84 protein-coding genes and 3 pseudogenes are annotated in these 97,811 nt (G+C 72.4%); 31 read left to right on the top strand and 56 right to left on the bottom strand.

Annotated features, from left to right (window positions below; genetic code table 11):
* Positions 1-145: 145 nt before the first annotated feature.
* The 31 genes from QK440_RS11635 to QK440_RS11485 form a co-directional block, all read right to left on the bottom strand.
* A complete protein-coding gene (locus QK440_RS11635; protein ID WP_282792971.1) occupies positions 146-565 on the bottom strand; it encodes a hypothetical protein in 420 nt (139 codons plus the stop codon).
* Between the two features lie 113 nt (positions 566-678).
* Positions 679-936: a hypothetical protein gene (locus QK440_RS11630; RefSeq protein ID WP_282792970.1), complete on the bottom strand. Its 258-nt coding sequence runs from the start codon at positions 934-936 to the stop codon at positions 679-681.
* Between the two features lie 118 nt (positions 937-1,054).
* Positions 1,055-2,008 carry a hypothetical protein gene (locus QK440_RS11625; protein ID WP_282792969.1) on the bottom strand — a complete coding sequence of 318 codons (954 nt, stop codon included), beginning with the start codon at positions 2,006-2,008 and terminating at the stop codon, positions 1,055-1,057.
* On the bottom strand, positions 2,005-2,337 hold the full coding sequence (locus tag QK440_RS11620) for a hypothetical protein (RefSeq protein WP_282792968.1): 333 nt from the start codon (positions 2,335-2,337) through the stop codon (positions 2,005-2,007). The genes QK440_RS11625 and QK440_RS11620 overlap by 4 nt, the downstream gene beginning before the upstream one ends.
* Before the next feature lie 147 nt (positions 2,338-2,484).
* Positions 2,485-3,237 carry a hypothetical protein gene (locus QK440_RS11615; protein WP_282792967.1) on the bottom strand — a complete coding sequence of 251 codons (753 nt, stop codon included), beginning with the start codon at positions 3,235-3,237 and terminating at the stop codon, positions 2,485-2,487.
* Positions 3,238-3,377: 140 nt separating this feature from the next.
* A complete protein-coding gene (locus QK440_RS11610; protein WP_282792966.1) occupies positions 3,378-3,923 on the bottom strand; it encodes a RusA family crossover junction endodeoxyribonuclease in 546 nt (181 codons plus the stop codon).
* On the bottom strand, positions 3,920-4,336 hold the full coding sequence (locus tag QK440_RS11605; RefSeq protein ID WP_282792965.1) for a hypothetical protein: 417 nt from the start codon (positions 4,334-4,336) through the stop codon (positions 3,920-3,922). Before QK440_RS11605 ends, QK440_RS11610 begins: the two co-directional genes overlap by 4 nt.
* Complete coding sequence (locus QK440_RS11600; protein WP_282792964.1) at positions 4,333-5,433, bottom strand: phage Gp37/Gp68 family protein; 1,101 nt, start codon at positions 5,431-5,433, stop codon at positions 4,333-4,335. Before QK440_RS11600 ends, QK440_RS11605 begins: the two co-directional genes overlap by 4 nt.
* Positions 5,434-5,580: 147 nt before the next feature.
* Positions 5,581-5,811: a hypothetical protein gene (locus QK440_RS11595; RefSeq protein ID WP_282792963.1), complete on the bottom strand. Its 231-nt coding sequence runs from the start codon at positions 5,809-5,811 to the stop codon at positions 5,581-5,583.
* Complete coding sequence (locus tag QK440_RS11590) at positions 5,808-6,071, bottom strand: hypothetical protein (protein ID WP_282792962.1); 264 nt, start codon at positions 6,069-6,071, stop codon at positions 5,808-5,810. The genes QK440_RS11595 and QK440_RS11590 overlap by 4 nt, the downstream gene beginning before the upstream one ends.
* Positions 6,068-7,858, bottom strand: a complete 1,791-nt coding sequence (locus QK440_RS11585; protein WP_282792961.1) for a DNA cytosine methyltransferase — start codon at positions 7,856-7,858, stop codon at positions 6,068-6,070. The genes QK440_RS11590 and QK440_RS11585 overlap by 4 nt, the downstream gene beginning before the upstream one ends.
* A complete protein-coding gene (locus tag QK440_RS11580; RefSeq protein WP_282792960.1) occupies positions 7,858-8,766 on the bottom strand; it encodes a hypothetical protein in 909 nt (302 codons plus the stop codon). The genes QK440_RS11585 and QK440_RS11580 overlap by 1 nt, the downstream gene beginning before the upstream one ends.
* A complete protein-coding gene (locus QK440_RS11575) occupies positions 8,763-9,032 on the bottom strand; it encodes a hypothetical protein (protein ID WP_282792959.1) in 270 nt (89 codons plus the stop codon). The genes QK440_RS11580 and QK440_RS11575 overlap by 4 nt, the downstream gene beginning before the upstream one ends.
* On the bottom strand, positions 9,029-9,601 hold the full coding sequence (locus QK440_RS11570) for a hypothetical protein (RefSeq protein ID WP_282792958.1): 573 nt from the start codon (positions 9,599-9,601) through the stop codon (positions 9,029-9,031). Before QK440_RS11570 ends, QK440_RS11575 begins: the two co-directional genes overlap by 4 nt.
* The gene (locus QK440_RS11565; protein ID WP_282792957.1) at positions 9,598-9,897 is read right to left on the bottom strand and encodes a hypothetical protein; all 300 of its coding nucleotides are present in this window, start codon (positions 9,895-9,897) and stop codon (positions 9,598-9,600) included. Before QK440_RS11565 ends, QK440_RS11570 begins: the two co-directional genes overlap by 4 nt.
* A gap of 20 nt (positions 9,898-9,917) precedes the next feature.
* A complete protein-coding gene (locus QK440_RS11560; RefSeq protein WP_282792956.1) occupies positions 9,918-10,151 on the bottom strand; it encodes a hypothetical protein in 234 nt (77 codons plus the stop codon).
* Between the two features lie 91 nt (positions 10,152-10,242).
* Positions 10,243-10,725, bottom strand: coding sequence for a hypothetical protein (locus tag QK440_RS11555; protein WP_282792955.1), 483 nt, complete (start codon positions 10,723-10,725; stop codon positions 10,243-10,245).
* Between the two features lie 157 nt (positions 10,726-10,882).
* A complete protein-coding gene (locus QK440_RS11550; RefSeq protein ID WP_282792954.1) occupies positions 10,883-11,269 on the bottom strand; it encodes a hypothetical protein in 387 nt (128 codons plus the stop codon).
* Positions 11,270-11,416: 147 nt separating this feature from the next.
* Positions 11,417-11,647 (bottom strand): hypothetical protein, encoded by a 231-nt coding sequence (locus tag QK440_RS11545; RefSeq protein ID WP_282792953.1) that lies wholly within the window; start codon positions 11,645-11,647, stop codon positions 11,417-11,419.
* A 51-nt stretch (positions 11,648-11,698) separates the two neighbouring features.
* Entirely contained in the window at positions 11,699-12,265 is a 567-nt protein-coding gene (locus QK440_RS11540) for a hypothetical protein (protein ID WP_282792952.1), read from the bottom strand.
* Positions 12,266-12,459: 194 nt separating this feature from the next.
* Positions 12,460-12,765 (bottom strand): hypothetical protein, encoded by a 306-nt coding sequence (locus QK440_RS11535; protein ID WP_282792951.1) that lies wholly within the window; start codon positions 12,763-12,765, stop codon positions 12,460-12,462.
* A 655-nt stretch (positions 12,766-13,420) separates the two neighbouring features.
* Complete coding sequence (locus QK440_RS11530; protein ID WP_282792950.1) at positions 13,421-14,302, bottom strand: AAA family ATPase; 882 nt, start codon at positions 14,300-14,302, stop codon at positions 13,421-13,423.
* Between the two features lie 349 nt (positions 14,303-14,651).
* A complete protein-coding gene (locus QK440_RS11525; RefSeq protein ID WP_282792949.1) occupies positions 14,652-15,899 on the bottom strand; it encodes a ParB/RepB/Spo0J family partition protein in 1,248 nt (415 codons plus the stop codon).
* Between the two features lie 373 nt (positions 15,900-16,272).
* On the bottom strand, positions 16,273-17,079 hold the full coding sequence (locus tag QK440_RS11520) for a DUF721 domain-containing protein (protein WP_282792948.1): 807 nt from the start codon (positions 17,077-17,079) through the stop codon (positions 16,273-16,275).
* Entirely contained in the window at positions 17,066-17,359 is a 294-nt protein-coding gene (locus QK440_RS11515; protein ID WP_282792947.1) for a hypothetical protein, read from the bottom strand. The genes QK440_RS11520 and QK440_RS11515 overlap by 14 nt, the downstream gene beginning before the upstream one ends.
* Before the next feature lie 110 nt (positions 17,360-17,469).
* Positions 17,470-18,768, bottom strand: a complete 1,299-nt coding sequence (locus QK440_RS11510) for a hypothetical protein (RefSeq protein WP_282792946.1) — start codon at positions 18,766-18,768, stop codon at positions 17,470-17,472.
* Positions 18,769-19,528: 760 nt separating this feature from the next.
* Positions 19,529-20,002: a hypothetical protein gene (locus QK440_RS11505; RefSeq protein ID WP_282792945.1), complete on the bottom strand. Its 474-nt coding sequence runs from the start codon at positions 20,000-20,002 to the stop codon at positions 19,529-19,531.
* Entirely contained in the window at positions 19,999-20,607 is a 609-nt protein-coding gene (locus tag QK440_RS11500; protein ID WP_282792944.1) for a WhiB family transcriptional regulator, read from the bottom strand. Before QK440_RS11500 ends, QK440_RS11505 begins: the two co-directional genes overlap by 4 nt.
* Positions 20,607-20,858 (bottom strand): hypothetical protein, encoded by a 252-nt coding sequence (locus QK440_RS11495; protein ID WP_282792943.1) that lies wholly within the window; start codon positions 20,856-20,858, stop codon positions 20,607-20,609. The genes QK440_RS11500 and QK440_RS11495 overlap by 1 nt, the downstream gene beginning before the upstream one ends.
* 64 nt (positions 20,859-20,922) lie before the next feature.
* On the bottom strand, positions 20,923-21,900 hold the full coding sequence (locus QK440_RS11490; protein WP_282792942.1) for an AAA family ATPase: 978 nt from the start codon (positions 21,898-21,900) through the stop codon (positions 20,923-20,925).
* An 88-nt stretch (positions 21,901-21,988) separates the two neighbouring features.
* Positions 21,989-22,759 carry a hypothetical protein gene (locus QK440_RS11485; protein WP_282792941.1) on the bottom strand — a complete coding sequence of 257 codons (771 nt, stop codon included), beginning with the start codon at positions 22,757-22,759 and terminating at the stop codon, positions 21,989-21,991.
* 212 nt (positions 22,760-22,971) lie between these two features.
* Between QK440_RS11485 and QK440_RS11480 the strand changes: the two genes are divergently transcribed.
* The 13 genes from QK440_RS11480 (at position 22,972) to QK440_RS11420 (ending at position 29,255) form a co-directional block, all read left to right on the top strand.
* Positions 22,972-23,517 (top strand): hypothetical protein, encoded by a 546-nt coding sequence (locus QK440_RS11480; protein WP_282792940.1) that lies wholly within the window; start codon positions 22,972-22,974, stop codon positions 23,515-23,517.
* Positions 23,518-23,661: 144 nt separating this feature from the next.
* Positions 23,662-24,288 (top strand): hypothetical protein, encoded by a 627-nt coding sequence (locus tag QK440_RS11475; RefSeq protein WP_282792939.1) that lies wholly within the window; start codon positions 23,662-23,664, stop codon positions 24,286-24,288.
* Positions 24,285-24,491 (top strand): hypothetical protein, encoded by a 207-nt coding sequence (locus QK440_RS11470; RefSeq protein WP_282792938.1) that lies wholly within the window; start codon positions 24,285-24,287, stop codon positions 24,489-24,491. The genes QK440_RS11475 and QK440_RS11470 overlap by 4 nt, the downstream gene beginning before the upstream one ends.
* A gap of 85 nt (positions 24,492-24,576) precedes the next feature.
* Positions 24,577-25,029 carry a hypothetical protein gene (locus QK440_RS11465; protein WP_282792937.1) on the top strand — a complete coding sequence of 151 codons (453 nt, stop codon included), beginning with the start codon at positions 24,577-24,579 and terminating at the stop codon, positions 25,027-25,029.
* Positions 25,030-25,067: 38 nt separating this feature from the next.
* The gene (locus tag QK440_RS11460) at positions 25,068-25,481 is read left to right on the top strand and encodes a hypothetical protein (protein WP_282792936.1); all 414 of its coding nucleotides are present in this window, start codon (positions 25,068-25,070) and stop codon (positions 25,479-25,481) included.
* Between the two features lie 19 nt (positions 25,482-25,500).
* Entirely contained in the window at positions 25,501-25,821 is a 321-nt protein-coding gene (locus tag QK440_RS11455; RefSeq protein WP_282792935.1) for a MazG-like family protein, read from the top strand.
* On the top strand, positions 25,821-26,084 hold the full coding sequence (locus tag QK440_RS11450) for a hypothetical protein (protein WP_282792934.1): 264 nt from the start codon (positions 25,821-25,823) through the stop codon (positions 26,082-26,084). Before QK440_RS11455 ends, QK440_RS11450 begins: the two co-directional genes overlap by 1 nt.
* Before the next feature lie 20 nt (positions 26,085-26,104).
* Positions 26,105-26,368 (top strand): hypothetical protein, encoded by a 264-nt coding sequence (locus tag QK440_RS11445; protein ID WP_282792933.1) that lies wholly within the window; start codon positions 26,105-26,107, stop codon positions 26,366-26,368.
* 124 nt (positions 26,369-26,492) lie between these two features.
* Entirely contained in the window at positions 26,493-27,359 is an 867-nt protein-coding gene (locus tag QK440_RS11440) for a hypothetical protein (protein ID WP_282792932.1), read from the top strand.
* Complete coding sequence (locus tag QK440_RS11435; RefSeq protein ID WP_282792931.1) at positions 27,356-27,763, top strand: hypothetical protein; 408 nt, start codon at positions 27,356-27,358, stop codon at positions 27,761-27,763. Before QK440_RS11440 ends, QK440_RS11435 begins: the two co-directional genes overlap by 4 nt.
* Before the next feature lie 7 nt (positions 27,764-27,770).
* Positions 27,771-28,205: a DUF4326 domain-containing protein gene (locus tag QK440_RS11430; protein ID WP_282792930.1), complete on the top strand. Its 435-nt coding sequence runs from the start codon at positions 27,771-27,773 to the stop codon at positions 28,203-28,205.
* Entirely contained in the window at positions 28,202-28,420 is a 219-nt protein-coding gene (locus tag QK440_RS11425; RefSeq protein ID WP_282792929.1) for a DUF6011 domain-containing protein, read from the top strand. Before QK440_RS11430 ends, QK440_RS11425 begins: the two co-directional genes overlap by 4 nt.
* A 208-nt stretch (positions 28,421-28,628) precedes the next feature.
* Positions 28,629-29,255, top strand: a complete 627-nt coding sequence (locus QK440_RS11420; RefSeq protein WP_282792928.1) for a hypothetical protein — start codon at positions 28,629-28,631, stop codon at positions 29,253-29,255.
* Positions 29,256-29,301: 46 nt separating this feature from the next.
* On the opposite strand, the gene QK440_RS11415 is transcribed toward QK440_RS11420, so the two are convergent.
* Together QK440_RS11415 and QK440_RS11410 are read right to left on the bottom strand one after the other, a co-directional pair.
* Positions 29,302-30,723 (bottom strand): hypothetical protein, encoded by a 1,422-nt coding sequence (locus tag QK440_RS11415; RefSeq protein WP_282792927.1) that lies wholly within the window; start codon positions 30,721-30,723, stop codon positions 29,302-29,304.
* A 240-nt stretch (positions 30,724-30,963) separates the two neighbouring features.
* Positions 30,964-31,317: a hypothetical protein gene (locus QK440_RS11410; protein WP_282792926.1), complete on the bottom strand. Its 354-nt coding sequence runs from the start codon at positions 31,315-31,317 to the stop codon at positions 30,964-30,966.
* Positions 31,318-31,786: 469 nt separating this feature from the next.
* On the opposite strand from QK440_RS11410, the gene QK440_RS11405 reads away from it, so the two are divergent.
* The 4 genes from QK440_RS11405 to QK440_RS11390 all read left to right on the top strand — a co-directional run bounded on the left by QK440_RS11405 (position 31,787) and on the right by QK440_RS11390 (position 35,119).
* A complete protein-coding gene (locus QK440_RS11405) occupies positions 31,787-32,797 on the top strand; it encodes a hypothetical protein (protein WP_282792925.1) in 1,011 nt (336 codons plus the stop codon).
* The gene (locus QK440_RS11400; protein ID WP_282792924.1) at positions 32,787-34,160 is read left to right on the top strand and encodes a hypothetical protein; all 1,374 of its coding nucleotides are present in this window, start codon (positions 32,787-32,789) and stop codon (positions 34,158-34,160) included. Before QK440_RS11405 ends, QK440_RS11400 begins: the two co-directional genes overlap by 11 nt.
* The gene (locus QK440_RS11395) at positions 34,157-34,870 is read left to right on the top strand and encodes a hypothetical protein (RefSeq protein WP_282792923.1); all 714 of its coding nucleotides are present in this window, start codon (positions 34,157-34,159) and stop codon (positions 34,868-34,870) included. The genes QK440_RS11400 and QK440_RS11395 overlap by 4 nt, the downstream gene beginning before the upstream one ends.
* A gap of 63 nt (positions 34,871-34,933) precedes the next feature.
* Positions 34,934-35,119: a hypothetical protein gene (locus tag QK440_RS11390; protein ID WP_282792922.1), complete on the top strand. Its 186-nt coding sequence runs from the start codon at positions 34,934-34,936 to the stop codon at positions 35,117-35,119.
* A 588-nt stretch (positions 35,120-35,707) separates the two neighbouring features.
* Here QK440_RS11390 and QK440_RS11385 read toward each other — a convergent pair.
* From QK440_RS11385 to QK440_RS11370, 4 genes are all read right to left on the bottom strand, one after another.
* Positions 35,708-36,844: a tyrosine-type recombinase/integrase gene (locus QK440_RS11385; protein ID WP_282792921.1), complete on the bottom strand. Its 1,137-nt coding sequence runs from the start codon at positions 36,842-36,844 to the stop codon at positions 35,708-35,710.
* Between the two features lie 124 nt (positions 36,845-36,968).
* The gene (locus QK440_RS11380) at positions 36,969-37,235 is read right to left on the bottom strand and encodes a hypothetical protein (protein ID WP_282792920.1); all 267 of its coding nucleotides are present in this window, start codon (positions 37,233-37,235) and stop codon (positions 36,969-36,971) included.
* Complete coding sequence (locus QK440_RS11375; protein ID WP_282792919.1) at positions 37,232-37,585, bottom strand: hypothetical protein; 354 nt, start codon at positions 37,583-37,585, stop codon at positions 37,232-37,234. The genes QK440_RS11380 and QK440_RS11375 overlap by 4 nt, the downstream gene beginning before the upstream one ends.
* Complete coding sequence (locus QK440_RS11370; protein ID WP_282792918.1) at positions 37,582-38,259, bottom strand: hypothetical protein; 678 nt, start codon at positions 38,257-38,259, stop codon at positions 37,582-37,584. The genes QK440_RS11375 and QK440_RS11370 overlap by 4 nt, the downstream gene beginning before the upstream one ends.
* Before the next feature lie 345 nt (positions 38,260-38,604).
* Between QK440_RS11370 and QK440_RS11365 the strand changes: the two genes are divergently transcribed.
* Entirely contained in the window at positions 38,605-38,919 is a 315-nt protein-coding gene (locus tag QK440_RS11365; protein WP_282792917.1) for a hypothetical protein, read from the top strand.
* Positions 38,920-39,144: 225 nt separating this feature from the next.
* Positions 39,145-39,825: a transcriptional repressor LexA gene (gene lexA / locus QK440_RS11360; RefSeq protein WP_282792916.1), complete on the top strand. Its 681-nt coding sequence runs from the start codon at positions 39,145-39,147 to the stop codon at positions 39,823-39,825.
* 283 nt (positions 39,826-40,108) lie between these two features.
* Here lexA and QK440_RS11355 read toward each other — a convergent pair whose 3' ends face one another.
* Positions 40,109-40,405 (bottom strand): hypothetical protein, encoded by a 297-nt coding sequence (locus tag QK440_RS11355; RefSeq protein ID WP_282792915.1) that lies wholly within the window; start codon positions 40,403-40,405, stop codon positions 40,109-40,111.
* A gap of 73 nt (positions 40,406-40,478) precedes the next feature.
* Between QK440_RS11355 and QK440_RS11350 the strand changes: the two genes are divergently transcribed.
* Together QK440_RS11350 and QK440_RS11345 are read left to right on the top strand one after the other, a co-directional pair.
* Positions 40,479-41,075 carry a hypothetical protein gene (locus tag QK440_RS11350; RefSeq protein WP_282792914.1) on the top strand — a complete coding sequence of 199 codons (597 nt, stop codon included), beginning with the start codon at positions 40,479-40,481 and terminating at the stop codon, positions 41,073-41,075.
* A gap of 125 nt (positions 41,076-41,200) precedes the next feature.
* Positions 41,201-41,386, top strand: coding sequence for a hypothetical protein (locus tag QK440_RS11345; protein WP_282792913.1), 186 nt, complete (start codon positions 41,201-41,203; stop codon positions 41,384-41,386).
* A 160-nt stretch (positions 41,387-41,546) separates the two neighbouring features.
* On the opposite strand, the gene QK440_RS11340 is transcribed toward QK440_RS11345, so the two are convergent.
* The 4 genes from QK440_RS11340 to QK440_RS11325 form a co-directional block, all read right to left on the bottom strand.
* Entirely contained in the window at positions 41,547-42,197 is a 651-nt protein-coding gene (locus tag QK440_RS11340) for a hypothetical protein (protein WP_282792912.1), read from the bottom strand.
* A gap of 67 nt (positions 42,198-42,264) precedes the next feature.
* Entirely contained in the window at positions 42,265-43,113 is an 849-nt protein-coding gene (locus QK440_RS11335) for a hypothetical protein (protein WP_282792911.1), read from the bottom strand.
* Complete coding sequence (locus QK440_RS11330; RefSeq protein WP_282792910.1) at positions 43,110-43,850, bottom strand: hypothetical protein; 741 nt, start codon at positions 43,848-43,850, stop codon at positions 43,110-43,112. The genes QK440_RS11335 and QK440_RS11330 overlap by 4 nt, the downstream gene beginning before the upstream one ends.
* Positions 43,851-44,150: 300 nt before the next feature.
* A complete protein-coding gene (locus QK440_RS11325; protein WP_282792909.1) occupies positions 44,151-45,071 on the bottom strand; it encodes a hypothetical protein in 921 nt (306 codons plus the stop codon).
* Between the two features lie 157 nt (positions 45,072-45,228).
* Here QK440_RS11325 and QK440_RS11320 point away from each other — a divergent pair, with 157 nt between their 5' ends.
* A complete protein-coding gene (locus QK440_RS11320; RefSeq protein ID WP_282792908.1) occupies positions 45,229-45,387 on the top strand; it encodes a hypothetical protein in 159 nt (52 codons plus the stop codon).
* 51 nt (positions 45,388-45,438) lie between these two features.
* Here the strand turns inward: QK440_RS11320 and QK440_RS11315 are convergent, their stop codons facing one another.
* The gene (locus tag QK440_RS11315; RefSeq protein WP_282792907.1) at positions 45,439-46,116 is read right to left on the bottom strand and encodes a TetR/AcrR family transcriptional regulator C-terminal domain-containing protein; all 678 of its coding nucleotides are present in this window, start codon (positions 46,114-46,116) and stop codon (positions 45,439-45,441) included.
* A gap of 62 nt (positions 46,117-46,178) precedes the next feature.
* On the opposite strand from QK440_RS11315, the gene QK440_RS11310 reads away from it, so the two are divergent.
* From QK440_RS11310 to QK440_RS11300, 3 genes are all read left to right on the top strand, one after another.
* Positions 46,179-46,979: a proline hydroxylase gene (locus tag QK440_RS11310; protein WP_282792906.1), complete on the top strand. Its 801-nt coding sequence runs from the start codon at positions 46,179-46,181 to the stop codon at positions 46,977-46,979.
* 25 nt (positions 46,980-47,004) lie between these two features.
* Entirely contained in the window at positions 47,005-48,057 is a 1,053-nt protein-coding gene (locus QK440_RS11305; protein WP_282792905.1) for a threonine/serine dehydratase, read from the top strand.
* 218 nt (positions 48,058-48,275) lie between these two features.
* Complete coding sequence (locus tag QK440_RS11300) at positions 48,276-48,584, top strand: hypothetical protein (RefSeq protein WP_282792904.1); 309 nt, start codon at positions 48,276-48,278, stop codon at positions 48,582-48,584.
* 605 nt (positions 48,585-49,189) lie between these two features.
* Here the strand turns inward: QK440_RS11300 and QK440_RS11295 are convergent.
* On the bottom strand, positions 49,190-49,441 hold the full coding sequence (locus QK440_RS11295) for a hypothetical protein (RefSeq protein WP_282792903.1): 252 nt from the start codon (positions 49,439-49,441) through the stop codon (positions 49,190-49,192).
* 17 nt (positions 49,442-49,458) lie between these two features.
* Between QK440_RS11295 and QK440_RS11290 the strand changes: the two are divergent.
* A pseudogene (locus QK440_RS11290) lies at positions 49,459-49,793 on the top strand (transposase); the annotation flags it as partial.
* Positions 49,794-50,104: 311 nt separating this feature from the next.
* Here QK440_RS11290 and fabD read toward each other — a convergent pair.
* The 5 genes from fabD to QK440_RS11265 are packed head-to-tail and all read right to left on the bottom strand — an operon-like array spanning position 50,105 to position 76,173.
* Entirely contained in the window at positions 50,105-51,352 is a 1,248-nt protein-coding gene (fabD, locus tag QK440_RS11285; RefSeq protein WP_349239285.1) for an ACP S-malonyltransferase, read from the bottom strand.
* Positions 51,352-52,380 carry a ketoacyl-ACP synthase III family protein gene (locus QK440_RS11280; RefSeq protein WP_282792901.1) on the bottom strand — a complete coding sequence of 343 codons (1,029 nt, stop codon included), beginning with the start codon at positions 52,378-52,380 and terminating at the stop codon, positions 51,352-51,354. The genes fabD and QK440_RS11280 overlap by 1 nt, the downstream gene beginning before the upstream one ends.
* Positions 52,377-60,860, bottom strand: coding sequence for a type I polyketide synthase (locus QK440_RS11275; protein WP_282792900.1), 8,484 nt, complete (start codon positions 60,858-60,860; stop codon positions 52,377-52,379). The genes QK440_RS11280 and QK440_RS11275 overlap by 4 nt, the downstream gene beginning before the upstream one ends.
* Positions 60,853-65,364 carry a beta-ketoacyl synthase N-terminal-like domain-containing protein gene (locus QK440_RS11270; protein ID WP_282792899.1) on the bottom strand — a complete coding sequence of 1,504 codons (4,512 nt, stop codon included), beginning with the start codon at positions 65,362-65,364 and terminating at the stop codon, positions 60,853-60,855. Before QK440_RS11270 ends, QK440_RS11275 begins: the two co-directional genes overlap by 8 nt.
* A 24-nt stretch (positions 65,365-65,388) precedes the next feature.
* Complete coding sequence (locus QK440_RS11265) at positions 65,389-76,173, bottom strand: non-ribosomal peptide synthetase (protein WP_282792898.1); 10,785 nt, start codon at positions 76,171-76,173, stop codon at positions 65,389-65,391.
* Positions 76,174-76,395: 222 nt separating this feature from the next.
* On the opposite strand from QK440_RS11265, the gene QK440_RS11260 reads away from it, so the two are divergent.
* The 3 genes and pseudogenes from QK440_RS11260 to QK440_RS11250 form a co-directional block, all read left to right on the top strand.
* Positions 76,396-76,599, top strand: a complete 204-nt coding sequence (locus QK440_RS11260; protein WP_282792897.1) for a hypothetical protein — start codon at positions 76,396-76,398, stop codon at positions 76,597-76,599.
* A gap of 965 nt (positions 76,600-77,564) precedes the next feature.
* Positions 77,565-77,846: pseudogene (locus QK440_RS11255) on the top strand (transposase); the annotation flags it as partial.
* Between the two features lie 64 nt (positions 77,847-77,910).
* Positions 77,911-78,662 (top strand): annotated as a pseudogene (locus QK440_RS11250) (sigma factor-like helix-turn-helix DNA-binding protein); the annotation flags it as partial.
* A gap of 27 nt (positions 78,663-78,689) precedes the next feature.
* Here the strand turns inward: QK440_RS11250 and QK440_RS11245 are convergent.
* The 5 genes from QK440_RS11245 to QK440_RS11225 form a co-directional block, all read right to left on the bottom strand.
* Positions 78,690-79,850 (bottom strand): oxygenase MpaB family protein, encoded by a 1,161-nt coding sequence (locus QK440_RS11245; protein ID WP_282792896.1) that lies wholly within the window; start codon positions 79,848-79,850, stop codon positions 78,690-78,692.
* Positions 79,851-79,974: 124 nt separating this feature from the next.
* The gene (locus QK440_RS11240) at positions 79,975-81,027 is read right to left on the bottom strand and encodes a polyprenyl synthetase family protein (RefSeq protein WP_282792895.1); all 1,053 of its coding nucleotides are present in this window, start codon (positions 81,025-81,027) and stop codon (positions 79,975-79,977) included.
* A complete protein-coding gene (locus QK440_RS11235) occupies positions 81,020-81,298 on the bottom strand; it encodes a polyprenyl synthetase (RefSeq protein ID WP_282792894.1) in 279 nt (92 codons plus the stop codon). Before QK440_RS11235 ends, QK440_RS11240 begins: the two co-directional genes overlap by 8 nt.
* 155 nt (positions 81,299-81,453) lie before the next feature.
* Complete coding sequence (locus QK440_RS11230) at positions 81,454-81,831, bottom strand: toxin Doc (RefSeq protein WP_282792893.1); 378 nt, start codon at positions 81,829-81,831, stop codon at positions 81,454-81,456.
* Positions 81,831-82,061 carry a hypothetical protein gene (locus tag QK440_RS11225; protein WP_190137075.1) on the bottom strand — a complete coding sequence of 77 codons (231 nt, stop codon included), beginning with the start codon at positions 82,059-82,061 and terminating at the stop codon, positions 81,831-81,833. Before QK440_RS11225 ends, QK440_RS11230 begins: the two co-directional genes overlap by 1 nt.
* Positions 82,062-82,288: 227 nt before the next feature.
* Here QK440_RS11225 and QK440_RS11220 point away from each other — a divergent pair, with 227 nt between their 5' ends.
* Both QK440_RS11220 and QK440_RS11215 read left to right on the top strand, forming a co-directional pair.
* Positions 82,289-83,356 carry a hypothetical protein gene (locus QK440_RS11220; protein WP_349239284.1) on the top strand — a complete coding sequence of 356 codons (1,068 nt, stop codon included), beginning with the start codon at positions 82,289-82,291 and terminating at the stop codon, positions 83,354-83,356.
* 128 nt (positions 83,357-83,484) lie between these two features.
* A complete protein-coding gene (locus tag QK440_RS11215; protein ID WP_282792891.1) occupies positions 83,485-84,030 on the top strand; it encodes a YciI family protein in 546 nt (181 codons plus the stop codon).
* A 27-nt stretch (positions 84,031-84,057) separates the two neighbouring features.
* Here QK440_RS11215 and QK440_RS11210 read toward each other — a convergent pair whose 3' ends face one another.
* Together QK440_RS11210 and QK440_RS11205 are read right to left on the bottom strand one after the other, a co-directional pair.
* Positions 84,058-84,912: an endonuclease/exonuclease/phosphatase family protein gene (locus QK440_RS11210; RefSeq protein WP_282792890.1), complete on the bottom strand. Its 855-nt coding sequence runs from the start codon at positions 84,910-84,912 to the stop codon at positions 84,058-84,060.
* Between the two features lie 263 nt (positions 84,913-85,175).
* On the bottom strand, positions 85,176-97,787 hold the full coding sequence (locus QK440_RS11205) for an amino acid adenylation domain-containing protein (RefSeq protein WP_349239283.1): 12,612 nt from the start codon (positions 97,785-97,787) through the stop codon (positions 85,176-85,178).
* Positions 97,788-97,811 lie beyond the last annotated feature (24 nt).

Raw genomic sequence — 97,811 nt, 5'->3', positions numbered from 1 at the left:
CGCGGCAACACCGCCGCAGCGTTCGCCGTCTAGCGTCGCCTGACGTGAGGACGCGGACACGGAACACCCCGGCCCCGGCGCCCCGGGCCGGGCCCGGGGGGGGGGGGGGGGCGGGCCCCGGGGGGGGGGCCCCCCCCCGGAAGGATCACAGCTGGCGGTCGATGGGAAGCAGGAGGACCGACACGCCCAGGGGGTTGATGGCGGTGGTCGGCTGGTCGGAGCCGAGCACGTCGGCCAGGGCCGTCTGGAGGCTCTGGTCGGCGACCTGCATGGTGTTCTGGCCGGTGAGGTCGAGGCGCCCGAGGGTCAGGTAGACGCGCAGCAGGAGCTTGACCGCGTTGCGGGTCTCGTCGCTGGTGGGCGGGTTGACCCCGGCGCGCGCGGCCGCGGCGGCCATGTCGGCATTGGTGAGCCGGTTGATGAGGCTGATGCTGAGGTCCGGGCCGAACTCGCCGAAGAGCTCGAAGGCGATGGCGGTGGCCTTGCGGATCTGGTTGTGGCGCTTGCAGGTCGGTCCGGAGGTGCCCTTGGGGTAGACGGAGCGGGCGTCGGGCAGTGTCGCCATGGCGTGGGTCTCCTCGCTGGTTGGGTGCGGGTGTTGTGCCGAGAGGGAGTCCGTAGGTGCCGGGGAGCCGGTCGGCAAAGGGGCCGGGCCCGCAGGCCCGGCCCCCGCAGGGGTCAGCCCGCCGGGTGGGCGTTGATCTTGTAGTCCGTGGCGCGGATCCGGTACGCCGCCGCCCGCGCGCCCTGCGCGCTGGCCCCGGTGAGGGCCTTCGCGTTGTTCAGGAGCAGGGCCCGCTGCTGGGCGGCGTCCTCGGTGGCCAGGCGGCGCAGTTCCTGCTCGGTGGCCTCGCGCTGGTCGGCGGGCACCTGGTAGCGGACCCCGTTGGGGACCGTGTAGCCGTTGGTGTCGGTGAGGCGGATCTCGTACGTCATGGCCTGCTCCTCGTTCGCGGGGCTCCTTGTCGGCACTGGAGACACTACGCGAAACCCAATACACAGGCAATAGATATCGAGGGGTGCGGGCATCTTCTTGAGCTCAACAACCCCCTGATCAGACGCGTGTTGAGGCGGGCCCGGGGGCGGCGTAGCCGGTCTCCCCGGTCTCGCAGAAGAAGGCGTCGTCATGACGGACGCCGCGCGGCCACAGCCCCTCGCAGGGGCGGTTGTCCATGACCACGCAGCCCCCCTCGTCAAGCATCAAGCGGAACCATGCGAAGCCCCGCTCGCCGTACGGCACCTGCCGGTGCCCGGCGGGCAGGAGGGCCCCGGTGTGCGCGGCAAGGCTGCCCGGGACCGGGCGGCCGTCGTCGCCGTAGGCGGTGCCGAATGTCCCGATGGCGACCGGGCCGAGGCAGACCATGCACGGGCAGTGCGCCCGGCATTCCCGGCCGCGCGCGTGCGCCAGATCCGGGCTCCAGCGCGGCCAGTGCCCGCTGCGCCCCGTCCACCCCCGGGCGTCCCAGCGCTCCTTGATGCCCTTGCAGGTGCGGCAGGACGCGGGGGCCGCTCCCCCATGGGAGGCGATCATCCGCTCGTAGGCGGCCCGGGTGTCGGGCATGATCCAGTACGTGCTCTCACTCCCCCACCCCCAGCCCGGCTTGCCGCGGTGGACCAGCGGCAGCATGTCCGGGCCGCTGGACGCCTCGAGCGCGAGAGCGAGCAGGGCATCCGTGTCATCTACGGCGGCCAACCAGGCCCCGCCGGGCAGCGCGGCCGCGACGGCGGCCGCGACCTGTTCGGCCCGCTCGCGGGTGAGGTACGCGAAGCGGGTGGCACGGTGGCCGTCGGGCGTGGAGATGAGCCAGCACTGCGCGCCCTCCCAGGCGGAGTCTTGGCGCAGCACCGGCTCCTCGGGGGGCAGCGGGAGGGACCAGCCGGTGTGGACGACGAGTCCGCCTGGCTGCAGGTAGCCGGTGCCGGGCTCTTTCGGCTCCCCCTCGGGGAGGGCGGGCGTGAAGGCCACCTCCACCGGCGCACCGGGGAGCCGGGCGGCCGCGGCGCTCATGACTCGTCGTCGAGTACGACGGGGATCATGAGCACACTGGGCTTACCGGGCGCGCCCTCGACGGCGAACGGCAGCAGACTGTCGGCGGCCCCGAAGAGCGCCTCGGCGACGTCCTGGTTGCAGTCCTCCCAGCGCACCGGCTCGGTGATGGCGCCGATGACGGCGTCGACCACATCCTCGGTGGCGGGCGGCTCAAGACCCAGCACCTGCGCGGTGGCGGCGACCTGGGTGGCGGTCAGCTTGGAGACGTGACCGCCGCGGCGGAAGGTCGCCCGGATCAGGGCCGCGGCGTAGTCAGCGGGCCGGGGGATCTCGTTGAGCTGGGACATGGACTGCTCCTCAAGGGAGAGGGCTCTTCGTCGGCGCTTCCCATCCTAAGCGAAACCCAATACACATGGAACATGTTATGCGTGATCGGCATATCGCGGGCCCGGCTCCCACGGAACCGGGCCCGCCCTAGGGGCTGTTGGTCCCGCTCACGTCCCGGTGAGCACGAGCCGCCGGGTCGGCACCGGCTGCCCCGCCTCCCGGGCCCGGGCCTTCAGCCGTTCCCACTGCCGCTCCACCGCCTCGCCGGACATCTCCAGTTGCGCTCCGATCTCCTCGAAGGACCTGGGTGACCACTCCATGAGGTAGCCGATCACCTCCCGGCGGGCCGCCTGGTTGAGCACGACGCTCTCCCCCAGCAGGAACCGGGTGGCCGCGTGCGGTCCCGCTGGCGCGGGTGGCGCGGCGTCTAGGGCCGGCAGGGCCAGCGGGTCGTCGATCGTCTCCTCGTCCCACGCCAGCGGCGGAACCCACCGCTCACGCCGCGCCCGGGCAAGGTTGCGCTCGCAGGTGTCCAGAGACATCGACATCTGCGCATACGCCCTGCGCACGGCCTCATCACATTCGATGGTGATACGCGCCCACCTGCCGCCCAGCAGCCGCGAGATGGTCACTGGGTCCAAACCGCTGGCTTCCACGATCGTCTTGCGCCAGTGCCCCAGCGCGTACAGAGCCTGCAACCGACGCCGCGCGCCGACGCTGTTGACCCTCGACATCGCCGACCGGTCCACGCCCCGTACCGCGAGAATTTTCTCCGCCAGGGCCCGGCTCATGGTCGGCCGCCGCTCCACCAGGAGCTGGCTGAGGGAACTATGCGGCGCCCCAGCGGCCCGCGCGACCTGCCCCACCGGCACGGACTCCACCAGCTTCGCCAGATGCGCCAGGGCTGGCCCGGAGGGCACCCGCCGAGGGCGACCGGCACGCCGGGCGACCCGGCGTTCCAGATCAGCTCGCGAGGCGGCCTTCGTGCACGGCTTGCATCGGCAGGGGGCCCTACGGCTGGCGTAGCGGTTCGCCGTGCCATGCGGCGGGAGCGGCCTGGTCATGCTACGGGAACTCCGATCTTCCAGACCCGGATGGTGGCACCCGGTCTGGGTAGGGCGTCCGGGTGCGGGGTGACGGGAAAGACCTTCTGCACTTCGAGCGCCACGACCTGCCCGTCGTCGGGGAACACGGAAGCGTTGCACAGCGCGTCCAAGACGGCGCGGGCGTGGTGGTCGATGTCGCTCGTTGTTCGGTTGGCCGGCCAGAGATCGCCGCGCTTGGCGGCGGTCGGGCTCCGCTCGACAGTGACTCCGATCTGCACCGCGACCGGCCCTGTGATCTTGCCGTGCGTCCGGTTCGGCTTGCCGCACGCCCGGCAGTTGGGCCACTTCTTCACGCGTACCCGCTGATGGGTGCCCAGGGCCCGGGTCGCGGCCGCTGTGATCGCACCGCGCCAGGGCATCAGTACGTCGTGGTTGGTGTGCACGGCCCGGCCGCGGCCCTTGAAGCTGATGGCGCCCTGCCCGGCCGGGGTACCAAGGACGGTGATGTCCAGGACCTTGATCGCTGGCGGAACTATGAGGGCGGAGTCGGTCTCGTTCATCCGGCGGTCCGCTTCAGGAACTCCGTGTATGCACCGGCGACTGCGGCGGCGAGCGCGTCCAGGAGAGCGCCGTCGCCCGCGTGGCCGGGAAGCCGGATGCGGATCACCTCGGCCATGGCCTCGCGCACACCGGGCCGCGTGACCGCGAGGTAGGCGCCGCTGGCCTGCAGCGACCACCGGACCTCGCGCCGGTCGGCCGACTCCTGCCGCCTCCACTCCTCCGGCTCGTCGAAGGCGATCTCCACACTGTCGTCGGTGCGGACCCGGACGCCGCGCACAGGCGCCCAGTGGTACCCCTCTCCCCCGTCCATCGTCGACAGGGGGATGGGGACCTCCACCGGCGTGGTGGGGTCGATGCTGGCCAGGACGGCGCGCAGCAGGCCGACCGTCAGGGTCTCGTACGAGTTCGTCACCGTCGCGGCTCCAGGCTCATGGAGATAGGGGTCTGCAGCCAAGTGCGGCCGTCGAGTTCGTTACCGGCCTTCTTCTTGCCGAGCCGGTACACGCCCTGCCAGCTACCGGTGTCGGGCACCTCGGCCTCGGGCAGCGCCTCGCCGGTCTCGGCGTTGACGTACAGGGCGGGCTCGGGGAAGGGCCGGCCATCGGACTCCGGCCGCCAGAAGGGGCGGAACTCGCCCCACTGCTTGAACAGGAAGGGGACGCGGCGCCTGCTCCGGCTGCACTGGTCGCGCAGGGAGCGGGCCCACGCCGGGTGCATCGGGCGGGACTTGGGGCCGCTCTCCCCTCCGGCAATCACCCAGTCGACCGGTCCGAGGCCGGCCATGCCGAAGGAGAACGACTCGCATGGTTCCCGGAGTCCGTAGCGGCCGTCGAGCGCGTCGACGAGGTAGTCGGTGTCGCCGCGGAAGGGGATGCGGGTCAGGTCGACCGGCCCGAGCAGGGGCTCGGCGGAGATGAAGCGCCGGGCGGCCGCGGTGCGCAGCAGGGCCGGGACGCGGGTGTTCGCGGTGCCCTGGTCCTCGACCGAGACGCCCATCCAGAGGTTGGGCAGCGGCCACTGCCGGGCGCGGCCAAGAGCGGCGTCGCGGTTGAGTACGGAGGCCTCGGTGTGGACCGCGGCCACGAAGTCCTTCGAGCTCATCAGGGACCGCATCCGGCCGTGCCGCTTGGTCAGCACCTGATAGGTGTGCTGGGGCGTGCAGGCCATCACCGCAAGGATGCGGGCGATGAACTCCCCGGGGACCGCCTCGTGGAAGAGGTCGGACTGGGAGTTCACGAACACCCGGCGCGGCGTGCGCCAGATGCCGGTGCCGCTCAGCGGCTGCAGGAGCCGTTCCTCGAGCAGGTTGACCTGGCCCGTCCAGTCGACGCGGTCGGTGTTCGAGGTGGTGCCGGCGTACGCGGCGGAGATCTTCGGGTTGGGGTTGAAGGACCGGATGCGTGCCGTGGAGATCGCGTAACAGCCGTCGCAGCCCCGGGAGACCCGGGTGCAGCCAATGATGGGCGACCAGGTCACGTCGGTCCATTCGATGCTGGTGCGTGTGGCCACGAGGTGGCCTCCTTGTCGTGAAGCGGCCGGTCCCGCGGTGCGCGGTGCAGGCGGAGGCCCATCACCGCGCACTGCGGTCCCGCCCGCCGGGGCGGGCTCGGATGGCGGCAGCGATCAGGGCCGAGCCGCGGCCGCCGGTCTGGGTGGTCAGTCGCAGTCGTCGACGTGCGCCTGACCCTGCTTGGGCGCTGAGGGCTCGAGCTTCGGGGTTTTCGGCTTCGCGGGCGCCGGAGGCGGGCCCGGCTTGACGACGGCCACTGCGGCGAGCGTGTCGTCTTCGCAGTCGTCGTCGGGTTCGTCAGAGCAGGCGGCCAGCAGGCCGAGGGCCATGACGGTGGCCATGGTCGCGGCGGCGGCGCGGCGGCGAGTGGTGTTCACGTGGTGACCTCCTGGTCGTTGACCGCAGCCTGTGCGGCGCGGTGCGGATTGGGGTGAGCGCGGGAGTCGCTGTGCGGGCTGGGGGTTGTCCATGCGCCTGTCGGCATGCCGGGCCCGGGCGGGGGTTCGGGGTGTCCGGCGAGGGCAGCGGGGGTGTGGGCGGGGCAGCGCCAGCCGGTGAGGTAGTGGCGAACGCTGCGCTGGGTCTGGCAGCAGCGGTGTTCGGACCCGAGCCAGTGGGTGCACGCGCGGGCCGTCATGCGGCCGCCTCTGCCTGGTGGAAGGCAGCCCGCAGCCGGGTGCCGATCCAGGTGCCGACCTGCGGCGATACGGCGTTCCCGAAGCCGTCCACCTGAGCGCGGGCCGTCCCCCAGACCTTGAAGGTGCCCCGGTGCTCGCCGAAGGTGACGTCGAAGCCGCAGCCGCGGCCGATCTCGTACTCCCGCATCATGCGGAAGTAGCAGTCCTCCAGCGGCAGCTCGGCGAGGGTGGCCCGCCACTGCGCCGTGAGCAGCGCCGTCGTGTCGTGGGCGGTGATGGTGCCGAGCGGGTCGCTCAGCGGGTGCGGCGCGGTCTCGTTGCCCCTGGACCCGTTCTGCTTGTACCAGCCGGCGGCCGTGAGGAGCCCGGGGATCTGGTCCGACGTGACCGTCGGCATCGCCTCGCCGGGCCCGGTCGGCAGGGTGTTCTTGCGGAACGGGATCACGCCGGAGGAGACGACGGCGAGGGTCTCCGAGCCGACCTGGGTGGGCAGCGGCTCGTGTGCGCCGCGTGGCCCTCCCTGGTAGTTGTCCACCGCCAGCGCCATCGGAGGAGTGATCAGTCCCGTGGTGTTCGTAGCGGTCTGCGCCCACAGGGGCTGGTCGAAACCGCGGCTGCGGCAGGTCGACCCCGGCCGCTCGAAGGTGTTGCCCGCGGCCGCCATGAGGGCGCCGGTGGACAGGATCGACGTCTCCTGCTGGCTGGTCTGGGTCGCCAGCGGCTGCCACGGGTGCTTCTCGGAGCCGTGCACCCCCTTCGCGGGCATGAGGATCGCGGGGAAGTCGGCGAACCGCTGGCGGCAGCGCTCGGCGCGGGCCATCGTCGAGCGGGCGAGCGGCCCGACGAAGCCGTCCTTGAACGTCTTGACCGGCTTGTCGCCGATGCGGACTCCGAGGTCGGTCAGGTCCAGGGCGGCCAGCGACGGCGTCATCGGGGGCACGACCTGGCGACGGCACGAGGGGCAGCGGTAGTCGTACTGCTTGCCGTACTCCACCAGCCCGGACGCGGGGACACCGGTGCGCCAGGTCCATACCGCCTCGACGTCCTTGTCGCAGTGGTGGCAGCGGGAGACGGGCCGGTGCTCCAGGTCGGGGGCGGGCAGGGACTTCTTCCAGAACGCCCAGTAGCCGCGGTTGCGGGACTGCGGGACGCCGAAGAACTGCGAGTTGAAGAAGCAGACCTTGTGGTCGTAGTCGAGCAGGTCGAACTGCTTCAGCCACCACCGGTACGTGCTGCCGTCGCCGACCTTCGGCCGGCCGGGGATCGCCGGGCCCCACGACTGCAGCCCGGTCGTGCACTCCACGAGGATCATCCGCGGATGGTGCTGGGCGGCGTACTGCAGGACGCAGGTCGCAGTGGCCCGGTCACGCTCCGAGCGGGTGACCCGGGCTTCGTAGTCGGGGTCCTCCAGCTCGAACAGGGCCAGGCCCTGCTGGTAGGCCCTCTTCGTGTTCGCCTGCGAGTGGTTCACGCAGGAGATGCCCGCCACGAGCAGGTCGGCCGCGGGCAGGTCCCGGGCGGAGTGGTAGTCCGACGCGTCGGGGTCGACCAGGTCGGCGATCCAGTGTTCGGCCTCGGGGTGGTTGGCCTCGTGGACCTCGACCTTGTAGGCGTTGTGGTTCGCCGCCATGATCGTGGTGAACCCGGCTTCCGCGATGCCCTTGGTGAGTCCGCCGAAGCCGGCGAACAGATCGACCGCGACGGGGTCGTCGTGGCGGAAGCGGCGGCGCCGCGTGGCGGGCCGATGCGTGGCGGTGCGGATTCTGCGGGTGGACGCGCGCGTCATCACTGGGTCCCTCGAGCCTGTCGGCGTTCTCTACCTGTCGGCACAGCGGTCCCTTCCGGTACCGGTGCTGCCTGGGGTGCGTGCTGAGGGGTGCGCTGTCGCCCCTCCTGCGCCGCCGCTCGGATGCGGCGCACGGCGTCGCGGGCTCCGTCGGCGTCCTCGTCGTGCTGCCCGTGGTGGTCGGTGTCGATGGCGTCGCATTCGTCGAGGACCGCGGCCAGGCGGGCCTCGGCGGCCTGGCGCAGCTCGTGCGCGGTGGGCCGGGTGCGCCGCTGGATGGTCACGGTGTACGCCTGGTCCGGGAAGTCGCCGTCGCGTACGTCCAGGGACAGGGTTGCAGGGACGGTGGCCTCGGTCTCCAGGTAGTTCTCCGCGCCGTAGCCGTCGAGCATGCCGTGCATGGCGGCGACGAAGAGGCGGACGATGTCCTTGGCCGGCTCGAGATCGAGGGTGAGGACGCCGTCCTTGGCGGTGAGCGAGCGGAGCATGGTCCCGTCGACGAGGATCTCCACGGCGAGGTCGCCGAGGCTGTCGACGGCGGCCAGCGCGGCCCGGCCGAAGTCGGGCCGCCGGCCCGGGCGCCGCCAGTGCCTCCAACTGGCGGCGAGGGCGTCCTCGATGGCGCGCTGCGCCTGGGCGATGCGGCGGTCCCGCTCGGCCTGCTGGCAGACGTGAGGGACAGCAGGGTCGGCCGGGGCCGCGGCGGGCACCTCGGCGTGCGACGGCCGGGCAGCGAGCTCGGCGCGCAGCCGCTCGACCTCGTCGGCCAGCACCCGGCCGATCTCCGCGAGCGCGGCCTCCGCCGACGAGCCGCCGTAGGAGGCGGTCGACCACGTCGGCGCGGGCCGCTCCCGGTACTGCCGCAGCCGCACGAGCGCGGCCTCCGGCGTCATGGCGGCGTCGTTCATGCCCCACCGCCGTCGAAGTCCTGCACGGTGACGTGGTCGCCGGGCCGGATGCGGTCCGGGATCGCTGAGATCTCCCCGTACTCCGTCAGCACCTGCGAGAGGCGGTCCAGGACCTCGTCGGCTGGCTCCGCATGCCGCTCGTCGGCCGGTTCCTCGTGCTGATGGCCGCGCAGCGCGCGGGACAGTTCATGCACCAACTGCTCGCGCTCGGCGGGATCCAGCCGCGTCCTCCAGCCGATCGCATCAAGTCGCGCCGCACCGCTCATGCGGTCCTCCCCGGTGCCGTGCTGTGCCCGGGGCACTGTGCGGCCTCGGTCTGGGTGGCGGTCAGGTCGCGGGGGTGCTTAAGGGTCCGCTCGTGGATGTGGCCGTGCGGGCAGCGGCTGCGGCCGGTGAGGACCTCGCCGTCCAGGGTGAAGTGCAGTTCGGTGGTGTCGTCGACCAGGGCGTGGGCGGTGCCGTCGTCGTGGATCGTCCAGTCGCCCGGTTCGACGGGGAGCATGGCCTCGCCGGCGCCCGCCCACACCCAGAGGGCGGCGCAGTTGGCTTCCTGGGCGACGACCAGCTCAGGGGGCACCATCTCCCGGCGCTCGCCGCTGGGTGACTCCAGCCGCAGTACGCCCGGTTCGTCGACGCGCAGCATGTGGGCGAAGACGGCGTCGCTTGCCGCCTGCTGCAGTGCGGCCGCCAGCTCGTTGAGAGCGACGGGGTCGCCGGTGATGGTGCCGAACTTCCCGGTGACCACGCCGTGGCGGAATCCGTCGCCGGGGCGGCTGTCGATCTCGTACGTCTCGCCGCGGGCGGGGTCGAGGGCGGCCAGCGCGATCGTCGTCATGCCGGCTCACCTCCGGTGACGTCGAGGGGGCTGAGGCCGTCGGCGTCCAGGTAGGTGGCCCAGTCGATGCACAGCGCCGCGTTCGCCAGGACGGTGGCTGCGCGCCGCAGTTGGGTGGCGTCGCCGCGGACGACCAGCGAGCCGGTGCTGACGGTCGCGGCGTAGGAGCCGTCGAAGTCCCGGATGCGGTTGATGCGGTAGCGGGTGTCGGGGGTGAGCTCGATCTGCGGGACGTGCGGCGGCTCCGTCTGGGCCAGGGCTCCGCGCGCCGCGTCGAGCAGGCGCTTCATCTTCATCGGGCAGCTCTCCTTGTCGGTCAGTGCTGATCGCCGCAGTGGCAGGTCTCGCGGACGGCGTGGCCGATGAGCAGCCCGTCCCGGTAGCCCTCGGCCCACAGCGGGTTGGCGGCCGTGTCGGCCCAGCGGGCTCGGCCGAAGGTGATCGCGGGCGACTCCATGGCGGCGTCGAGCAGGGCCTCGGCCATGCCCTGCTCGTACAGGTCGGGCAGGTCCCACGGGGCGGCGGGCGGTGCGGTGACGGTGGTGCTCATGGCGTGCTCCTGTGACGGCCGCAGGGCGAAGGGCGGGGCGTCTTTCCCGGCTGGCGGTCGGCGGGCCCGCGGGGCGGGACCGCCGACCGGTTCAGGCCGCGAGGGCGGTGCGCTGCTCCAGGGCGTCGGCGGTGCGGAGCAGACGTCCCATCACCTCGAGCAGCGTGGGCGGGTCCGTCCTGCTGTCGGGGGCCGTCGCCGCCCAGTGGCTGACCCGGTCGATCCACTCGTCCGGGCTGTCGGCGGTGGGGACTTCGTCGCAGACGTCCGCCTCGGTGACCCGCGAGTCGAGGCCCTCCCACAGGGCGTGGATCGCGGCCATCGCCCGCGGGTCCGCCTTGATCATCTCGGTTGCGTCCTGCTCGTCGGCGGGGTCGGTGCTGTGGAAGACAGGCGGCAGCGGGCGGGCGGTGGCGGCCAGGTAGATGGCGGCGCAGACGTCGAGGGGGCCGTGGTTGAGGTGAGCGTGCGTGGTCGGGGCGACGAAGGCGCTGTTTCCGCGGTGCAGGCCGTACTGGCTGAGGTAGAAGGCGGCGTCGCGCAGGAGGATGGCGATGGTGGGCGTCGCGTGCATGGCGGGTCTCTCCAGCCGGGGTGCGAGCGAGGGGCGTTGGACGGCCGGGTGCGAAGGGCGGGGCACTCCTCGCACCCGGCCGGTGGGGTCCGGCCCGGCCCCGGAAGTCCCCAGGGGGGGTGGGGCTGCGACCGGTCGGCCGGGCCGGAGTTCGGGCCTAGTCCCAGCGGGACTCGAAGGTGGTGTCGTCGCGCCCGTAGGTGTCGTCGTTGGCTCGGGCCCAGGTGTGGTGGTGCTCGCTGCAGCGCACCAGGCCCTCGGTCTCGTGGGCGTGGGTGCCGTCGAAGAGGAGGCCGCAGTCGTAGCACTCGGCGAGTTCGCTGTGCGGGGGCAGGGCGATCCCGGCGTTGGCGGCGGCCCGTTGGGCGATGGCCAGGCGTTCGGCCTTGTCGGTGAGGCCACCCTCGTCGGTGGCCGCGCCGCCCTCGTAGCCGAGGAGCTGCATCAGGCTCCAGTGCAGGTCCTGCTGGTCCTTGCCCAGCTCGGTCAGGTAGCGCTCGCGCGGCCGGGGAGTGACGGGCGCTTCGGGTGCCATGGCAGCCATGTGCAGCTCCTCGCGTGTTCGGGCGGGTTCTTCGTCGGCACCACCGACACTAGGTGAAACCCAATACACATGCAAGGGGTTGGCGGGAGGCGGGGCACAGAAAAGCCCCTCCCGGCGGGAGGGGCTCTCGTGGGGGTCGGGGCGCGGCTACTCGGTGATCCATTCGCCGTGGGCGACCAGAAGGTCGGACAGCGACACCAGGTGCCGCCGGCCGCGCCGCCAGATGGTCAGCTTCTTCGTCCGGGCCAGCCGGCGCAGCGTGGAACTGGAGATCGGGTGTCCGGACCTGCCGAGGAACTCGGCGCCGGTCTCGAAGTCGACCAGATCAGGCGGAGGGGAGGGAGGGCGGGCAGGGGCGGGCACAGAGGGGACAGGCATTCACGGTTCCCGTGCTGGACTGGAGGGTTCAGGGGCTGGGCGGGCCTTGGTTCAGTTCGCTAGCCGACGAGGACGCCGGGCCGCGCGCTCGACGGCCAGTTGCGCGATGGTCCAGGCCCGGGGGCGGCCGTCCACCGCGCAGTACCGGTTCACGCACGAGGCGTGCCGGGTCTCAGACACCCATACGAGGCCGAACGTCCGGCAGGCCGGGCACCGTTCCTTGCCGATGACGTCGACGTCCCCCATCAGCAGGGCCGCCGTGACGCCGTGACGCCACTCCATGGCGTCCAGATAGTCCTGATAGTCCCCGCCCAGCTGCTCGGCCTGGTGCCTGGCCCGGTCGTACGCGCCCGCGCGCCCGGGCGTCGCCTCGTCGCCTTCGCTCGGCGCGGCACCCTGGCGGGCCCGCTCGATGAACTGCGCGACCTCGCCGTCACAGGCGGCGAGATGAGCCAGCACCGTCTGGTTGACGGGTGGCGCTCCGTGCACGCGCGTGGCCGAACGGCCGTCGTGACGGCGGTTCGTTGACCCGGCCCGCTTGAAGTCGTCCGTGTCGAGCTGGTCGAGCAGCTGCGCGGGCCCGGAGGCCGGTTGCTGGTTCCTCGATTCGAAATTCACGCCCACCCCCGGTCATGCCACCCAACCTCCGGGCACGCGCGAGCACATGGCAGGGGCCGGGCGGTTACGCATTGCTGACATGCGATTACCCGCCCACATCATGGCATGGGTACAGACGTTCTGGTCGGTACGACAGCGCTCAACCGTTGCTGGTGGGAAACCTGTAGCAGAACCGCGACGATGAGCGCGGGAACCTACAGGAAGTCCGGCGCCCGGACCGCCTCCACGGTGAGCGCGCCCAAATACTGCGCCTGTTCGTCGGTGATGACGCCGTCGGCGCGCGCCCCCTCGATCAGCAGGCCCAGGGTGGCCGCCGTGATCCGGTGCGCGTCGGCCGTCGCGGCGTCGGCGAGGGTGCGGCCCTGCTGGGTGTAGATCTTCTCCCAGAAGGCGGCGACTTCACGCTCGTGCTGGGGAGGGGCGGGCGGGCCCGCGCTGCGACTGGCTGCGGAGCGGGACGTACTCAGCTTGCCGTGGAGTGGGATAACGGTGGCGTGCACAGTTGAGGTGGAACAGGCGTGGCCGTTGGGATCTTCGGCAAGGCCGGGCATGGGCGGTCTCCACCTTCTTCCGGCGTTCGGGAGGGTCGCACGGCGACCGCCGGTGGCCCCGTGCTCCGCCAGGTTCGCAAAGATCAGTACCGAAACACCAGCGGAACCTTTGACTTCGGCGACAATCCAGTTCCCCCTGTCCTCTTCTTCACGCCCGCTTCACAGGTACTCGTCCTGCTTCACAGGCACTCGTCCCGTTTCGCGGATATGGGGAGCGCCCCCTCACCAAGAGCAGCCGAGTCCGATGTTGCCGACAAAGAACCCCGGAACACTGGGTGAGGAGGCGCAGAGACCCACCAGGGAAACGCGCGTACGCGCACCCCCGGCGACACCGGGAGTGTAGCGCGCGCACCTGTCACGCGGTACAGCAGAATGCGGAAGAAGAACACCCGGCATTCGTAGGGATTGCCGTGCGCTCACGAGCCAGGTGCCCTCGGTGCTGCCAGGCACCAGCAGGGCCCGGGACGGCAACGTCCCGGGCAGCGGACGCCTGCGGGCCGGGCCGCTGAGGCCGGCAGTGCCGGCTCTTCGGGAGGGACCGGCCAACAGGTGGTCGCCACCCGCCGGCCTCTCCCCTACTCCCCCGGCCGTGATTGCCGCGCAATCACGGCGTGCGCCGCCGGAACCCGAGCGCCTTGGTGACGTCGTAGTAGTTCTGGGTGGCCTCCCCGGCGCGGTCGTAGAAGCGCAGCGGCTTCTGGGCCGCGTACGCCTCCGGGATACGGGGCGAGCGCCGGATCATGGGCAGCATCTGCTCCTCGTACGCGGACGCCACGGTCTTCTTGCTGTCGTCGTAGACGGCGCCCTGACTGCGGTGGGAAGGGACGTCCACCACGAGGACCTTGCTCAGGTGTGCCTTCACGCCGGCCAGGACACGCTGGAGTTCCTCGATCTTCGCCTCGATGCGGGTCAGGGCCCGCAGTTCCTTCCACCCGGGCTTCACGCAGCCGATGACCTCGTCGCTGGCGACGATCGCGTTGACGACGTAGAGCCCCAGGTTGCCGGGGCAGTCGATGATGATCAGGTCGAACTTATCGCGGACGGCGTCGATCAGCCCTCGGAGCCAGAACTCGCGGCCGACCCGGGTGGCGAGCAGCTGCTCGGCGTCCTCGAGGTTGGAGGAGGCCAGCGCGATGTACAGGTTCTCGATCGCTACGGTCCCCTCCCCGCCGAAGCGGCCGGCCAGCGCGGGGACGATGGTCTCCTCGAAGGTCGCGACGTCGAGCAGCACGTCGTAGAGCGTCGGCTGCTCCAGTTCGTCTGGCTCATAACCGCAGGCCACGGAGGCGTCGCACTGCGCGTCGCCGTCGACGATCAGGGTCCGCCAGCCGTACTCGGCGGCACACGCGGCGATGTTCACCGCCGAGGTGGTCTTCCCGGCACCACCGCTCTGGTTCACCACCGCGTAGACCTTGGCGGGGCCGGCGGACGGGCCGGTGGCGAGGACTTGGCTGAAGGGGATGAAGCCCGGGGGCAAGGTCGTCATGTGGGTCTCTCCGGATGTGATTGCCGGGCAATCACGCGTCGGGGCGCCCGGCGGGGGAGCGGTGCCGAGAGGTCGCCCGTACGCGGACGTGCACGGTGAAGGTGAGGTCCCTGCCGTGGACCGCTACGAGAGTCCGCCGCCGAGCGATGTCGGGCGAAGCGGTGGAGGGGAGGCGCGTAGTGATTGCGCGGCAATCACGTTCGTGCGCGAGGCCGGCACCGGGGGAGCGGAGCGGCGGGCACGGCGGGCACAGGGGTTGCTGCGCCGCACCGTATCGCGTGGGCCGGGCAGAAAACCAGCCGCCCCGCCGTGTCTTTCACTCGACGGGGCGTAGAGGCCGTTCAGCTGGCTAGGCGAGGTTCTGCCGTACGTACTCGCGCTCCTCGTCGGTGAGGTGCGCGATCAGCGCCAGGACCAACTGGTCGAGGTCCTTCTCTTCGCGGATCTCGATGATCCGGGCCGGGGCGGCGATGACCTCGGTGCCCGGCTTCTGCTCCCCGCGGCCGCTCGGCCCAGCGGCCGGCGGGTTCGGGCCGTCACCTGTCCCCGGGGCGTCCGGCCCGGGCTTCGGGCCGTCGTCTCCGGTGCCGTTGCCCTGGTCGGCGGCGTCTGGGGTCGCCTCGCCTCGGGGTGTGGGAACGGGCTTCTTCTCTTCGGGAGTCAGGGCCGGCGGCGCAGGGAGGACGGGCGTCGTCTCCGTCGGCTCCGGACTCGGCTCCGGACGCTCGAGCGGGTCGGGCAGCTTCTGCTGGCTCTGCGGCAGCCGTGCGATCTCGACGGCATCCTCGATCGTCAGCTTGCCCTCGACGAAGGCGCCCTGCAGGTCCTCACGGAGCTTGGCGACGACCGCGGCATCCTCACCGGCCAGGGCGCCGGTGACGGCCTGCATCTGCAGATCCTCACGCAGCCGGGCGTACACCGTGGCCGCCGGCCGGACCGGAAGCAGGAGGTCGCCCTCCGGCTCGAGACCCTGTTCCTTGAGCCAGTGGTCGACGACGGCCTTGCGCAGTTCGGGAATCAGCCGGAGCAGGGCCACCCGGTGGGAGATGTACGTCTGGGAGGCACCGACCCGTTCGGCCAGGCCGCGCTGCGTGTAGGCCTTGCCGGTCTCCTCGTCGATCTCCTGGAGCGTCTCGTTGAACTCCTCGCCTTCCTCGATCGGGTTCAGACCCATCCGTTGGAGATTCTCCTGGATGGCGGCGATGCGAGGGCTGCTGACTGTGTCCCGGATGAGAATCGGGACTTCCTCGAGGCCGGCCACCTTGGCCGCGGCCAGGCGGCGGTGCCCGTGATGGACGATGTACAGGACGCCCTTGGCGACCGCTTCCTGCACGAGCGCGGTGTGCTGGGGGTACTTCGCGAGGAAGACGGCGGGCGGCAGCACCGTCATCGCGGTGTTCATGCCGTCGGACTTCAGCGTCCGGGCCAGCTCCTGCACCTTGTGGAGCCTCTTGCGCCCGTTCTCCGGGCTGGGGAGGAGCTGCTCGATGCGGGCTGTCGGCAGGCCCTGGGGAATGAGTTTCTGGCGGGCGACGCGGGCGCGTGCGGCCTCCCGCTCGGCCTTGAGGTCTCGGCCGAGACCTGGCTTGGGGGACATGGGCGTCTCCGGGTGGAGTGGTGCTGATGGTGGGTCTCGGGCGCGAGCTTATCCGCCGTGCAGCCGAGGAGAGAGGGGTGGCGCCGTATACACGGCGCTTCGAGCCCGACGGCTGAGCGCCCAGCGAGGGAGGGGCGACGAGGGCTGCCGAGTGATTGCGGGGCAATCACGGCTGGCCGGGGCCGAGTTCATCTGCCGTCTCGTCGGCACTCAGTATGCCTGCCTCCGGAGGGCGTCCGTCGTAGGACAGGCCACCTCGCATCGGGTTCCCTCGCCACCGGTGGTCGCGGACGAGGGATGGGGCAGTGGTGATTGCGGGGCAATCACTGCCTCGGCGGGGCGGCGGGCGGCGCGTCGTGTGCGGTCCAGGGGCTCAGGCTACGCCGGGGGCGGGGCGGGACGCGGGGGCAGGGGGGCGGTCGGCGCTGCGTTCGCGGCGGGCCCGCGCGAGGGCCCGGGCCCGGGGATCTGCACGGCGCTGGTCGTCGGCCGTGAGCTGCTCGCGCAGGGCGACCGCGTCGGTGAAGGCCTCCTCGGGTTCCCGTAGCCTGAAGCGGGGCTCGGAGTCGTGTGCCGGCGAGCGCTGTGTCCTGGCGGCGATCCGTTCCGCGCGCAGGCCTTCGCGGGCGGCCCGGTAGTCGGGGCCGGGTGGCGCTCCGGTCGGTCTGAGACGGTGGGTCTGTGCGGGGCTCGGGCTGGCCGCGGGAGCTGCCTCTGGCGTTTGCTCGCGGCGGTCGGCGGGTCCGGCATCTCTGCGGATGACGATGTGCTGCAGCGTGTCCTTGCCCAGAGCCCGGTTCACCTCGGCGACGATCTGCCGTGCGGTGAGCTGCAGGGAGGTGGCCCAGGCGGGCGAGGCGCACAGCACGGTGAGCGTGCCGGTCTCCTCGTCGTACCTCTTGGCCTGCCAGTGCTCGGCGCGCGGGCCCATGATCTGCGGCCAGCGGGCGAGCAGGCCCCCGCCGTCGGCGGCGCGTTCCCAGCCCAGGTCCACCATGAACTGCTGCATCACGCCCTGCAGGAGCCGCGGGTCGCGTCCGTCGCCGCGGGCGGGCCGGTAGCGCTGGCGCCTGCTCTTCTTCGGGGCGGTGCCGCGGCTGCGGGCGCTCTCCTTGGCCTGGCGCAGTGCGACCCGGGCGAGGTCGGCCCCCGAGCCGGAGGGTAGTTCAGCCGCGGTCATCGGCGCCCCGCAGCGATTGCGGCGCAATCGCCCCGGTGCGGGGAGCCGCCGTGCCCGCGGTTCTCGCGGTGTTGCAGGGCCAAGCCTCCCCGGCAGCGTGCTGGCCGCCGGGCCCGGCGGCAGCGGCTTGGGGCGTGCAGGCGGCGCACCCGTACCGGCCGGTGGCCCCGTCGCGGACAGGGTGGTGCAGGGCCACGGCGGCCCGCAGACGGTCCAGTTCCTGCTGCAGGTCGTCGAGGATGTCGTCGGTGATGGTGCTCGCGGTCAGCGGGTGAGTCACATCTGCTCCAGAGGTCACGAGGGTTGCCGGTCAGGTCCCGGGGCGGCCGGGGAGGCGGCCGGAGTGATTGCGCGGCAATCACCGGCAGCCCCGGCCCCGCTGCAGGGGGCTCAGGCGACCCGGATGCCGTCGGAGAAGGTCAGGGCGATGCACCGGCGCAGCAGATCCGCCCCGTACAGCCGCTGGGTCTCGGACGGGCCGAGGTTCTCGTACGCAGTCATGACCAGGGCGGTGTCGCCAGCCATGTACGCCCCCCACGCCTCCAGCCGCAGGCTCTTCAGGGCGTCCTCGTCGAGGTCCTCCAGGCCCTCCACAGCGGGCAGTTCGGCTCCGCCGGTGTTCTGCTCGCGGAGGTCCTGCGTGGCCTGCGCGAAGGCCGCGTTCGGGGCCGCGCGCTCGACCGCCTGGAGCCGGGCCTCGTGGGCCCGGGCCTCGGCCTCCTTGGCCACCTGGCGGGCGATGTACGCGTGGGGCCGGTCCGGGCGCCAGCCGATGCGCACCGCGACGGCCGGGGCGATCAGCCGCAGCCAGGAGTCGACCCGCTCCTGGGTCCAGCCGGCGGCCACCAGGTCCAGGAGCACCCACGACAGCTCCCGGAGGGTGGCGCGCTGGGTCCAGTTGTGCAGCGGCCGCAGCCGCCGGGCGAGCTTGTCGGCGGCCGCGTACATCGCCGCGGTCACCCGGCGGCCCTGGATTGTCTTCTTGGGGGAGCGGCTGTTGGCTCGCGCCGTGCGCGTAGCTTTTACCTTCCCACCCACTACATCAGCAGGTACGTCGTGGGTAACCACGACGGATTGGGGCGCACGCTCCGTGTCGTCCACAGGGCTGTCCACAGGCGCGGCCTTGGTGATCCGCTGTCGGCCCGCCTCGGTGATGCCGACGAGCCGGGCCTCGTAGCCGGTCCCCTGGAGGCGGTGGCCCAGGGCGTGATCCCACACCGGGGGGATGACGGCGCCGTACACCGCGGCGGTCCCCGAGTAGCCGGGCAGGCCGCGCAGCCGACGGGAGTTCCGGCGCGAGCCCTCCGACACCAGGACCAGCAGGCCCAGCGCGCGCAGGTAGCCCATGTGCCGCTTGACGGTGCTCTTATCGATGCCGAGGCGCTCGCAGATCAGGTCGCGGCAGTACATGGCCAGGCCCGTGCTGTCGTCCAGGCGGCGGGAGAGGTCCTGGGCGATCGCGAGGGTGGTGGCGTTGGCCTTGGGGTGGTAGCCGGCGCCGACCATGAACCGGGCGGCCCGCAGGAACTCGGCGCGGTTCTGCGCGCGCCGGGAGAGAGTGCCGTGCACCGTCTGCTGTGCCTTGTCGGTGACGAGGTCGAAGGTGTGCGGGACTGCCGCGGGGGCAGCCGGGTGTGCGGCGGAAGCGTCACCCGGCAGGGTGGAGGAGGGCCCGAGATGCCGATTCACGGCAGGGTCGAGCTGACAAATGGCAGCACCTTGCTGCATGATGTGCGCGTGGTCCTCTCGGCAAGAGGGCACAGCAAAGCCCCCTCGGGGGCTTGCACCCCTATCGGGTGGCCTGGCTGGCCGTCCGGTGTGAACAGAAGAGTTGGACCCGCCCCGTGGCTGGGGCGGCGAAAGATCCGTCGGACCGCGTAGCGACCGGAACGACGGTCAGCAGGTTGTCTGCGAGCGGCGAAACTCGTGGCGCTGCCTGCTGTGGCACGAACGGCCGCCAGACCGGGTGGGGCGAAACACCGGGAGTCTGGAAGGCCTGCGGTCGGGAGCTCGTGATTGCGCCGCAATCACCGGCGAGCACCGGCCGCCAGATACCTACGTCAAGGCCAGCCCCCTCTCAGCAGGGGAGTCTGGCGTGCGCTCAACCCGGCCGCTGCCGGCGGCAGCTTCCCGAGGAGTTCAGAGGGAGACGGCTGCGGCGGCATGGCCAGGCCCACCGGCAGGCGCGGCGTACACACGCACCCCGGCTGGGTCCTCTTGTGCCGTGCACCAGGTGCACGGGTACCATGACTCATGCCTCGGCCGTCCCAACACGGTCTCGGCGCGAAATCGGCCTCCGTTACCCCGGCTGCTACTCCGGGGGTGGCGGGGGCCATTCGCGTTTTCGGACTTGTACGGCCACCGGATCCGTGATCCCCAAATATGGCCAGGGCTGAGCCTACCTCTGTGGCGTCCCGCATTGCGACCACCTTCACTCCCTCGTGTCGTGTCACTTTCCGAAGACTTCTGACGTGCCGTCAGCACCGGTGGCCCGCCGCCGCCGTTGACGGGCCCGGCTCGCTGCGCCTGTGCACGGCATGCAGCGGCAGCGGCGGCGGGTGTAGCAGCTCTCCGTGCCGTGCTGGTCCATCTGCGTCTGCTCGGACCGGGCGTGACGGCGTGCCGCGCGGCCCCTCTTCTGGGCCTCGGCCAACGCGGCGGCGAACAGCGGGTCCTGACGGCGCAGCGTGTAGACCGGGGTACGGGAGCGGGCCAGCCCCATCGAGCCCAGCGCCTCCAGGACGGTCCACCCGGCCGCCACGTACGCGAGGAACTCCTCGATGCGCTCCGGCCTGTCGAGCAGCGGCGGCCGGCCCCGCCCGCGGCGGGGCGCCACCGCCGCGGTCCGCTCGGCCGCCGCGCCGCCGGGCACCTGCGCCCGGCGGACGCCGCACTCCGCCCCGACCAGGACCGGTGGGGTCATGCCGCGTCCACCATCTGGCCCGACGAGCCGCTGTCGCCGACCTTGCTCCTCGCCGCGGCGACGAGCTGCCCGACCGTCAGCTCGTCGGGGTAGAACCCGAGATCGCGGCACATCCGGGCGTGTATCCACCGCACGCTTGCGTACGTGCTGCCCAAGGCCTCGGCGGCGGTGTGCAGGTCGGCGTCCTTCTGCGCCAGGACGCGCAGCAGCGAGAGCTGCTTCGTCGTGGGCCGCCAGGTCTGCACGGCGACCGGCCGCGGCTGGCGGGCCTGGCGGGATCGGCGCTTGAGCTCCGCGCGGCGCGTGGCCTTGCGCTCCTTGCGTATGGCCATGCGCTCCTTGACGGTCAGGCCGCCCCACACCCCGTCGGGCTCCCACCAGCCGTCGCTGCCAAGGGCGTAGGCACGGCACGCCGCCAGGACGGGGCAGGACTCCTCACACACCTGGACGGCCGCGGCCTGCTCCTGGGAGGTGACGGCGTAGAACAGGTCAGGGTCGACGAGAGGCTCGCCGAGCTCGCTGGTGCGGGCGCACGCGCGGTGCGGCCACTGAGGGTGCTGGTGGAGTTCCATCAGGGCGGCGAGCCTGTCCGGGCTGGGGGACATCACAACTCCTCTCGGGCCTGGGCCCGGTTGATCACGTCGGTGGCATCGGCGAGGACCAGCGCCGCGTACAGCCGGGCAGAGGTCTCCTCGAGCGCTGTTGAGAGGTGGGCAGCGTGCTGCTGGTGGGCGGCCCGCTCACCGATACGGGCGATCTCGGAGTCGGTCAGGGCCTGCCGCGCGGTGCGGCGGCACCACCAGAGGGCGGCGGCCGCGGCGCAGGCGATCGCAGTGAGGCGGGCACGGCTGCGCACGGTTCTCCTCTCGTCGGATTCGCCTCGGCTGCCGCCGCGGCGGCCCGGTGCAGGGGCAAGGCGGTCATGCGCTGGTCTCGGCCCTGGCCCTGGCCTCGGCTCGGGCTGTGGCCTCCTGCTGGCGCTTGCGCGCCCTGCTGAGGCGGAAAGAGATCACCTCGGCGAGCGTGGTCGCCGCTCCGGTGTGGTCGACGGCCGCCATCCCGGCAGCCCGGCAGTACTGCACCTCCTCGATGAGCGCGGACAGCGACTCGTAGGTCGCCTCGGGGTCGTAGGCGCGGTGGAGGAACTCGACGCGGGGCCCGCGCGGTACGCCCTCCTCGGCCCAGGTGCGCAGGGCCTTGCCCACCGCTGCCGGGTCGTCGAGGACCTCGTTTGCGAACGCCGGCAGGCTCGACTTGGTGACCACCAGCTCGTGCGTCGGAAGCAGGGAGGCGGCGAAGTCGACCTCGTACTCGATGCCGCCCAGCATCTCGGGACGCAGCCCGACCCGCGTGGGCACCTGGCGTCCCTGGGCGTCGGTGCGCAGGACTACCTCGAGCTTGTCGCGCAGGGTGGCGACGACGTGGCCGGGGAAGCACATGACAGCCTCGAGCATCTGGCGCTCGAGCGGGCGTACCTCGCGCCATCCGAAGGCGGACCCGTTGGCACCGCCGCGCTGCGCTGCGAGGTCGACCTGCTCGAGGTGTCCGCCGGGCCCGGTCCAGAAGGCCGACCAGCAGTCGATGACCGCCACGTCGTGCTCGGAGGCGGCATACAGCGCCTGCGACAAGTTCGTCGGGTGGAAGCTGGTCAGCTCAGTGACGTGGAAGGGGATCTGGTCCGCGTACTGCCGCGACCGGCCGCGCTCGGTGTCGATGACCGCGATGCTCTCGCCGAGCTCGGCCGCCATCCGCAGGGCGGCCAGGGTGCGCCCGGACCCGGGCGGCCCGTCGAGAACTGCACGGACCGGGCGGGCCTCCTTGGCCGCTGCTTCGAACTGGAAAGGGGTGTGCTGAACCGGGCCCCCCGCGGTCGCGGGGGCCTCGATGGCTGTCGCCATGGGCGGGTCTCTCCTATGAGGTTGTGCCTGGGGCGGCCACCCGGGGGCCAGTTGTCGGCGTCCGGCCGGTCAGGCGACCGCGGTGGTGCTACTCCTTGGCCGGCGCGTCCAGCTCCTCCGCGTTGAGGTAGACATCGGCGAGGAACTGCGCGGCGATGCGGGACGGGTTGACCCCGAAGCCGAGGCGTTCGGAGTCCGCCTCGCAGCGCTGTGTGATCTGCGTCCACTCGACGGTGGGCACGCGGACCGTGGTGGACAGCGGGCCGCTGTCCGGGGGGACCGCTCCGGCCGCCGCGCGCAGGGTGGGCGTCGGTTCGAGGTGCCCGTACCGGTAGAGCGTGAACGCCTCCCGGAGCACCGCGGCGAGCGTGCGGCCCTCGCCCTTCACCTTCCAGCTGGCCCGGCTCTTGACCGCGTCCGGGATGTACACCGAGCGGTTCGGCGCGGAGTCCTCGGCCGGGACCTCGCCGGGCGCCGGGGCGGCCAGGTAGACGTCACGCAGGAACTGCGTAGCGACGCGGGAGGGGTTGACGAGGAAGCCGAGCCGCTGCTTGTCCGCGGCACAGCGCTCCAGAATCTGCGCCCACTCGGCAGGGTGGACCCGGACGCTGGTGGGCGGCATGGCCTTGGACCCGCCGACGGAGCCGGCGGGAGCGCGCTTGGGCTTGACCGGCTCAAGGTGGCCGTACCGGTAGAGCGTGAAGCCCTCGCGGATGACCATCGCGAGCGTCCTGCTCTCCGCTGACGCCCGGGCGTCAGACTGCTGTTTCACCTCGGCGGGCACGTACAGCGGGCGTGCGGGGTCACCCTCCCCCCACTGCTGTCCGGACGGGAGTGGGGACGTGCTCTCTTCGGCCACGGTGGCGGGTCCTCTCGGCGGTGCTCTCAGGGCGAGCGACGACGTCGCTGTGCACAAACACATGCAAGTGTCCTATGTTTGCCGCACCGCCGGTAGCGGGTGCCCCGGCTTGGCGGGCCGGGTCACCCCGGCAGCCCCAACCGTAACGGAAACCCTATACACACGCAATAGATCGAGCTATGGTGTGGACACCCGAGCCCCTGGAGGGACCGATGCCCGACACCACGGCCACCGCACTGCCGAACTGGCTCGCCGCCGCCGAAGCCGACCGCGCCGAGCGCGAACTCGCCGTCAAGGCCAGCAAGCTGCGCCTCGTCAAGGACCAGGCCGAGAAGATCAACGCCAAGCTCGCCGAGCTCGGCATCGAGCCGCTGAGCCCCGCCGGGTACGACGAGAACGGCAAGCTGCAGGCGGCGGTGCTGATCCACGCCGACTACGTGGATCCCGCCTACGAGGTCCGCGCCCTGTGGAGCGCCGAGGACAACGCCGTCGAACTGCACACCGCCGAATGGGAACCCGACAGCCCCGGTGTCTTCGGGCGCGTACGGCTGCTGCACTCCATCGGCGACATCGCCGCCGCCCGCCACGAGATCCCGAAGTTCCCAAGCCCGCCGCGGAACTACGCCGCCGAGGCCCGCCGGGCGATGGACGCCCTCAACGTCGACCGTCTCAACAACCTCGAGGTCGAAGAGATCGTCACCGCTCTCAACGGGATCACCGCCGCCCTGCTGAACCTGGCCGAGCACTCCAGCGCCTGACCGGCCCCGGCCGCCCGCAAAGGCGAGGGGGCCGCCACCGAAGAAGGTGGCGGCCCCCTCACAAGAGCCATGCGCCGCGTACGGCGCGGCCAGCGTAACCAGATTTCGTGTCACAGGGGTAGACCGAATTCAGAAAGGCACCACGTGTCCCACCAGTCCATGACCGGCCAGCCCACCCCGCTCACCCCTGAGGAGCTCGACCAGATCGAAGCCCGCGCCACCGCCGCCACCCCGGGGCCCTGGGGCCTCTACGAGAGCGGCGGCCTGATCCAGATCGCCGCTGACCTCGAAAAGACGGGCTACGGCTACCGCGCCCGCCGGGGAATCGCCCGCCTTGACGAGGAGCCCCTGGACAACGAGCCAACTCACCGAGAGTGGACGGCCGAGGAGGACTGGGCACAGGTCCAGGCCGACGGCCTGTTCATCGCCCACGCCCCGGAAGATGTACGCGCGCTGATCGCCGCGGTCCGCCGCCTCCAGGCGCAGCGGAAGTACCTCCTCGACCAGCTCGCCAAGCGGGACGCCGAGACCGGCCGCGCCGACGAGGCCGTCCGCGGCTTCCTGGCGGCTGGCGAGGACGCGGTCGCCGAGCAGGAGTCCGCGGCGTGCGCGGCGTGCCGTACGCCCTTCGACCCGGCCGACACCCGCCACGACGGCCACGCCCGGCACGGCCTGACCGACCACTGCCGCCGCTGCGTGGACCGTTGCCACGAGGCGAGCGACGCCTTCCACGTCTGCGCCGTCTGCCGGACCGCCGAGGCGACCCGATGACCGCGTACTCCCTCGGCGTCGAGATCGCCTGTGACGGCCCCGGCCACGAACGCGGATGCCCCGAGTCCGCCGCGATCCGAGCCAGCTCCGCCTCGATGACGGCGGCGGAAGTACGCGCGGACGGCCGGGTCGACGGCTGGGCTCGCCGCCGCCGCGACGACCGGGTGGTCGACCTCTGCCCCGCCTGCAAGACCACCCCGTGACCTACCGGGTGCGGCGCCCGGCCACTGACCCACGAAGGAGCAGCTCGCCCAGCAGACGCCCATCCCGACCACCGAGAGGAACCCCATGACCGACCGCACGCTGCCCCACAACCCGTACATCACCGCCGTCGACGACGCGCTCACCGCCGCCGGACTGGCCCCCGACTGGACCCAGATCTCCGACAGTGAGACGAACCGATACGACGCCTCCGGCCTGACCACGCAGCTCGACGCGCTCCTCGTGTGGACCGGCGGCCACCCGGCCGTCAACACCGAAGTGCATGAGGACGGCCTCGTCCTGCTGTGGGAGCACCCCGCCGAGCAGTGGCAGTGGGCCCCGCGCAAGGCGCATGGCGAGTTGGAGCACGAGCCGGAGTTCCTGCCCACGCTCGGCCGCTACGCCGACCCGGCCGCGGTCGTCGCTGTGGTCCGCACGCTGCTGGCGGGCGAGGAGGTGCCGGAGGGACACGCCCCGTACTGGCATGAGGCCGACGCGGTGAAGCGCGCGGTGGCGGCGTGGGAGACCGCGGAGCAGTGAGCAGTCCGACCACCGCCCCGTCATCACGAAGGAGCACCATGCCCGACCGCCCGTACACCGACGCCGACGGTGTCCGTGATGATCTACTGCGCGCGATCGACTTCAACTTCTGCGTGGGCGCGCTTGGCTACGAGTCGCCGGAGGCGCTGCTGGACGCCTACGACGCGAGCCGGGCCGCCGCCGTGCCGTCTGTGCCCGCCGACGCCGAGCAGGGTGACCTCCGCGCCGCGCTCGCCCGTGTCCGCGGGCTGGCCGACGCGATCGACGCAGAGATGCGCACCGAGCCGGACACCCAGCGGGCCGCGATGCAGCACGAGGCCGCCATCCGGATCCGTGCCGCCCTCGACGGGCACCCGCTGGCTGGCCGTGAGCAGCAGGCCGCCGTGCAGCCGCCCGCCGACCGCGACCTCCGCGACCGCACCGTCGCCGACGCGCTTCACCACACCAACTAGCCCACCTCAGGAGGTACCGATGCTCACCAACGATCAGTGGTCGACGATCCAGCGGCTCGTCGGCTGGCTCGATGACCAGAACGGGCGCCAGGACGCGGAGATCGGCCTGCGCATCCTGAAGCTCGCCGAGGAGGTGGGGGAGGTGGCGCAGGCGTGGATCGGCGTGCAGGGCCAGAACCCCCGCAAGGGGGCCAGCCACACGATCGTCGACGTGCAGGACGAACTCTGCGACGTGATCGTCACCGCTGCCGTGGCGCTCGCCTCGATCACCGGTAAGCCCGAGTACGTCCTCGCCGAGAAGCTCACGAAGATCGAGGCGCGCTCGCTGGCGGTGATCTGATGGCCCGCGTGATCCGTACCCAGGACATCATCCAAGTCCTGGAGGCCTACCCGCGGTCGGAGTGGATCAACGACGACTGGGGGATCCCCGGCTGGCGCGTCGTCCAGGCTGGCCGCAGGCAGGTCAACGTCTTCCACGACGGCCCCGGCGAGCAGGACGGCCTCGACACGTACCGGCTCGCCCTGCAGGCCGTCGGCTTCCACGTCGTCCCCGACCAGCAGCCCGGCGGCGGACGGCGCCGCCTTCACATCACCCGACCCTGACCAGGAGGAAAGAGGAACCCATGCCCATCGAGTCCGACCAGACCTACCGCAGCCTCGGGGACCCGTACCCGGACAGCGAGCCCCGCCGCATCAAGGTCGTCGGCGAGGTCCAGTCGGTCCCCGGCGTGTGGGGCTACGGCAAGGTCGACGTCGTCACCCTCACCGACGACGGCCGCGAGATCCGACGCCGCGCCATCGAAGCCTCCCAGCTCCATGAGAGCGCCACCACGAAGGACGGTAAGCCCCGCCACACCGGCTACGTCCTCGAACGCCCCTCCGCCTGACCAGCCTCGTCCGCCTAACCGAGACCGGTGAGGACCTCCTCACTGCCCGCCTCACCACCAACACCGGGGAGATCATGGTGCAGACGCTCGAGGTGAGCCCCGCATCGAAGGGGGAACGCTGACGATGGGAGCCGCAGCACACCTGGCCGCCGTACCCGCCCCGCCGCCCAAGCGAGGAGGCCGCGGGCCCGAGGGCTACATCGAGACCGTCCACCGCATCTACGCCGACAAGCGCGCCGGCCACGAGGCCAAGGAGCTGCTCCTGGCCGTGGCGTACGCCGTCGGCATCGCCCCGGCCGAGGAAGGCCGCGGCCCGCTGAACATCGCCGCCCGCCTCCTGGGCCGCGACCGCATCGGCCGGCCGCGCTTCGACGCCCTGATGGCAGCCGACGCCCCGCGCTACGAGGCGTCGCGCTCGGCGCAGAACTGGAGCCCGAGCCAGGCCCCGCCATGCGAAGCGCCTCGGCTGCGCCCCTACCGGCCCCGCGGCTACCAGCCCCGCCAGACGCCGACGCAGGACCTGCTGCCCGGCGTCGAACCGCCGACCCCGCTGCGTACCCCGCCGCCCCCGATCCTCCACGTCGATCCCGGCTACACCCCGCCCCGCGACTGGAGGAACGAGGACAGCGTCTGCGGAGCCAACAGCCACCACCGGGTCATCGAACGCGACCCAGCCACGGGCTGGGTGACCGCACGGTGGTTCTGCCGCCGCCACCGCGAGCACGCCGACCGCGTCACCGAACAGGTCCGCGCACAGAACGAGGACGCCCCGCCACCGATCCCGAACCGGGGCGGGCTGCTGCCCAGCTACTTCGCCGCCGACTGGGTGCCGATCTACCGGCACTACTCCGGCCAGCGGTGGGAGCCGCCGACGTACGGGCTGGCCGCCGACGACTGGCCCACCCCCGGCCAGACCAGCCCGGTGCCCGCCCGCGGGCGGCTGCGCCTGCTCCTGGGCGGCACACCGGACGCGCTCGGGGAGGCCCAGTGACGGACTCCCGCGACGAACTGGCCGCCCGGCGCGCTCGGCGTCGCCGGACGGTCCGGACGGTCCGGACGGTCCGGGCGGCCCGGCCCCGGCAGCCGGCCGAACCGCCGCGCTGGGTGCGCACCTTCGTCATCCCGCGCACCGCGTGCGAGTCCTGCGCCCGGCACCACCACCACCGATGCCACGGCGTCGACGTCCTGCGCGACCCGGTCCCCGACTGCCCCTGCGACTGCGGAGACCCCCGCGACCCGTTCCTCCTCAACGCCCGGGCGTGGGCCGACCTCGCCCTGCACGCCCCCGACCAGGTGTGGATCGCCGCGATGTTCGACCGGCAACGCGCCGCCGACCTGCACGTCTGCGCCTGGCGCGACGACGACAGCGGCCTGCGCGCCGCCCGCCCCGAGTAGGAGAATCGTGATCACAGCCATCGCCCCCGCCCCCGCCCGCGTCCAGCGCCAGCGCACCGCCGGGTGGAAGAAGCCCGACGGCGCCGTGTACGTCGGCCGCGGCCCCGGCGTCGTCTGGGGCAATCCCTGGGCCGAGGGATCGACCGGCTGGACGGTGCTGCCGGGCGGCTGGATCGACCGCACGGACAAGGCGCCGCTCACCCGCGAGCAGGCCATCGACAGCTACCGCAACAGCAAGACCCACGACCTCGAGTACCTCCGCCAGATCCGCGAGCAGCTCGCCGGCAAGACCCTCATGTGCTGGTGCCCGCTCGATCAGCCGTGTCACGCCGACTGGCTGCTGGAAGTCGCCAACAGCGGCAAGCCGCTGGAGAGCTACCTCGACCAGAGCCCCAAGCCCGCCAACCTGGCGGCGGCCGAGCCGGACCCCGCGACGCCGTGACCATCCGACCGGACGACGAGCAGACCGCGCTGCCGGTCCCGGTGACCCGGTTCCGGCCGGTGGTCACGTGCACGGAGTGCAAGGCGAAGCTGACCGACTCCGTCTCGCGGCGCTGGGCCCTGGGTCCGCGCTGCCGCGCTGGCATCCACGGCGCACCGGACCCCGGCCGGTTCGCCGTCGAGCAGGACGCCCTTCCCGATGCCGACGAACCGTAGGTGATGCGGCGAGTACTAAGGGGCGGCACATTCACCCCGCGTACACTCGGACCCGGCGGTGCACGACCGCCTGGTATCCGTGAGGGGACCGCAGGCCCACGCCAGGTCCCCAGCTCCGGCAAGTCGTCTCTGACGCATCGTGCAGCTGACCAGCGTCCGCTCTGAGCGGCACGCGCGTGGGGCGTGCCGGCATGGAGTGATGGACCTGATGTCGAAGAACCGCGCCCGCGACCGGGCCGCCCGCGCCCACATGGAAGCCACCGGCGCTCTCCGCGCCCGCGCCGCCCGTACGGTCGACACCACGAGCACCGAACCCACCGTGGCGACGACCGCGTTCCTGCTGGACGCCTCGATCCCCGCAACCCCGGACCCGGGCCTGGACCGCGACGCCACCATGGAGGAGCTGTTCGCCGCCTACGTGGCGCGCAGCGCCCACGACGTCGCCCGGGACGGCCGCCCCTACCCGGCCTTCTTCGACGTGTACGTCGTCCGCCCGCCGGAGAAGGGACCGCAGCCCGGGGATGCCCCCGCCGGCTGGCGCAACATCGGCGCGTTCGTCCTCATCACCGCCCGCCGGCCGTGGCACCTGGAGGACGAGGACCAGCGCGTCACCACCGACGCCTACCGCGCCGCCCGGGACGCGCTGAACGAGCGCTGGCCCGGCTTGCCGGACTGGTCCGCGCACGCCGCGCTGTCCCTGGAGATGCTCGCGGCGCTGCGCGGCAAGGTCACCGACGACCAGGTGCTCGACCTCGTGCACGAGATGCAGGACTCCGCCATCCACCACACCTGGACCATCGGCGCCGACCCGGAACTCGACCGCAGCCGCTGGTAGCCGGACCGGGCGGGCCGGCCCGCCCGACGCCCGCCCCACCCCTCGGCTACTCGAAGACGGGCGTCCGGCTCGCGGACATCAGGTAGAGCTGGACGGCCTCAACGACGTGGTCCGGCGTCCCCACCCGCTGGTGACGCTGCAGATACTGGTCGGCCACAGCCGACCAGCCCCCGGCCTCGTCCGCGACACTGCTGAACAGGAAGGCCAGGTTGGCCGCGACCTCGACGTACCGGTCCGGGCCGGACACCCACCCTCCGATCACGCGCATCAGCTCGGCCACGGCCGCCGCGTCGTACCGCTTGGGCTTCTCGTCCAGGTCACCGCCGATACCCCAGGCGAGACGGTCCAGGGCCGCGCTCTCGTGCGAGCCCTCCCGCCCGGCGATGAGCCAGTTCTTCGCCCCGGCCGAACGACCGGCCCGGGCATCCTGCTCCACCAGCCGGAACAGGGCGACCAGCAGCGAGGCCGCCGCCTTCCGCCCGGCCCCGGCAAGCGCGGCCTTCACCGCGTCACAGTCCTCCCGAGACGGCGGCTGAACCGGGCGCAACGGCCCCCGCGCCGCGTCGAGTTCCTCGTACGACATCGCCTCCAACCCCCGGGCGTGACCACGGTCGGCGTCGTACAAGCCATCGCCGCTGCGCCGGTACCAGCCCTGAAACTCGCGGTCGACGACCCGGTACGGGCGCTCGACGGGACCAGGCTCGACAGCCGGCGTCCCGGACACCCAGTGCGTCAGATCGCCCTGCGAGTCCCGGAGGTACGTAGCGGAGGTCTTGCCGGACCCTCCGGGTGCGCTGGGGACCATACGGATCAGGCTCGCCAGGGTGATCGGCTCCAGGTCCCCGGCCGCGGATGCCGGGGCCGCGCTGCCCGGCGCATCCGCCTCGGCCCGCCGCGCGGCGATCAGCTCGTCCCACCCCCCGGGGAGTTCCGCGTGCTCGCCCTCGGTGTGCGCCGTGAAGTCGGCGGTGGCGGCGAGGGCCTGCGCGTCCTTGGTCCCGAGCGGGAGCACGGCCGGCTGCCCGCCGCCCGGGCCCGGGTACCGGTCGAGGAGCCACGCGCTCGCCGCGGCGTGGAAGTCGGTGACGACCGCCTCCCACTCGCCCCCGCGGTCCCACGGCCGTACCGCCCAGGCGCGTACGAGCAGGATCCCGGCGACGTGCCCGGGCAGGCCCGGCTCCGGCGCCCACGGGCGGCCGGGCACGATCACGTCGGCACGGCCCTCGTACTCCTCGCCGGTCTCCCTGCGGCGCAGCAACTGGAGCTGGTCGGCCAGGGACTGGGCGAGTTCCCGCCGGTCGGCCGTGGCCGGCACGGTGAAGGCGAGCACGAACGGAATGAAGTTCAGGCGCTGGCCGGCGGCACCGGTGCGGCGGTCGAGCTCGAGGGCGGCCCGGGTATACGGCAGGCCCGTCTCGGCCATCACGGCGCGCACGGCCTGGGTACGGGCGCGGGAGTCCTTCGGCATCGGAACACTCCAGTCACGACGGCATGCCCCACGCGCACACCGCACGGATCAAGAGCGGACGATGCTGGCTGCTGCACGAGGAGTCGAAGACGTCTTGTCCGGCTACGGGGACCGGGCGTGGGCCGGGGTCCCCCTTCACGGAGTCAGGCGGTCGCGCACCGCCGTCTCCGACTCTACCGGCTCGGTCCCGCGCACAGCCGTCGTATGCCGACTGGCGCCAGAGGTTGTCCTGCAGCCCGATCACCCGGCGACGGGCACCGGCTGGGCTGGCTCGTAGAACTTGGCGATCAGGATGATCCTCACGCGCCGCCCGCGTCCGGGAACCCCGTCCTCGGTGACACCGCGCAGCACCGTCCGCCCGTCCTGGGACCGATCCTCGGGCTGCATCCGCAGGTGCTCCGCCCACGCCTGGAAGTCCGCGCGGGCGGTGTCTTCCTTGCGGGCCTCCGCCAGCAGGACACCGCCGTACGTCACGGTCCAGCTCAGCGTGGGCAGCCGGTACTGGATTCCCTCCCGGAGCACATCGAGCAGGGCCAGGGCGCCTTCCTCCTGCTGGCGATGCGTCGTCTGCCATTCCGTCATCATGTCGGTCACGATCAACTTCTCTCTGGTCGGCAGCGGCCCCCAGCCGCTCAACGAGCCGCCCCACCCCGGCGTGACGCCCCCTTGAAGCCCTCGCTCGCCCGACCACGCTCGAGGTGGTCCACGGGCGACTCCTGGCGGTCGAGGGCGACTCGCCGACCTGTCCGGCGCGCTCCGGTCAATGCATCAGCCCGGCGCGGCCGAAGCCGTCCGCACGCCGGGGCCGTTCCCTTTCGGGCGGCCGGATGCGGCCCCAGTGTCAGTGGTAGCCACTACGCTGGTCTCAGCGCTGGACACGCACCGCGCAGACCGGCCAATTCGCTCCCACGCAGCGAAGGCACCCACGGTCGAAGGCTCGCCGGCCAGGAGATCGGCACCCGGCATCACGCCGGGCAAGGGCCCGTGAGGCTCAGCTCTGCCGTCTTCGACCGACCCGACGAACCGGGCGGGCAGCGTGGGTGTCCTGCCGTGGAGTTCCGTCGTGCCGAAGAGCAAGAAGACCAGCAACAGCCTCTCCGACCGTGCCCACCAGCTGGCTGAGAAGACCGGCATGCCGTACACGGCCGCCCTGGAGAGCCTCCGTACCCCCCGCTCCGAGCAGACCGCCCCGGCGCAGGGCGGGTTCGTCCTCACCCCCGAGGTGGAGCGCTTCATCGACGGCGAGGGTCACATCGGCGTCGAGTACGACCTGCGCGCGTTCCTCGCGCAGCGCGCCGGCAGCAGCAAGAAGTACTCGTGCTACGAGTGCTACGAGCCCGGCAGCGTCGCCACCGACCCGACGGCGGTCATCTTCACGGTGAGCGTCTTCGACCCGGACCTGAACCCGGCCACGCACGTGATGATGACGAACCTCGCCCACGCCGCCTGCACGCCCTCCCTGGTCCGCTGGGTCGTCCCTGTCGAGATCCCGCACCAGCCGCACCGGGTCAGCCTCGAGGTCCCGGACGACCCCGAAGGACGCATCATCCACTTCGGACTCACGGCCACCGCGTACCTGGCGCCCCCCGACGAGCCCGAGGGGCCGCACCTGCCGGTCCTGCTGGTCACCGCAGAGGCGGAGGACTACGAGCCGCACCCCGCGCTCTTCCACCTCCTGGACTTCCACCTGCTCGAGGACGGCTTCCCGGACGAGGGCACCAGCGACATGGGCGAGCACGGCTGGACGCTGCGCCTGGAGCACAACACGGGCACCGTCCCGCCGAGTTGGATCGCCGTCCGCGCGGCCACCGCCGCCCCGAAGGAGGGACACGGGCACTTCTTCCTCGCCGCCCTCGACCTCACCGACGACTGGGTGACCACCGCCCGCCAGCGTGGCCAGGTGCTGCTCCTGGTCGGCCCGGTCGGGCCGCACACCCGCATCCCTCTCAACGAGGAGGACCAGGACGACGTCCTCGACCTGCTGGAAGACGGCCTGGTCCGCGGCGGCTGGTGTCCGCTCGACGCGCCCGCGGACGGGCACGTGTGCCCCACGGGAGCCGTCCGTGCCCGGTAAGGCCAAACCCACCGCGCTAGAGCGCCGCCTGGCCGTCTGGGAGTCACTGAACGAACGGCAGCAGACGTTCGTGCGCATCATCTACGACCTGGACCAAGAGACCGAGGCCAAGCGCGCCTACCAGGCCGCCCAGGGCCATTACGACAAGCGGCCCGCCTCGGAGTGGCGGCAGATCGACTTCACCCACGAGCCCTACAACCGGGACCTGTACGGCGTCACCACCCTGCAGAGCCGTCTGGAGTGGGAGGGCTACCACAACCAGGGCAACGGGTCGACGATGACCGTCCTGCTGGAGAAGGGCCTCATCGAGCAGGACATCCGCGGCACCCGCTTCGGCGTCATGCACACCGTGCTCCTGACCCGCGAGGGCCGGGCCGTGTACCGGGCCGCCCACGACATGGGCGGCCGCGGCAGCCGCTCGACCGTCGACCTGTCCGACCGGTCCTGGCAGGTCCTCGGCTACCTCTGGGCCGCCGACCAGCGCGGCAAGCCTCTGGACTGGACGTACAGCACCACCGTCGAACGCGTCCTGATCGGCAAGCACGGCCTGGCCGAGCGCGCCACCCGCAGGGTCGGCTACCAGATCACCGAGAAGGGGCGGCGCTACTACCGGCAGCACTGGACGGAGTACGCCCAGGTCTATCCGGAGATCAACGCACCGCACCCCGACGGTGTCGCCGTCTGGCCTAAGGAAGTCGACGCCGCCCTGGCCCGCGCCGGCCGCCGGTGCGACGCGCTCACGGGCGCCTGGCGGGACGCCTGGAAGGCCGGGGAGGAGGCCGGACGACGCGCCGCCGCCGAGCCGCCGGAGGCCCGGGAGGGCGAGGAACCTGAAGTCGCCGAACTCCAGGCCGAGCGGCACGCCCTGGCCGTCGAGGCGGCCACCCGCGAGGTGGACCTCGCTGAGCGGCACAAGGAACGCCTGGAGCAGGCCGCCCGCACGGCCGCCTGGGCGTACGTGCGCATGGCCGTGGCCGCGTTCACCGCAGCCGTCGACGGGACCGACCCCCAGGCGGCCATCGACGCGGTCGCCGACGACACCACAAAGGCCCTGCCGGACCCGAAGCCCACGGGCCTGCGCGGCATCGATGCGGCCGCGGTGAAGCACCACGCCGCGGCGATCGGCAAGCCGCTGCCCCGCAAGGGACCGCCCCCACGGCCGCGCCGCCAGCCCCGGTACCACCAGCAGCAAGAAGAGACGACGCCGCCGCCGACCCCCGGCAGCGAACTGGTGACGTACGCCGACTTCCTGGCCCGCCGGGTGAAGGGCGGCGACCTGCAGCGCACCCTCCACGCCGAAGCCCTCGCCCCCCAAGACGCGGCGGACAGCAGCTGCACCGACCCGAACGGAGACCCGACGTGACCACCACCGCGCCACTCAAGTCGTACGGCCCCGTGCAGTTTCCCACCCACGCCGGCCTGGATCTGTGGCAGTTCGAACGCGCGCAGCGTCTCGGCCTGATCCCCGACCCGGACGCCACCGGCCGACGCTGGTCGGCCGCCGTCTTCGACGACGTCATCGCCCGCATCGACGCCGTCAAGAAGGCCACCGGCACGATGCCCGACGTAGGCGCCGCCCGGGCCGAGAAGTACCTCGCCGACCGGTACAGCATGACCGTGCACCCCGGCACCGCAGCCGAACTGGCCCGCCGCGGTCACCTTCCCCTCCGCGGGGAGTACCGCGGCCGCCCGCTCTACTGCGGCCTGACTCTGGAGTCCTTCCGCGGCACGGACCGCCGCAAGGTCCAACGCGCCTCGGCCGCAGGCCGCCTCCACATGCGCGACGCGGCGGCCCGTGTCCTGGGCGTGAGAGAGAGCGACTTCGACCACCTCGTGCGGGCGGGGCTGCTCATCCCCCGCGAGGTCGTCGAGGGACAGCACCACACCCAGGTCCGCCTCTACCGCCAGGCCGACCTGGACCGGCTCCTGCGAAGCCGCCGCCTCGACTGGCTGGCCATCCGCGCCACCCCCAAGGGCCAGCGATCCCCGCTCGCCGCCCTCCCCGACAAGAAGACAGCCGCCATGGCCAGCGATGTGCGCTCGGGTCACACGGAACTGAACCGTGCGACATAGCTGCGACATCCGACTGGTCTGCTGGTGAGTGACACCCCCAGCGAACGGAAGGAGGGCCCCGCCATGGACCAGGAACTGGCCGCGATGAAGTCGGCGTACGACACTCTGGCGGTGCTGAGCACGGATGCTCGGCACCGGGCGCTCGAGTGGCTCGCAGCGGTCTTCGTGGCCGACGAACTGGGCGGCTTCGACGTTGAGGTGGCCCTGAGGGAAGCCCAGTCCGCCGGGCTCGTCGAGGACGTGACGTAGCAGCAGAAGAGCCGGGCCCGCGACCCGACACCGGACCGTGCGGTTCGTACACCTGAGGGAGGACCTGCTCCCTCCCTCAGGTGCCTGAAGGGCGCTAGCCGTTGCGCCCTGACGGTTCCACGGAGCGCAGCAACTCGATCCACAAGCGCTCGCCCGCCGTGCTGGCAGCAGGGTCACAGAAGGACGGCGAGCGCGGCCGCGTCTGCGAGGACGTACCGCACAGCGCCCTGAAACAGCCCTTGTCGGCAGCGACCGTGGACAGCGCAAAGGCCAGGCAGTCCGCGATACGGAGCCTGGCCTCACTTCCAGGCCGAAGCCTGGCGGGTCGCAAGGTCGGGTGCCTGTCGTACGGCGTGCACCTGGCCCTACTTCCGGGTCCGCAAGGCCCGGCGTAGTCACACGTTCCCATGATCAGGGGAGGTGATCAAGCGGCTACGCAGACCAAAATGTCTTGTCGCGCACCGGACCCGATAGCGGCCGCCGCCGGGAGCCGCGGGGCACGGGCACCGTGGGGGTGTCGCCCCCTTCGCGCCTGGCGATCGCAGGACGGTACGCGGGCAGCGTCTGCGAAACGAAGGCCGAGCGCCGCTACTCGGCCGGATCCGCCGCCGGCTCCGGCCGCAGGTGCTGCAGCTCCGTGATGGCCTTGGAGCGCCGGTCGTCGGCCTTCTTGCCCGCGCGCCGCCGTCCGATCTTCCGGTACTTCTCCACCTGCTCGGTCGAGTGCCAGTCGCCGGTGATCTCCTTGATCTCTCCGGCGGAGTAGCCGAGTCGGCCTAGGTCGGTGGGCACGCCAGCGCGCAGCCCGTGCGAGGTCACGTCGTCCGCGACGTCGAGCTTCACGTGCCGCGCCAGGCGTTTGACCGCCTCGTTGACGGCGTGCGGCGTCATGCCCCAGCCCCTGCCGCTCACCGGACGGATGTTGCCCCACTGATCCACCCAGCGCAGCAGCGGCAGATGCGGGGCGCCCTCGCCGGCCTCCCGCAGCGCGATGATCCACCGCCGCAGGACCGCCACCGCCACCGGGTCGTCGATCTCGTACTCGCGTCCGGCATCCCGCGTGTCGTTCTTCGACGTCCACTTCCGCACGACCGCCAGGTCGTCGCTGACGAACTCCACGCTCGCGATGCGGAACTTCGCCAGCTCCGAGCGGCGCCCCCGGCAGTAGTACCCCAGATAGCAGATCACCTGGTCGCGCAGCCCGCCCAGGGTGTCCGGGCACCCGGCGGTCATCTGCGACAGGCGCTCCATGTCCAAGGGCGGGGCCGAGCGCTGGCCGCGGCCCGCCTCCGCCTGCTCGTGCCGGGCATCCGCGTAAATCTTCAGGGCCTTCGCGGTGGGCGGCCACTTCTCGTACCCCGCCCGGGCGTTCATGTCGACGATGGCCGCGATCGACAGGCGGATCGTGTCGTGCCCGATGTCCTTTCGGCGCAGGTACGAAACATAGGAGACGAGGTTGTGCTCCGAGGTGCGTGGCCCTGGGGTGCGGCCGCGGTCCACGCACCAGTTCGCGAACGCCTTGAAGCGGTCGGAGTAGGTCTGGCGGGTGTTCTCGCGGCCGGAGTTGGCCAGGTCCTCCTCGGCCTCGGGGGTGAGCGTTTCGTTGATGTCGATCGCGGCGTCCGGGAGTGCCCCGGTGGCCCCCGGGGCCGCCGACGGCAGGCCGGACGGCTCCTCGACGAGCTCCGCGTCGAGGACGGCCGGGACCAGGTCGGTGCTGTTCACGCTGTGCTCTCCGTACTGGCGGGGCGGTGCCGCCACTTACCCGTGCTGTTCCGCAGTTGCCGGGCCGGGACGCCGTGAGCAGCGGCACACCGCCGCCCGCGGCCCGGGCGCGTATCCTGCGCGCTCACCGGCCAGAGCGTTTCACGTGGTCGCCGAACTGCTCGTCGAGCTGGTCGGCCTGCTCGGTGAGGCGGTCGGACAGCACCAGCAGGGTGCGCGCGTCCAGGTCGCTGCGGCGGCGGGCTTCCTGCTGCCACTGCTCGGCCATGCCGCGCAGCATCGCGGTGACGCCGTCGCCCGCCACGTACAGGCGGCCCGCGTCGTCAGTGCCGGCGTCCAGGAGGGCGAAGTAGTCGGTGCTGCCGACATCGTCGACCGCGCGGCGGCTCATCGGGCGCTCCTCTTCGGTGCGGGCTGGGCGGTCAGGCCGGTCAACTTCCCCTGTGCCCGGCGCAGTTGATGATCGGGGTGCTGGTTCCACTGTTCGGCCAGCTCATACAGCGGCGCGGCGCACGCGCGCACGCGGCCGTCCTTCGGGTCGCTGTCCGCGAGCATCTCGGCCCCCAGAAGGCGGGCCTGTACGAGCCGGTCGGTGGCCTCGACCGCCTGGCCGACCGCCGCGGGCAGCGCCTGGGCCGCGCAGCGCCGGGCCCGGGCAACCTCGGCGGCCGCCGCCCGGGCCGGGAGGAACGCGCCGACGGCGAGCAGCTCCTCCCGGGGCGGGTTGGCCGGGCGGCTCATCCGTGCACCGCCGCAGCCAGCACGTCGGCTGAAATCCCCTTCGCATAGCGGCAGTACGTGTCCTGGCAGGCGTGGAGGTCCCCGGCGCGCCAGTAGTGCAGCGGGGTGCCGTGGACCGGGCAGCGACACGTTTGATCGCATCGGTGGTGCACGGCGGTGCTCTGGGGCTGGGGCAACTCCACGCCCGCGTCGGCGAGGACGGCGGTCACCCGGGCGCGCTGCTCCTCGGGCCAGGCGGCCACGGCGTCCGCGACCAGGTCGGACACGTGGCGGTAGCGGGGAGGGCCGGCCGGGGTGACGTGGGGGTAGTTCGTGCCCAGGAGGTCCACCGTGGTCAGTACCCGGTAGGCCAAGGTGTGCAGTTCCTCGTCGACTTCGCGGACTGCGGTGGCGGCGTCCTCGCGCAGCAGCAGGGCCTCGCGCAGCGGTTCGGCGTCGCGGATCAGTCGCGCCACAGTGTCGTCGGCCGGCGGCTGCTGCGGTACGAGGTCCTCGGCGGCGCCGGCGAGCAGGCGGGCCGCCAGGTGGTGCAGGCCGTGGTCATGCTCGGGGCCGCCGTTGGCGGCGCGGTGCTCGCGCTGGCGCAGCGCCTCGCGCAAGGCGGTGGCCTGGTCGGCGAGGCGCGCGGCGAGACCGGCGGCGGAGCGAGGGGGCTCGGGACGGGGCTGGGTCATGATCCGAGACTAACCGTCTCACCTACCATAAGGACAGTTATGGTAGGTGATCCGCGCGTTGGGCTGACCATGTGATCCGCGAGGGCCCGAAGTTCGTACGCGCGTACGCTTTTCGCGCGTCGGCGAGATCGAAAACGGCTGTGCGGCCCGCTGGCGGCCTGGGAGCCGTTCCAAGGTCGCGGCATACCGGCGGCTTCGAGTTCGGCCGCCCACGGTGCCGTTCTGGAGACCGATTTTTCGCCCGGCCCCTCGAAAGTTGATCTTTGCGGCCCGGATCGCTTCCACATTACAACGTGGCGCTGTAATGTCGGGACCACGAACACGGACCGACGCAAGGAGCACCCGATGGAGACGCAGACCTGCCCCTCGACCTACAGCCGTGAGCGCGAGGACGACCGCACCACGTACACCTGCATCCGGAAAGCGGGGCACCCCGGCACGCACCGGTCGGGCGTAACCGAGACGGTCTTCGTACACCACCTGGGACACGAGGTCGAGTCGGAGATCGGCTGGGCGGACTGGGAAGCGTTCCTCGCGGCGCAGCGCACCGCGCCCGACGACCAGGTGCTGAAGCTGGGCGCGGCGCTGGCGGAGAAGGACGAGTGGTACGCGGACGCTCTCACCCGCCAGCCCCGGTACACGGCGCTGGCCTCCGCGTAACCCTCCCTTCGTCCCCCGCCCTATACCCAACAGGGCGGGAAACGAAGGGCGTTCGGGCGTACTGCGCTCCGGCGGCGCCCGCCCCCTTGATTGCGCGGCAATCGCGCAGGCCGGGCGGCCGTGAGCGGGACGAACGCCCGTAATCGAAATAGCGTTCCCATACCTGGATGGGTCGGGATACGGTGCTTGTCCCACCATGATCACCACAGGGGGAGGCCGCAGGTCATGGACACCACCAGCACAGCAGGACGTCCCGGCAGGCCGCCGGGGATACGTACCCACGCCGACGGTCTGACCACCCGGCAGAGCGACATCGTCACCGCCATCCGCGACCACATCGAGCGGACCGGCTACCCGCCCTCGATGAGGGAGATCGGCGCGGCCGTCGGCCTGTCGAGCACCTCCAGCGTCGCGCACCAGCTCGCGGCGCTCGAGAGGAAGCGTGCGATCCGCAAGGACCCGCACCGGCCGCGCGCGTACTCGCTACCGCCCGAGCCGGTCGACGAGCCGGCCGACGTGGCGGAGCTCCCGGCAACCGCGTCCGTCCCGCTCGTCGGGCGGATCGCCGCCGGCGCCCCGATCACCGCCGAGCAGGAGGTGACGGACGTCTTCGAGATGCCCCGCCAACTCGTCGGCGACGGAGAGCTGTTCGCCCTGGAGGTCGTCGGCGACTCGATGATCGGCGCGGCCATCTGCAGCGGCGACTGGGTCACGGTCCGCCGCCAGCCTGACGCCGCCAGCGGCGACATCGTGGCCGCGATGCTCGACGGCGAGGCCACCGTGAAGCGCCTCAAGCGCGAAGACGGCCGCGTCTGGCTGCTCCCGCACAACGCCTCGTACGCCCCGATCCCCGGCGACCAGGCCACCATCCTTGGGCGCGTCGTGGCGGTCATGCGCCGCCTGTGAGGAGTCGGGCCGTCCGAGGGCTGCCTCTCCCTCAATGCTGGCTCTGTGTCTGCGCCCGCGAGCTCGCCGAACAGAAGGGCATCGCGCATGTGCTTTCCTCCCTGGCGGGTCGGCCTACGACGCCCCGAGCAGGTCGGCGACTCGCGGTCCGACGTGCTCGTTGATCAGCCGGGCCGCGGTCTGCACGGAGAGCACCCGGGCCGAAGCACCAGCCAAGGCCGTCTGACGGCTGCCTCTCAACCCGCCACCCTCCGCGGGTGGCGGGGCGCTGACCAGCCGGTTGTCACTGGCCGAGGGCACCGTTCTGTTCCAAGCCGTCCATGAACTGCTCGTGCACCCTCAGCTCACGCCCTCTGCCTGGGCTCGTCAGAACGATGGTCTTCGCCTCCGCGAGCGACGTGGGACCCGCCCCCAGCAGTTCACGCGTGATCACCACGGCATCAAGCACCTCGACCCGGCGCTCACTCAGCAGCCGCTGCACGGCAGCCATCCCGCCGTCCTCGGCCAACAGCGGTCGGCACTCGTCGACGAGCGCTTCAAGGCGGGCCGTCCTCTCCGGGCTCCATCCTCTGATCGCCATCGCGCTGTTCCTTCCCTCGCGGATCCGAACTCCTCCCCGATCATCCCGGGCCGGGGCAGGTCATCATGTGGGGGTGACCAGCCACCACCCCCTCGTTGTCGCCGCCGCCCAGGCGGCCGGCCCCTGCCCGCCCGGCGAAGAACCGCAGTGGCAGGCGCGCGTCCGCGCCCTGGCCGTCGACCTCTTCGTCCTCGGCGACGTCGTCGCCCGGGACCTCCAGCGCCTCACCGCCGCCACGAAGTTCCCCGCCACGCTGCTGGCCGTCGCTGTCGAGGAGACCAGCACCCGGGGCGTCCTGCAGCTGCGCAACGTCTCCGGCGAACTCGAGGTCATCCGCACCGACCGCGGCGACAGCGACGCCGGGGCCGCCATGATCGCTCGCGCGCAGGCCCTCGTCGGCCGCCGCGTTCTCGTTTACAAGGAGATGGAGGCCCTCGCGTCCAACCCGATGCACAAGGCCCGCGTGGCGGTACACCTGATGGACCTGGGCCCCGAGACGGACACGATCAGCGAGGACGAGGCGAAGAGGCACGTCCTGCAGGGCGCCGACGGCGACAAGGGCGTCGCCCTGCTCGCGTGGCAGGAGGCCGAGCTCCCCGAGCGCGGGCCGGTCACCGCCGAGCAGCTCGGGCAGGCCCTGCTGCGCCTTCCCGGCGTCCGCCGGTCGTAGCCCCGGCTGCAGCCCAGCATCCCGGGCAGGCTGAACGAATGGACTTCCCTCCATGCAACGTGGCGTTGTATAGTTGGAGTCAGAAGGGGGGGCAGCCCCCGCCGGAGGAAGCGAAGGGGAACACGATGCTGGCGCGCCTGAGGGACAAGCTTTTCGGCTTCTCGCCCGACTACACCATCACCCCGCCGAGTGGGCCGACCTGCGACGGATGCGGCCGAGACACCGGCAAGCCGCACCTGTACCGCACCCCCCGCACCGCCTGGCACTGCGCCGACTGCACCGGAAAGGCCCCCCAGGCCCCGATCGGCTAGCGGCGAGGGGCGCGGCCGCCGCCGCGCCCCCGCCCGCTCACCGCCCGCCGCCCGTCCGCAACCTCAACCGGCGAACCGGACCCGAGGGGCCTGTGCCTCACAGGCGTACCACTTCCTCGACCACCTGAGACAGTTCGCCCGCCGCTAGCCGAACTCCTTTTCAGCCCACCCGTTCCAGCAGCTCCTTCGCCTTCCGTCGGAATTCGCGGAGCGCGCTGAAGTAGGCTCGCACCTCCTCGTCGAACAGCTGCCGGGCGCTAGGGCCCGCGCGTCGGCCGTCCTCGTCGGTCTCCTCATTGTCCTTCTCCTCCATCTCGAAGAGGGGCATGCCGGTGAAGATCCGGTGTGCCGTGCTGACGACGGAGGAGGCGACCTGCGCGATGTCAAACGGTCCCTCCAGGTCCACCCCGTCGTACGCCGCCGTCAGGTCCTGCAGAAGTTCGGGGGCTGCTTTCTTCCACTGCTCTCCCGGCCCCGTGACCTCTTCAGACAGGAGGGCGTCGTGCCAGGTGGTTGTGTCGTACAGCAGTTGCACGCCGTCCGCAGTGAACTCCAGCTCAGGCATGGGCGTTGTCGCGTTCGCGGCATCCGCGCGCGCGAAGAGGAGGAACAGCTCCTCGGTGAGGGGAACGAACGCGCGGGCGGCCTTACTGAAGGCCAGGTAGGCATCGCGTCGGCGGTCGTGCGTCCACTGTGCCCGCTGCGACAGCTCCTGACGTCGCTCGGCCCTGGCGTTCGTCCAGACCGTGGTGCCCAGCGCGACCAGCGCTGCTAAGAGACCCGTGATGAGCCCGATCATGGCTTCGTTCATACCGGAAGTCTGCCGAGCCCTCTGGATCTGGCAGGGGCGAAGAGAAGATTCGTTTGCACTCGGCCTTCTACGCGTCGGGGTCGGCGCCGCAGAACTGCTCGAAGAGCAGCGGTGTGCCCAGGGCCGTGGCGGTGAGCTTGCGGTGCGCGGACTCCAGGGTGCGCACCGCGGCCGGGAGCCCGGCTGGGGGCGCCGCCTGCCCAGGCTTCGCGCGGCCGGGCACGGTGGTGACCCACAGCTCCTCGACGCGGCCGCCCTTGAGGACCTTCAGGTGCCCGGCGGTCAGCGCCTGATGGGTGGTCTTCCAGCGGCTGAGGGCGGCGCGCGAGACGGCGTCGAGCGGGTACCACTCGCCGCCGACCCGGGCGCGCGGCAGCGCGCGGTCCAGCTCGAGGTCGGCCAGGCGCATCGGGTGCAGGGCCGCTATGCCGTGTCCGGTGCACACCGCGAGCGCGACCAGGGCCACCGAGCGCTCCCAGGTGGACTGGAGCATCCCGGCGGGGTGGTGGCGGGTGAGCAGCCGCAGGGTGCGGTGGGCCTCGGTGGGCGTGAGCCGGGCGGCGAACTCGGGGGCGGGCGGCCGCAGCTGCAGGGGGTGGCCGCAGAAGCGGGAGAAGGCGTTGAGGGCGGAGGTGCGCGCGGCCATGGAGTTGGCCGCGGCCCGGGCGGTGGGTCCGGCCAGTCCGCGCCGTCGCCGGGTCTGGCCGCGCTGGGCGGCGGCGAGCCAGGCCAGGGCGCTCTCCTCCTCCAGGAGGTCGGCAGTGGCGACCTTGCTGGTGTGGCACTGGCGCACGCTGGCCAGCCAGCTCACGTACTCCTGCAGGAAGGCGCTGCGCTGGCGCCGGGTGGCTGGTGTGTGCAGGGTGTCCAGGAAGCGGGCGGTGGCGGCGGTGGCGCGCGCGGGCACGGCGGTCACGGGCTGCTCCAGCCCATGGAGCGGCGGGCCTCGCGCACGGCGCGGGTAGTGGGGGCGATGAAGTCGTACAGCAGCCGCAGCGCGCCGTCGCACTGCTGCGCGACGGCTGTGATGTCGCGGTGGCGGCGGCCGCGGGTGCCCTTCCCGGCGGCGTCGATGATGTCGAGCTCGTGGACGACCTCGTGCCGGGCGTCGAAGAAGGGCTGGTGGGCGGCGAGTATGTCGTCGGCCAGGGCGGGGTCCTTGTGCAGTGCCAGGGCGTCGCGGCAGCGGGCGAGGTCCTTGGCGCCCTGGATGCTGGGGCCGGTGAGGTCGCCGACGTACAGCTCGATCAGAGCGGTGCGCGGGTCGAAGCTGACGACGGCCTTCTTCGTCGCCTCGGTGATCTTGTTGTCCTTGAAGCGCTGCTTCATGTAGTGCCCCTCGAAGGCCCGGTGGGCGGGGCCCTCGGAGCTCAGCAGGGTGGGCAGGGAGTCCTCCAGCAGGGCCGAGAGGCAGGCGTCGATGCCCGCGGCGGTGAACACGATGGCGGCGCGGGCCTGGTCGCGGTGGGCCTCGGAGATCGGACCGCGCATGTCGTCCTGGGCGGTGCGCAGCTGGTTGAGGGTGGTGAACAGGGCGGAGGCGGATTTGTGGGTGGCCTTGAGGCGGTTCCAGCTGCGCCGGACCTCGTCGCCGCCTCCGGGGGGCTTGGCCGGCAGGTCGCTGAGTTCGACGAGGGTCAGCTTCGACAACATCTCTCCCTTGGTCCTCCCGCGCCCGCGGGCCCCGTGCGGGGTGCTGGAAGTATGCGCGGTGTCCGACCGGCGTGTCACTTAAATAACAGCAAGATGCTACCGATCACCGTCCCCCTCCCCCTAACTGGCCCTTCGTTTCGGCTCGTGTCGAACCGAACCGAACGTGCCGGACCGGTACGGACATGACGCCCCTCCAGCCTCCCGGCACACGCGCCCCCACGTGCGCCGACCCCGTCAACAGGGCCTTTGGCAGCTTGCTGTTATTTTTCATACACGCGGGTCGGACACGCTGCCCCGCTCTCAGCGCGCCAGTCGGCGGCGGGCCGTCTCTGCCGCATAGGACGCGGCTTCGATCAGCCCCAGTTCACCGGCGAGCGTTCCCACGAACGCATCGACCGCCTCGATCGCGCGGCCCTCCAGGGTCGCGGGCTCGGCGAAGTACGCCGCGAACTCCCCGGCGCCGAGGGCCGCCATCGCGGGCCGACGGGCCTGGTAGTCCGCCCACTCCGGCCTGTAGGCCGCGCGCACCCGGTCGAGCTCGGCTTCGTCGATCTCCTCGTGTCGGAGGAGGCGGATGGTTCGCTCGCGGGCCTTCCACGTGGCGATGGGCTGCTGCACGCAGACCGGCCCGAACGGGCCCACGAGAGCGCGTTCGATCCTCGGCATGCCCGGCTGTACCGGCCAGGGCGAGCACAAGTCCGTGAGGACCGCGGTCAGCCTGGCAATGTCGATCCGCCCGGTGCGCTCGCCCTGTTCGAGGACGAGCTGGGCGGTGCGCCGTTGTCTGGGGGTGGCTGAGGGATGGGCGAGCCGCTCGACGATGGCGCGCGCGTTCTGGCTGCGCCGCGCGGCGGTCATCTGGCCGGCCGCGCGCGCATGGGTACGCCAGGCCCGGCGTGCCTGCGGGGTGGGCACGACCGTGTCGTCGATCAGCCACAGGTACAGCACCACGCGGACCAGGGAGCGCTGCGGGACACGCCCCAGCGGGGAGCGCTCGCGGGCCTGCAGAAGCCGGGTGAACAACTCGCGCTGCGCGGGTGGGAAGACCCGCGGATCGCTGCCGTGCGCGCTGCTCTTGCGCGGGGCGGGGCGGGCGAGCAGGCCGTCCTCGACCCAGGAGGTCACCATCCTGGAACTGGCCTTCACGCCCAGCGCGAGCGCGTCGGCGACCAGATCGGCCGACGTTCCCTCGCTCCACGTCGTGGCCCGGTCCCCGTCCATGGCGCCGAACTTACATCGAGATTCGGGCCCCGGAAGCTGCATTCGGTGCACGGCACCCACAAGGCTGGGGAGCGGCAGAAACTGCGCCCCGCACCGTATCCCGGCCAGGAATCCGCGGTGCGGGGGCAGCCGACTCATCCCCTGAACGGAGACCGTCATGTCCCACCGTACGCACCGCCCTGCCCCGAAGTGGCGCCGCGCCCGCCACCGTCTGGTCCGGGCCGGGCAGGCAGCCTTCTACGCCGCTTCCGCCACGCTGGCCGCCGGGCTGGTCCGCGAGTTCCTGCACCTGGTCCACCTTCACGTGCTGAGCTGAGCACCCGTCGCGCCCGCGCCCGGCGGCCCCGGGGGCGGCAACACGGCGCCCCTACTTCCTCTCCGTCGCCTGCCCGGGCACTCCGGCGGTCCGGGCCGGGTCGGCGGCGCGGATGAGCTGGCGCAGCGCGCCGAAGTAGGCCTCGTGGTCGACGACGGCGGCCAGCACGGTGCCGAGCTGGCCGGTCAGGACCGGGAACTCCTGCGGGTCGAGCGCGGCCAGCGCGCGCCGGGTAGCGGCCTGGGCGGCTTGGGGGTCGCGGTGGTTGACGAAGCTGGCGCTGCCCAGGGTCAGCAGGTACAGCCGCCGGTAGGTGACGATCGCCTCCTGGGGGCTCATGCCGGCTGCCAGGGAGTCGGCGAGCTGAGGTTCCACCAGGCGTTTGAGGAGCTGCGGGCCGAGCCAGGGGCGGTCGCCGCGCAGGACGACCAGTCCCGGATGCTCCGTCAGCAGTTCGTAGAGCGCGGTGAAGCGCTGCTCGGTGGCCGTGGCCCAGTCGGCGCCCGCCTTGATCTCGGGCAGGCGGGCGGCGAGGTGGTCGGTGACCAGGTCGAGCAGCCCGGCCAGGTCGGTGCAGCGGCGCTGGAGGGAGGCGACGGAGATGTTCAGTGCGGCGGCCAGGGTGCGGAAGCTCAGCGCGGTGGGTCCGTCCCGGTCCACGATCAACAGGGCCTGTTCCGCGATGTGTTCGGGGGTCGCCCGGTGAAGGGACGTGGTTTGCCTCGGCATGCGGGACAGCGTACGGTACGCCGTACCGTCACGGTAGGTTCATGCGTCCTTACGGAGGCGACATGCCCCGCACCACGGCCCTCGATCCGCTGTTCACGGCAGTGGACGCGCCGTCCTTCACCGACCGGCACCTGGCCACCCTGGCGGCCGGCACCCTCGCGGCCGTCCGCGTCCCCGGCTTCCTCGACGAGGCCGCGTGCGCCGCCGCGCTGGCCGCGGCCGCGCGGCTGCCCACCGCCGACTACGACCCGCAGCGCGTGCCGACCCCGATCGTGAGGTTCGGCCCGGCGCTCAACGACTACCGCGGCCCAGGCGGCCGGCTCCAGACCGCGCGCTACTGGCGCGACGCCGAGGCCGCCCGCGCGGCCTGGCAGCGCGCCGGGATGCGCCCGGACCCGATCGCTGTCTCCCTGGCCCGCCTCGGCTGCGCCTGGGGCGCGGCCGTCGCCGCGGCCACCATCGCCGGCCGCCCGGTCTTCGGCGGCACCCTGCGCGAGATCAACGCCGGGGCCCTGGTCCACTACGACGACATCAACCGCGAGTTCCCCGCCGGCCTGTTCGACCAGGAGGTGCTGGCCCAGCTGGCGTTCAACGTCTGGGTGTCGGTGCCAAAAACCGGCGGGGCGAGCACCGTGTGGCGCCACCGCTGGGAGCCCGCCGATGAACAGCACCGGCAGGCATACGGCTACCAGCGCCAGGCGGTCGAGCACTGCCAGCGCGTGGACCTGACGCCGCAGCTCGGCGACGCGCTGCTGTTCAACCCCGCGAACTTCCACGCGGTCGAGCCGAACACCGGGCGCCGGATCGCGTTCGCGTTCTTCCTCGGCCTGACCACCACCGGCCAGCTCATCGCCTGGTCGTAATCCACTCCCCCGGCAGGAGCATCACGTGCACGAGCTCACCTACGGCGACATCAAGGCCGCCGCCGGCCGCATCGCCGGCCGCATCCGCCCCCTCACCCTGGCCCCGCTCGACCCGGACGCGATCAGCACCGCCCGCCGCGGCCTCCTGGACGACCAGCCCCAGGAGCCCTGCGAGGTGTGGCTGGCCCTGGAGTTCATGCAGCACACCGGCTCGTTCAAGGCCCGCGGCGCGCAGAACTTCCTCCAGGCCCACCGCGACGCCGGCACCCTGCCCGAGGCCGGGGTGACCATCGCCTCGGGCGGCAACGCCGGTCTGGCGTGCGCGTGGGCCGCCCGCCAGCAGGGGGTGCGGGCCACCGTGTTCCTCCCGGCCAATGCCCCGTCGGTGAAGGTGGCCAAGCTGCGCCGCTACGGCGCCGAGGTGCGCCTGGTCGGCGTGCAGTACGCAGAGGCGCTGGCCGCCTGCGAGGAGTTCGCCGCCGCGACCGGCGCGCTCGCCTCGCATGCCTACGACCACCCGCTGATCGCCGCCGGGGCCGGCACCCTGCTGGAGGAGATCCACCAGCAGATCCCCGGCCTGGACACCGTCGTCGTCGCGGTCGGCGGCGGCGGCCTGTTCGCCGGAATCGCCACCGCCGCCCAGCACCACGGCATCCGCACCGTGGCGGTGGAACCGGAGAACTGCCGCGCGCTGAACGCCGCGCTCGCCGCCGGCCGCCTGGTCGACGTCACCGTCGACTCCGTCGCCGCCGACTCCCTGGGGGCCCGCCGCACCTCCGCCATGGCCCTGCACGCCGCCCGCCAGGACGGCGTGTCCTCGGTGCTGGTGCCCGACAGCGAGATCATCCGGGCCCGGCAGGCCCTGTGGGACCACCGCAAGGTGGCCGTCGAACACGGCGCCGCGACCGCCCTGGCCGCCCTTACCTACCCCGACCAGCACGCGCCCGGCCGGGAGGTGCTGCCGCCCGGTCCCGCCGCCACGAGCCGCCTCTACCGGCCCGCCAGCGGCGAGAAGGTCGCCGTGGTCTTGTGCGGGGCCAACACCGACCCCTCCGACCTGGTACCCGCCGTGCCCTGACCGGCGCACCGCCCTCGTCGCGCAGAGCCTGCCCGCTCCGGCCCGGGTACGGCAGAGGACCGCCACGAGCATGGCGGTTTCTGCCGTACTGGGCATCGGCGCGGTCCGAGTCCCGTGCGGTTGCCGGGAGCCCGTCCCGCCGCACGCATCTGCTTCTTAGATCATGTGCTACGAAGCATGCTGGGGTAGACAGTGAGCCGAGCGAGCGGAGTATCGGTATGGCACTGCTGCATCGTGAGCAGTTCCCGGTCCGGGTCGAGCGGTTCCTGCTCTGGTTGCAGGAGGCCGGCGAGGACGTGATCGACGACTGGCCCGAAGACGCGGACGGGTTGGTCTCGGCGCAGCGCGGGCGGGTCGACATCAAGTCGGGCGGTCATACGCACACGGCTGCGTTCACTGTCGAGGTTTGGGACTCGCCACCAGAGCCGGACACGACTGCCTCTTGGGAGGCAACAGGAGAGACAGAACTGGACCCCCGACAGGGCACCTCCAGTTCCACACGGCTGGCGGGCCGGACGAAGCTGTAATTGCCCTCGGCGTGCCCGGCCAGCGATGGCGGTTGCGTGCTCACGTAGTGGGTCAGGAAGAGGTCGCTGCCCTTTCCGAGCAGGGCGTGCCCCATGGAGTAGAGCGATTCCTGCTGCAGTTCTGGCCGGTGTAACTGCTCCTGTGGACCTCGCCCTCGCTGATCGCGAACAGCAGGGAGCTGAACCCGCCGAGGAGGAGCACCGCCTGTCCTGGTCGGTCTCGGCGACGGCGTGCGGCAGCAGGTCGAGCAGCTCGGCGAGGCGGGCATTGGTCCCCGGGACGGTGCGCGCGGTGGCGCACGCGGCCGGGAAGGCCTCCAAGCGCTGCTGCACCCGCTGTGGGACAGGGCGCTCCGTCTGAAGGACGTCCTCGTACGGCACCCACAACCGCTCCAGGACGATGCTGGCCGTGTCCATGCCCGCGCGCCTGATGGGCCAGGCGCCGGACTGCAATGCGCGGGCGGCGTCCCGCGCGGCGTCCTTGAACCTCTCGGGCATGCTCGGCGTGGTCATGCCGGGACCCTAGCCAGGCGCCGCTGCGCCCGGGCGCGCGCTTCGACGCCGTGGTCCTGGTCCTCGCCGCCGCGGGCGGGCGCGGCGGGTACTCAGGGCAGGACGCGGGTGATGGCGATTGTGGGCGGGTCGATGCCGGGTGCGTCGCTGACGGCGTAGCGCATGGCGAACGGGCCGATGAGGGCGACGCGGTCCCAGCGGCCGCCGCCTGCGGGGCGTTCCACGGACAGGCCGCCGTAGGGGTCGGCCAGCGCCTCCTCGATGGCTTCCTCGATCTCCTGGACCAGGGCGGCCAGATCAGCCACGGCCTTGGGGGCGTAGGTGATGCGGCACGGGTAGCTCACAGGGCGCCCTCGGCGCCGGCATCCAACTCCTCACCCAGATCGCTACCGACCACCCCACCGTCAGCAGGGCATGGGTCGACACCGGCTACAAGAAGAAGCCATCGAACATGGCGCCACACTCGGCATCGACGTCGACGTCGTCCCGCGAAGCGAACAGGTCAAAGGCTTCTCCGTGACCCCGCGGCGCTGGGTCGTGGAGCGAAGCTTCGGGTGGATCATGATGCACCGCCGCCTTGCCCGGGACTACGAGACCAAACCCGCCCACTCCGAGAGCATGATCCGCCTCGCGATGATCTCCAACCTCGCGAAACGAGCAACCGGCGAAACAGTCATAACCTGGCACAAACCATGAACTATCGCTTCTCTAAACGGGACGACCTCTGAGTCCGGAGGAGCCTCCTCCGTTGCCAGAAGCATCGCGGCGGCAGCGAGCGAGGTGGGGGCTCGGGTTCGTAGGCGGCCGGATGATCCGCAGCCAGCCAACGCCGGATCTCCATCGTCTCCTCGGCAATGGTCAGGGCCTCACTCCGCCGACCCGCCCCGGCCTGCCTGGGTGTCGAGACCGCAGCAGACGCACCCCTACCCATCCCGCATCGCTGAGGGCGCGTCCGTCCTCGCGCTACCCCCTACGGCAGAACGAAGTGGTGGCGTATTCCGCACTCGTCACGCAAGGGCGCGGATCGCCTCAATGGTCCGCTCCACGGTGAGGGCCCCGTTCGCGCAGTCGTGCAGCAGGGCCGACACCCGTGGGTCTTGGTATGCGCGCAAAGGCTGGGGCGGGGTCTCGGGCGCTGCGGGTGGGGTGGTGTCGTCGCGGGTCAGGAGGTAGTCCGCCAGGGCGGCGCAGGAGCGGTGTTGGAACATGATGTCCGGTTTGATCGGGATGCCGAGGGTTGTTCCGGCCCGGCGGGCCAGGCGGACGTAGATGATGGAGTTCAGGCCGAGCTGTCGGAACGAGGCGTCGTCGTCGAAGGTCAGGGCCTCGTCGCCGATTTCCGGCTGGAGGATCTCGCGTTTGATGCGGTCGATCAGGTCTTGGCGTGGGTCGGGGGTGGGCTCTGGGGCGGGGGTGATGCGGTCGATGAGGGGGGTGAGTACCTTCGATTCGCCCAGTTCTGTGAAGACGGACACGCCTGCGTTCCGGAGGTAGCGGATGGTTTCGGTCCAGCGGACGGGCTTGGCGATCTGTTCGGCGAGTAGTTCGCGTACTTGCTGCGCGTCGGGGGCGAAGGGTCGGCCGGTCACGTTGGAGATGACCGGGGTTCGTAGTTCGCCCATGTCGACCGTGGTCAGCAGGTCGCGGAAGCGTGCGGCGGCGGGGGCCATCGCCGGGGCGTGGAAGGGGCCGCTGACGCGGACGGGGACGAAGCCTCGCACGCCCTCCACCTTTTCGAAGACCGGCTTGATCCGGGCCAGTTCCTCGTGGCTGCCGGAGAGGACGAACTGCTCGGGCGCGTTGTAGTTGGCGATGACGACGTCGGTGGCGTCGTGCTGCTTCAGCGTTTGCGCGATGAGTCGCTCGGAGACTCCGATGACTGCGGCCATCGCACCGCCGCTGACGTGGCCCATCAGTTCCGCTCGGCGTCGCACCAGTGTCAGGCCGGTTTCGAAGTCGAAGGCGCCGGCGGCGAACAGCGCGCTGTACTCGCCGAGGCTGTGGCCCGCGAGGAAGTCCGCGGGGGGCAGGACCTTCTGTGCCGCGGACCAGTGCAGCGCGTTGACGACGTAGATCGCGGGCTGCGCGTACTCGGTCTGGGACAGGTGCCGTTCGGGGTTTTCCAGGCAGAGCTTTTCGATGGAGTACCCGAGTACGCGGTCGGCGCGGCGACAAAGGTCGGGGAACCGTCCGAACAGGCTTCGCCCCATCCCTTTCTTCTGGGTGCCCTGGCCCGGGAAGACGTAGCAGCGCATCAGGGCCGCCCGCCCGCGAGGTCGGTGATGCGGACCACGGCGCACGTCCAGGTGAAGCCGGCGCCGACGCCGAGCAGCATGCACAGGTCGCCGGCGGCCACGGCGCGTTCCCGCACGAGGTGGTCGAGTCCGGCGATCTGGTCGCCCGCGCCGAGGTGGCCGACGGTGCGGCCCCAGGACCAGGTCGTGAGGTCGAGGTCGATGTCGAGTGCGGTGAGGACCTCGCGCTGGAGCACGATGCGTCCGAAGTGCGGAACGACGAAGCGGGCGATGTCGCCGAGACGAACATCCGCGTCGCGCAGGGCGCGGTCGACGCAGTCGCTGAGACCGGCCCGGAAGCGGCGGGTGAACTCGTCGAGTTCCACGTCTCCCAGGTATTGCAGTTTGCGCAGACGCAGGTCGATGGGGACCGTGGGGTCGTGGTGGGGGGTGAAGGGCGCGTCGCCGCGGTGCAGGCGCTCAAGGGTGGGATCCGAGACCGTGGACGTGCTCAGCACCTGTGCGAAGCCCGACCTCTTGCTGAGGACCATCGCCGACGCGCCGTCGCCGGGGACGATGCCGATGTCGCTGTTCCAGCGGTCGATCGCCGGACGGCTGACCTTGTCGGCGGTGGTCACCAGCGCCGCCACGTCGTCGGTGGCCGCGAGGGAGCGCGCCGCGATGTCCAACGCGGTCATGCAGCCGTTGGAAGCGTTCTTGATCTCGAAGGCGAGCGCCGAGTGGTCCCCGAGTACTTCGCGGTGGATGTAGGAAGCCGTCGGGTACAGCTCAAGGCCTTGGAAGTACACGCAGGCGTGCAGCAGCAGGGCGATGTCCTCGGGCCGGTGACCCGACCTTTCCAGGGCGTCTTTGGCAGCGGCCACTGCCATCTCGGGCGGGGCTTCGTCCGTGGCCTCGCAGACCGATTCGAGCTGCGTGTCCTCGGCGTCCTGGGCGTCGAAGCGGCCGTCGGCGACGGCTTGTCCGACCTTGGTCGCCGGGGGCAGGTAGGTCGCGGTACCCGCGATGAACAGGGCCTCTGTCTTCACTTCTCGTTCCCTCTCAGGGTGGTGACGTCGTGCAGCAGGAGCCCGGCGATGGCCTCGGCGGTCGGGTAGTCGAAGACCAGCGTGGCGGGCAGGGTGGTGTCCATCCGCTTGGCGAGACGCTTGCGCAACTGGACCATGGTGAGCGAGTCGATCCCGAGGGAACGCAGTGCCCTGTCGGCCGGCACGCTGTCGGGTCCGGGCAGGCCGAGCACGTCGGCGACTTCGCTGCGGACGAGGTCGAGGAGCAGAGCCGGCCGTTCGGCTTCGGAGGCGTCCGCCAGCCGCGTATCGAGCGACTGCGCGGTCTCGGAAACCTCGCCTTGGCGTCCTTCAGTGGTGCGGTGCAGCATGTCGCGCAGCAACGGGGGCGCCGGCGCATCGCCGAGGGCGTGGCGAAGCGACGCCAGTTCCAGGCGCACGGGCATCAGCTGGGTCTCGGGCCGTACGAGTGCGACGTCCAGGGCGTGGAGGCCCTCGGCCAAGTTCAGGGCACCGATCCCCTGGCGCCGCAGGCGGCCGAGTTCGGCCTTGCCGAGGTGCGCGGTCATGCCCACTCCGGCCTGCTCCCAGAGCCCGAAGGCGAGGCTGAGCCCTGCCAGGCCCCTCTTGCGCCGGTTCGCCGCCAGGGCGTCCAGCGCCGCGTTCGCCGCGGCGTACCCGCTCTGGCCTGCGGTGCCCAGCGTTCCGGCCGCCGAGGAGAAGACGACGAACGCGGCCAGGTCCAGCCCCTCCGTCAACTCGTCCAACCAGCGCGCGCCCAGGACCTTGGGTGCCATCACCCGGTGCAGCCGCTCCGCGGTGAAGCCCTCCACCAGGCCGTCGTCGAGCACGCCGGCGAGGTGGAACACGGCCGTGAGGGGGTGGCTCGGGTGGATGCCTTCCAGTGCCCCGGCCAATGCGGCCCGGTCCGTGGCGTCGCCCGCGACCAGGTCGACTCGTTCGGCGCCCGCCGCTTGGAGTTCCCGCACGAGCGCGCCGGCTTCGGGGGTGTTGCCACCGCGCCGTGACAGGAGCAGGAGCCGCCGCGCTCCGTGCGCGCGGACCAGGTGTGCGGCGAGGGCGCTGCCCAGCTCACCGAGGCCGCCGGTGATCAGCACCGTGCCGTCCGGGTCGAGGGCACGTGGCAAGGTCAGCACCGTCTTGTGCGCGGCGTTCTGCCGCGCGTGGCGCAGGGCATGCGGCGCGTCGCGTACGTCGTAGGCGGTGAAGGATCCGTTGTCCTGCCTCGGATCGGGGGCGGACGGGTCAGCGGCCGCCTGGGCGAAGGTGAGGTGCGCGGGCATCGGCCTGAGGGCGGCACCGTCCACGCGCATCTGGTTGCCGAGCGCGGCTTCCGCACTGCCCATGACCCGGTCACCCGCGTGTACGGAGGTGACGCCGCTGCCGACCTCCATGGCGATCCCTGCGAACTCCAGGACCTGCGCGTGCTGGGGGCTCATGCGGGCAGCGCGCACCTCGACGCGGACTTCCCCCGGCGCGAGCGGCTCCGGCGCGCGCTCCTCGCGCGGGGCGGCGATGAATTCCAGCTGATCGTCTTCGCGCTGATGGAGGTGCCAGTCGCCTTCGTCCGGCAGGACGAGCGCGTCGACCTCCTCGACGGTCGGCCTTGCTCGTGGCACATGGGCGCGCTCACCGCGCAGTACGCATTCCGGCTCGCCGCCGGTCTCGATCACGCGTGCCAGGAGCGGGAAGTCCGGGGTGCCGGGATCGAGGTCGATCAGGCGCAGGACGCGCTCGGGTTGTTCCGTGCGGGCCGTGCGCACCATGCCCCACACCGCGGCGTGGGCCCAGTTCCCTGTCTGGTCGTCCGGGCTCGATGAGACCGCGTCGCGGGTGATCCAGATGAGTTCCGTGCCCTGGAGGCGGGCATCGCCGAAGCACACCTGAAGCGTCCGCAGCGTTTCGGCGGCGCTGTGCTGCGCGCCGTACTCCGGAGCGGAAGCGCAGTCGGGCAGCGCGAACAGCAGGCGCCGGGGCGTGTCCGCCTGCGCGTCGAGCCGCTTCACGAGGGCGTCCAGACCGGGTACGACGTCGACGCCGAGCCCCGCGCCCAACTCCGCGTCGCCGACCACGAGCATGCCCGCGGGGTCGGGGGTTTCGGCCACGGGGTGGACGGGTGCGAAGCCGACGCGGTAGAGGTGCTCGGCGAAGGGGTGTCCGCGGCGCCTGCCGCTCTGGAACTGCAGCCCGCCGATCCGGGCCACCAGATGGCCTGCGGGGTCGGCCAGCCATACGGTGGCCGGCGCGAGGCCCTCGTCCCCGCCGGGGTCGAACGACACGCGCACCGTCAGTTCGCTGCCCGCGGTACGCAACAGCTCGACGTCCGACCAGATGAACGGGACGAGCGGCCCCTGAGGGGCGCCCGCCTCCATCAGAGCGGCGACGACGACTTGCAGTGCCGCGTCGAACAGGGCCGGATGCAGGCCGTGACCGGCCGGATCCAGCGCGTCGGGCAGGGAGACGCACGCGTAGTAGACGCCGTCGCGGCAGGCGAGTTCGCGCAGCCCTCGAAAAGCCGGGCCGTAGTCGAGCCCGTTGGCGAGGGCGCGGGTATAGAAGGCGTCGATGTCGAGGGCCCGGGCATCGGGCACCGGCCAGGTATCGATGTCCGGCGGCACGGTGGCGCCCTCACGCGCGCGGGTCACGCACTCTGCGCTCACATGCTGCTGCCAGATCAGCGGCTCCTCGGTGTCCTCGGGCTGGCTGTAGAGGGCGAAGGGGCGTCGTCCGTGCGCGTCCGGTTCGCCGACGGTGGCCTGGATCCGCAGCGCGCGGCCCGGCAGCAGGACGACCGGCTCCAGCAGTGTCAGGTCTGCCACGGCGTCGGCACCTGCGGTCCGGGCGGCGAACAGCGCAGCATCGATCAGGCCCGCGCCGGGCACGTAGACCTGCCCGCTGACGACGTGATCGGCCAGCCACGGGCAGTCGTCGAGCGTCAGCCGGCCGGTGAACAAATGACCGCCGCTGCCGGCGAGCGTCGTGATCGCGTCGAACCACGGGTGACCACCCGCGGACTGACCCGGCGTCACCGCAGCGGGCCCGGCCGGAAGCTCGCCGAGCCAGAAGCGTCGGCGTTGGAAGGCGTACGTCGGGACGTCGACCTTGGTGGCGCCGCGGGAGGCGAGGGCTTGCTCCCAGTCCACGGACAAGCCCTGCTCGAACAATGCGGCGGCCGTTCGCCAGAGCTGGTCCACGCCGCCCGAGGCACCATCGGAGGGCGGGCCGACCTCGACGAACACTCCGAAGCCGTCCCCGCGCAGCCGCTCCAACGCGCGGTCGAGCCTCATCGCATCCGGCTCCGGCTCCAGCTCCGGCAGGCCGCGGAACCAGTAGTCGCCGCCGAGCTGGGGGCCCGGTACGACCTCGCCCGTCAGGCGCGCGTAGAAGGGGATGGAAGTCCGGGCGGGGACCATCCGTGACATCGCGCCCGGGGCCCGCCCTGATACCGCGCCCGGGGCCCGCCCTGATATCGCACCCAGGACCCGCCCTGACGTCACACCGCCGACCGCGCCCTCCGACCGCGCGCGAGCCCGAAGGGCGACGACGCGGGCTCCGTCCTCCAGGCTCAACGCCCCGCTCACCACGGCGGCGGCGACCTCGCCGTGCGCGTCGCCCACCACCGCCGCCGGTTCCACACCCCAACTGCGCCACAGCGCCGCATGTCCGAGGTAGGTCGCGAACAGCGTGCACGGCAGCACATCCGGACTGTTCACGTCCTCCTCGCCGCGCAGCACCTGCAGCACGGACCAGCCGGTCAGCGGCGTAAGGACCGCGTCACACTGCGCCACGGTGTCGCGGAACACCGCGCTCTGCTCCAGCAGGTGACTGCTCATTGCTTGCGGCCGCGCGTCCTGACCGCCGAAGACGAAGGCGATCTCCCCCGGCGCCGTGCCGGAGCCGGGCTCGACCGCCCGCAGGGCTTCGGCAGCCTCCCTGGCGTCCCCGGCGAAGACCACGGCGCGCGCCTCGAAGTGCGTACGGCCGACGGCGGAGGTGTAGGCGATGTCGCGCATCGACGCGGTGGGCCGCGCGTCGAGCCACTGGGCCCAGTGCTTGGCCTGCGCGCGCAGGGCGGCGGTGTCGGGGCCCGAGATCACCAATGGGTGGACGAGGTCGTCGCCAGGCCGGTCCGTGACGTCCGCGACGACGGTCTGCGGTGCTTCTTCGATGATGACGTGCGTGTTCGTGCCGCTGATACCGAAGGAGCTGATGCCGGCGCGACGCACCCGCCGAGTCCGCGGCCACCGCCTGGGCTGCCGCAGCAGTTCCAGTTCGCCGCCGCTCCAGTCGATCCGGGTGTTCGGCCTTTCCGCGTGGAGCGTGCGGGGCAGCTGCTCGTGCTGAAGTGCCATCACCATCTTGATGACGCCGATGACGCCGGAGGCCGCCTGCGCGTGGCCGATGTTGGACTTGGCCGATCCCAGGTGCAAAGGTCGTACGCGGCCCGAGAACACCGCGGCAAGGGCGCCGGCCTCGATGGGATCGCCGAGCACGGTGCCCGTGGCGTGCGCTTCGACGGCGTCGATGTCGGCCGGGGCCAGTCCCCCGTCGGCCAGGGCCTCGCGCAGCACGCGCTGCTGCGCGAGGCCGTTGGGCGCGGTGAGTCCCTGGCTGCGGCCGTCCTGGTTCATGGCGGTGCCCCGCACGACGGCCAGCACCCGGTCACCGTCGCGCCTGGCGTCGGAGAGCCGCTTGAGCACCAGGACGCCGCAGCCTTCCGCCCAGCTCGTGCCGTCGGCGTCGTCGGCGAAGCTCTTGCAGCGGCCGTCGGCCGCGAGCCCGTTGAGGCGGCTGAACTCGACGAAGTTCTGCGGAGTGCTCATCACGGTCACTCCGCCGGCGAGCGCCAGGTCGCATTCGCCGCCGCGCAGCGCCTCGCACGCCAGGCGCAGGGCCACGAGCGAGGAGCTGCACGCGGTGTCGATGGTGAGCGCGGGGCCGGACAGGCCCATGGTGTAGGCCACACGACCGGAGATCAGGCTCGACCCGTTGCCAGTGATCTTGTAGCCGTCGCTGCTGGCGACGTCCCAGCGCCGAGCGATGTCGTAGTCCGAACTCATCGCGCCGAGGTAGACGCCGGTGTTGCTGCCTTCGAGGGAGGCGGGGCGCAGATGGGCCCGCTCCAGTGCCTCCCATGCGACTTCCAGCACGAGTCGCTGCTGGGGGTCCAGGGACAGCGCCTCGCGGGGGCTGAGCCCGAAGAACGCCGCGTCGAAGTCCTCCACGTCGCGTACGAAGCCGCCCTTGCGCTCGAAGCGCCGGCCGGTGGCGGCGCGCTCCGCCTCCTCGAGCGTGCTGAGGTCCCACCCGTCCCAGCGCTGGGGGAACGGGCAGGAGGCTTCGCGGCCCTCGACGAGCAGGTCCCAGAACGCTTCGGGCGTGTCGATCCCGTCCGGAAGCCGGCAGGCCATGGACACGATCACGACAGGGTCGCCATCGTCGGGCCGCATCGGCTCTGCGGCGACGGCGGGCGAGATGTCCGGGGTCTCGTCCTGCGCACCGGCGTGCGTCAGCAGCAGGGTCGCGATGGCGTGCGGTGTGGGGTAGTCGAAGGCGAGCACGGTGGGCAGCGGGACCCGGGTCCGTGCGCTGAGCCGGTTGCGCAGCTCGACCACCATCAGGGAGTCAAAACCCTGTTCGCGCAGCGTCATCTCGGGGCGCACGCCTTCCGGGGGCCGGCCGAGCAGGGCCGCGGCCTCCTCCGTGACGAGTGCGACCATGAAGGCCAGACGCTCGGGTTCGGGCAGTACCCTCACGTCCTCGCGCCACGCGGCACTGCCGGCGGCCGGGATCGCGTCGTCGTGTTCGTCCAGCCAGTAGCTGCGGTGTGTGAACGCGTACGTCGGAAGGTCCGCTCTGTGCGCGTCGGAGGTCGCGTACACGCGCTGCCATGGGATCGGCACCCCTTGGGTGTGCAGCTCTGCCAGCGCCCGCAGCGGCTGTTCGATCCCGCCGCGCTCGCGGCGCAAGCTGCCCACCACGACGGCCGTATCGTCGGCTTCGGTTCCCTGCGCCAGGGCTATCTGGAGCACCGGATGCGGACTCACCTCGACGAAGACCCCGTACCCGTCCGCTCGCAGGCGTTCCAGCGCGCGATCGAAGCGCACCGGCTCGCGCAGGTTGCGGCACCAGTAGTCTGCGCCGAGGTCCGGCCCCGTCGCCCGCTCCCCCGTCACGCTCGAATAGAAGGCGATCCCCGCCTCTTCGGGGGCAAGGCCCGTGAGCTGTTCGCGCAGCGCGGGCAGCAGCGCGTCCATGTGCGGGCTGTGCGACGCGTAGTCCACGTCCACACGCTGGCAGTACGCGCCGGTGGCCTCCATCTGCGCGAGGAAACGGTCCACCGCCTCCACGTCTCCGGCCACGACGGTCGATCGCGCGGTGTTCACCACCGCGACGGACAGCGCCTCGCCACAGGCCGCCAGTTCCTCGATGACGTCGCCCACCGGGCGCTCCACGAGTCCCATCGCCCCGTCCGGCGCGTGCTCGTGCACGGCCCGAGCGCGCAAGGCCACGATGCGAGCGCCGTCCGCCAGGCTCAACGCCCCGCTGACGACCGCCGCGGCCACCTCGCCCTGACTGTGGCCGACGACCGCCGAGGGCTCGATGCCCCAGGCGCGCCACATCGCGGCGAGACCGACGTACATCGCGAACAGGGCGGGCTGCACCACGTCGGTCCGCGTGAAGGTCGGCGCGAGAGCGTCCTGTCCCCGCACGACTGCGGCGACCGAGAACCCGGTGTGCGGGGCGATGGCCTCGTCGCAGGCCGTCACGGCCTCGCGGAACGCGTCGTTCTGCTCCCACAGTGACCGGCCCATCCCCCACCACTGGGCGCCCTGGCCGGGGAAGACGAACGCGACGCGGCCGCGGCTCGCGGCCGCGCCCGTCACCACCGCGTCGTGGCTCTCGTCCGCGGCGAGCGCCCGCAGAGCGGCCACCGCCTCGTCCGTCGTCGCGGCGATCACCACACCGCGCGTGGGGTGGTGCGTGCGGGTCGTCGCCAGTGAGTACGCGATGTCTCGCAGCCTCGTCCCGGGTGACTGTCCGAGGTGGCTCGCCAGCCGTTCGGCGTTACGCGCGAGCGCGTGCGGATTCGTGCCGGACACCGCCAGGCAGAGCGGACCGCCGCCCGCGTCCGCTGGGGCCTGCACCGCATCCGCTGCGGCCTGCACCGGGGCGCCCTCGGGCGCCTCGCCGAGGGCGATGTGCGCGTTGGTGCCGCCGTATCCGAAGCTGCTGACCCCCGCGAACCGCGGCCCGCCCGGCCACGCGGCCGCCTCGGTGACCACCTCCAGACGTGCGACGGAAAAGTCGATGCGCGGGTTCGGTGTGCGGAAGTGCAGGCTCGGCGGAATGACACCGTGGTGCACCGCAAGGGCGGCCTTGACGAGCCCGAGCACGCCGGCCGCCGCCTCCAGATGGCCGAAGTTCGTCTTCGCCGAGCCGATGCGCAGCGGCACGGGCCGGCCCGCCCCGAACACGGCGGCGAGTGCGCCCGCCTCCGTCACGTCGCCCAGGGGCGTGCCCGTGCCGTGTGCCTCGACGTACGAGACCGCACTCGGCGCGACCCCGGCGTTCTCCCACGCCGAGCGCAGCACCTGCGTCTGTGCCTCGTGGCTGGGGGCGGTCAGTCCGTCCGTCGCGCCGTCGTTGTTGACGGCACTGCCGTGCACCAGAGCGTAGACGCGGTCGCCGTCGGCGAGCGCGTCGGAAAGGCGGCGCAGCACGACCACCGCGCAGCCCTCGCCCCGGGCGTAGCCGTCGCCGTCGCCGTCGAAGGCCCGGCTCAGGCCGGCCGGGCTCTGCGTGCCGAGTTTCGTCAGGGCCACCGAGGTGTTCGGGTGCAGCATCAGGTTGACGCCGCCGGCGAGTGCGACGTCCGACTCGCCCGAGCGCAGGCTCTGCACGGCCAGGTGCACCGCGACCAGGGAGGAACTGGACGCGGTCGCCACGCCCATCGCGGGGCCGTGCAGCCCCAGCGCGTAGGCGATGCGGGAGGGGATCACCGAGGTGTCCCAGCCGATGGCGGAGTGGGCGTGGATCGCCTCGGCGGCGCCCTGCGTGAACAGCGGGTACTCCTGCCACATCGCGCCCATGAAGACGCCGGTGCGCGTGCCCGCGAGGCTCGCCGGGGAACGCCGCGCGTCCTCGATCGCGGCGCACGCCACCTCCAGGGCGATCCGCTGCTGGGGGTCCATCTGGCGTGCCTCGGCCGGGGGGATGCCGAAGTGCTCCGCGTCGAATCCCGTGACGTCGTCGAGGAATCCCCCTCGGCGGTTCGCCGCCTGGCCGGACGCCTCCGCGTCGGCCCATGCGGTGGCGTTCCACCGGTTGGCCGGCACCTGACGCACCGCGTCGACGCCCTGGAGCAGAGCCTGCCAGAGTGCGGTCGGATCCTCGATCTGTGCCGGCAGTCGGCAACCGATGCCGACGATCGCCACCGGCTCGTGGTCGTACGTGTGGGCGGCGGTCTGGTCAGCCACGGGTAGCCCCGATCTCCTCGGACGCGTAGAGCGCCAGGCATGTCTCCTCGATCGCGGCGAGCGGCTCCGCGTCGTTCAGGATCGTCATGTGGTTCGCGGCGTCGATCTCCACCAGGCGAAGGCCCGGCAGCTCGCGTTCCCAGTCCTGCTGGTAGTTCACGTGGTCGAGGGAGAAGGTCTCGCCCGCGACCTGGAAGTAGGGTGCGACCTCGCCCAGGAAGAGCCCGCGCCGGTTGCGGAAGTAGGTGCACAGGACGGCTTCCGGACGCGGCAGAGGCCTGATGGCGTGCTCGCCGAGCCGGTAGGCGAGCTGGATCGCCATGTTGCGCCTGACGAACCGGGCGATCTGGGCCGGTGGCATGGCAAGACCGCGCTCGGCCGCCAACTCCGCGAGCCTCGCGACGAACGCGTCCTCGTCCAGGTCCTCCACGACCTCGTCCAGGTCCTCCGCGACCTCATCCAGGTCCTCCGCGACCTCGTCCCGGTGGACGAGACGCGCGCGCAGGACCGCCGGGTCCTTCTCCCCCGCCGGCCAGAGCAGGGAATTGACCACCTGCAAAGCCGCGCTCTTGGCCGACTGGAAGCCGTTCGCGTTCGACTTCGCCAGGCCGGTCTCGTCCGGCGAGTCCACCATCGTCAGCGAGGCCACGTCCTGGCCCTGCGCCTGCAACCTGCGGGTCACCTCATAGGCGACGATGCCACCGAGGCAGAACCCGCCGACGTCGTACGGCCCCTGGGGCTGCGCCTGGCGGATGACCTCGGTGTAATACTCGGCCATGGCCGTGACGCCCTCGATCGGCGCGTCCTCGGTCAGCAGGCCTCGGGCCTGGATGCCGTAGAAGGGGCGGTCGATCCGCTCGGCGATCGTGCGGTAGGACTCGACGCCGGCGAGGGCGCCGTGGATCCAGAAGACCGGCCGGCCCTCGGTAACTCCGTTGAGGCGCACCAGCTCCGGGGCCGGCCCGCGCGTGGAGGGGGCGGTCGCCTCGGGCAGCCTCGCGATCACGTCGTTCAACGTGTCGTGCGGCTGCCACCATTCAGGCCGGAATCCCGGGAACGCATGGGTGATCCGGCCCAGCATCGCGACCAGGAGCAGGGAGTTGAGTCCGTAGTCGGCGAGTGACCTGGTGCTGTCGATCTCGTGGCGCGGCAAGCCGAGCACCGAGGCGACGAGGTCGGCGACGAAGGCCTCGCCCTCCACAGGGCCGACGCCTGTGTGCGCGGCCTGATCCGGCCGCGGCGCCTGTTCGGCGAAACACGTCAGGCGGGCGAAGGGATAGCCGGGCAGTGCGATCCGCTTGCGGCGAGCGCCGCGATGCATCAGGTCCCAGTCGATGGACGCGCCCGCGGCCCAGCGCTCCGGTACGTGATCGAGCCGCGCCGGCTTCCCGTCGTGCGCGGCGCCGGCAGCGGAAGCGACGCCGTCGGCGAACGCCACGCGGGCGAGCGTGTTCGGGTCGCCCCTCAGCCAACCATCCAGAACGCGCGCGGCGTCCTCAGTGCTCTGCGCTACGAACGCCAGCCGGCAGCTCATCGCTTCCCGGCCGACCTGCAACGTGTACGCGATGTCCGCCCAGGAGCGCGGATCCGCCTCGGCAAGCCGGTGCGTCAGCCGGCGCGCCCGCTCGCGCAGCGCGTCGAGGCTCTGCGCCGAGAGCACAAGGACCTGCGCGCCCGGGTCCTCGTCCCGGTCCGCGGAGGTGATGTGCTGCTCCAGCACCACATGCGCGTTCACGCCGCCGATCCCGAAGCTGTGCATGCTCGCGCGGCGCGGCAGCGGCCGGCCCGCGCCGTCGGTGCGCTCGGGCCAGGGCAGGTTCCGCTCGGCGACGCGCAGCCGCGTCCCCTTCAGGGAGAGGTCGCGGTGCAGCCGCCCGAAGCCAGGGAGCGCCGGGATCACGCCGTGCCGCATCGCCTGTGCGGTCTTCACCAGCGCGGCCAGGCCGGAGACCACCTCCGTGTGCCCGATGCAGGGCTTCACGTTGCCCAGATACGTCACGTCGTCGCTGTCACCCTCGCTGTCGTCATCGCCGTCGCCCTCGCTGCGGAGTCCGGCGCCGAGCGCCGCCAGCTCCGCGCTGTCCGCAAGCATCGAACTCATGCCGTGGGTCTCGATGTAGTCCACGGCACCCGCATCGATCCCGGCGTCGGCGTAGGCGTGCGCGACGGCTGCCTTCATGCCCTTGATATTCGGTGCCGTGAAGGACACACCCCGGCCGCCGTGGGCCACGCCGGTGCCGCGCACGACGCAGTGGACGACGTCCCCGTCCTCCAGGGCCCGCCTCAAGGGTTTGATCAGTACGGCGGCGACGCCCTCGCCGCGCGCTGTACCGTCGGCGCCCTGCTGGAACGGCCTCACGTCGCCGCGCGGGCTGAGCATCCCCGCGGCCCGCATCCCGCCGAACCCCGCGGGTGACATCACCAGGTTCACCCCGCCGACGAGCGCCTGCTCGCACTCGCCGTCGCGGATGGACCGGATCGCCCGGTGCAGGGCCACGAACGAGGACGAGCACGTCGTGTCGCACTGCTCGCTGGGGCCGTTGAGGTCGAGCACGTACGAGATCCGGTTGGGCACCATCGCGGGCGACGGCAGGCTCATCAGGTCCATGGCCGCGGGCCGGTACTCGCTCTGCGTCGCGGCGACGAACACGCCCGTGGGCCGCGTCCGCAGCTCGGCCGACCGATAGCCCGCGTCCTCGACGGCGTTCCACGCCGTCATCAGCAGCAGGCGCAGCTCCGGCGTCACCTGGCGGGCCTCGGTCATCGACATGCGGAAGAAGAGCGGATCGAATTCATGCACCCCGTCGAGGAAACCGCCCCGCAGCTCGGCTGCCTCGTCGCCGTAGCACGCCCAGTCCGCACGCTCTTCCGGTGGTGCGGTGATGCACCGTCTACCTTGCTCGACGATCCGCCAGAACTCGTCGACGTCGTCGGCCCCGGGGAAGCGTGCGGCCATGCCGACGATGGCCATGCCGTCGAGCGCGGCCTCGTCGATCTCAAGCTGAGATTGAATCTCAAGCTGAGGTTGCGGTTGAGGCTGCGCGGGATCGGGTGCCCGGTCGGGCGACGGGGGCTGCGGCGGAAGCACATCCCGCAGGTCATCGGCGTATTCGCAGACGATGAACTCGCTCAGCTCGGCCAGCGTGCTGTGCTCGAACAGCACGGTGATGTCGAGGTCGATGCCGAGCGTCCCGCCGAGGGTCCGGGCCACGTTCACCGCGAAGATCGAATCGAGCCCGTAGTCCGAGAAGGGCTCGCACCGGCCGATCCTCGTCCGCGGGATGTCCAACGCCTCTGCCAGCACATCCAGCGCGACTGCCTCGATGTGGGCGCACAGCCGGTCTTCAGGCTCGCTCCCGGCGCTCGGACCGGCCGCGGCCCGCGCCGGACTCTCGCGCACCGGCGCCACGTGCGGCGCGGACGGGCGCGGCACGGCTGTCGCCTGCCGTATGACGCCGTCGCTCTCGGCCACGATGATCTGCTGTCCCAGATCCTCGGCTTCCTGCGCGGGCAGAGCGATCGCGTGGAATCCCTCCTGCGTCAGGACGTGCCGCCAGTGCGCGGTGGACAGCAGCGGGCTGCCCGGGATCCGCAGGTACGGGTCCTCATAGCGCCACCATCCGTCCAGGAGGCCGAAGGAGAACTGGCTGAGGATATTGTTCGCGGTCAGCTCGTTCAGGACCAGCAGCCCGCCGGGCTTGAGGAGCGCCTTGGCGTTGCGCAGGGTGTGGCGGATGTCCCGGGTGGCGTGCAGGACATTGGCGGCGATGACGACGTCGTAGCCGCCCAGGGTGAGGCCCTGGGCGGCCACCGGGCGCTCGATGTCCAGAATCGCGCAGGTAAGCGAAGGATTGTCCAGACCGAACGAACGCTCCGCGTGGTTCAGGAAGACCCTTGATATGTCGGTGTAGCAATACTCGCGCACGTCCAGGCGCGCGGATCGCAGCGCCTCCAGGACGACGGCGCTCGTGGCTCCCGTGCCGGCGCCGATCTCCAGGATCCGCGCGCCATCCGTCCTCAGGGGCCGTCGTCGCAGCCGCGCCACCAGCTCGGCGGCCAGGACCCGGTTGAAGAACGCGGACGCCGGATTGGTCTCGTACGCGTTCTGCACCAACTCCAGCGATCCGCCGGGGAAGAGGACCTCGGTGGTCGGCCGCCGTCCGCTGAGGATGTCGGGGAAGGCACGCAAGGCGGTCTCCACCAGCAGGTGGGTGGCCGCGAGGTCGGGATTCTCCTGCCACGCGGGCTCTGCCGTCTCCCACTCGCGCCACAGCTGCTCGACCGGCCGGTACCGCGGGGCATCGTCGTCGAGCAGGATCCTGCCGTCCTGCCGCTCGATGTAGCCGGCCCCTTCCAACACGCGCAGGCTTTCGTCGAACCAGGCGCCGTACCCCGGCGCGAGGCCCGCCGCCTCCCGTGCGGCTTGGGGAGTCTGCCCGGATTCGCGGAACGCGCCGAGCGTGCACAGATGGGACCAGAGAAAGTCGAGCAGCAGCTTTTTCACGATCAGTCCCTTCGAAGGCCGCGATCAGATCGCGAGCGCGGTCAGCTCTGCGATGCGGGCGCGCAGCCGCTCCAGTTCGCCGCCCGGCGCCACCGCCGATTCCTGGAGGTCGGCGAGCACGGCGTCCGACGGCACGGCATCCGACGGCACTGCCGCGGGGAGGATGACATCGTCGTCGCCCAGAACGATGCCCCGGTTGTTGAGCGCGGGACTGAACTTCATCAACGTCAGCCTGCTGACCGGTCCCGCGCACAGCCGTTCGATCGCCGCCGTCAGCTCGTCCGGCTGGATCAGCGGCGCCTGCGCCGCGATCACCGCACCCGGCTCTCCCTCGGTGGGTGCGTTGTTGAAGCAGTAACCCAGGTTCAGCACCTTGCCGACAGTGCCGTAGCGGCGTCGCACCGTCAGGGCGAACGAATCGAGGAACGTGCAGGCGGCCGCGTAGTTCGCCTGCTTGATGGCTTTGAGGTACGAGTTGATCGAGGACAGGAACAGCGCGAAATCGAGCGAGTCGCCGCCGAACACCTGCATGCACCGCACGCTCGCGTCGACCTTGCCGCGCAGCACGTCCTCGAACTGCGCCTCGCTCATCCGGGCCAGGCTCGCCCCCGAGAACACCAGGCCCGAGTGGATGACACCGTGCACCGCGCCGAACCGTCGTACGATCTCGTCCTTCGCCGCGCGCAGGGACGCGAGGTCGGTGGCGTCGGATTGCAGGTACAGCGGCGCGGGCCCGTCCGTGCCGGTCGCCCGAGCGATGGCGGCCTCGACTCGCGTGTCCCGCGGCCTGCGTCCGAGCCACACCACCTGGGCGCGGTACCGGCGGATCACGTACTCGCTGATGACCGTGCCCAGGGCGCCCGCCCCGCCGATGATGACGTACGTGCCGCCCTGTCGCAGCCGGGAGGACGTCGGCGAGGCCTGCTGGACGGTCATCAGCCGCTGCTCGTGCCAGCGGCCGTCGCGGTGGATACGCAGGTTGCCGTCCGGGTCCGGCGCCAGGTCGAGCACCGCGGCGAGAGAAGGCGCGTCGTAGTCCTGGACGTCCGCCACCCGCACCCGCCAGTTGGGGTACTCCTTCGCGGTCGACCCCGCCAGGCCGGCCACGCCCGCGTGCGCCGGGTCGACCGCCTCGGCCTCATGGACGGCGTGCGCCCGCTCGGTGATCAGGGTCAGGCCCAAGGAGCGGTCGCCGTACCCTGCGGCCAGAAGGGCTTTCACCGTGCGGAAAGCGTGCAGCGAGCCGCTGGACTGGTCCTCGACGACGCCCGCACCCGGCTGGTCGTCCACGGCGCTGGGCGCCACCCAGATCAGATGGTCGAGTTCCGGGAGGGACCGGAGGGCCGTCACCAGGTCGTCGTGCGTGCTCTGCCTGTCGTGCGTGCTCTGCCTGTCGTACGTACGCTGCGACGGGTCCGCGACCACGTGCGCGCCGGGCAAGCGCGCGAGGAGCACGTCCCGCGCCTGCCCTGGGGGCGCGATGATGCCCACTGATGCGGAATGCTGCGGCCACGTCGCGGGTGGCGTCGGCTGAACGGGATCCCACACCGGCATCAGCGTGGCGAGGCCGCCCGCCGGATCCGGCGGCTGCTCGGCTCGACGGCCTGCGATGCCCCGCAGACGCAGGCACACCGTGCCGTCGCCGGTCGCGAGGTCGATGTCGATCCGGTTCGCGCCGCGCGTGTCCTGGGCACGGCGTATCAGGGCCCACATGGTGGTCGCGCCGGGGGCGAGGAATTCGGCCGACTTGATGCTGAACACCAGCCCGACCCGGTCGTCGCCGTCGCCGTCGCCGTCGAGCAATCGCATGCACTGCATCGCCGAGTCCACCAGCGCCGGATGCGGGGCGGGGCCGTCCATGCTTCCTGACGCCGTGCTGGGCAGCCGCAGTTCGGCGAGCACCGCATTGTCGCCGCAGTGCACCGCCGCGACCCCCTGGAACGTGGGGCCGTAGGAGATACCGCGCTCTTGCCACTCGGCGTAGAAGCGCGCGGGGTCGAATTCCACGGGCGGGAGATCCCGCAGCAGCGCGGGCAGATCGAGCGCCGGCGCAGAGGTCGGCTCCTCGGCGGACACCTCGCCCTGACAGTGGAGAACGGGCTCGTCTCCGGCGGACTCCGTGGACGACACCATGAACCGAGTGACCTCGCCGTCCGCGCGAAGAGCCACCCGCAGTGTGCGCGGCACCCCCGACACCGACAGGGGCCGCAAGAAGACGATGTCGTGCAGGCGGAGCGCGTCGCTCGCGGTGCGCCTCGCCGCTGCCGCCGCCCATTGCAGATACATGGCCCCCGGGGCGATCCCGGTCCCCTGCACCTGATGTTCGCGCAGGTAGAACTCGTCGCCGGTGAGGACCCGCCCATCGCGCTGCGGCCCCTCGTCTGCCACCGCGCGGGCCGGCAGCGCATAGCGTTCCCTCTCGAAGGGGTAGCCGGGCAGCGGAACGCGGCGGAAGCGGCCGTCTTGGAACAGCGCGGCGAAGTCCGGTGCCTCACCGTCAAGGAACTGTCGGGCGAGTGCCTGCAACCCGGAGTCCGCGCTCCGCGACGGCATCTCCTGCCCGGAGAGCCAGGCGGTGCACTGGCTTTCCAGTTCCGCGATGTCCCGGACCACGCTCGCCCATCGATGCCGCAGGTGCCTGCGGCCGAGCAGAAGGGTGTGGCTCACGTCCCCGACATCGAGGTCCGGGTGCTCGCGGCAGTGGCGCGCGAGCCGGACCACCTGCTCGCGCAAGGCGTGCTCCGTCGCCGCCGACAGCGCGATCAACCGGGTCCCGTCCTCCCTGCCCCGCGCCGACGTGGGCATCTTCGACGGCTGCTCGATGACAGCGTGGGCGTTGGTGCCGCTCGCGCCGAGCGACGTGATCGCGGCGCGCCGCTTGCCGCCTTCGGGCACGGCCCACCGCCTCGGCTCCGTGTGTACGAAGAACGGGCTGCCGACCAACGTGACACTGGAGTTCGTCGCGGTGTGGTGGGGCAGACCGGGGAGCACCTCGTGCCTCATCGCCAGCAGTGCCTTGATGACGCCGATCACGCCGGCCGCGGCCTGCGCGTGGCCGATGGAGGCCTTCGTCGAGCCGAGCGAGCAGAACCGCTCAGCGTCCGTGAAGCCGCGGAAGGCGCGATCGAGCGCCCGGAACTCCACCGGGTCGCCGAGCTTGGTTCCGGTGCCGTGCGCCTCGGCGAGGCCGATCCCCGCGGGGTCGATGTCGAAGTCCTGATAGATCTGCCGGATCAACCGTTCCTGCGAGGTCCCGTTCGGCGCGGCGATGCCGTTCGTCGTGCCGTTGTGGTTGATCCCGATTCCATTGATCACCCCGTGGATGTGGTCGCCGTCCGCCTCGGCGTCCGAGAGCCGTTTGAGGACCAGCGCGCCGACTCCCTCGGCGGGCACGAATCCGTCGGCCGCCTGGTCGAACGAACGGCACCGGCCCGTCGGGGACAGCATCCCGGCCCGCGACGCCGCCAGATACAGCCGCGGCGAGTTCTGGACGTAGACCCCGCCCGCGATCGCCGTGGTGACCTCGCCCGCCCACAGCGCCTGACAGGCCAGGTAGAGGGAGACCAACGAGCTGGAGCACGCGGTGTCGACCGCGATCGCCGGACCGTGCAGGTCCAGGTAGTACGCGATGCGGGACGGCACGAGCGAGTTCATGTTGCCCCACAGTGCCTGGCCCGGGTAGTCGGAAGGACCCGTCAGATCCAGGTAGTCACCCGCGGCGCAGCCCACGTAGACTCCGCACCGGTCGCGGTCCAGCGACTCGCCCGCGTGACCCGCGTCCTCGAGCGCCCGCCACGCTTCTTGCAGGAACAGCCGCTGTTGCGGCTCCATGTAGAGGGCCTCCGCACCGGAGATCCCGAAGAAGAGCGGGTCGAACTCGTCGACGCCGTCCAGGAGACCGCCGTCCAGGCACACACTGCCCAGCGACGCGAGGTCCCAGCGGGACACCTTCGAGACAGCGTCCCGGCCGGAGGCCAACAGGTCCCAGAACTCGTCGACATCCCGGGCGCCCGGGAACCGACCACTCATACCGACGATCGCGACGGGCTCCCGGGCACCGCGCGAGGGCTCGGACACCACGGGCGGCCCGGGTACCACGGAGGACCCGGGCACCACGGACGGCCCGGACTCCGCGGACGGCTCAGAGACCCCGGACGGCCCGGAGGCCGCGGCCACAAGTGCGGCGCCCTCCTCCTCCACGATGAAACTCGTCAGCCGCCGAATCGACGGGTTCTCGAACAGCACACTCGGATCGAGGTCCGTGCCCAGCGCGTCGTTGAGCCGGTCCACCAGGGAGACGCCGGTGAGCGAGTCCAGTCCGTAGTCGGCGAAGGGCTTGTCGGCCGCGAGTTCGTCCGCGGTCAGCTTCAGCGTTTCGGCGAGGACCCGCTCGACGCTCACGCGCACGTGCTCCTCGATCGAGCGGACGTGCCCCTTGAGCGAACCGGGCGCGGCAGGCCGCAGATCCAGGCGTGGGACAGGCGAACCGGCGCGCGCCAGCAGAACCTGCTGGCCCAGCTCGCGGGCGGGCTCCGCAAGGAGCTCCACCGTGTCGAACCCGCACTCCCGCAGCACTTCGCGCCACGCGTGCGAGGAGAGCGCCGGTCCGCCCTGGATGCGCCGTCCGTCCGTGAAACGCCACCACCCTTCGAGGAGCCCGAAGGTCAGGTGCGACCACCAGTCGTTCCGGGCGAGTTCGTTGAGTACGAGGACTCCGCCGGGCCGCAGCAGTGCTCTGGCATGACGCACGGCCTGCACGATGTCCTGGGTGGCGTGCAGGACGTTGTTGGCGATGACGATGTCGTAGGCGCCTGCGGCAAGTCCCTGTGCGCCGGGTTCCCGCTCCACGTCGAAGGTCCTGAAGGACAAGTACGGCACGCGGTCGGCGAACCGCCGCTCCGCGTCGATCACAAACGCCTTCGAGATGTCCGTGTAGCAGTACTCAGCGAGGTCGTGGCCCCTCAGCTGGGCGAAAACACGCTCGCTGGTGCTGCCGGTGCCCGCTCCGATCTCCAGCAGCCGGACCCCGTCGCGGCGGGCTTCCACCTCCGCGCGCACCGCGCCGGCCGTCACGTCGTTGAAGTAGTCGGCCGTCGCGTTCCCCCGGTACACCGGTTCGACCAGCTCGAACGAGCCGCCCGGGAACATGACCGCCGTGGCCTTCGTCCGCCCGGACAGGATCTCGGGCAAGGCCTCGATCATGCGCTCGGTCAGGCCGGTCTTGGCCGCCAGCTCCAGATCTGCGGCACGGGCGTCCTTCCAAGCACGCCAGGCGCGCCACGCCTGTTCGAGGCCTGGCGCACCCTTCCTGGGGGCCACGTGTTCGCCCTCGCGTACGAGTTCCCCGTGGCGCAGCAGCACGGCCACCGTATGGTCGAGCCACGGGGCGAAGGACAGCGTGATCCTCCGCCCGATCAGGTCGCGGCGAACGGGCGCGTCGAAGAGTCCCGCCGCCACGAGCTGTGCGAGCACCAGCGGGCGCGAGAGGCTGTCCATCTCCTCTGTGGCGGACGCGCGGCCGGACAGGAACGTCTCGACGCTCTCTGGCCTGGCCGCGGCAAGGAGCAACGATTCCGCGTCGAGCGGGTCGGTGGCCCGAGAAACCGGAACTGGAGCCGGAACCGGAACCGATACCGCTTCGGCAGTAGGCCAGTACCGTTTCGCAGCGAAGGGATACGTCGGCAGGCTCACCCGCACCGGTGGATTCGCGCCGTGGTAGGCGCCCCAGTCGACGTCGACGCCGTTGACCCACAGGGGCGCGATCTTGTCCCACTCCCCTTGTTCGAGCCACCCGGCAACCAGGTCTCGCAGCTCCCCGGGGCGATCGAAGAGGCCGAGCAGCTGGTCTTCGGGCCGCCGGGCCGTACCTTCGAACACGGCTGCGCGCGCCCCGCGCTCGACGTAGCCCTGAAGGGCTGCCGTCAGCTCGTCGACGTCGTGCGCGACGAAGACCACTCGTTCGGCCATCGCCCGCCGCCCGACCTGCAACGTGTACGCGAGGGACGCCAGCTCTCCGTGCGCGTCGCGGAATCCCGGCAGGAACTCCAGAAGCTGCCGGACGAGGACGCCGAGCCGCTCCCCGTCGCGGGCCGAGAGGACCACCGCCTGGGGGCCGGTGCGTCCGGCGGCCCGCGCACCGGTCGGCGCCTGTTCCAGGACCGCGTGCGCGTTGGTGCCGCCGATCCCGAAGGAACTCAGTCCCGCACGCGCGGGCTCGTCACCGTCCAGCGGCAGATTCCGATCGGCCACGAAGAACGGCGACTCGTCCCAGTCGATCTCCGGACTGGGCACGTCGCAGTGCAGAGTTCGCGGAACCTCTCCGTGCTGCAAGGCCAGGGCTACCTTGATGAGCCCTGCGATCCCCGCGGCCGCGTCCAGGTGGCCGATGTTGCTCTTGACCGAGCCGATGCCGCAGTACTGGCTGCGCGTCGTGTAATGGCGGTAGGCCTCGGTCAGAGCCGCGACCTCGATGGGATCGCCGAGCCTGGTACCAGTGCCGTGCGCTTCGACGTAGCTGATCGTCGACGGGTCCGTGCCCGCCTTGTCGAGGGCCTTGCGGATCACCTCGGCCTGGCCGCGCACACCGGGCGCGTAGAAGCCTGCTTTGTCGCCGCCGTCGTTGTTCACCGCGATGCCGCGGATCAGGCAGTACACGTGGTCGCCGGCAGCGATCGCCTCACTGGCGCGCTTGAGGACGACCACGCCGACCCCTTCGCCGCCGGACATGCCGTCGGCGCCGTCGGCGAACGCGCGGCTGCGCCCGTCGCTCGAGAAGTTCAGACCCGGCTGGTGTACGTATCCCAGGTCCCCCGCGGAGAACAGGCTGGCCGCGCCGACGATCGCCTGGTCGACATCGCCGGCCAGGAGTCCCTGGCAGGCGACGTGCACCGCGCTCAGCGCCGAGGAGCAGTTGGTGCTCACCGCCATGCTGGGGCCGCGCAGGCCCAGCTTCGTGGAAATCATGGCGGGCACCGTGCCGCCTTGGGCGAACAGCCACGCGGCGTAGGTCTCAGAACTCGCCAGGACCCGCGGACCCGACGCGTTCGCCATCAGAGCCGGGAGCAGGGCCTGGTAGAAGTTCGTGCTCGTGGACGTGGTGACGCTGGTCTCGGGGACGTCCTCCGGGCGGTAACCGGCGTCCTCCAGCGCCTGCCACGCGTGCTGCAACAGCAAGCGCGCCTGGGGGTCCATGAACTCGGCGTCGCGGGGGGAAATGTCGAAGAACGCCGCGTCGAACTCCGCCCTGCCGTCCACGACCGACCGCTGCGGCACGTATCCGGGTCGGGTGATCAGCTCTTCCGGCACTCCGAGCGCGCGCAGTTCCTCCACTGACCACGAGGTGCCGCCGCTGCGTCCTTCCACGAGCGCGGACCAGAATTCACGGTGGTCCATGGCTCCGGGGAAGCGGCAGGAGATACCGATCACCGCGATCGCGTCAGCGAGCGAGGCGTCGACGGCCGCCGGAGCGGCAGGGCGCGGATCAGGTTGCCGCTCGGGCTCGACCGGCTGCGCCGCTGCCGCCTGCCCGGCAGGGAGCAGCCCCGTCAGGTGCCGGGCCATCGCCGCGACGGAGGGGTGCGCGAAAACGCTGGTGGGCCGCAACGAACAGCCGAACTCACGGTTGATCCGCGCCGCCGCTTCGATGGCCGCGAACGAGTCTCCGCCGATGTCGAAGAAGCCCGCGGCACGATCGATATCCCGCGAGCCGAGCACCTCTTCGAAGATCCCGCGTACGGTCCGCTCGATGGCGAGCACGGCCACCGGCCTTTCGGCGGCCGGCCCTTCGGCGGCCGCCCTTTCGGCGACGGGCCTTTCGGCGGCCGGGAGCGCCACCGTCCGGGCGGCCTCGGCCAGCTTCGCCCGGTCGACCTTGCCGTGCGCGGTGAGCGGAAAGGCGTCCAGGGCCACGAATGCGGCGGGCAGCATGTAGGCGGGCAGGGTGGTGGCGAGTTCCGCGCGCAGCAGCGCGACATCGACCGGTACGTCCCCACTCCCGGTGTAGTAGGCCGTGAGCCTGTCCGACAGGCCGACATGTTCGAGCAGGACGACGCTTCGGCCGATCCCTGGCTGGGCGTTGAGCACCGCCTCGATCTCGCCGAGTTCGATGCGGTGGCCGCGCAGTTTGACCTGGTGGTCCATCCGGCCCAGGACGACGATCTCGCCGTTCGGCAGTCGGCGCGCGCGGTCGCCGGTCCGGTAAAGGCGTCCGGGCGCGAACGGGTTGGCCACGAAGCGCTCAGCCGTCAACTCCGGCTTGCGGTGATATCCCAGGGCGAGCCCGTCGCCCGCGATGTGCAGCTCGCCGGTCACGCCGACCGGCAGGGGGCTCAGGTTCTGGTCGAGGACGTACAGCTGGGTGTTCGCGAGGGGGTTGCCGATGGTCACCGGCTCCTCACGGCGCAGCCGCTTGGCCACTGACCAGATGGTCGTCTCCGTGGGCCCGTACAGATTCCAGGCCTCGCCGCGTGCCACGAGTTGGTCCTTCAGGCCCTCGGGCAACGCCTCGCCGCCGCACAACACCTTGACGCCCTCGGTGTTCTGCCACCCGACGCGCACCAGCATGGCCCAGGTCGCCGGGGTGGCCTGCATGAGGGTGGGCCGCCAGTCGGCGATCTTCTCGGCCAGCAACGTGGCATCGGCGGCCGTGGCCGATTCACAGACGCAGACCTGCCCGCCGGTGATCAGCGGGAGGTAGAGCTCCAGGGCGGCGATGTCGAAGCTGTGCGTGGTGAGGGCCAGCAGCCGATCACTGGAGGCCACGTCCAGCGTGCGCGCCATGGCCAGCAGGAAATTGGTCAGCGCCGCGTGGGGAACTACGACGCCCTTGGGCTTTCCCGTGCTGCCCGAGGTGTAGATGATGTAGGCGGCTTGAGGTGTGGAGGCTCGCGAGTCCGGCGCGTCGGCGGTCGTGTCCCCCGCCGCTGCCCCTGCCTCTGCCCCGGCGTGGGCGGCCTGATCGTCCTGGCGGTCTGTCGGGTGCAGTCTCGCCTTCGGCGACCGAACGGCGGCCAGCCTGTCCAGCACCGCCTCATGGCAGATGACGAGTTGCGCGCCACTGTCCTCGACCATGTAGGAGAGGCGTTCCGCCGGCAGTCGGCTGTCCAAGGGCAGGTACACCGCGCCGAGCTTCATGACGGCGAGGAGGGCCGCAACGAGGTCGAGTGACCGTTCGTAGCAGACCCCTACCACGTCCCCGGGGCCGACGCCTTGACGCGTCAGCGCCTGGGCAACGGCCAAGCTGTGATCAGCGAGTTCACGATAGGTGAGGGTCCGCTCCCCGCAGGTGAGCGCCTGGGCTTCCGGGTTCGCCTCTGCCTGCTCCGCGAAGAGATCCCAGCACGTCCGATGCGCGGGGTAGTCGACCTCGGTGCGGTTCCATGCCTCGATGACACGGCGCCGTTCGTCGTCGTCGAGCAGGTCTAGTCTGCCGATCGGCGACTGTCCGTCCGAGGCGAGGACGCTGTCTACCAGGGTGGCGAAGTGTCTCGCCATGCCCTCGACGGCGTGGGCCGAGTACGCGTCGGGGTGGTACTTCCAGTTCACCAGGAACCCGTCACCGGGAGCCACATCCACCGTGAGGTCGTACTCACCCAGCTGGTACAGCCCGTCGACCAGCTCGAAGTCCGTCTCACCGGTGGCGCGAGCCCGCTCGCCCAGGTATCCGGAGAGAGCGGAATCCTGGTAGTTGTACACGATCTGGTAGAGCGGCGACCGCGGATTCGCGCCCCGCACACCGAGATCGTCCACGATCCGGTGGAACGGGTAGGTCCCGTGCTCAAGTACGTCGAGCACCGTGGACTGTACGCGCCGGGCGAACGACGTGAACTCCTCTGAAGCCTCTGGCCTGCTCCGGATGGGCAGGGTGTTGACGAAGCAGCCGACGACGGGGTCGAAGCGTTCCGTCGGGCGCCCGGTCACCGGCATCCCGATGACAAGGTCCTCGCTGCCGGTGTACCGGTGCAGCAGCGTCAGGAAGGCCGCCAGGAAGAAGATCCCCGGGCTGATCTCATGCGAAGCGGTGAAGGCCGCGACGGCGGCGGCCTGCTCTTTCGGCAGCCGGCTGGTGTGTACCTCGCCCACATGAAGCGCGTCCTGCTCCAGAGCCACCTGCGAGGGTAACCCTGTGAGGGCGTCCGCCCCGGCGAGTTCCCGCACCCAGAACTCGCGGTCCTCCTCAGCGCGTTCCCCGGCGAGTACGTCCCGCTCCCACGCGACGAAGTCACCGAAGGAGGCGGAGCCCACCTCGGTCGGCACGTCCCGGCCCTCGACCCGCGCCCGGTACGAACTGAACAGCGTGTCGATGACGAGTCGCCCCGACACCCCATCGATCACGAGGTGATGGACGACCAGCAGAACGTACGCCTCGGACGAGGAGCGGCGCAGGACAGCCAGCCTGGTCAAGGGACCGCCGGCCAGGTCGAACGGCCGCCTCGCCCTTTCCTGCAAAGAGTCCAGCACCCGACCGGACGGCACATCGGAAATGTCCACGTGCTCGACGAAGAAACCGTCCGCGTCTCCGTGGGACAAAAGCGGCCCGTCATCCGTCTCGCGCACCGTGGCCGAAAGAAGCGGATGCCGGGAAAGCGTGTCGCGGAATGCAGCCTGAAGCGCCTCAGGATCCACGTCCGCAAAAGAAAAGCACACGGGAACGTTGTACGCGTACGTCTCCGGTTCCATCTTGGCGAGTGCCCACAGGCCGCGCTGCCCCTCGGACAAAGGAATGTCCACGCGCCTGTCGAGTTCGGCCAGTACCTCCGTCGTCGACAATTCGCCGTCGGCATACATGCGGGCGAGCGCACGAAGGCTCATGCCTGACTCCTTTCCGCCACGCCGCCCAGGCATAACGCTGCGGCAGAAGATCGCGAGCGAACGTAAGGACTCTGCTCAAGCTCACACGGAGCGGGCTTCCAGTCGTCTTCCAACTCCCGCTCGTGCACGCCGCCGACCACGACCGCTCCTTGATCAGCATGGTCGGACATCGCGTCCCTGTACCGGGCCACGGCCCCGAGCGGCCCCCGCTCCGGATTCCGGGTGCCGAGGATCAATCGGTGGGGCGACGCGGCGTACGGCGCCCCGGCCGGGTCCCGCGCGGTGGTGTCGGACGACTCGGCACGCTCCGGCCGCTTCAGCTCGCTCACCATCGCGACGGCCAGGCCGCAGGACCAGCCGTGGTGGATACAGGTGCCCTTGCGGATCGAGCCGGAATCAGCGCGGCACACGGGGATACCGCAGTGAGGGCACGAGTCGAGGCAAGCGCGGATCCGGGCGAACACACGACCCCCGGTCCCGGCGGCAGAGGCCCGCTTCGGTGCACACGGCAAGGCCCACCAGTCCCCCCTCGGCGTCGACGAACCCCGGGAGGTCCATCGAACGCGACAGCTCGGCCAGGCACTTGAGCCCCGCACGCAGCAGCGAACAGCAGGCACCCACGGATGCGGCCGTCGACGCCATGGCAATCAGTATGACCCGCGGACCGTTGCGCGTTCATACGGATTTTCCGCTGTGGGGCACATCACTTTTCAGCCAGAGTGGAGTATGCGATGCGTGGTGCCGTCGTGGGTTCAGCGCCTGACAGTTCCGCTTGCCGCGTCTTCCAGGCCCTGGCAGCGGGGGCCGATGCTCCCTGGCAGCAGGGGCCGACGCCTACCTGGCAGCAGGTGCCGACGGCTACCTGCTCATGGGCGCCCACCCAGCCGAGATCGTGGCCGTCGCTCACGCCGTAGCTCGGGGCCAAACCCCGCCGACCGCACAAGCCGCCCCCGCGTCCCACACCGGATGCCCATGCCCAGACCGCAGTTGGCCGAGCCGACCCGGCGACCGAGCCGACGAACAGCAGCCGGACGCGTCTGCTCCTGTTGCCGTAAAGGAAGGTGAGCGGGCCCGAGCAACTCCGCAACGCCAGCCACTTGAGCTGCGGAGAAGCAGATCGAATTCCCGGCCCTCCTGGCCGCTCTGCCGACAGATGAAGCTGGGGCCGCCTCCCTGATCGGCAACGGTGCAGACAAGATCGTCGGCGGCCCCAAAAAAGTACCTGCTGGAGCACTTCAACGCCATGTGCGAGTTCTACCACGGCGCATCCCAACGGCAGCTTCTCGTCGTGCTCTGGTGGGACTGACCCGGACCGCCTCACCGGCTCCCGTCAGCAGTTGGGGAATTACGTGAACTTCCGCCTGGGGAATTACGTGAGCGTCCACAACCGTGCGAATTCCTCACGAGCCATCCGCACCCACCTGCGGCGCCGGGGCATCCGTACGGTCATTCCGCAGTCGTCCGACCAGGTCGGCCACCGCATGCGGCGAGGCCGGCTCGGCGGCCGCCCACCCGCCTTCGACAGCGAGGCATACAAGCAGCGCAACACCGTCGAGCGATGCATCAACCGCCTCAAGCAGTGGCGCGGCCTGGCCACACGAACCGACAAGCTCGCGCTCGCCTACCAGGCCGCACTCCACCTCGCAGGCATCCTCATCTGGGCCCGACGCTGACCAAAGAGACAGAACCTAGCCCGATCACGGCGTCGGCAGCCTCAAATGAGCTGGTCAGAGGCGGGAAGGCAGCCGAGTTCGCCTGTTCCGCCAGGACACCGCGGCCATCCACAACCTGGCCGGATGGCTGACCACGGTGGTCGGCCGGATCAGTCTCGACGTGCTGCGCGCGCGTCATGCCCGCCCGGAGGCTGCCTACGGCGACCGCCTGACCGAGTACGTGGTGATCCTCGACGACGGCCCCGTGCCCGAGGACGCCGCGGTGCTCGCCGACTCGGTCGGGCTCGCGCTGCTCGTCGTCCTGGACTCCCTCGGGCCGAGCGAGCGGCTGGCGTTCGTGCTGCACGACCTGTTCGCGGTGCCGTTCGACGAGATCGGCCGCATCCTGGGCAAGTCCACCGCCGCCACCAAGATGCTCGCCAGCCGCGCCCGCAGGAAGGTGCGGGCGACCGAGCGGCCGGGCGGGAGCAGCGGGAGGTGGTCCGGGCCTTCCTGGCGGCGGCCCGCCGTGGCGACTTCGAGGAGTTGCTGCGCGTACTCCACCCGGAGGTGGAGCTGACCGTCGACACCCCCTCGGGCGTGGTCGTCACCCTCGGCGCCACCAAGGTCGCGGCCGGCGCGCGCCTGTCCGCGGGCGCGGCCGCGCACGGACGGGCGGCGCTCGTCAACGGCCGCCCGGGCCTCGTCTCATGGCGCGAGGACGGCACCCCGCTCTCAGTCGTGGCGTTCACCGTCGCCGACGGCCGGATCACCGGCATGACGGTCGTGACCGACCCGGCCCGCCTCGCGCTGATGGACCTGCCGCACCCGGGGTGAGCCTGTGGTTGCCGTAGCTCCTTGTTCCTACGGGATCGTGGCGGCGGGCGGTGTCCAGCGGCGGGACGGGGGCACGGTGGCGCTGACGCCGAAGTCCTTCTTCAGCTGTTCGGGGATGGCGTAGTGCATCACGCGCCCGCGGGTGAGGGAGGACAGCTCCAGGACGGTGGTGAGGTGGCCGAGGCGGTCCAGTGCCCAGGCGCCGAGCGGGGAGCGGTCCTCGACGGTCTCCAGCACGCCCAGCAGCCGGGGCACGGCCTTGACGAGGGTGTCCCACGGGGTGCGGGTCACCTCCAGCCAGTCCGCGCAGGTGTCGCCGACGAGGTAGCGGATCAGGGCGGAGACGACGGGGTCGAAGAAGGTGCCCGGCACGACGTCCTCGTAGAGGTCGACGAGCTGCCGGGTCAGGTGGGTGCCCTCGGCGGAGGGCCCCATGTGCCGGATCATGTACAGGTCGAGGAACGCGCGGGCCTCGTCCAGCGTCGCGGGGACGGCGTCCTGGTCGACGCCGAGCATCGCGCCGACCACGCGCCACGCGTAGTAGTACGCTTCCGCGCCCTCCTGCGACATGTGGATGCCGAGGCGGTGCAGCGAGTCGAGGACGAGCAGGGAGAAGAACATCTGCCCGCCGATCATGTCCTCCTGGCAGATCGGCACCCCCAGGGCCCGGGTGTCCCAGCGGTTCTCGCGCGTGAGGTGGTGGCGGATGGAGGCGTGCAGCAGGCGGACCTTCTGCGCGGCGGGGATGAAGCGGCTGCCGGCTTCGAAGGCGTCGGGCCGCATGAGCAGGACGGTGAACTGGCCGGTCTCCGCCATGCGCTTGGAGGGGTAGTTCAGCCCGTGGGTGGTCGACAGGAGCCTCGCCACGTGCGGTACGACGTAGCAGGCGGGCATGGAGGCGAAGGACAGCGCGGTGGAGATGTGCACGTTGTTGTCGATGAAGAACAGCCGGGCCTTCTCCATCTCGTCCCAGTCGACCCACGACGGTGGCGCGGCGGTCGTCCGGAGGTACTCCCGGGCGACCTCGGGCAGCCCGTCCGGAAGGGGTGCGCCCGCGGCGGAGACGTAGCGCATCAGGGTGTTGAAGGTGCCCACCTCGCCCCGTTCGAAGAGCGTGGCGACGGTGGCGTCGGCGAGGTCGTCACCGGTCCGGCGCAGGGCGTCCATCGACGCCTCGGTGTGGGTCATGCCGCCCTCCTACGGTGCGGGTCGCGTCTGGAATTCTGCGGTGCGGGTCATGCCGAACTCCTGGTGGGGGAAGGGGCTTTCCGCGGGGCGACGGGCCGAAGAGCGCGGTCCGCCGGCCCGGGGGTCAGGTCGAGCGGTCCGTCGCGGTGCGCGCCAGCGCGGTCAGGGCCGTGGCCGCGTGCGCCGGCACGTCCAGCTCGCGCAGGGCGGCGAGGGCCGTCCCGACGCGTGCGGTGATCATGTCCTCGACGCGGTCGGGCGCCTTCAGCCGGCGCATCGTCTCGCGGACCGCGTCGAGGCCGTCGGCGTCCAGGTCGCGCCGTCCGAGCAGGGCGCGCAGGCGTTCCCGCTCGACCGCGTCGGCGAGGCGCCAGGTCTCCGCGAGGAGCGCGGTGGGGCGGTGGGCGCGCACGTCGTCGGCGTTGGCCTTGCCGGTGCGTCCGGGGTCGCCGAACAGGCCGAGCAGGTCGTCCCGCAACTGGAACGCCTCGCCCAGCGGCAGCCCGTAGGCGCGGTAGCCCTCGCCCAGCCGTCCGCCGGCCCCGGCCAGCGCGCCGCCGATCAGCAGGGGCTGCTCGACGGTGTACTTGGCGGTCTTGTACCGGATCACCTTCAGCGACGCCGCGGTGTCCGGCTCCGCGCCGGTGCGCAGGATGTCCAGGCACTCGCCCGCGACCAGTTCGCGGGCGAGCACGGACCACAGGGGGCGGGCCCGGGCCAGGTACGCCGCGGGCAGGCCGCTGGTGGTGAACAGCTCCCCGGCCAGCGCCATCAGCAGGTCCCCGACCAGCATCGCCAAGGAACGGGCGGCGGCGACGGCACGCGGGCGGCGGCGTACGGCCGCGCGCAGCGCGACGTGCGCGGTGGGCCGGCCGTGCCGCAGCGGGCTGTCGTCGACGAGGTCGTCGTGCACGACCGCGGCGGCGTGCACCAGCTCCATGGAGGCCGCCGCGCGCACGAGCGCGTCGCTGTCCGGCTGCCCCGCCGCGCGCCAGCCCCAGTAGCAGAACGCCGCGCGCAGCCGCTTGCCGTCCGCGACGGCCGCCTCCACCTGCTCGGCCACCGGGCCCAACACGGGGTCGAGGGCCGCCAGTTGGTCGGCCTCCCGCGCGACGAAGTCGCGCAGCACCCCGTCGACGCGACCCTTGAACGCGGCCGGCTCCCAGGGCTCAGCCATCGCCCGCGGCCCGCCGGGCCGACGCGTGCCGGGCGAGGACCTCAAGGTGGGCCGGGGGCACGGCCGCGTACCGGTCCAGTACGAGGCGCCCGCGGGCCCTCAGGTCCCGCTCGGCCTCCGCGGCCAGCTCCGCGGTGTCCGAGCGGCGCAGCAGCCCGCGTACCGTACTCAGAGCCGACCCCAGGGTGCTCACCGCCAGATCGGCCAACCCGGCCGCCAGGAGGAGCGCCTGCTCCTCCGGGCCCCCGTACCGTCCCTCACTCCTCGTCACGCCCGCCCCTTCCGTCCCACGCGTCCGAGCGGTGCCGGTCACGCACCGCCCCGCTCAGGATCGCGCCGCGCCGGGCGCCGGAAGGGGCGAACTCACGATCGGGCGATCGCCCCGCACGTCCGTACGAGACGTGCCGCGCGCCGCGACGGGCCGCGTCACAGCCTCCAGGACCGCAGCGCGGCGGCGACGGCGCCGACCCGCGACCGCCCGTCGCGCACCGTGCGCACGAGGTCCGACAGGGCCCCGTAGGGCGGGTCGATGCCCTCGCCGGACTGGGCCATGTACTGGGCGGCGACGAAGGCGGCGAAGAGGCTGTTGCGGTGCGGCAGCGGCTCCAGGCGCACGATCGTGTGCAGGAGCGCGGCGGCGCGCCAGGCGGCGTCCGGGTCGGAGGCCTCCAGGGTGGGCAGCCGCGTCTTGTGCCGGGCGACGGCGGCCACCAGCGCCGAGTAGTCGGAGACGGACACGTCGTCGTGCCCGAGCGCGGCCTCCTGGACGTCCAGGAGCCAGGAGACGTCGACGTACAGCACCATCAGGCGGCCGCGGCCCCGTCGCCGGGCGGCTTCTCCTCGGGGAACGCCTCGTCGAACTCGCCCCGCAGCCGGTCCGCCCACGCCCCGCAGCCGGCGACGAACTGCCGCCGGTGCAGCTCGCGGACGCCGAGGTCGTGGAGGTACTGCTTGAGGCTCTTGCCCTCGGCGGCGGCGGCCGCGCGCACGGCCTGCATCTCCTCGTCCGTGAAGGACACATTCAGCGACGGCATACCTGGATGGTACCTAACAGGTACCGCGGGCGGGAGCGCTCCGGGGGCGCCGCTTCCGCCCCTCAATACGTCAAGTGACGCATTGACCCCGCAGCGCCGTCACGGTTCCCTGCTTGTGGGCCTCCGGCGGGGAATCGGAGGAGGAAACGTGTCCTTGCCCGGGGGGAAGTATGAGGGGTCATGCCCAGCGGAGTTCCACCAGACGCCTGCGGGGTGCCCTGAGCGCGGTGGTCGCGGTCTGCGCGGTCACGGCGGTGCTGCCCGCGGCCGCCTCGGCCGATGCCCGGGGCGTGGCGGACGACCCCGGGACCGGTGTCGAGAGGCTCAGTGTCGCGGCCGACGGCACCCAGGGCGACGGCGCCTCCGCCGGGGCCTCGATCACGCCCGACGGCCGCCACGTCGTCTTCTCGTCGTCAGCGGGGAACCTCGTGCCCGGCAGCTTCCCGCAGGGCGACGTGGCGTACGTGCGCGACCGGTCGGCCGGGCAGACCAAGCGGGTCGGGACGTACCCGCCGCTCCAGCCCCCGGTGATCAGCGGTGACGGGGCGTATCTCGCCTATGCGACGCCGTGGATGCGCGACGTGCGGACCTTCTCGCACCAGGTGAGCACGGGAGCGATCGCCGGGGTCAACTGCTCGGCGCACAGTTGCGGTCAGCCCTCGCTGAGCGCGGAGGGCCGCTACCTCGCCCTCGCCGTCACCTTCAGGCCACCGCTGTCCGGCCAGCGCGTCGAGGTGCAGGACCAGGACACCGGCACCAAGGAGACCGTCGCCGACCTCGGCCACACCTCCACGTCCCGGCCGTCGATCAGCGGCGACGGCCGCCGTGTCGCCTACCAGGACGGCCGGGCCGGGGACGTGTTCGTGTGGGACCGGACCACCGGCACCTCCTCCGGCCCGCTCGAAGGTCCTTCCGCGACGGCCTCCCTGGTCCAGCTCAGCGACGACGGCGGCAAGGTCGTCCACCGCTCGGGCCCCGACACATACGTCCACGACGTCGGCTCGGGCACCGCGCAACGCGTACCGAACGTCCGGGGCCTGGCCATCGACCCCACCGGCCGCCACCTCCTGTACGCCCCGCACGACACCACCGGTCCCGCCCTCGTCCTGCGCGACCTGCACACCGGCACCGACCGGACCGTCTCCCGGCAGCCCGCCACGGCAGGGGCCGACGCCGTCAGCGCCGGCGGACGCCACGTGGTCTTCCAGTCCGCGGCCGACGACATCGTGCCCGACGACACCAACGGCACGTCGGACGTGTTCATCCGCCACTTCACCGACCTCCCCGAGCGCTGACCACGGCCCCGCCGGAAGGGGGCGCCGTGCAACCGCCGCGCCCCGGCCCCACCGGCAGGGGGCCCGTGGTGCGGCCGGCGCGCGGAAACCGGCTCGCCCCGGGCGCCTCACCGGGGAGAACATGAGGCATGGAGTTCCTCTGCTACCACCGCGACCGGTCCGGCTCCCTGCCCCTGCGCGACGAGTTGCTCGAAGAGCACTGGTCCTACATGGACCGGTACGCGAAGGAGATGATCGCCCGGGGCCCGACCCTCGCCGACGACGGCGACACCCCCACCGGCAGCGTGCACCTCGTCGACCTGCCCGGTCCCGCCGCGGCCCGCGCGTTCGCCTTCGACGAGCCGAACTACCAGGCCGGTGTCTACCGGGACGTGCTCCTGCGGCGGTGGCGCAACACGCTGGGGCGCACCATGTGGGACTTCCCCGGCGGCCGGTCCGGCGGCCACCGGTACCTGGTACTCGGTTTCGGCGAGGGGCAGGCCGTCGACCTCGCACTGCCGCCCGACCAGGACGAGCTGATCGCCTACGGGCCGCTGCTGTCCGACGACGGCAGCCTCTGGCTGGGGACGGCCGCGCTGGTCCGGGCGGCGGACCCGGTCATGGCGCGCGCCGTCCTGACCCCGGGCCGGTACGCCGGCACCGAGGTGCACCCCTGGCGGTTCGGCGGGCGGTAGGCGCCCCCTGCCGGAGGCGGGAGGCGGTCAGCTCCGTGACGTGGTGCGCAGGTCGGTGTGCACCAGGTGGTGGTCCGAGTACCGGGAGGGGTGCACGCCCTGGGCGCGAGGGGTGAGGGCGCGCAGGAAGACGTAGTCGAACTTGAGCTGCCAGTCGGTGGTCGGCTCGCAGGTGCCGCTGGACAGGGGGCGGCACCGGGCGTCCGCGTCCGTGGCCAGGGGCCACAACGGGGACAGTTCGGGGGCGGCGGGCACGGCGTTGAAGTCGCCGAGCACGATCGCGCGGTCGTGCCGGGCGATCTGCTCGGCGAGCACCCGGGTCTGGGCCGCGCGGACCGCCTCCTGGCGGCGTTGCGCGAGGTGCGTGTTGAAGACCCGTACGGACCGGCCTCCCACCTCGGTGGTCACCGCCATGTACCCGCGGTCCTCGGAGCCGCCGTCGGGGTACTCCACGCTCACGCGGTCCGTCATCGGCGCCGCCGAGAGAATCGCCTGGCCGAACGCGCCCGGGCGCCACGGCCAGCCCCCGCAGCGGCCCCGGTTGCGCAGCACCGTCCCGTACTCGACGTGGTACACCAGCCCGTACAGGCCCTCCAGGTAGTCCCGGATCTTCTCCACGTCCCGCACGCACGCCTCCTGCAGGCCGATGACCTGGGGCGCGAACCGGGCGATCTCCGCCGCACGGCCGGCGTTGCTCGTGTCGCAGGGGTTGCAGATGTTCCACGTCATGACCCGGTCGGGCCTGACGTCGACGTCCCTGGCGGCCCCGTCCGGCGGCCCCTGGACGTGGAGGGGGCTGCTCGGCGCGCTGGGACCGACGAGCAGCATGCAGGCCGCGGCCACGGCGCCCACCAACAGCCACGTGCCCTTTCCAGCCACCATCGCCTCCTCGCAGCGGACAGCGCGTCCGACGTCGCCTCACCCCGGGCCGGGCGACAGGACGACCGGCACCCCGCGCGCGGTGGCCCGGAACCCGCCGCCCCGTGCCCGTGCCCGGATCAACGACTCGCGCCGCGCCCGTGTTCCCCTGGGGACGCGCGAGAGCCGCCCCTGCGTTCCCCGGGTACGCGCGACGGCTGCCCGGCGGCGCGCCGTACGCGCGCGACGGCCGCCCCCGGCGACCGGGGGCGGCCGTCGGCGGCGGCTCAGTCGCGCAGGTGGCGGTTCACGACGGCGCAGATCTCCGCCGCGGGTTCCGGCGCGGTGAGACCGTAGTGCGTGGCGTCGATGTCGTACGCGAGCACGTCGCCCTCGACGTACGGGGCCCACAGCCGGGCCTCCGGTCCGGTGCTCCGCGTGGCCCGGAAGAACAGCACGGTGCCCCGGTAGGTGGGCTGGGCGAACTCCCCCACCATCCGCACGTGCCGCACCATGAGGGCCGAGCCGTTCTCGACGACGGACCGGCGCTCCTCGCTGTCCTGGTCACCCGGGAGGTAGCTGTCGAGGAACTCGCGCGCCTGGGAACGGTCGAGCAGCACCGCCTCCCGGTGCTCGGCGAACCAGTCGCTCGGGACCGCGTCGAGGATCCCCACCACCGGCACCTCGTGCCCACGCCGCTGGAGCTCGGCGGCGACCGCGTGGGCCAGGGGGCCGCCCAGGGAGTGCCCGAGCAGGTGGAAGGGGCCGTCCGGCTGGACCGCGAGGATCTGTTCCGCGTAGTCGAGCACCATGTCCGCGAAGCTCTCCGGCACCGGTGAGCCGTCGAAGCCGCGCGCCTGGATGCCGTACACGGGCCGGTCGCCCAACCGCGTGGCCATGCCCAGGTAGGACCAGGCGAGCCCGCTGCCGGGGTGGAGGAACCACACCGGGGGTCGGGCGCCGCCGCCCTTGAGGGGCATGACCACGCCGAACGGGTCGGTGGGGCCGTCCACGTCGGAGCCGGCGCTCAGGCGGGCCGCGAGGGCCCCGACCGTCGGGGTCTCGAAGACCACGCGTACCGGTACGTCCACGTTCAGCATCTTGCGGAGGTGTCCCACGAGGCGGGTGGCTCCGAGGGAGTGGCCGCCCAGGTCGAAGAAGTTGTCGTCGACGCCCACCCGTTCGACGCCCAGGATCTGCGCGAACAGGCGTGCCAGGACCTCTTCCTGCGGCGTGCGCGGCTCCTGCCGGCCGTCCGCGCCGCCCGCGCCGCCGGGGTGTCCGGGTCGCGGCAGCGCCTTGTGGTCGACCTTGCCGTTGGGGGTGAGCGGCAGCCGCTCGATGGTGACGAGCACGGACGGCACCATGTGCGCGGGCAGGCGGGCCGCGACGAAGTCGCGGAGCGCGGCCGTCAGTTCCGCGCCCGCGGCGCCCGCGGCCGCCGTGTCGACCGGGACCACGTGTGCCACCAGATGCCTGCCGCCGACGTCGGTGGCGTCGCCCGCGACGGTCACCACGGCTTGGGCGACGTCCGGGTGCGCGGTGAGCGCGGCCTCGACCTCGGCGGGTTCGATGCGGAAGCCGCGTATCTTGACCTGGGAGTCGGCGCGCCCGTGGAAGACGAGGCGGCCCTCCTCCGTCCAGGCGACGACGTCCCCGGTGCGGTACGCCCGCTCACCGGCCGGGCCGAAGGGGCAGGCCACGAACCGCTCCGCGGTCAGGGCGGCCCGGCCCAGGTAGCCGCGGGCCAGGCCCTCCCCCGCCAGGTACAGCTCCCCGGGCACGCCCGGCGGCACCGGCCGCAGCGCGCCGTCCAGGACGTAGGCGCGCGTGTTGTCCAGCGGCCGCCCGATCGGGAGCCGGTCCGGCAGCTCCCCGGCGCGGGACACCGGGTGGGCGGTCGCGAAGGTCGTCGCCTCGGTGGGTCCGTAGGCGTCGACGACCTGGAGGTCCGGGCAGGCCTCCAGGACCCGCCGGACGACGGCGGGCGGCACCACGTCGCCGCCCGTCCACACCTGGGGCAGGCCCGCGAAGCACTCCGGCCGCGTCTCGGCGACGACCTTGAACAGGCCGATCGTCACGAAGGCCGCGCTCACCCGCTCCGCCGTGACGAGCCGGGACAGGGCCTCGGCGTCCAGCAGTCCGGGCGGCGCCACGACGACGGTGCCGCCCCGGAGCAGCGGGGTCCACAGCTCGTACGTGGAGGCGTCGAAGGCCTGGTTGGAGTGGAGCAGGACCCGTTCGTGCCCGTCGGCGAAGCGGCTGTCCAGGGCCAGGCCCGCCACGGCCCGCTGGGTGACCCCGACGCCCTTGGGCGTACCGGTGGAGCCAGAGGTGTACATGACGTACGCGAGCTGGTCCGCGTGGGCCGCCGGCGCGGTGAACGGCCCGGCGGCACCGGCGATCTCCGTGAGCGTCTCGGCGGCGTCCAGGACGAGGTGGGGGACACCGCCCGGCGGCAGCCGGTCCGCGGTGGCGGAGTCGGTCAGCACCAGGGCGGGCGAGCTGTCCCGGAGCATGGCGGAGAGGCGCTCGGCCGGGTGGTCCGGGTCCAGGGGCAGATAGGCGCCGCCCGCCTTCAGGACGGCCAGGACGGCGGTGACCTGTTCCAGGCCGCGGGGCAGGGCCAGGCCGACCGTCGACTCCGGGCCCACGCCGCGCCCGGTGAGGAGCCGGGCCAGGCGGTCGGACCGCTCCGCCAGCTCGCGGTAGGTCGACCGCCGCGCGCCGTCCACCACCGCCGGGGCGTCGGGCGTCCGGGCCGCCTGCTCCGCGAACAGCTCGGGGACGCTCCGGCCGGGCCTCGGCGCGGCCGTGTCGTTCCAGGTGCCGAGGATCCGCTCGCGCTCGCCCCGCTCCAGCAGGTCGAACCGGCCCAGGGGCGTGTGCGGGTCGGCGGCCAGCCGCTCGACCAGGCGGACGTAGCGGTCGGCGATCGCCCGGACCGTGTCCCGGTCGAACAGGTCGGTGGCGTACTCCAGGGCGCCGACCACGCCCCGCCCGGGCAGCTCGGCCAGGTTGAAGGAGAGCGTGAACTTGGTGGTGCGGTTGTGGACCTCCACCACCTCCGCCCGCAGGCCGGGCAGGTCGACGTCCGAGGGGGCGAAGTTCTGCCAGGCGAAGGCCACCTGGAACAGCGGGGAGTACGCCGTCGAGCGCCGCGGCCGGAGGAGTTCCACCAGGCGCTCGAAGGGCACGTCCTGGTGGTCGTACGCCGCGAGGGACTTCGTACGGACCTGGTCGACCAGCTCGGCGAAGGTGGACCCGCCGCCGAGGCGGGCGCGCAGCACCCAGGTGTTGACGAAGAAGCCGACCATGTCGGTCAGGTTCTCGTCGGTGCGGTTGGCGATCGGGGAGCCGATGGTGAGGTCGTCCTCGCCGCTCAGGCCGTGCAGGAGGACCGCGAGGGCGGCCTCCAGGACGATCGAGGCGGTCGCGCCGCGCTCCCGGGCCAGCCGCTCGACCCGCGCCAGGGCGGCGGGCTCCAGCGGGGGCAGCTCCACCGCGTCGCCGCGGTGGCTCGTCACCTGCGGGCGCGGCCGGTCGGTGGGCAGCTCCAGGGGCTGCGGGACGCCGTCGAGTTCCGCGCGCCAGTAGGCGCACTGGGCCGCGAGCAGGCTGTCCGGGTCGTCCTCGGCGCCCAGGAGGTGCCGCTGCCACAGGGTGTAGTCGACGTACTGGGCGGGCAGCGGGGGCCAGTCGGGCGCGGTGCCCGCGGCCCGGGCGGCGTAGGCCGTGCTCAGGTCCCGGACCAGCGGGGCCATGGACGCGCCGTCGCAGGCGATGTGGTGCGGCATCAGCACCAGGACGTGGTCCTGTGCGGCGATCCGCAGGAGGACGGCCCTGACCGGTATCTCGCCGGCCAGGTCGAAGCGGTACCCCGCGAACTCGGCGACCGCGTCCTGCACGCCGCCGGCCGCCACGTCCACGACCGGGACGTCCGGGCGCGCCTGGGCGGCGGGCACCACCTGCTGGCAGGGGGTGCCGCCGTCGTCCTCGGCGTAGACGGTGCGCAGGCTCTCGTGGCGGGCCACCAGGTCGTGCACGGCCGCCGTGAGCGCGTCGGTGTCGAGCTCGCCCCGCAGCCGCAGCGGGAGCGGCAGGTTGTAGGTGGCGGAGGGGCCCTCGTACTTGTGGAGGAACCACAGGCGCTGCTGGGCGAAGGACAGCGGCACCCGCTCCGGCCGGGGTGCCACCCGCGCCAGCGGGGGCCTGACCTGTACGCCGCCGTCGATCCGGGCCGCCAGGCCGGCGACCGTGGGGGCGGTGAAGACGGCCCGGATGGGCAGTTCGGCGCCCAGGGCCGCGCGGACGCGGGAGACGAGGCGGGTGGCCAGGAGGGAGTGGCCGCCCAGGTCGAAGAAGTTGTCGTCGACGCCCACCCGTTCGACGCCGAGGACCTCGGCGAACAGGCCCGCCAGGGCCTCTTCCCGGGGGGTGCGCGGTGCCCGGTACCCGGCGCCTCCCGTGAGGTCCGGCTCCGGGAGCGCCCGGTGGTCCAGCTTGCCGTGGGGCGAGAGCGGGAGCCGGTCGAGCGTGACGAACGCCGTGGGCACCATGGAGGCGGGCAGGTGCGCGGCCGCGTGTTCCCGCAGCTCGGCGGCGGACGGCGCGGTGCCGTCGGCGGGGACGACGTAGGCGACCAGCGCGGGGACGCCGCCCGCGGCGGCGCGGGCGACCACGGCGGCCCGTGCCACCCGCGGGTGCGCGGCCAGGGCGGACTCGACCTCGGCGGGCTCGACGCGCACGCCGCGGATCTTGACCTGGGTGTCGGTGCGGCCCGCGTACTCCAGCAAGCCGTCCGCGGTCCGGCGCGCCAGGTCGCCGGTGCGGTACATGCGCGCGCCGGGCGGGCCGAACGGGTCGGCGACGAAGCGTTCGGCGGTCAGGTCCGGGCGCCGGTGGTAGCCGCGCCCGACGCGGCCCGCGACGTACAGCTCCCCCACCACGCCGGGCGGTACGGGCCGCAGCCCGGGGCCGAGCACGTAGGCGCGCACGTTGGCGAGGGGGACGCCGACGGGGGCGGTCGAGGTGCCCTGCCAGCCGTCGTCGACGGTGCAGGTGGTGGCGTAGAAGGTCTCGCTCTGGCCGTAGGCGTTGACGATCCGTACCCCCGGCAGGGTCGCGCGGATGCGGTGGACGAGGGCCGCGGGCAGCGCCTCACCGGCGAAGACCACGGTCTTCAGGCCGGTGACGGTGGCGAGGTGGTCGACGAGTTCGGCGAACGCGGACGGCACCGTGCTGATCACGTCCAGGTCCCAGTCCGAGCGGTCGGCCAGGGCGAGCACGTCCCGGACGAGCTCGATGCCGCCGCCGGTGGTCAGGGCGCCGAACCACTCGAAGACGGCCACGTCGAAGCCGACCGAGGTGCTGGCCAGGACCCGCCGGCCCGGCTCGATCCCGGCCTGCCGCACGAGGCCGTGCAGGTCGTTGACGACGGTGGCGTGGGGGACGCCGACGCCCTTGGGCTCGCCCGTGGAGCCGGAGGTGTGGATCTGGTACGCCAGGTCCTCGGCGGACAGCGGGCGGGTGCGCTCGCCGTCGTCGAGGTCGGTGGCCTCGTGGGCCGACACGTCGAGCTCGTCGAGCGGCAGCGCCTTGCCGGCGGCGCCCGGCGGCAGCGCCGCGGCCGTGGCGCGGTCGGTGAGGACCAGGCGCGGGTCCGCGGTGGCCAGGACGTGCCGCACGCGGGCGCCGGGGTGGCCCGGGTCGACGGGCACGAAGGCGGCGCCGGCCTTCAGGACCGCGAGGGTGGCGACCACCAGGCCGGGCGTGCGGGGCAGGGCGACGGCGGCCAGGGTGCCGGGGCCGACGCCGCGGGCCGCGAGGTGGCGGGCGAGCCGGTTGGCGCGCTCGTTCAGCTCGCGGTACGTCAGCCGTTCGCCCTCGTGGACGACGGCGGTGGCCCGCGGTGTGCGGGCGGCCTGCGCCTCGAAGAGGCCGACGAGGGTCTGCCCGGGCACCTCGGCGGCGGTGGCGTCGGCCTGCCGCAGCAGGTCGCGTTCGCCCTCGTCCAGGAGGTCGAGCGCGGACAGCGGGGCGTGCGGGTCGGCGGCGACGCGGGCGAGGACGCGCCCCAGGCGGGCGGCGAGGCGGGCGGCCTCCTCGGCGGTGAACAGGTGGCCCTGGTACTGGAGGGCCACCCGCAGTCGCGGCTCGGCCACGCCGAACACGGTGACCGGGTAGTGGGTGCCGCTCTGCGGACGCAGGCCCGTGATGGCGACGCCCGCCCGGGCGTGCGCCTCCACCATGCCGTCGCGGTCGATCGGGTACGACTCGAAGGCGACGACCGTGTCGAAGAGGGTGCCCAGGCCGGTGGCCTCCTGGATCGCGCCGAGGCTGTGCTGGTGGTGGTCCAGGAGCGCGGCCTGGCGCTCCTGGAGGGTCCCGAGGACGCCGGCGAACGCGTCCCACGGGCTCAGGCGCACGCGCACCGGCAGGGTGTTGATGAACAGGCCCACCATCTCGTCGACGCCCGCCACGTGCGGGGGCCGCCCGGAGACGACGGCGCCGAACACGACGTCCTGCCGCCCCGTGAGGTGGCCGAGGAGGATGCCCCAGGCGCCCTGGAGCAGGGTGTTCACGGTGACGCCCAGCTCGCCGGCCCGGCGCGCGAGGTCCTGCGCGGTGGTGGGGTCGAGCGGCACCTCGACCTCGCCCGGCGCGCTCTGCTCGGTGGTGGCGGCGGGGGCGAGGAGGGTGGGTTCCGCGAGGCCGTCGAGCTCCTCGGCCCAGGCGCGCGCCGAGGCCTCGGGGTCCTGCCGCGCGCGCCAGGACAGGAAGTCGCGGTACGGCCGGATCCGCGGCAGCCCGGACAGGTCGCCGCCCGCGGCGTAGCCCCGGATCAGGTCCTGCAGGAGCAGCGGCAGCGACCAGCCGTCCATCAGGGCGTGGTGCGCGGCGACGATCAGCTCCGCGCGGTCCTCGCCCGTGAGCACCAGGGTCATCCGCAGCAGCGGCGCCCGGGCCGGGTCGAAGCGGCGGGCCTGGTCGTCGGCGGCGAGCCGCTCGAGCCGCTCCTCCCGGTCGGCCTCGGGCGCGGCGCGCAGGTCCACGACCTGCCACGGCAGGTCGACGTGGGCGAGCACGAGTTGCACCTGCTCGCCGGAGGAGGAGGTGGTGGTGAACGCGGTGCGCAGGTTGGCGTACCGGTCGAGGAGTCCCTGGGCGGCGGCCCGCATCCGCTCCGGTTCCACGGCTCCGGACAGGTGGAACACGAACTGCATGTGGTAGGCGTCGAAGGAGGCCTCCGCGTCCGCCAGCATGCTGTGGAAGAGGATCCCGGACTGGGCCGGGGTCAGCGGCCACACGTCCTCCAGGCCGGGGTGGCGCTCCTCCCACTCCTCCAGGTCGCTCTGGGTGACGTGGACCAGCGGGACGTCCGACGGCGTGCGGCCGCCCGCGCCGGGCCGGGCGACGTGCCGGGCCAGGCCCTCCAGGGCGGTCCGCCACAGCGCGGCCAGCTCCGTGACGTCGTCGCGTGTGAGCAGCCCGGTGGGGAAGCCGAACTCGGCCGTGAGGCGCGGGCCGTGGGCGCCGTCCACGACGTAGGAGTTGATCTCCAGCGCGCCGAGGGCGGGCATGTCGGCGTCGAGGCCGGCGGCCAGGTCGTCGGCGTCCGTGACGGGCGTGAAGCCGCCGCGGGGCTGGTCCGGCCCGTCGTGCGCGGTGAAGCGGCCCAGGTAGTTGAAGGTGATCTGGCTGGCCTCGTAGGCGCCGAGGACCGGTGCGGTCGCGGGGTTGAGGTGGCGCAGGAGGCCGTAGCCGATGCCCTTGTCCGGGAGGGCGAGCAGTTGCTCCTTGACGGCCTTGACGGCGGTGCCCGCCGCCGCGCCGCCGGCGAGGGCCTCGGCGGGGTCGCAGCCGGAGACGTCGAGGCGGACGGGGTACATGCTGGTGAACCAGCCGACGGTGCGGGAGAGGTCCGCGCCCGCGACCACCCCTCCCTCACGGCCGTGCCCCTCCAGGCGCAGCAGCAGCGAGGGCTCCGTCACGCCGCGGGCCGCGCGCCACCGTGCCACGGCCAGCGCAAGGGCGGCGAGCAGGCCGTCGTCGACGCCGCCGTGGAAGGCGGTGGGGACCGCGGTCAGCAGCGCCTCGGTGACGTCGGCGGGCAGCCGCAGCTCGACCGTGTCCATGGTCGCGCGCACGTCCACGGCCGGGTCGAGGGCGCGGGAGCCGAGCAGCGGGTCGGGTCCCTCGACCACCGCGCGCCACAGCTCCAGCTCCGCGACCCGCTCCGGGCGCGCCGCCTCCTGTGTCAGGGCGTGTGCCCACTGGCGTACGGAGGTGCCGACGGGGGCGAGGTCGGGGGTCCGGCCCCGGCTGATCCGTTCCCAGGCCCGGGCGAGGTCGGGCAGCAGGATGCGCCAGGACACGCCGTCCACGACCAGGTGGTGCAGGACGATGCCGAGGCGTCCGGCGGTCTCCGGGCCGGCGTCGTACCACACGAACCGGGCCATGTGCCCGGCGGCGGGGTCCAGTTCGCCGGTGGCCGCGTCGAGCGCGGCGGCGGCGCGCCGCCGCCAGGCGTCCTCCTGCCAGGTGCCCGTGACGGGCACGCGGCGGACGAGGGCGGCCACGTCCACGGCGCCCGGCGCGGCCACCTCCAGGCCCGGCCGCGCCCCGGGCACCAGGCGGGAGCGCAGGACGTCGTGGTGGTCCACAACTGCCGCCAGGGTGGCCACCAGGCCCTGTTCGTCGATGCCCACGGGCAGGTCGACCAGCATGGTCATGGCGAACCGGTCGTGGCCGCCGTCCAGCGCGGTGAGGTGGCGGGCGACGGGCAGCAGGGGCGCGAAGCCCACGCCGCCGCCCACCGGCTCCGCGAGGACCGGCGCGGTCTCGGCACCGCTCGCCACGGCTTCGGCGAGGCGGGCCACCGTGCGGCACTCGAAGATCTGCCGCGGGGTGACCTCGACGCCCCGCGCGCGGGCCTGTGAGACGACCTGGATGGAGCGGATGGAGTCGCCGCCGACGGCGAAGAAGTCGTCGTCGACACCGACCTGTTCGACGCCGAGGACCTCCGCGTACGCGGCGGCGAGGGCCTCCTCGGCCGCGGTGCCCGGGGCGCGGTAGGCGTCGCCGGAGGTCTCCGGCTCGGGCAGCGCGGCCTTGTCCAGCTTGCCGTTCGGGGTGAGGGGCAGGGCGTCGAGGAGGACGAAGGCCGAGGGCACCATGAACTCGGGCAGGCGGCGCGCGGCGAACGCGCGCAGGTCCTTGGCGGAGACACCGGCCGCAAGGTCGATGTCCCCGCCGGCGTCCGTGTCGGTGCCGGTGGGGACGACGTAGCCGACGAGCTGCGCGGTTCCCCTGTTCTCGCGGACCACGACCGCGGCCCGGGCGACCCCGTGGTGGTCGTTGAGCACGGCCTCGATCTCGCCGGGTTCGATGCGCAGGCCGCGGAGCTTGACCTGGTCGTCGCTGCGGCCCAGGTACTCGAGCTGGCCGTCGGCGCCCTCGCGCACCACGTCCCCGGTGCGGTACACGCGGGTGCCGGGCGGGCCGTAGGGGTCGGCGGTGAAGCGGGCGGCGGTCAGGCCGGGCCGGCCCAGGTAGCCGCGGGCCAGGCCGGGGCCCGCCACGTACAGCTCGCCGGGGGCGCCGGGCGGTACCGGAGCCAGCCGGGCGTCCAGGACCAGCAGCCGGGTGTCGGTGACGGCGGTGCCGATGGGCACCCGGTCCCCGGTGTACAGGGTGCTCGTGGACGCGCAGACCGTGGTCTCGGTGGGGCCGTAGGCGTTGACGAGGGTGCGCCCCGGTGCCCAGCGGGCGGCGAGCGCCGGTGGGCACGCCTCACCCGCGACGGCGAGGACGCGCAGCCCGGGCAGGGTGCGCGGGGCGTCCTCGGGCAGGGTGCCGAGCACGCTCGGCGGGATGGTGGCGTGCGTGACGCGGCGCTCGGCCAGTGCGCGGGCCAGGTCGTCGCCCACCAGGCGTGCCTGCGGCGGCACCACCAGCGTGGCGCCGGTGGTCAGGGCCATCACGAGTTCCCAGAAGGCGGCGTCGAAGCTGGGGGACGCGCTCTGCAGGATCCGGGAGTCCTCGGTGACGGCGAGGCGCGCCACATGGGTGGCGCTCAGCGCGGCCAGTCCGGTGTGCGCGACGACGACGCCCTTGGGGCGGCCCGTGGAGCCCGAGGTGTAGATGACGTAGGCCGGGTGGGCCGGGTGCAGCGGGACGGCGGGGTCGGTGCCGGGGCTCTGACGCCAGGCCTCGGCGACCTCCGGCGCGTCGATGGCGACGACGGCGGTGGGCAGCTCCGCGGGCAGGTTGTCGGCCGCCGTACGGGTGGTCAGGAGCGCCGCGGGGGCGGCGTCGGTGACCATGTACGCGATGCGGTCGGCGGGGTAGCCGAGGTCGACGGGCAGGTAGGCCGCGCCGGCCTTCATGACGCCGAGGGCCACGGCGACCTGGTCCAGGCCGCGCGGCAGGGCCACGGCCACCGGCTGCTCCGGGCCGACACCGCGGGCGCGCAGCCAGTGCGCGACGCGGTTGGCCCGCGCCTCCAGCTCCGCGTACGACCACGTGGCATCGGCCGACTCCACCGCGGGGGCCTCCGGCGCGGCCCGCACCCGGGCCGCGAACAGCTCCGGGAACGTGGCCGTGTCGACGGTCGGTTCGTCGCGGGCGTGGGCGGCGAGCAGCCGTTCGTGCTCGGCGGCGCTGAGCAGGTCGACCCGGCTGACGCGCTGCCCGGGGTCGGCGACGGCCGCGGCGAGGAGCCGGCGCAGGCGCGCGAAGGCGGCCTCAACGGTCGCGGCGTCGAACAGCGCGGTCGCGTACTCGGCGGAGACCTCGATGCCCGCGGGCGTGGCGCCGTCCCCGTACGTCTCGTCGAAGCTGAGCACGAGGTCGCAGCGGGCGGTGCCGGTGCCCGCGCCGTCGACGCGGACGCGCAGTCCGGGCAGGTCGACGCCGGTGCCGCCGTCGTTCTGCAGGACCAGGCTGATCTGGAAGAGCGGGTGGTGGGCGGTGGAGCGCTCCGGGTTGAGCTTCTCCACCAGGGCGTCGAAGGGGATGTCCTGGTGGGCGAGGGCCGACAGGCTGGTCGCGCGCACCCGGGCGAGGAGTTCGGCGAAGGTCGGGTCGCCGGCGGTGTCCGTGCGGATGACCTGGAGGTTGACGAACATCCCGACGAGGTCGTGCAGGCTGTCGTCGGTGCGGCCCGCGGTGCCGCTGCCGAGGGCGATGTCGTCGCCGGCGCCGAGCCGGGTCAGCAGGGCGGCCATGGCGGCGTGCAGCACCATGAAGGGCGTGGCGCCCGCGGACCGGGCCAGCTCCACGATGCCGCGGTGCAGGTCGGCGTCCACGGTGAAGCGGAGCAGGTCGCCCTTGTGGTCGAGCACGGCCGGGCGGGGCCGGTCGGCGGGCAGGGTCACGCTCTGCGGGAGGTGCGCGAGCTGGTCGCGCCAGTAGCGGTACTGGCGGCTGAAGAGGCTGTCGGGGTCGTCCGCGTCGCCGAGGAGCCGGTGGTGCCACAGGGTGTAGTCGGCGTAGCTCACCGGCAGTGGCTCCCAGGCCGGGGCGGCGCCCTCGACCCGGGCGGCGTAGGCGGTCGCCAGGTCCCGGGTGAGCGGGGCCATGGAGAAGCCGTCCGCGGCGATGTGGTGGAGCAGCAGGACGAGGACGGCCTCGGTCGGGTGCGCGCGCAGCAGCCAGGCGCGGACCGGGAGGTCGGAGGCCAGGTCGAAGGTGTGGCGGACGGCGTCCGCGACGGCCCGGGCCAGCGCGTCGGCGCCGTCCGTGCCGTCAGCGCCGTGCGTGTCCTCAGTGCCGTCGGCGCCGTCAGCGCCGCCGATGTGTCGCTCGGTGAGCGGTACGGGCGCCTGCGCGGGGTTGAGGACGTGCTGGTACGGGGTGCCGCCGGGGCCTTCGGGGAAGACGGTGCGCAGGGGTTCGTGGCGGGCGACCAGGTCGTCCAGGGCCGCCTGGAGCGCGGCGATGTCGAGGTCGCCCTCCAGGTGCAGCACGAGCGGCAGGTTGTACGTGGCCGAGGGGCCGTCGAGGCGGTCCAGGAACCACAGGCGCTGCTGGGCGTAGGACAGCGGCAGCCGCTCGGGCCGGTCCGTGACGGGGACGACCGGCGGGCGGGCGGGTGCCGCGCCGTCGAGGCGGGGGGCGAAGCCGGCCACGGTGGGGTGGTCGAAGAGGGTGCGCAGGTCGACCTCGGTGGCGAGGGCGGTGCGGACGCGGCTGACGAGCCGGGTGGCCAGCAGGGAGTGGCCGCCCAGGTCGAAGAAGTTGTCGTCGACGCCGACCCGTTCCAGGCCGAGGACCTCGGCGAACAACTCGCACAGCAGTCGCTCGCGCGGGGTGCGCGGGGCGCGACTCGTGGCCCCCGCGGCGAAGTCCGGCGCGGGCAGCGCCTTGTGGTCCAGCTTGCCGTTCGCGGTGAGCGGCACCTCCGGGATGACGACGACGGAGGCGGGCACCAGGTGCGCGGGCAGCCGGTCCCGCAGACGGCCGCGGACGGCGGCGGCCAGATCCACGCCCGCGGCGGCCGGGTCCTGGCCCGCGCGCGCCGAGCCGTCCGCGGCGGCCGGGTCGTCGTCCGCCGCGGCCGGGGCCGCGGGGACGACGTAGCCGAGGAGGCGGCGCTCGCCCGCGGTGTCCTCGGCGACGGTCACCACGGCCTGGGCGACGCCCGGGTGTTCGGCGAGCGCGGCCTCGACCTCGGCGGGTTCGATGCGGAAGCCGCGTATCTTGACCTGGGAGTCGGCGCGCCCACGGAAGACGAGGCGGCCCTGGTCGGTCCAGGCGACGACGTCCCCGGTGCGGTACATGCGCTCGCCGGGCGCGCCGTACGGGCAGGCCACGAACCGCTCCGCGGTCAGGGCGGCCCGGCCCAGGTAGCCGCGGGCCAGGCCCTCCCCCGCCAGGTACAGCTCCCCGGGCACGCCCGGCGGCACCGGCCGCAGCGC

Origin of the sequence: Streptomyces sp. CC224B (assembly GCF_030010595.1) — a bacterium.
Taxonomy (GTDB): Bacteria; Actinomycetota; Actinomycetes; order Streptomycetales; family Streptomycetaceae; genus Streptomyces; species Streptomyces longispororuber.
This window is presented reverse-complemented; position numbering and strand designations above follow the sequence as displayed.

What these genes read in the sequence shown, in the direction of transcription:
- QK440_RS11390 (WP_282792922.1), top strand. Translation starts at nt 34,934, where the DNA reads ATGGACCAGGAACTGGCCGCGATGAAGTCGGCGTACGACACTCTGGCG.
- QK440_RS11625 (WP_282792969.1), bottom strand. Translation starts at nt 2,008, where the DNA reads ATGAGCGCCGCGGCCGCCCGGCTCCCCGGTGCGCCGGTGGAGGTGGCC.
- fabD (WP_349239285.1), bottom strand. Translation starts at nt 51,352, where the DNA reads ATGCGCTGCTACGTCTTCCCGGGCCAGGGCACCCAGAAGAAAGGGATG.
- QK440_RS11225 (WP_190137075.1), bottom strand. Translation starts at nt 82,061, where the DNA reads ATGCCGTCGCTGAATGTGTCCTTCACGGACGAGGAGATGCAGGCCGTG.
- QK440_RS11580 (WP_282792960.1), bottom strand. Translation starts at nt 8,766, where the DNA reads ATGAACGACGCCGCCATGACGCCGGAGGCCGCGCTCGTGCGGCTGCGG.
- QK440_RS11365 (WP_282792917.1), top strand. Translation starts at nt 38,605, where the DNA reads ATGGAGACGCAGACCTGCCCCTCGACCTACAGCCGTGAGCGCGAGGAC.
- QK440_RS11460 (WP_282792936.1), top strand. Translation starts at nt 25,068, where the DNA reads ATGCCCGACCGCCCGTACACCGACGCCGACGGTGTCCGTGATGATCTA.
- QK440_RS11315 (WP_282792907.1), bottom strand. Translation starts at nt 46,116, where the DNA reads ATGCCGAGGCAAACCACGTCCCTTCACCGGGCGACCCCCGAACACATC.
- QK440_RS11610 (WP_282792966.1), bottom strand. Translation starts at nt 3,923, where the DNA reads ATGAACGAGACCGACTCCGCCCTCATAGTTCCGCCAGCGATCAAGGTC.
- QK440_RS11530 (WP_282792950.1), bottom strand. Translation starts at nt 14,302, where the DNA reads ATGACGACCTTGCCCCCGGGCTTCATCCCCTTCAGCCAAGTCCTCGCC.
- QK440_RS11420 (WP_282792928.1), top strand. Translation starts at nt 28,629, where the DNA reads ATGTCGAAGAACCGCGCCCGCGACCGGGCCGCCCGCGCCCACATGGAA.
- QK440_RS11320 (WP_282792908.1), top strand. Translation starts at nt 45,229, where the DNA reads ATGTCCCACCGTACGCACCGCCCTGCCCCGAAGTGGCGCCGCGCCCGC.
- QK440_RS11590 (WP_282792962.1), bottom strand. Translation starts at nt 6,071, where the DNA reads ATGACGGCCCGCGCGTGCACCCACTGGCTCGGGTCCGAACACCGCTGC.
- QK440_RS11345 (WP_282792913.1), top strand. Translation starts at nt 41,201, where the DNA reads ATGCTGGCGCGCCTGAGGGACAAGCTTTTCGGCTTCTCGCCCGACTAC.
- QK440_RS11550 (WP_282792954.1), bottom strand. Translation starts at nt 11,269, where the DNA reads ATGGCTGCCATGGCACCCGAAGCGCCCGTCACTCCCCGGCCGCGCGAG.
- QK440_RS11440 (WP_282792932.1), top strand. Translation starts at nt 26,493, where the DNA reads ATGGGAGCCGCAGCACACCTGGCCGCCGTACCCGCCCCGCCGCCCAAG.
- QK440_RS11620 (WP_282792968.1), bottom strand. Translation starts at nt 2,337, where the DNA reads ATGTCCCAGCTCAACGAGATCCCCCGGCCCGCTGACTACGCCGCGGCC.
- QK440_RS11300 (WP_282792904.1), top strand. Translation starts at nt 48,276, where the DNA reads ATGGCACTGCTGCATCGTGAGCAGTTCCCGGTCCGGGTCGAGCGGTTC.
- QK440_RS11370 (WP_282792918.1), bottom strand. Translation starts at nt 38,259, where the DNA reads ATGACCCAGCCCCGTCCCGAGCCCCCTCGCTCCGCCGCCGGTCTCGCC.
- QK440_RS11635 (WP_282792971.1), bottom strand. Translation starts at nt 565, where the DNA reads ATGGCGACACTGCCCGACGCCCGCTCCGTCTACCCCAAGGGCACCTCC.
- QK440_RS11380 (WP_282792920.1), bottom strand. Translation starts at nt 37,235, where the DNA reads ATGAGCCGCCGCGCGGTCGACGATGTCGGCAGCACCGACTACTTCGCC.
- lexA (WP_282792916.1), top strand. Translation starts at nt 39,145, where the DNA reads ATGGACACCACCAGCACAGCAGGACGTCCCGGCAGGCCGCCGGGGATA.
- QK440_RS11525 (WP_282792949.1), bottom strand. Translation starts at nt 15,899, where the DNA reads ATGTCCCCCAAGCCAGGTCTCGGCCGAGACCTCAAGGCCGAGCGGGAG.
- QK440_RS11210 (WP_282792890.1), bottom strand. Translation starts at nt 84,912, where the DNA reads ATGGTGGCTGGAAAGGGCACGTGGCTGTTGGTGGGCGCCGTGGCCGCG.
- QK440_RS11340 (WP_282792912.1), bottom strand. Translation starts at nt 42,197, where the DNA reads ATGAACGAAGCCATGATCGGGCTCATCACGGGTCTCTTAGCAGCGCTG.
- QK440_RS11565 (WP_282792957.1), bottom strand. Translation starts at nt 9,897, where the DNA reads ATGAAGATGAAGCGCCTGCTCGACGCGGCGCGCGGAGCCCTGGCCCAG.
- QK440_RS11375 (WP_282792919.1), bottom strand. Translation starts at nt 37,585, where the DNA reads ATGAGCCGCCCGGCCAACCCGCCCCGGGAGGAGCTGCTCGCCGTCGGC.
- QK440_RS11585 (WP_282792961.1), bottom strand. Translation starts at nt 7,858, where the DNA reads ATGACGCGCGCGTCCACCCGCAGAATCCGCACCGCCACGCATCGGCCC.
- QK440_RS11575 (WP_282792959.1), bottom strand. Translation starts at nt 9,032, where the DNA reads ATGAGCGGTGCGGCGCGACTTGATGCGATCGGCTGGAGGACGCGGCTG.
- QK440_RS11310 (WP_282792906.1), top strand. Translation starts at nt 46,179, where the DNA reads ATGCCCCGCACCACGGCCCTCGATCCGCTGTTCACGGCAGTGGACGCG.
- QK440_RS11490 (WP_282792942.1), bottom strand. Translation starts at nt 21,900, where the DNA reads ATGGCGACAGCCATCGAGGCCCCCGCGACCGCGGGGGGCCCGGTTCAG.
- QK440_RS11560 (WP_282792956.1), bottom strand. Translation starts at nt 10,151, where the DNA reads ATGAGCACCACCGTCACCGCACCGCCCGCCGCCCCGTGGGACCTGCCC.
- QK440_RS11215 (WP_282792891.1), top strand. Translation starts at nt 83,485, where the DNA reads ATGGAGTTCCTCTGCTACCACCGCGACCGGTCCGGCTCCCTGCCCCTG.
- QK440_RS11355 (WP_282792915.1), bottom strand. Translation starts at nt 40,405, where the DNA reads ATGGCGATCAGAGGATGGAGCCCGGAGAGGACGGCCCGCCTTGAAGCG.
- QK440_RS11265 (WP_282792898.1), bottom strand. Translation starts at nt 76,173, where the DNA reads ATGAGCCTTCGTGCGCTCGCCCGCATGTATGCCGACGGCGAATTGTCG.
- QK440_RS11505 (WP_282792945.1), bottom strand. Translation starts at nt 20,002, where the DNA reads ATGACCCCACCGGTCCTGGTCGGGGCGGAGTGCGGCGTCCGCCGGGCG.
- QK440_RS11465 (WP_282792937.1), top strand. Translation starts at nt 24,577, where the DNA reads ATGACCGACCGCACGCTGCCCCACAACCCGTACATCACCGCCGTCGAC.
- QK440_RS11415 (WP_282792927.1), bottom strand. Translation starts at nt 30,723, where the DNA reads ATGCCGAAGGACTCCCGCGCCCGTACCCAGGCCGTGCGCGCCGTGATG.
- QK440_RS11545 (WP_282792953.1), bottom strand. Translation starts at nt 11,647, where the DNA reads ATGCCTGTCCCCTCTGTGCCCGCCCCTGCCCGCCCTCCCTCCCCTCCG.
- QK440_RS11330 (WP_282792910.1), bottom strand. Translation starts at nt 43,850, where the DNA reads ATGTTGTCGAAGCTGACCCTCGTCGAACTCAGCGACCTGCCGGCCAAG.
- QK440_RS11450 (WP_282792934.1), top strand. Translation starts at nt 25,821, where the DNA reads ATGGCCCGCGTGATCCGTACCCAGGACATCATCCAAGTCCTGGAGGCC.
- QK440_RS11445 (WP_282792933.1), top strand. Translation starts at nt 26,105, where the DNA reads ATGCCCATCGAGTCCGACCAGACCTACCGCAGCCTCGGGGACCCGTAC.
- QK440_RS11500 (WP_282792944.1), bottom strand. Translation starts at nt 20,607, where the DNA reads ATGTCCCCCAGCCCGGACAGGCTCGCCGCCCTGATGGAACTCCACCAG.
- QK440_RS11470 (WP_282792938.1), top strand. Translation starts at nt 24,285, where the DNA reads ATGACCGCGTACTCCCTCGGCGTCGAGATCGCCTGTGACGGCCCCGGC.
- QK440_RS11520 (WP_282792948.1), bottom strand. Translation starts at nt 17,079, where the DNA reads ATGACCGCGGCTGAACTACCCTCCGGCTCGGGGGCCGACCTCGCCCGG.
- QK440_RS11630 (WP_282792970.1), bottom strand. Translation starts at nt 936, where the DNA reads ATGACGTACGAGATCCGCCTCACCGACACCAACGGCTACACGGTCCCC.
- QK440_RS11455 (WP_282792935.1), top strand. Translation starts at nt 25,501, where the DNA reads ATGCTCACCAACGATCAGTGGTCGACGATCCAGCGGCTCGTCGGCTGG.
- QK440_RS11245 (WP_282792896.1), bottom strand. Translation starts at nt 79,850, where the DNA reads ATGACCCACACCGAGGCGTCGATGGACGCCCTGCGCCGGACCGGTGAC.
- QK440_RS11570 (WP_282792958.1), bottom strand. Translation starts at nt 9,601, where the DNA reads ATGACGACGATCGCGCTGGCCGCCCTCGACCCCGCCCGCGGCGAGACG.
- QK440_RS11480 (WP_282792940.1), top strand. Translation starts at nt 22,972, where the DNA reads ATGCCCGACACCACGGCCACCGCACTGCCGAACTGGCTCGCCGCCGCC.
- QK440_RS11230 (WP_282792893.1), bottom strand. Translation starts at nt 81,831, where the DNA reads ATGGTGCTGTACGTCGACGTCTCCTGGCTCCTGGACGTCCAGGAGGCC.
- QK440_RS11555 (WP_282792955.1), bottom strand. Translation starts at nt 10,725, where the DNA reads ATGCACGCGACGCCCACCATCGCCATCCTCCTGCGCGACGCCGCCTTC.
- QK440_RS11325 (WP_282792909.1), bottom strand. Translation starts at nt 45,071, where the DNA reads ATGGACGGGGACCGGGCCACGACGTGGAGCGAGGGAACGTCGGCCGAT.
- QK440_RS11240 (WP_282792895.1), bottom strand. Translation starts at nt 81,027, where the DNA reads ATGGCTGAGCCCTGGGAGCCGGCCGCGTTCAAGGGTCGCGTCGACGGG.